The 111,433-nt window shown below is 71.3% G+C and carries 107 protein-coding genes and 4 pseudogenes (1 of these 111 running past the window's edge); 60 read left to right on the top strand and 51 right to left on the bottom strand.

The genetic code is table 11. From position 1 onward, the window contains the following. Positions 1-107 precede the first annotated feature (107 nt). Both HDC93_RS21420 and HDC93_RS21425 read right to left on the bottom strand, forming a co-directional pair. The gene (locus HDC93_RS21420) at positions 108-863 is read right to left on the bottom strand and encodes a decaprenylphospho-beta-D-erythro-pentofuranosid-2-ulose 2-reductase (protein WP_097219499.1); all 756 of its coding nucleotides are present in this window, start codon (positions 861-863) and stop codon (positions 108-110) included. Between the two features lie 22 nt (positions 864-885). After that, complete coding sequence (locus HDC93_RS21425) at positions 886-2,268, bottom strand: FAD-binding oxidoreductase (protein ID WP_185012485.1); 1,383 nt, start codon at positions 2,266-2,268, stop codon at positions 886-888. 133 nt (positions 2,269-2,401) lie between these two features. Between HDC93_RS21425 and HDC93_RS21430 the strand changes: the two genes are divergently transcribed. The 4 genes from HDC93_RS21430 to HDC93_RS21445 all read left to right on the top strand — a co-directional run bounded on the left by HDC93_RS21430 (position 2,402) and on the right by HDC93_RS21445 (position 5,253). Then, positions 2,402-2,923, top strand: a complete 522-nt coding sequence (locus tag HDC93_RS21430) for a phosphatase PAP2 family protein (RefSeq protein WP_185012486.1) — start codon at positions 2,402-2,404, stop codon at positions 2,921-2,923. After that, positions 2,916-3,860: a decaprenyl-phosphate phosphoribosyltransferase gene (locus tag HDC93_RS21435; protein WP_185012487.1), complete on the top strand. Its 945-nt coding sequence runs from the start codon at positions 2,916-2,918 to the stop codon at positions 3,858-3,860. Before HDC93_RS21430 ends, HDC93_RS21435 begins: the two co-directional genes overlap by 8 nt. Positions 3,861-3,943: 83 nt before the next feature. Next, a complete protein-coding gene (locus HDC93_RS21440) occupies positions 3,944-4,348 on the top strand; it encodes a GtrA family protein (RefSeq protein ID WP_185012653.1) in 405 nt (134 codons plus the stop codon). After that, on the top strand, positions 4,336-5,253 hold the full coding sequence (locus HDC93_RS21445; protein ID WP_185012488.1) for a YihY/virulence factor BrkB family protein: 918 nt from the start codon (positions 4,336-4,338) through the stop codon (positions 5,251-5,253). The genes HDC93_RS21440 and HDC93_RS21445 overlap by 13 nt, the downstream gene beginning before the upstream one ends. Here HDC93_RS21445 and HDC93_RS21450 read toward each other — a convergent pair. Beyond that, positions 5,201-6,508 (bottom strand): D-alanyl-D-alanine carboxypeptidase, encoded by a 1,308-nt coding sequence (locus tag HDC93_RS21450; protein ID WP_311774594.1) that lies wholly within the window; start codon positions 6,506-6,508, stop codon positions 5,201-5,203. The two genes, HDC93_RS21445 and HDC93_RS21450, sit on opposite strands and share 53 nt — an antisense overlap. 172 nt (positions 6,509-6,680) lie before the next feature. Here HDC93_RS21450 and HDC93_RS21455 point away from each other — a divergent pair, with 172 nt between their 5' ends. The 3 genes from HDC93_RS21455 to HDC93_RS21465 all read left to right on the top strand — a co-directional run bounded on the left by HDC93_RS21455 (position 6,681) and on the right by HDC93_RS21465 (position 10,192). Continuing rightward, complete coding sequence (locus tag HDC93_RS21455) at positions 6,681-6,920, top strand: SCO4848 family membrane protein (RefSeq protein ID WP_185012490.1); 240 nt, start codon at positions 6,681-6,683, stop codon at positions 6,918-6,920. A gap of 23 nt (positions 6,921-6,943) precedes the next feature. Then, positions 6,944-8,449, top strand: coding sequence for a metallophosphoesterase (locus tag HDC93_RS21460; RefSeq protein ID WP_185012491.1), 1,506 nt, complete (start codon positions 6,944-6,946; stop codon positions 8,447-8,449). 189 nt (positions 8,450-8,638) lie between these two features. Then, complete coding sequence (locus tag HDC93_RS21465) at positions 8,639-10,192, top strand: ABC transporter substrate-binding protein (RefSeq protein WP_185012492.1); 1,554 nt, start codon at positions 8,639-8,641, stop codon at positions 10,190-10,192. Between the two features lie 15 nt (positions 10,193-10,207). Here HDC93_RS21465 and HDC93_RS21470 read toward each other — a convergent pair whose 3' ends face one another. Genes HDC93_RS21470 through HDC93_RS21480 form a run of 3 tightly spaced genes read right to left on the bottom strand, consistent with a single transcriptional unit; the run spans position 10,208 to position 11,949 of the window. Then, positions 10,208-10,954: a TetR family transcriptional regulator gene (locus HDC93_RS21470; protein ID WP_185012493.1), complete on the bottom strand. Its 747-nt coding sequence runs from the start codon at positions 10,952-10,954 to the stop codon at positions 10,208-10,210. Positions 10,955-10,986: 32 nt separating this feature from the next. Beyond that, positions 10,987-11,481 (bottom strand): thiol-disulfide oxidoreductase DCC family protein, encoded by a 495-nt coding sequence (locus HDC93_RS21475; protein ID WP_185012654.1) that lies wholly within the window; start codon positions 11,479-11,481, stop codon positions 10,987-10,989. Positions 11,482-11,541: 60 nt separating this feature from the next. Then, positions 11,542-11,949: a hypothetical protein gene (locus HDC93_RS21480; RefSeq protein ID WP_033311437.1), complete on the bottom strand. Its 408-nt coding sequence runs from the start codon at positions 11,947-11,949 to the stop codon at positions 11,542-11,544. 212 nt (positions 11,950-12,161) lie between these two features. Between HDC93_RS21480 and HDC93_RS21485 the strand changes: the two genes are divergently transcribed. After that, complete coding sequence (locus tag HDC93_RS21485) at positions 12,162-12,332, top strand: hypothetical protein (RefSeq protein ID WP_185012494.1); 171 nt, start codon at positions 12,162-12,164, stop codon at positions 12,330-12,332. Then, positions 12,254-12,655 (top strand): annotated as a pseudogene (locus tag HDC93_RS21490) (hypothetical protein); the annotation flags it as partial. The gene HDC93_RS21485 and the pseudogene HDC93_RS21490, both read left to right, overlap by 79 nt. A 221-nt stretch (positions 12,656-12,876) precedes the next feature. On the opposite strand, the gene HDC93_RS21495 reads toward HDC93_RS21490, so the two are convergent. From HDC93_RS21495 to HDC93_RS21520, 6 genes are all read right to left on the bottom strand, one after another. Then, positions 12,877-13,497 carry a Uma2 family endonuclease gene (locus HDC93_RS21495; protein WP_185012495.1) on the bottom strand — a complete coding sequence of 207 codons (621 nt, stop codon included), beginning with the start codon at positions 13,495-13,497 and terminating at the stop codon, positions 12,877-12,879. A gap of 152 nt (positions 13,498-13,649) precedes the next feature. Next, on the bottom strand, positions 13,650-14,429 hold the full coding sequence (locus tag HDC93_RS21500; protein WP_031107859.1) for a succinate dehydrogenase iron-sulfur subunit: 780 nt from the start codon (positions 14,427-14,429) through the stop codon (positions 13,650-13,652). Then, positions 14,429-16,183 (bottom strand): succinate dehydrogenase flavoprotein subunit, encoded by a 1,755-nt coding sequence (gene sdhA, locus HDC93_RS21505; protein WP_031107858.1) that lies wholly within the window; start codon positions 16,181-16,183, stop codon positions 14,429-14,431. The genes HDC93_RS21500 and sdhA overlap by 1 nt, the downstream gene beginning before the upstream one ends. A 19-nt stretch (positions 16,184-16,202) precedes the next feature. After that, the gene (locus HDC93_RS21510) at positions 16,203-16,685 is read right to left on the bottom strand and encodes a succinate dehydrogenase hydrophobic membrane anchor subunit (RefSeq protein ID WP_185012496.1); all 483 of its coding nucleotides are present in this window, start codon (positions 16,683-16,685) and stop codon (positions 16,203-16,205) included. Between the two features lie 5 nt (positions 16,686-16,690). Continuing rightward, positions 16,691-17,071: a succinate dehydrogenase, cytochrome b556 subunit gene (gene sdhC, locus HDC93_RS21515; RefSeq protein WP_031107855.1), complete on the bottom strand. Its 381-nt coding sequence runs from the start codon at positions 17,069-17,071 to the stop codon at positions 16,691-16,693. Positions 17,072-17,263: 192 nt separating this feature from the next. Next, positions 17,264-17,758 (bottom strand): 2-oxo-4-hydroxy-4-carboxy-5-ureidoimidazoline decarboxylase, encoded by a 495-nt coding sequence (locus HDC93_RS21520; protein WP_185012497.1) that lies wholly within the window; start codon positions 17,756-17,758, stop codon positions 17,264-17,266. Positions 17,759-18,047: 289 nt separating this feature from the next. On the opposite strand from HDC93_RS21520, the gene HDC93_RS21525 reads away from it, so the two are divergent. From HDC93_RS21525 to HDC93_RS21540, 4 genes are all read left to right on the top strand, one after another. After that, complete coding sequence (locus tag HDC93_RS21525; RefSeq protein ID WP_185012655.1) at positions 18,048-19,649, top strand: glycoside hydrolase family 20 protein; 1,602 nt, start codon at positions 18,048-18,050, stop codon at positions 19,647-19,649. A 93-nt stretch (positions 19,650-19,742) separates the two neighbouring features. Continuing rightward, positions 19,743-20,285 carry a hypothetical protein gene (locus HDC93_RS21530; RefSeq protein WP_185012498.1) on the top strand — a complete coding sequence of 181 codons (543 nt, stop codon included), beginning with the start codon at positions 19,743-19,745 and terminating at the stop codon, positions 20,283-20,285. Positions 20,286-20,393: 108 nt separating this feature from the next. Further along, positions 20,394-20,948 (top strand): hypothetical protein, encoded by a 555-nt coding sequence (locus HDC93_RS21535; protein ID WP_185012499.1) that lies wholly within the window; start codon positions 20,394-20,396, stop codon positions 20,946-20,948. A 147-nt stretch (positions 20,949-21,095) separates the two neighbouring features. Beyond that, complete coding sequence (locus HDC93_RS21540; RefSeq protein ID WP_185012500.1) at positions 21,096-21,491, top strand: hypothetical protein; 396 nt, start codon at positions 21,096-21,098, stop codon at positions 21,489-21,491. A gap of 2 nt (positions 21,492-21,493) precedes the next feature. On the opposite strand, the gene HDC93_RS21545 is transcribed toward HDC93_RS21540, so the two are convergent. Continuing rightward, complete coding sequence (locus HDC93_RS21545) at positions 21,494-22,684, bottom strand: N-acetylmuramoyl-L-alanine amidase (RefSeq protein WP_185012501.1); 1,191 nt, start codon at positions 22,682-22,684, stop codon at positions 21,494-21,496. Positions 22,685-22,900: 216 nt separating this feature from the next. Between HDC93_RS21545 and HDC93_RS21550 the strand changes: the two genes are divergently transcribed. From HDC93_RS21550 to HDC93_RS21565, 4 genes are all read left to right on the top strand, one after another. Continuing rightward, the gene (locus HDC93_RS21550) at positions 22,901-23,518 is read left to right on the top strand and encodes an RNA polymerase sigma factor (protein WP_185012502.1); all 618 of its coding nucleotides are present in this window, start codon (positions 22,901-22,903) and stop codon (positions 23,516-23,518) included. 154 nt (positions 23,519-23,672) lie between these two features. Continuing rightward, entirely contained in the window at positions 23,673-24,437 is a 765-nt protein-coding gene (locus tag HDC93_RS21555; protein ID WP_185012503.1) for a hypothetical protein, read from the top strand. 381 nt (positions 24,438-24,818) lie between these two features. After that, complete coding sequence (locus HDC93_RS21560) at positions 24,819-25,493, top strand: RNA polymerase sigma factor (protein ID WP_053674644.1); 675 nt, start codon at positions 24,819-24,821, stop codon at positions 25,491-25,493. Then, positions 25,493-26,587: a hypothetical protein gene (locus HDC93_RS21565; protein WP_185012504.1), complete on the top strand. Its 1,095-nt coding sequence runs from the start codon at positions 25,493-25,495 to the stop codon at positions 26,585-26,587. The genes HDC93_RS21560 and HDC93_RS21565 overlap by 1 nt, the downstream gene beginning before the upstream one ends. A gap of 158 nt (positions 26,588-26,745) precedes the next feature. Here HDC93_RS21565 and HDC93_RS21570 read toward each other — a convergent pair whose 3' ends face one another. Then, a complete protein-coding gene (locus tag HDC93_RS21570; protein ID WP_185012505.1) occupies positions 26,746-27,594 on the bottom strand; it encodes a L,D-transpeptidase family protein in 849 nt (282 codons plus the stop codon). A gap of 140 nt (positions 27,595-27,734) precedes the next feature. Between HDC93_RS21570 and HDC93_RS21575 the strand changes: the two genes are divergently transcribed. From HDC93_RS21575 to HDC93_RS21585, 3 genes and pseudogenes are all read left to right on the top strand, one after another. Continuing rightward, on the top strand, positions 27,735-29,315 hold the full coding sequence (locus HDC93_RS21575; protein ID WP_185012506.1) for a methylmalonyl-CoA mutase: 1,581 nt from the start codon (positions 27,735-27,737) through the stop codon (positions 29,313-29,315). Positions 29,316-29,362: 47 nt separating this feature from the next. Next, on the top strand, positions 29,363-30,010 hold the full coding sequence (gene leuE / locus HDC93_RS21580; protein ID WP_185012507.1) for a leucine efflux protein LeuE: 648 nt from the start codon (positions 29,363-29,365) through the stop codon (positions 30,008-30,010). Between the two features lie 79 nt (positions 30,011-30,089). After that, positions 30,090-30,260, top strand: a pseudogene (locus HDC93_RS21585) (TetR/AcrR family transcriptional regulator C-terminal domain-containing protein); the annotation flags it as partial. Between the two features lie 14 nt (positions 30,261-30,274). Here the strand turns inward: HDC93_RS21585 and HDC93_RS21590 are convergent. From HDC93_RS21590 to HDC93_RS21605, 4 genes are all read right to left on the bottom strand, one after another. Beyond that, positions 30,275-31,195 (bottom strand): class I SAM-dependent methyltransferase, encoded by a 921-nt coding sequence (locus HDC93_RS21590; RefSeq protein ID WP_185012508.1) that lies wholly within the window; start codon positions 31,193-31,195, stop codon positions 30,275-30,277. A 64-nt stretch (positions 31,196-31,259) separates the two neighbouring features. Continuing rightward, a complete protein-coding gene (locus HDC93_RS21595; protein WP_185012509.1) occupies positions 31,260-32,414 on the bottom strand; it encodes an acyltransferase in 1,155 nt (384 codons plus the stop codon). Between the two features lie 174 nt (positions 32,415-32,588). Continuing rightward, positions 32,589-33,920 carry an alpha-2,8-polysialyltransferase family protein gene (locus tag HDC93_RS21600; protein WP_185012510.1) on the bottom strand — a complete coding sequence of 444 codons (1,332 nt, stop codon included), beginning with the start codon at positions 33,918-33,920 and terminating at the stop codon, positions 32,589-32,591. Then, positions 33,920-34,906: a glycosyltransferase family 2 protein gene (locus tag HDC93_RS21605; protein WP_185012511.1), complete on the bottom strand. Its 987-nt coding sequence runs from the start codon at positions 34,904-34,906 to the stop codon at positions 33,920-33,922. The genes HDC93_RS21600 and HDC93_RS21605 overlap by 1 nt, the downstream gene beginning before the upstream one ends. A 198-nt stretch (positions 34,907-35,104) precedes the next feature. On the opposite strand from HDC93_RS21605, the gene HDC93_RS21610 reads away from it, so the two are divergent. From HDC93_RS21610 to HDC93_RS21625, 4 genes are read left to right on the top strand one after another with little or no spacing between them, the layout of a single operon-like run. After that, the gene (locus HDC93_RS21610) at positions 35,105-36,451 is read left to right on the top strand and encodes a DUF6716 putative glycosyltransferase (protein ID WP_185012512.1); all 1,347 of its coding nucleotides are present in this window, start codon (positions 35,105-35,107) and stop codon (positions 36,449-36,451) included. A gap of 35 nt (positions 36,452-36,486) precedes the next feature. Then, on the top strand, positions 36,487-37,761 hold the full coding sequence (locus HDC93_RS21615) for an N-acylneuraminate cytidylyltransferase (RefSeq protein WP_185012513.1): 1,275 nt from the start codon (positions 36,487-36,489) through the stop codon (positions 37,759-37,761). A gap of 13 nt (positions 37,762-37,774) precedes the next feature. Then, on the top strand, positions 37,775-38,713 hold the full coding sequence (locus HDC93_RS21620) for an N-acetylneuraminate synthase family protein (RefSeq protein ID WP_185012514.1): 939 nt from the start codon (positions 37,775-37,777) through the stop codon (positions 38,711-38,713). 46 nt (positions 38,714-38,759) lie between these two features. Then, the gene (locus tag HDC93_RS21625; protein WP_260419696.1) at positions 38,760-39,929 is read left to right on the top strand and encodes a hypothetical protein; all 1,170 of its coding nucleotides are present in this window, start codon (positions 38,760-38,762) and stop codon (positions 39,927-39,929) included. Between the two features lie 10 nt (positions 39,930-39,939). Here HDC93_RS21625 and HDC93_RS21630 read toward each other — a convergent pair whose 3' ends face one another. Beyond that, a complete protein-coding gene (locus tag HDC93_RS21630) occupies positions 39,940-40,602 on the bottom strand; it encodes a class I SAM-dependent methyltransferase (protein ID WP_185012515.1) in 663 nt (220 codons plus the stop codon). A gap of 482 nt (positions 40,603-41,084) precedes the next feature. Here HDC93_RS21630 and HDC93_RS21635 point away from each other — a divergent pair, with 482 nt between their 5' ends. From HDC93_RS21635 to HDC93_RS21675, 9 genes are all read left to right on the top strand, one after another. Next, the gene (locus tag HDC93_RS21635; protein WP_185012656.1) at positions 41,085-42,317 is read left to right on the top strand and encodes a M20 family metallopeptidase; all 1,233 of its coding nucleotides are present in this window, start codon (positions 41,085-41,087) and stop codon (positions 42,315-42,317) included. Between the two features lie 559 nt (positions 42,318-42,876). Continuing rightward, positions 42,877-43,920 (top strand): BMP family protein, encoded by a 1,044-nt coding sequence (locus tag HDC93_RS21640; protein WP_185012516.1) that lies wholly within the window; start codon positions 42,877-42,879, stop codon positions 43,918-43,920. Between the two features lie 282 nt (positions 43,921-44,202). Then, complete coding sequence (locus tag HDC93_RS21645; RefSeq protein ID WP_185012517.1) at positions 44,203-45,249, top strand: BMP family protein; 1,047 nt, start codon at positions 44,203-44,205, stop codon at positions 45,247-45,249. A 210-nt stretch (positions 45,250-45,459) separates the two neighbouring features. Next, complete coding sequence (locus tag HDC93_RS21650; protein ID WP_185012518.1) at positions 45,460-47,031, top strand: ABC transporter ATP-binding protein; 1,572 nt, start codon at positions 45,460-45,462, stop codon at positions 47,029-47,031. Then, the gene (locus tag HDC93_RS21655) at positions 47,031-48,149 is read left to right on the top strand and encodes an ABC transporter permease (protein WP_185012519.1); all 1,119 of its coding nucleotides are present in this window, start codon (positions 47,031-47,033) and stop codon (positions 48,147-48,149) included. The genes HDC93_RS21650 and HDC93_RS21655 overlap by 1 nt, the downstream gene beginning before the upstream one ends. Then, on the top strand, positions 48,146-49,411 hold the full coding sequence (locus HDC93_RS21660; protein WP_185012520.1) for an ABC transporter permease: 1,266 nt from the start codon (positions 48,146-48,148) through the stop codon (positions 49,409-49,411). The genes HDC93_RS21655 and HDC93_RS21660 overlap by 4 nt, the downstream gene beginning before the upstream one ends. Continuing rightward, positions 49,408-49,812 carry a cytidine deaminase gene (locus tag HDC93_RS21665; protein WP_185012521.1) on the top strand — a complete coding sequence of 135 codons (405 nt, stop codon included), beginning with the start codon at positions 49,408-49,410 and terminating at the stop codon, positions 49,810-49,812. Before HDC93_RS21660 ends, HDC93_RS21665 begins: the two co-directional genes overlap by 4 nt. Before the next feature lie 87 nt (positions 49,813-49,899). Beyond that, the gene (locus tag HDC93_RS21670; RefSeq protein ID WP_185012522.1) at positions 49,900-51,183 is read left to right on the top strand and encodes a thymidine phosphorylase; all 1,284 of its coding nucleotides are present in this window, start codon (positions 49,900-49,902) and stop codon (positions 51,181-51,183) included. 96 nt (positions 51,184-51,279) lie between these two features. Then, on the top strand, positions 51,280-51,873 hold the full coding sequence (locus tag HDC93_RS21675) for a Uma2 family endonuclease (protein ID WP_185012523.1): 594 nt from the start codon (positions 51,280-51,282) through the stop codon (positions 51,871-51,873). Position 51,874: 1 nt separating this feature from the next. Here the strand turns inward: HDC93_RS21675 and HDC93_RS21680 are convergent, their stop codons facing one another. Beyond that, complete coding sequence (locus HDC93_RS21680; RefSeq protein WP_185012524.1) at positions 51,875-52,795, bottom strand: AEC family transporter; 921 nt, start codon at positions 52,793-52,795, stop codon at positions 51,875-51,877. Positions 52,796-53,007: 212 nt separating this feature from the next. Between HDC93_RS21680 and HDC93_RS21685 the strand changes: the two genes are divergently transcribed. Next, complete coding sequence (locus HDC93_RS21685; RefSeq protein ID WP_185012525.1) at positions 53,008-53,394, top strand: STAS domain-containing protein; 387 nt, start codon at positions 53,008-53,010, stop codon at positions 53,392-53,394. On the opposite strand, the gene HDC93_RS21690 is transcribed toward HDC93_RS21685, so the two are convergent. Both HDC93_RS21690 and HDC93_RS21695 read right to left on the bottom strand, forming a co-directional pair. Next, positions 53,278-54,294 (bottom strand): sigma-70 family RNA polymerase sigma factor, encoded by a 1,017-nt coding sequence (locus HDC93_RS21690; protein WP_185012526.1) that lies wholly within the window; start codon positions 54,292-54,294, stop codon positions 53,278-53,280. The genes HDC93_RS21685 and HDC93_RS21690 overlap by 117 nt on opposite strands. A 224-nt stretch (positions 54,295-54,518) precedes the next feature. Continuing rightward, positions 54,519-55,793: an MFS transporter gene (locus HDC93_RS21695; RefSeq protein WP_185012527.1), complete on the bottom strand. Its 1,275-nt coding sequence runs from the start codon at positions 55,791-55,793 to the stop codon at positions 54,519-54,521. Between the two features lie 62 nt (positions 55,794-55,855). Between HDC93_RS21695 and HDC93_RS21700 the strand changes: the two genes are divergently transcribed. Beyond that, the gene (locus HDC93_RS21700; RefSeq protein WP_185012528.1) at positions 55,856-56,818 is read left to right on the top strand and encodes a LysR family transcriptional regulator; all 963 of its coding nucleotides are present in this window, start codon (positions 55,856-55,858) and stop codon (positions 56,816-56,818) included. Between the two features lie 70 nt (positions 56,819-56,888). On the opposite strand, the gene HDC93_RS21705 is transcribed toward HDC93_RS21700, so the two are convergent. After that, positions 56,889-57,647, bottom strand: coding sequence for an alpha/beta hydrolase (locus tag HDC93_RS21705; protein WP_185012529.1), 759 nt, complete (start codon positions 57,645-57,647; stop codon positions 56,889-56,891). A 123-nt stretch (positions 57,648-57,770) separates the two neighbouring features. On the opposite strand from HDC93_RS21705, the gene HDC93_RS21710 reads away from it, so the two are divergent. Further along, a complete protein-coding gene (locus HDC93_RS21710; RefSeq protein ID WP_185012530.1) occupies positions 57,771-58,928 on the top strand; it encodes an adenosine deaminase in 1,158 nt (385 codons plus the stop codon). Positions 58,929-59,069: 141 nt separating this feature from the next. Continuing rightward, entirely contained in the window at positions 59,070-59,435 is a 366-nt protein-coding gene (locus HDC93_RS21715; RefSeq protein WP_185012531.1) for an ATP-binding protein, read from the top strand. Positions 59,436-59,513: 78 nt separating this feature from the next. On the opposite strand, the gene HDC93_RS21720 is transcribed toward HDC93_RS21715, so the two are convergent. The 5 genes from HDC93_RS21720 to afsQ1 form a co-directional block, all read right to left on the bottom strand. After that, positions 59,514-59,726, bottom strand: a complete 213-nt coding sequence (locus tag HDC93_RS21720) for a PspC domain-containing protein (protein ID WP_185012532.1) — start codon at positions 59,724-59,726, stop codon at positions 59,514-59,516. Positions 59,727-59,788: 62 nt separating this feature from the next. Continuing rightward, positions 59,789-60,373 carry a VanZ family protein gene (locus HDC93_RS21725; RefSeq protein ID WP_185012533.1) on the bottom strand — a complete coding sequence of 195 codons (585 nt, stop codon included), beginning with the start codon at positions 60,371-60,373 and terminating at the stop codon, positions 59,789-59,791. Positions 60,374-60,458: 85 nt separating this feature from the next. Continuing rightward, complete coding sequence (locus HDC93_RS21730; RefSeq protein WP_185012657.1) at positions 60,459-61,076, bottom strand: hypothetical protein; 618 nt, start codon at positions 61,074-61,076, stop codon at positions 60,459-60,461. After that, positions 61,076-62,683, bottom strand: a complete 1,608-nt coding sequence (locus HDC93_RS21735) for a HAMP domain-containing sensor histidine kinase (RefSeq protein ID WP_185012534.1) — start codon at positions 62,681-62,683, stop codon at positions 61,076-61,078. The genes HDC93_RS21730 and HDC93_RS21735 overlap by 1 nt, the downstream gene beginning before the upstream one ends. Next, positions 62,680-63,357 (bottom strand): two-component system response regulator AfsQ1, encoded by a 678-nt coding sequence (gene afsQ1, locus HDC93_RS21740; protein WP_053675520.1) that lies wholly within the window; start codon positions 63,355-63,357, stop codon positions 62,680-62,682. The genes HDC93_RS21735 and afsQ1 overlap by 4 nt, the downstream gene beginning before the upstream one ends. Positions 63,358-63,595: 238 nt before the next feature. Here afsQ1 and HDC93_RS21745 point away from each other — a divergent pair, with 238 nt between their 5' ends. Further along, complete coding sequence (locus HDC93_RS21745; protein ID WP_185012535.1) at positions 63,596-64,420, top strand: SigE family RNA polymerase sigma factor; 825 nt, start codon at positions 63,596-63,598, stop codon at positions 64,418-64,420. A 235-nt stretch (positions 64,421-64,655) separates the two neighbouring features. Here HDC93_RS21745 and HDC93_RS21750 read toward each other — a convergent pair whose 3' ends face one another. Next, the gene (locus HDC93_RS21750) at positions 64,656-65,360 is read right to left on the bottom strand and encodes a uridine kinase (protein ID WP_185012536.1); all 705 of its coding nucleotides are present in this window, start codon (positions 65,358-65,360) and stop codon (positions 64,656-64,658) included. A gap of 56 nt (positions 65,361-65,416) precedes the next feature. Here HDC93_RS21750 and HDC93_RS21755 point away from each other — a divergent pair, with 56 nt between their 5' ends. Continuing rightward, on the top strand, positions 65,417-65,824 hold the full coding sequence (locus HDC93_RS21755; RefSeq protein ID WP_185012537.1) for a hypothetical protein: 408 nt from the start codon (positions 65,417-65,419) through the stop codon (positions 65,822-65,824). 67 nt (positions 65,825-65,891) lie between these two features. Here the strand turns inward: HDC93_RS21755 and HDC93_RS21760 are convergent, their stop codons facing one another. Genes HDC93_RS21760 through deoC form a run of 3 tightly spaced genes read right to left on the bottom strand, consistent with a single transcriptional unit; the run spans position 65,892 to position 69,188 of the window. After that, positions 65,892-66,791: an aldehyde dehydrogenase family protein gene (locus tag HDC93_RS21760; protein ID WP_185012538.1), complete on the bottom strand. Its 900-nt coding sequence runs from the start codon at positions 66,789-66,791 to the stop codon at positions 65,892-65,894. After that, positions 66,784-68,220 carry an aldehyde dehydrogenase family protein gene (locus tag HDC93_RS21765; protein WP_185012539.1) on the bottom strand — a complete coding sequence of 479 codons (1,437 nt, stop codon included), beginning with the start codon at positions 68,218-68,220 and terminating at the stop codon, positions 66,784-66,786. Before HDC93_RS21765 ends, HDC93_RS21760 begins: the two co-directional genes overlap by 8 nt. 5 nt (positions 68,221-68,225) lie before the next feature. Then, positions 68,226-69,188: a deoxyribose-phosphate aldolase gene (gene deoC / locus HDC93_RS21770; RefSeq protein ID WP_185012540.1), complete on the bottom strand. Its 963-nt coding sequence runs from the start codon at positions 69,186-69,188 to the stop codon at positions 68,226-68,228. A gap of 309 nt (positions 69,189-69,497) precedes the next feature. Between deoC and HDC93_RS21775 the strand changes: the two genes are divergently transcribed. Together HDC93_RS21775 and HDC93_RS21780 are read left to right on the top strand one after the other, a co-directional pair. Then, positions 69,498-70,202 carry a PH domain-containing protein gene (locus tag HDC93_RS21775; protein ID WP_185012541.1) on the top strand — a complete coding sequence of 235 codons (705 nt, stop codon included), beginning with the start codon at positions 69,498-69,500 and terminating at the stop codon, positions 70,200-70,202. A gap of 258 nt (positions 70,203-70,460) precedes the next feature. Continuing rightward, complete coding sequence (locus HDC93_RS21780) at positions 70,461-70,820, top strand: DUF6204 family protein (RefSeq protein WP_185012542.1); 360 nt, start codon at positions 70,461-70,463, stop codon at positions 70,818-70,820. Between the two features lie 82 nt (positions 70,821-70,902). On the opposite strand, the gene HDC93_RS21785 is transcribed toward HDC93_RS21780, so the two are convergent. From HDC93_RS21785 to HDC93_RS21795, 3 genes are all read right to left on the bottom strand, one after another. Beyond that, positions 70,903-72,627 (bottom strand): phospho-sugar mutase, encoded by a 1,725-nt coding sequence (locus HDC93_RS21785; RefSeq protein WP_185012543.1) that lies wholly within the window; start codon positions 72,625-72,627, stop codon positions 70,903-70,905. Positions 72,628-73,013: 386 nt separating this feature from the next. After that, entirely contained in the window at positions 73,014-73,838 is an 825-nt protein-coding gene (locus tag HDC93_RS21790; RefSeq protein WP_185012544.1) for a purine-nucleoside phosphorylase, read from the bottom strand. Positions 73,839-73,945: 107 nt separating this feature from the next. Next, positions 73,946-74,383 (bottom strand): gamma-glutamylcyclotransferase, encoded by a 438-nt coding sequence (locus tag HDC93_RS21795; RefSeq protein ID WP_031132788.1) that lies wholly within the window; start codon positions 74,381-74,383, stop codon positions 73,946-73,948. 97 nt (positions 74,384-74,480) lie between these two features. Here HDC93_RS21795 and HDC93_RS21800 point away from each other — a divergent pair, with 97 nt between their 5' ends. Both HDC93_RS21800 and HDC93_RS21805 read left to right on the top strand, forming a co-directional pair. Then, complete coding sequence (locus HDC93_RS21800) at positions 74,481-75,929, top strand: NAD(P)H-quinone dehydrogenase (RefSeq protein WP_185012545.1); 1,449 nt, start codon at positions 74,481-74,483, stop codon at positions 75,927-75,929. 165 nt (positions 75,930-76,094) lie between these two features. Beyond that, positions 76,095-77,081, top strand: coding sequence for a DeoR/GlpR family DNA-binding transcription regulator (locus tag HDC93_RS21805; protein WP_185012546.1), 987 nt, complete (start codon positions 76,095-76,097; stop codon positions 77,079-77,081). Between the two features lie 203 nt (positions 77,082-77,284). Here HDC93_RS21805 and HDC93_RS21810 read toward each other — a convergent pair whose 3' ends face one another. Continuing rightward, positions 77,285-79,057 carry a biotin carboxylase N-terminal domain-containing protein gene (locus tag HDC93_RS21810; RefSeq protein ID WP_185012547.1) on the bottom strand — a complete coding sequence of 591 codons (1,773 nt, stop codon included), beginning with the start codon at positions 79,055-79,057 and terminating at the stop codon, positions 77,285-77,287. Between the two features lie 337 nt (positions 79,058-79,394). On the opposite strand from HDC93_RS21810, the gene HDC93_RS21815 reads away from it, so the two are divergent. Then, a complete protein-coding gene (locus tag HDC93_RS21815) occupies positions 79,395-79,871 on the top strand; it encodes a hypothetical protein (protein WP_185012548.1) in 477 nt (158 codons plus the stop codon). Here HDC93_RS21815 and HDC93_RS21820 read toward each other — a convergent pair. The 4 genes from HDC93_RS21820 to HDC93_RS21830 all read right to left on the bottom strand — a co-directional run bounded on the left by HDC93_RS21820 (position 79,840) and on the right by HDC93_RS21830 (position 82,537). Continuing rightward, entirely contained in the window at positions 79,840-80,460 is a 621-nt protein-coding gene (locus HDC93_RS21820; protein ID WP_185012549.1) for a nucleoside triphosphate pyrophosphatase, read from the bottom strand. The genes HDC93_RS21815 and HDC93_RS21820 overlap by 32 nt on opposite strands. A 33-nt stretch (positions 80,461-80,493) precedes the next feature. Then, entirely contained in the window at positions 80,494-80,622 is a 129-nt protein-coding gene (gene mmpB / locus HDC93_RS38610; protein WP_086025112.1) for a morphogenic membrane protein MmpB, read from the bottom strand. A gap of 75 nt (positions 80,623-80,697) precedes the next feature. Next, positions 80,698-80,907 (bottom strand): acyl-CoA carboxylase epsilon subunit, encoded by a 210-nt coding sequence (locus HDC93_RS21825; protein ID WP_185012550.1) that lies wholly within the window; start codon positions 80,905-80,907, stop codon positions 80,698-80,700. Positions 80,908-80,932: 25 nt separating this feature from the next. Then, entirely contained in the window at positions 80,933-82,537 is a 1,605-nt protein-coding gene (locus HDC93_RS21830) for an acyl-CoA carboxylase subunit beta (protein ID WP_185012551.1), read from the bottom strand. 302 nt (positions 82,538-82,839) lie between these two features. Here HDC93_RS21830 and HDC93_RS21835 point away from each other — a divergent pair, with 302 nt between their 5' ends. Both HDC93_RS21835 and HDC93_RS21840 read left to right on the top strand, forming a co-directional pair. After that, entirely contained in the window at positions 82,840-83,733 is an 894-nt protein-coding gene (locus HDC93_RS21835) for a biotin--[acetyl-CoA-carboxylase] ligase (RefSeq protein WP_185012552.1), read from the top strand. Positions 83,734-83,923: 190 nt separating this feature from the next. Continuing rightward, positions 83,924-85,030, top strand: coding sequence for an adenylate/guanylate cyclase domain-containing protein (locus tag HDC93_RS21840; RefSeq protein WP_142160202.1), 1,107 nt, complete (start codon positions 83,924-83,926; stop codon positions 85,028-85,030). A 19-nt stretch (positions 85,031-85,049) separates the two neighbouring features. Here HDC93_RS21840 and HDC93_RS21845 read toward each other — a convergent pair whose 3' ends face one another. Then, positions 85,050-85,724: a hypothetical protein gene (locus HDC93_RS21845; protein ID WP_260419705.1), complete on the bottom strand. Its 675-nt coding sequence runs from the start codon at positions 85,722-85,724 to the stop codon at positions 85,050-85,052. A 233-nt stretch (positions 85,725-85,957) separates the two neighbouring features. Between HDC93_RS21845 and HDC93_RS21850 the strand changes: the two genes are divergently transcribed. From HDC93_RS21850 to hutH, 3 genes are all read left to right on the top strand, one after another. Next, a complete protein-coding gene (locus tag HDC93_RS21850; protein WP_185012553.1) occupies positions 85,958-86,758 on the top strand; it encodes an enoyl-CoA hydratase/isomerase family protein in 801 nt (266 codons plus the stop codon). An 88-nt stretch (positions 86,759-86,846) separates the two neighbouring features. Continuing rightward, on the top strand, positions 86,847-87,998 hold the full coding sequence (locus HDC93_RS21855) for a GGDEF domain-containing protein (protein WP_185012554.1): 1,152 nt from the start codon (positions 86,847-86,849) through the stop codon (positions 87,996-87,998). Positions 87,999-88,113: 115 nt separating this feature from the next. Beyond that, a complete protein-coding gene (hutH, locus tag HDC93_RS21860; RefSeq protein ID WP_185012659.1) occupies positions 88,114-89,652 on the top strand; it encodes a histidine ammonia-lyase in 1,539 nt (512 codons plus the stop codon). A gap of 46 nt (positions 89,653-89,698) precedes the next feature. Here hutH and HDC93_RS21865 read toward each other — a convergent pair whose 3' ends face one another. Then, on the bottom strand, positions 89,699-90,013 hold the full coding sequence (locus HDC93_RS21865; protein WP_185012555.1) for a hypothetical protein: 315 nt from the start codon (positions 90,011-90,013) through the stop codon (positions 89,699-89,701). 109 nt (positions 90,014-90,122) lie between these two features. Here HDC93_RS21865 and HDC93_RS21870 point away from each other — a divergent pair, with 109 nt between their 5' ends. The 4 genes and pseudogenes from HDC93_RS21870 (at position 90,123) to HDC93_RS21885 (ending at position 96,054) form a co-directional block, all read left to right on the top strand. Continuing rightward, positions 90,123-90,452, top strand: coding sequence for a hypothetical protein (locus HDC93_RS21870; RefSeq protein WP_185012556.1), 330 nt, complete (start codon positions 90,123-90,125; stop codon positions 90,450-90,452). A 285-nt stretch (positions 90,453-90,737) separates the two neighbouring features. Further along, a complete protein-coding gene (locus tag HDC93_RS21875) occupies positions 90,738-91,988 on the top strand; it encodes an Ig-like domain-containing protein (RefSeq protein WP_185012557.1) in 1,251 nt (416 codons plus the stop codon). A 72-nt stretch (positions 91,989-92,060) separates the two neighbouring features. Continuing rightward, a pseudogene (locus tag HDC93_RS21880) lies at positions 92,061-92,532 on the top strand (ABC transporter ATP-binding protein); the annotation flags it as partial. 267 nt (positions 92,533-92,799) lie between these two features. Further along, entirely contained in the window at positions 92,800-96,054 is a 3,255-nt protein-coding gene (locus HDC93_RS21885; protein ID WP_221516984.1) for a S8 family serine peptidase, read from the top strand. Between the two features lie 668 nt (positions 96,055-96,722). Here the strand turns inward: HDC93_RS21885 and HDC93_RS21890 are convergent. Then, entirely contained in the window at positions 96,723-97,637 is a 915-nt protein-coding gene (locus HDC93_RS21890) for a helix-turn-helix domain-containing protein (protein ID WP_185012558.1), read from the bottom strand. A 179-nt stretch (positions 97,638-97,816) separates the two neighbouring features. On the opposite strand from HDC93_RS21890, the gene HDC93_RS21895 reads away from it, so the two are divergent. Both HDC93_RS21895 and HDC93_RS21900 read left to right on the top strand, forming a co-directional pair. Continuing rightward, positions 97,817-98,857 carry an NAD(P)-dependent alcohol dehydrogenase gene (locus tag HDC93_RS21895; protein WP_185012559.1) on the top strand — a complete coding sequence of 347 codons (1,041 nt, stop codon included), beginning with the start codon at positions 97,817-97,819 and terminating at the stop codon, positions 98,855-98,857. A 149-nt stretch (positions 98,858-99,006) separates the two neighbouring features. After that, on the top strand, positions 99,007-99,390 hold the full coding sequence (locus HDC93_RS21900; protein ID WP_185012560.1) for a VOC family protein: 384 nt from the start codon (positions 99,007-99,009) through the stop codon (positions 99,388-99,390). Between the two features lie 322 nt (positions 99,391-99,712). On the opposite strand, the gene HDC93_RS21905 is transcribed toward HDC93_RS21900, so the two are convergent. The 5 genes from HDC93_RS21905 to HDC93_RS21925 form a co-directional block, all read right to left on the bottom strand. Next, a complete protein-coding gene (locus tag HDC93_RS21905; RefSeq protein WP_185012561.1) occupies positions 99,713-100,399 on the bottom strand; it encodes a DUF4389 domain-containing protein in 687 nt (228 codons plus the stop codon). Between the two features lie 108 nt (positions 100,400-100,507). Continuing rightward, positions 100,508-101,623 (bottom strand): AI-2E family transporter, encoded by a 1,116-nt coding sequence (locus HDC93_RS21910; RefSeq protein WP_185012562.1) that lies wholly within the window; start codon positions 101,621-101,623, stop codon positions 100,508-100,510. Between the two features lie 60 nt (positions 101,624-101,683). After that, positions 101,684-102,010 carry a hypothetical protein gene (locus HDC93_RS21915; RefSeq protein WP_185012563.1) on the bottom strand — a complete coding sequence of 109 codons (327 nt, stop codon included), beginning with the start codon at positions 102,008-102,010 and terminating at the stop codon, positions 101,684-101,686. Next, the gene (msrA, locus tag HDC93_RS21920; protein WP_185012564.1) at positions 102,003-102,671 is read right to left on the bottom strand and encodes a peptide-methionine (S)-S-oxide reductase MsrA; all 669 of its coding nucleotides are present in this window, start codon (positions 102,669-102,671) and stop codon (positions 102,003-102,005) included. Before msrA ends, HDC93_RS21915 begins: the two co-directional genes overlap by 8 nt. Before the next feature lie 103 nt (positions 102,672-102,774). After that, entirely contained in the window at positions 102,775-103,896 is a 1,122-nt protein-coding gene (locus tag HDC93_RS21925; RefSeq protein WP_185012565.1) for a hypothetical protein, read from the bottom strand. Between the two features lie 152 nt (positions 103,897-104,048). Between HDC93_RS21925 and HDC93_RS21930 the strand changes: the two genes are divergently transcribed. After that, a complete protein-coding gene (locus HDC93_RS21930) occupies positions 104,049-105,203 on the top strand; it encodes a cystathionine gamma-synthase (RefSeq protein ID WP_185012566.1) in 1,155 nt (384 codons plus the stop codon). A gap of 136 nt (positions 105,204-105,339) precedes the next feature. Here HDC93_RS21930 and HDC93_RS21935 read toward each other — a convergent pair whose 3' ends face one another. The 3 genes from HDC93_RS21935 to HDC93_RS21945 all read right to left on the bottom strand — a co-directional run bounded on the left by HDC93_RS21935 (position 105,340) and on the right by HDC93_RS21945 (position 106,800). Beyond that, a complete protein-coding gene (locus tag HDC93_RS21935) occupies positions 105,340-105,588 on the bottom strand; it encodes a hypothetical protein (protein ID WP_097219719.1) in 249 nt (82 codons plus the stop codon). A gap of 25 nt (positions 105,589-105,613) precedes the next feature. After that, entirely contained in the window at positions 105,614-106,117 is a 504-nt protein-coding gene (locus HDC93_RS21940; RefSeq protein ID WP_185012567.1) for a sigma factor-like helix-turn-helix DNA-binding protein, read from the bottom strand. 176 nt (positions 106,118-106,293) lie between these two features. Continuing rightward, positions 106,294-106,800, bottom strand: a complete 507-nt coding sequence (locus HDC93_RS21945; RefSeq protein WP_185012568.1) for a MarR family winged helix-turn-helix transcriptional regulator — start codon at positions 106,798-106,800, stop codon at positions 106,294-106,296. Between the two features lie 163 nt (positions 106,801-106,963). On the opposite strand from HDC93_RS21945, the gene ilvA reads away from it, so the two are divergent. The 4 genes and pseudogenes from ilvA to HDC93_RS21965 all read left to right on the top strand — a co-directional run. Then, entirely contained in the window at positions 106,964-108,193 is a 1,230-nt protein-coding gene (ilvA, locus tag HDC93_RS21950) for a threonine ammonia-lyase (protein WP_185012569.1), read from the top strand. Positions 108,194-108,387: 194 nt separating this feature from the next. Then, on the top strand, positions 108,388-109,365 hold the full coding sequence (locus HDC93_RS21955) for an ATP-binding cassette domain-containing protein (RefSeq protein WP_185012570.1): 978 nt from the start codon (positions 108,388-108,390) through the stop codon (positions 109,363-109,365). Positions 109,366-109,483: 118 nt separating this feature from the next. After that, entirely contained in the window at positions 109,484-110,290 is an 807-nt protein-coding gene (locus HDC93_RS21960; RefSeq protein ID WP_185012571.1) for an ABC transporter permease, read from the top strand. Between the two features lie 790 nt (positions 110,291-111,080). Continuing rightward, positions 111,081-111,433, top strand: a pseudogene (locus tag HDC93_RS21965) (ABC transporter permease); its annotated part runs 113 nt beyond the window's last position; the annotation flags it as partial.

Raw genomic sequence — 111,433 nt, forward strand, 5'->3', positions numbered from 1 at the left:
GTCCCCGGCGGCTCGCGGGGTCAGACCGGCAGCCGCCGGAACACCGCGCGCGGCAGGTGCCGCAGCGCCGCCATCACCACGCGCAGCGTCCCCGGCGGCTCGCGGGGTCAGACCGGCAGCCGCCGGAACACCGCGCGCGGCAGGTGCCGCAGCGCCGCCATCACCACGCGCAGCGTCCCCGGCACCCACACCGTCTCCGTGCGGCGCCGCAGCCCCAGCTCCACGGCCGTCGCGACCGCCTCGGGCGTGGTCGCGAGCGGCGCCTCGGGCAGACCGGCGGTCATCCGCGTCCGGACGAAGCCGGGGCGTACGACCATGACGTGCACGCCCGTGCCGTGCAGCGCGTCGCCCAGGCCCTGCGCGAAGGCGTCGAGACCGGCCTTGCTGGAGCCGTAGATGAAGTTCGCGCGGCGGGCCCGCTCGCCCGCGACGGAGGACATCACGACCAGCGAGCCGTGCCCCTGGGACTGGAGCGAACGGGCGCACACCAGCCCTGCCGAGACCGCGCCGGTGTAGTTGGTCTGCGCGACCCGCACCGCCGCCTCCGGCTCCCGCTCGTCGCGGGCCTGGTCGCCGAGCAGCCCGAAGGCGAGCAGCACCATGTCGACGTCGCCCTCGGCGAAGACCTTGCCGAGCACGGCCTCGTGGGAGGCCGGGTCCAGCGCGTCGAAGGCGACGGTGTGCACGTCGGCCCCGAGCCCGCGCAGCTGCCCGGCGGCCTCCTCCAGGGCGGGGGACGGGCGGCCCGCCAGCCAGACCGTGCGGGTGCGGCGGGCGATCAGCCGGCGGGCGGTCGCCAGCGCGATCTCGGACGTACCGCCGAGGACGAGCAGGGACTGGGGGAGGCCGAAGGCGTCCTTCATGACAGCAGCTCCTAGAGGTTGCTCAGAGACTGAGGCGGCGGGCCAGGTCGGACACGAACACCCCGTGCGGGTCCAGTCGGGCGCGCAGTTCGCGGAAGTCGTCGAGGCGCGGGTACATGGCCGCGAGCAGCTCCGGGCGCAGCCGGGCGTCCTTGGCGAGGTAGACGCGCCCGCCCGCGGCGGCGACCTCCTCGTCGAGTTCGTCGAGGAACGCGCCGAGGCCGGGCAGCCCCGCCGGGATGTCCAGCGCCAGCGTCCAGCCCGGCACGGGGAAGGACAGCCAGCCCGGGTCGGACTCCCCGAAGCGCTTGAGGACGGCCAGAAAGGACGGGCAGCGGCGTTCGGAGATGCGGCGCACGATGTGGCGCAGGGCGTCCTCGCGGCCGTAGCCGACGACGAACTGGTACTGCACGAAGCCGCCGCGGCCGTAGACGCGGTTCCAGTGGGGCACGCCGTCCAGGGGGTGGAAGAACGGGGAGATCCGCTGGAGGCGGCCGGTCCGGGCGCGGGGGGCCTTGCGGTACCAGAGCTCGTTGAACAGGCCCACGGTCGTCCGGCTGAGCAGGCCCTCGGGGAGGATCTCGGGGGTGGCCGGGAGGCGTGGGGTGCGGAAGGCGAGCGGGTCCCGGCGCAGGCGGGCGGGGAGCGCGTCCAGCGGGGCGTGGTCACCGCGGGTGAGGACGGCCCGGCCGGTCGCGGCGCCGCGGGCCAGCAGGTCGATCCAGGCGACCGAGTAGCGGTAGCGGTGGTCGGTGGCCGTGAGCCGGGCCATCAGGTCGTCGAGGTCCGTCGCCCGCTCGGTGTCGACCGACATCAGTGAGGTCTCGACCGGCTGGAGCCGGATCGTCGCGGTGAGGATCACACCGGTCAGGCCCAGGCCGCCGGCCGTCGCGTCGAAGAGCGGCGTGCCGGGGATCACCGTGCGGATCTCGCCGTCGGCGGTGAGGAGTTCGAAGGCGAGCACATGCCGTGCGAAGGAGCCCGAGACGTGGTGGTTCTTGCCGTGGATGTCGGCGCCGATCGCCCCGCCGACGGTGACATAGCGGGTGCCGGGGGTGACCGGCACGAACCAGCCGAGCGGCAGCAGCACCTCCATCAGCCGGTGCAGGGAGACGCCCGCGTCGCACAGCACGGTGCCGCCGTCGGCGTCGATCGCGTGCACCCGGTCCAGGGCCGTCATGTCGAGCACGGACCCGCCCGCGTTCTGCGCCGCGTCCCCGTACGCCCGACCCAGGCCCCGGGGGATCCCGCCACGGGCCCCGCAGTCCCGGACGGCTGCCGCGGCCTCCTCGTACGACCGGGGGCGGATCAGCCAGGCGGCGGTGGGGGCGGTGCGGCCCCAGCCCGTGACGGTGGTGTGGTCCAGGCCCATGACGTCCGGGTCGGAATCGGTGTCGGCAGACATGTGTGTGACCGTATCGCCCTACTGTGGGCTATCAGTTCGCGAACATGGCATCCCTCCCCGAAATGGGTGATTAATGGGATGTCGCTCAATATTGCCGGAGTTCAGGCCTGATGGGCGTGAACAGTGAGTCCACATGGACGACCTCGACGACCTGCACGACATGGACCACCGGATCGTTTCGGCGCTCAGGGAGTGCGGCACCGACCCGCGCGTGGCAGGCGCCGTGCGTGCCCTGTCCCGGGCGGGGGAGCACGCGGCGCTGTGGCTGGCGGCGGGGCTCGCCGGAGCCGCCGTGGACGACAGGCGGCGCGGCGCCTGGCTGCGCGGCACCGCACTGACCGCGGGAGCGCATCTGGTCAGCATGGGGGTGAAGCGGGTCGTGCGCCGGCCGCGCCCGGCGCACGTCGTGCCCCTGGTGCGCACCGCCGGCCGGCACTCCTTCCCCAGCTCGCACGCCACCTCAGCGGCGGCGGCCGCCGTCGCCTTCGGCGCCCTGGGAGCCCACGCCATCCCGCCCCTCGCCGGCCTGGTGTGCGTCTCACGCCTGGTCGCCGGCGTCCACTTCCCCACCGACATCGCCGCCGGCGCGGCCCTCGGCGCCCTCACGGCCCGGCTCGGCGCCCGCTGGATGCGGGGAGGCGTCCACCATGACTGAGACGGCCGTCCTGCGGCAGCGCACCCACGAGGAGCGGTCCGCGCCACCCCGCAAGGGGGGTCTCCTGGCCGGTCTCCTCAGGACCGCGCGCCCCAAGCAGTGGGTCAAGAACGTCCTCGTGGTCGCCGCCCCGGCCGCCGCCGGCGAGCTGTTCTCCCGGCACGCCCTGACCCAACTCTCCCTCGTCTTCGTCCTCTTCACCGCCTGCGCCGCCGCCGTCTACCTCGTCAACGACGCCCGCGACGCCGGCGCCGACCGCGCCCACCCCGTCAAACGGCACCGCCCCGTCGCCGCCGGACAGGTCCCCGTACCCGTCGCCTACGCCGTCGGCGGCTGCCTCGGCGTCCTCGCGCCCGCCGCCGCTGCCTGGCTGTGCGGGCCCGCCGTCGCCGCCCTGCTGACCGCCTACCTCGCCATGCAACTGGCCTACTGCATCAGCCTCAAGCACGTCCTCGTCGTCGACCTCGCCGTCGTCACGACCGGCTTCCTGATGCGGGCCATGATCGGCGGACTCGCCCTCGGCATCCCGCTGTCCCGCTGGTTCCTGATCACCACCGGCTTCGGCGCGCTGTTCATGGTGTCGGCCAAGCGCTACTCGGAAGCCGTCCAGATGGCCGGAAAGGCGGGCGCCACACGGGCGTTGCTCACCGAGTACACCACCGGCTACCTGCGCTTCGTCTGGCAGCTCGCGGCCGGTGTCGCCGTCCTCGGCTACTGCCTGTGGGCCATGGAGGAGGGCGGCGTCCCGCACACCAGCGTCCTGCCCTGGCGCCAACTGTCCATGGTGGCCTTCATCCTGGCGATCCTCAGATACGCCGTCTTCGCCGACCGCGGCACGGCCGGCGAACCCGAGGACGTCGTCCTGCGCGACCGCGCCCTCGCGCTCATCGGCGTGGCCTGGATGGCGATGTACGGCCTGGCCGTGGCGAATTGGTGACCCCGCGCGCGTGGCGCGGCCCGAGGCCCCTCGGGCGGGCGGCGCCGGCTCCGGCGAAACCCGGCGTCCCGTGCCGCCGGGAACTGATCGGCTTCGCCACCGTCGGGCTCCTCGCCTACGCCGTCGACCTGGCCCTGTTCACCGGCCTGCGCGGCCCCGCCGGACTCGACCCGCTCACCGCCAAGTCCCTGTCCTTCCTGGCCGCCTGCACGGTCGCCTACGCGGGCAACGCCCTCGGCACCTACCGGACCGCGCGCGCACCGGGCCTGCGCCCCTACTTCGTGTTCTTCGCGGTGAACCTCGCCGGAGCCGCCGTACAACTGCTCTGCCTGGCCGTCAGCCACTACGGCCTCGGCCTCACCTCGCAGCGCGCGGACACCGTCTCCGGGGCGGTCGTCGGTATGGCGCTGGCTACGGTCCTGCGGTTCTGGGGTACCCGTACATGGGTGTTCCGGGCGGAGGGCAGAGTCGGATCATGGACTGGCTGAAAAAGCTCCCGGTGATCGGGCCGTGGTCGGAGCGGCTGATGATCACCCACGTGTGGCGGTCGTACGAGCGGCTCGACCGCGTGAAGTGGCCGCGGCTGGCCGCCGCGATGACCTTCAGGAGTTTCGTCGCGCTGTTCCCGCTGCTGACGGTGTCCGCCACCATCGCCGCCGCCACGCTCAGCAAGGAGCAGGAGGAGAAGCTGCGGGACAAGCTCGCCGAGCAGGTCCCCGGCATCTCCGACCAGCTGGACATCGCCGGTCTGGTGGAAAACGCCGGCACGATCGGTCTCATCGCGGGCGCGCTGCTGCTCTTCACCGGCATCAGCTGGGCCGGCTCGATGCGCGAGTGCCTGCGCGCCGTGTGGGAGCTCCCCGACGAGGAGGAGAACCCGTTCCTGCGCTACGCCAAGGACGCCGGTGTCCTGGTCGGCCTCGGCGGGGCCCTTCTCGTCACCATCGCCGCCTCCGCCGTCGCCTCCGCGATGATCGGCTGGGTCACCCGGCAGCTCGGCATCGACGAGGGCGGCTGGGGCGGAGTCCTGCTGCACATCGCCGCGATCCTGATCGCCGTCCTCGCGAACTTCCTGCTCCTGCTCTACGTCCTCACCCTGCTGCCCGGCGTCGAACCGACGCGCCACCGCCTGTTCGTCGCGGCGCTGACCGGCGCGATCGGCTTCGAACTGCTGAAGCTGCTGCTCAGCGGCTATCTGCAGGGCGTGGCCGCGAAGAGCATGTACGGCGCGTTCGGGGTGCCCGTCGCGCTGCTGCTGTGGATCAACTTCACCTCGAAGCTGGTGCTGTTCTGCGCCGCCTGGACGGCGACGCAGAGCAAGGAGGACGAAGTCCCCGAGGTCAGGGGCGCGTGCGGCGGCGCACCAGATCCGGCAGCGGCCAACGGCGGTTGACCAGGAACGCGGCGCCCGCGAGCAGCACGAGCACCCCGCCCGTGATGCCGAGCGCGGTCCCGATGCCGCTGGAGCCGTCCGCGGCCGGGGCGCCGGCCACCGGCTTCGAACCGGTCCCGGTCGTGCCGCTGCCGCCGTCCCCGGAGCCGCCCGCCTCGCCGGAGGGGTTCACGCCGGGCTTCGCCTGCGCCGCGCCCTTGGGCGGCACCAGCTCGCCCACCGGCTGCACCTTCCCGGCCGCCTTGAAGCCCCAGTCGAACAGCCGGGCCGTCTCCTTGTAGACCTCGTTGTGCTCGGGCTTCTCCGGGTTCATCACCGTCACCAGCAGCACCTTGCCGCCGCGCTCGGCGACGCCGGTGAAGGTGGCGCCCGCGTTGGTGGTGTTGCCGTTCTTGACGCCCGCGATGCCCTGGTAGACGGGCACGTCGGAGTCACCGGCCAGCAGCCGGTTGGTGTTCTGGATCTCGAAGGACTCGCGGGTCTTCTTGCCCTTCTTGCCCTTCTTGGTCTGCCCGGGGAACTTGGCGCGGACCGTCGAGGCGTACTCGCGGAAGTCCTTCTTCTGCATCCCGGAGCGGGCGAACAGCGTCAGGTCGTACGCGGAGGAGACCTGTCCCTCGGCGTCGTAGCCGTCCGGGCTGACGACGTGCGTGTCGAGGGCCTGGAGCTCCTCGGCGTGCTCGTTCATCGCCTTGACGGTGTTCTCGACGCCCCCGTTCATGGCGGACAGCACGTGCACGGCGTCGTTCCCGGAGCGCAGGAAGACGCCCAGCCACAGGTCGTGGACCGTGTACGTCTCCTCCTCCTTTATCCCGACCATGCTGGAGCCCGCGCCGATGCCGGCCAGGTCCGCGGGCACGACCTTGTGCTTGGTGCCGCTCGGGAACTTCGGCAGCAGCGTGTCCGCGAACAGCATCTTCAGCGTGCTCGCGGGGGCGAGACGCCAGTGCGCGTTGTGCGCCGCCAGCACGTCACCGGACTCGGCGTCGGCGACGATCCAGGAGCGGGCGCTCACGTCCTTCGGCAGCACCGGTACGCCGCTCGCCAGGTTCACCTGCGTCCCCGGCCTGCCGAGCCGGGCACCGCCCACGCTCGACATCGACGCCGGGGGAGTGGCCGAAGGGCTCGCACTCGCCGACGGGCTGTCCGAGGGCTTCGGCGCGGCGACGGCGACGGGGGCGGCCAGGGCGAGGGACGACAGGACGGCGGAGGTGACCAGCAGGGATCGCCTGGCGGTCTTCTTCGGAGCGGGCACGGTCGGAAACGTACATGCCGTACGGGGGGAAGTCCCGCCGCAGGCCCCACCCCGGGAACGGAACCGGACACGGGCTGGCGATACTGGTCCCATGCCGTGCTCATCCGGGGGACAACACCCGGACCCCCGGCCGGCCCCGGGAGCCCGGCGTTGTGATGAAAGGTCTGATTTTGTGAAGCTCAGCCGCCCCGTCTCCTGGTTCCTGCTCGCCTTCGGGGTGTGGAGCTGGGTCATCTGGATCACTTTCGTCAAAAACCTCGTCAAGGACAGCAGCGGACTCGCCTTCGACGACGGTGATCCCACGGCCTACTTCTGGGTGCACCTGCTGCTCGCCGTCGTTTCCTTCGTATTGGGGACGGCCGTCGGGGCCATCGGGTTGCGTGGTCTGCGCGCACTGCGCCGGACGTCATAGCGGCGATCGGGAGAAACGACACCGTGGTCATCGTTTTCGTACTCGTCGCCGTACTGGTCCTGGCCCTCGTCGTGACGGCCAACTGGTACGTGTGGCGCCGGCTGTTCCGCGACACGACCCGCGGCCCGGGTCTCGGTCGCCGCGCGGGCGCGGTCCTGATCGCCGGCGGCTGGGTCCTGGCGATCACGGCCCTCGTCGCCGAGCGCTCCGGCGCCCCCTTCTGGCTCCAGCAGGTCCTCGCCTGGCCGGGCTTCCTGTGGCTGGCCCTGTCGATATACCTGCTGCTGGCGGTGCTGGCCGGCGAGATCGTCCGCCCGCTCCTGCGCCGCTTCCTGGAACACCGCGCGAGACGAACGGACCAGGGCCCCCTGGCCGGGGCAGGGGGGAACGACGGCGCCGGTACCTCCACGGCCGCGCCGAAGGGGGACGGTGTCCCGGCCCTCGGCCCCGAGGCAGGCTCGCGGACGGGTGATCCCGGTGCGCCGACCGCTGTTCCGGCAACGGCGGCAGGCACCCGGTCAGGTGGCGGTGCGCCGCACGCGCCCGCTTCCGGGACGGCACCCGCAGCTGCCTCGCAGCCCGACCGCGGCGCCTCCGCCACCACCCCCCACCTGCCGAACGGCCCCGGCCCGGACGCGCCGTCCGAGGGCTCCCCGGAGTCCCCCGCCACCGCGAACCCGACCGGTACGGCCACCCCGGCCGGCCCCACCCGCCGTCTCTTCGTCTCCCGGGTCGTCGCCGGGGCCGCAGCGGCCGCCGCCGTCGGGACCGTGGGGTACGGGACGTACGGCGTGCTGCGCGGGCCGAAGGTCAAGCGGGTCACCGTGCCGCTGGCCAAGCTGCCGCGCGCCGCGCACGGGTACCGGATCGCCGTGGTCAGCGACGTGCACCTCGGCCCGGTCCTGGGACGCGGCTTCGCGCAGAAGGTCGTCGACACGATCAACGCGGCCCAGCCCGACCTGATCGCGGTCGTCGGCGACCTGGTCGACGGCAGTGTGCAGGACCTCGGCCCCGCGGTCGCCCCGCTCGCCCAGCTCAGGGCCCGTCACGGCTCGTACTTCGTCACCGGCAACCACGAGTACTTCTCCGGCGCCGAGCAGTGGGTCGAGGAGGTCCGCCGCCTGGGCGTCAACCCCCTGGAGAACGCCCGCAGGGAGATGCCGTACTTCGACCTGGCCGGAGTCAACGACGTCGCCGGCGAGGACGAGGGCCAGGGCCCGGACTTCGCGAAGGCGCTCGGCGACCGCGACACCGCACGCGCGTGCGTGCTGCTCGCCCACCAGCCCGTCCAGATCCACGACGCCGTCGAGCACGGCGTCGACCTCCAGCTCTCCGGCCACACCCACGGCGGCCAGCTCTGGCCGGGCAACCTCATCGCCTCCGGCGCCAACCCCACCCTCGCGGGCCTGGACCGCTACGGCGACACCCAGCTCTACGTCTCGCGCGGCGCCGGCGCCTGGGGTCCGCCCACCCGCGTGGGCGCACCCTCGGACATCACCGTCATCGAACTCGCGTCGAAGCAGGCCTGACGGCACGCACACCCTGTGAGAACGCTGTGAAACCGGACCGAAACACCCATCGGTCCCCATCGGTAAGTTCTTACCCAACTCAGCAGATCTCCCTTCCCTCTGCTCAAAATCCTGTGATTGTGTGAGCCCGCCGCAAAGGGGTGCGGTACACGCACAACGGCCCTCAGGGGCCTGGGGAGGGCAAAGCCGATGCGATCGGTTCGCATACGGATACTCGCGGTGCTGCTGGTCCTGGCCGCCGCGGGTGTGGGCGCCTGGCAGTTCCTGCCGTCGAAGGGCGACGGGAAGACCATCACGGTCGGCACGACGGACGGCGTCACCTCGCTCGACCCGGCCGGTGCCTACGACGCGGGCTCCTGGGCGCTGTTCAGCAACGTCTTCCAGTCGTTGCTGACGTTCGCGCCGGGCGGCACCGCCCCCGAGCCGGACGCGGCGAAGAGCTGCGCGTTCGCGCACGGCGACCTCACCACGTACCGCTGCGAGCTGCGCGACGGCCTCACCTTCCCGAGCGGCCGGGCGATGGACGCCGAGGACGTGAAGTACTCCTTCGACCGGATCCTGAGGATCAAGGCCCCCGTCGGCCCGGCCTCCCTGCTCGGCACGCTGGGCTCCGTGGACGCCGCCGGCATGACGGTCACCTTCCATCTGACCTCGCCGGACGCGACGTTCCCCTTCAAGGTGGCCACCGGCGCCGGCTCGATCGTCGACCACACCGCGTACCCGGCCGGCAAGCTGCGCACCGACGCCGGCGTCGACGGCACCGGCCCCTACGCCCTCACCTCGTACACGAAGGACCATGAGGCGGTCCTCGCGCCCAACCCGCACTACCGGGGTGCCGTCAGCGGCGCAGGCAGGCCCGTCGACCTGCGTTACTACGCGACCCCCGAAGCCCTGGACACCGCCTGGAAGGACAAGCGGGTCGACGTCGCGACCGACCAGCTGCCGCCCCGAGTCCTCGCCGGACTCAACCCGAGCGACCCGGGCCTGCGCGTCTACGAGGCGGACGGCTCCGAGACCCGGAACCTGTACTTCAACACCCGCGCGGGCAAGCCGCTGCACGACCCCGAGATCCGGCGGGCCATGGCCTGGCTGATCGACCGCGAGCAGCTGGCCGCCACCGTCTACGACGGCACCGTCGACCCGCTGTACTCCCTGATCCCGGCGGGCCTCACGGGACACACCGCCTCGTTCTTCGACGACTACCCGAAGCCCGACCCGAAGAGGGCCCGGCAGTTGCTCACCCGGGCCGGTGTGAGCCTGCCGGTGCACTTCACCTACGGCTACGCCACGGGCCGCGGCGCCGGTGAGCAGGAGGCGGCCGAGATCAAGAAGGAACTGGAGGCGAGCGGCCTGTTCAAGGTGACCCTCCAGGGCTATGAGTGGACCGCCTTCCAGAAGCAGTGGGCCGGCGGCAAGCTCGACGCGTACGCCGTCGGCTGGGTCGCGGACTTCCCCGACCCGGACACCTTCGGCGCCGCGCTCGTCGGCACCGGCAGCACCATGAGCACCGGCTACAGCAGCAAGACCGTCGACCGGCTCATCGAGGACAGCCGCCGCTTCGCCGAGCGGTCCGAGGCCGACCAGGACTTCCGCTCGGTGCAGCAGACCGTCGCCGAGGACGTCCCGGTGCTGCCGCTGTGGCAGGCCAAGGAGTACGTCGTCACCAGCGAGGACGTCGGCGGCGGTCAGTACCTGTCGGACGGCACGGGCGTGTTCCGTCTGTGGAGCCTCACCGGCCTCTGACCGACCTCTGACGACTCAGGAGTCGGAGCGCCGCCGGGGCGCCGGGTCGGGGATGGCGTTCGTCATCCCCGGCAGGAACTCCGTGAACAGCTCGTGCACCTCGCGCACGAGCGGCCGCAGCACCCGGAAGCGGGCCAGGGCGACGCCCCGCGCGGTGAGCCGGGCACCACGCTCGGCCAGCCGGTAGCTGCGCTCGCGCCCCTCGGTACGGTCGAAGATCCAGTACAGGACCAGCCCCATCTGGGACAGCCACATCAACTCGGGGAGGATGTCCCGCAGTTCCTCGGGCACCTTCGTCTTCGTGGCCCCGGCGAGTACTTCCCGGTGGACGCTGATGGCCTCCTCGCGCGCGTGCTCCGACTCGGGCGAGAAGGGGCTGAGCGGGCTGTCCGGGTCGGCGGCGTTCTTGAAGAACTGCACCGCGAACTCGTGGTAGGGCGCGGCGATGTCCAGCCAGGCCCGCAGCACCCCCGCGAGACGGGTCTCCAGGTCGCGCTCCCGGTCCAGGATCTCCCGGACCGCCACCTGGTGCTCGGCGGCGATCCGGTCGTAGAAGCCCTGGATCAGGTGCTCCTTGCCCGCGAAGTAGTAGTACGCGTTGCCGACGGAGACCCCTGCCTCCTTGGCGATGGCCCGCATCGTCGTCTTGTCGTAGCCGCGCTCCTGGAACAGCCGCATGGCCGTCTCCAGGATCAGGGCGCGGGTCTGCTCGGACTTGGTGGGGGTGGCGCCGTCGTCGGGGCCGTCGTTCTTCGCGGGCACGGAAAGAGAGCCTAACGTCAGCACGGGTGCGGCTACCGGGGGGCGCAGGTGCTGTCGGCGCAGCCCGGCGCGGTGGAGCTCCATCCGCTGCCGGGGGCGTACGACCAGCCGTCCGCGCGCCGGTACACCTGGCCGCCCCACTGCGCGCCGCCGTGCTGCCCCCGGTGCCCCTGCGCCCCGCGCCATGTGGCGGCGGCGAGCACCGCGCCCTTGGCCAGCCGGGCACCGGCCGGGGTGCTCAGCCGGTGGGCGAGCGGCCGGTGCTCGCGCAGCGCCCACAGGGTGACCACCCAGGCGGCGGGTCCCCGGTAGACCTGCCCGGCGTCGCCGACGACGGTGATCTCGTCGAGGGTGGCGCCGTGGTCGAGGCCGGGAAAGCGCCGCCGGGCCTCCTCGGAGGCGGCCGGGACCGGCTCCAGCGGCACAAGCTGGGGCTGCCGCAGGAGCCAGTCGCGCAGGAACGCGCACAGGGAGCACTCGGCGTCGTACAGGACGGTGAGCCGGCGGACCGGTGCGGGTGCGTTCATGCCGGTCGCGTTCGTGCCGGTGGCGTTCGTGCCGGTGGCGTTCACGTGGGCCTCCTCCGCTCAGGCCTGCGCCTGCGGGGCCACCCAGCCCTGCGGCGGCACGGGGGGCACCTGCTCCCGCTCCATGGCGCCCCGGCGCCGGATCCGGTTGAGCACGTAGACGTTGGCCAGGTGCATCACGCCCAGCACCAGCAGCACCACGCCGAGCTTGGTCGACAGGGCCTCGAAGATGCCGCGGGCGTCGGTGATGGTCTCGTCGTCGCTCAGGTACAGCGCGACGAACCCGAGGTTGACGAGGTAGAAGCCGACCACCAGGAGGTGGTTGACGGCGTCGGCGAGCTTCTCGTTGCCGTGCAGCACGTCGGCGAGGAAGACCCTCCCGTTGTGGCTGAGCGTGCGGGCCACCCAGACGGTCAGACCGATGCTGACCAGCAGGTAGATGACGTAGGCGATGACCGTGCGGTCCATAGCCCCACCCTTCTTGAACACGTTCAAAACGCTGTCGGGGATGACTGTAGACCTACTTTTGAACATGTTCAACACAGGGTCGCGCGAGGATTGTCAGTGGTGTCTCGTACGGTCCTCGGCATGGGAATCGTGACGTTCGTCGACGAGACGACGGAGGGGGAGCGGCGCACGGCCTGGGGGCCCTGGCCGAACTCGCCCGGCGGGCCACCCATGTGACGTACAAGAACACGGCCAAGCTCCTCGACACGGCCCTGGAGGCCCGGGCCTGCGCGCTCGGCCTCAGCCGCGAGGAGACCGAGGAAGCAACGACCCGACCTGGCAGGACGGCGGCCCCGACGGCCGCTTCCGCGAGTACTGGACGTCGTACGGCTTCGGCGAACTGAACGCGAGCGCCGAGACCCGCCGCACGCTCCTCGACCGCCTGATACCCCGCCTGGCCATCGCCGACCGCTGCACCCTGGAGGGCCGCTTCCTCCACGTCCGCGGCGGCCGCCACACGTACAAGATCCACCTCGGCTCGGGCAACATCCTCATGACCCCGAACGACCAGTACCTCTGCATCGTCCCGAAGTCCGCCCCGACGACCCCCGGGACGGGCTACCTCCCCTACGAGGGCGACCGCATGCTGTCGGTCATCCTCAGCAAGGCGATGATGCTGGCGACGGACACGAAGATCACGGACCCTACGATCCTGAGCCAGTTGTGAAGGGTGGTCTGATCGTCCTCGATTCAGGCCGTGCAGCCCCTCACCCGCCGCGTACTCAGCGCGATGGCGCAGCGTGGCGGCCGTGGCCACGAGCGCGATGGCGGCTCTCCTCAGGGGCGTCATGGGCGTCAGTCCGGCCACATGCGGCCACACCAGTCACAGGAGCCCTTCGTCGGGTGGCCGGAACCGGCCTGAATCCGGCCGGTTCCGGGGCCCGCGACTCAGTCGCTCGTTCTCGCCTGGCCGGCCGTGAGAATCTCCGCCACGTCGAGGGTCACCTTCGCGCCGATGGAGTCGGGCAGGGTGACGAGCTCGCCGGGGGCGTGTGGGCGGTGGTTCTCGTAGCCGCTTCCCACCGGATCGGTCAGGACGTGGAGGCGCTGGTGCTTGCGGTCCACGATGACGTAGACGGGCACCTTGGCCTCGGCGTAGGCGGCGACCTTGGTCTTCAGGTCGTCCTTCCAGTTGCCGGAGGTGACCTCGAGAACGAGACGGAAACAGGCCGGGTCGTACGCGTTGTTCTCAACGAGGTGGTCGTCGATGTCGGCGTCCACCACCACGAGGTCGGGAATGGCGTAGTCCTCGGTGCCGGTGGGGAGCCATAGTCCGACGTTCTGCAGGGTCTCGGTCTCTCCGCCGTGTAGGCCGGCGGCGATGAACGGGATCATGAGGCCGGTGAGGGCCCGGGCGTGAGGTGCATCCGGGGACGGGGTCACGAGGAGATGGCCTCCGATGATCTCGACGCGGTAGCCCGGATGGCGCTCCATGATCTCGTCGGCGATGGTCGTGAGGGTGACCGGCTCTTCGTCGTGGAAGGGCTGCTCGACGGAAGCTGCGGACATCAGGTGCCTCCTGGGAACTGGTGTCGAGAGCATCATCGTAGGCCGGACGACGTCCGCGCAGCCCGTTCCGCTGCGTTCACCCGATGGTGCGGCATATGCCAGAGGGCCCCGTCTCCAGCGGAAACGGGGCCCTCATCAGCAACCGGCGAGGCTCAGAAGCGGCGCGTGATCAGCGCTCGCTTCACCTCCGCGATCGCCTTCGTGACCTCGATGCCGCGCGGGCACGCGTCCGTGCAGTTGAAGGTCGTGCGGCAGCGCCACACGCCGTCGCGGTCGTTGAGGATCTCCAGGCGCTGCTCACCGGCCTCGTCACGCGAGTCGAAGATGAAGCGGTGCGCGTTGACGATCGCGGCCGGCCCGAAGTACTGGCCGTCGTTCCAGAAGACCGGGCACGACGTGGTGCAGGCCGCGCAGAGGATGCACTTCGTCGTGTCGTCGAAGCGCTCGCGGTCCTCGGCCGTCTGGAACCGCTCACGCGTCGGCTCGTTCGTGTCCTTCGTGATGAGGAAGGGCATGACGTCGCGGTACGCCTGGAAGAACGGCTCCATGTCGACCACGAGGTCCTTCAGGACCGTGAGGCCCTTTATGGCCTCGACCGTGATCGGCTTCTCGGGGTTGATGTCCTTGATCAGCGTCTTGCAGGCAAGGCGGTTCTTGCCGTTGATCCGCATGGCGTCCGAGCCGCAGATGCCGTGCGCGCAGGAGCGGCGGAACGTCAGCGTGCCGTCCAGGTCCCACTTGATCTTGTGGAGGGCGTCGAGGACACGCTCCTTGGGGTCGATCTCCACCTGGAAGTCTTCCCACACCGCCTCCGCCGCGACCTCCGGGTTGAACCGGCGGATGCGGAAGGTGACCGTGATGTAGGGGGAGTCGGCGAAACCGGGCTCGGGCTTGCCGGCCGCGTCTTCCTTGTCCAGAACAGGGGTAGCCATCAGTACTTACGCTCCATCGGCTGGTAGCGGGTCTGGACGACCGGCTTGTAGTCGAGACGGACGGTTTCGGAGCCGTCGGCGCCGACCTCGCGGTACGCCATGGTGTGCCGCATGAAGTTGACGTCGTCGCGGTTCGGGTAGTCCTCGCGGTAGTGACCGCCGCGCGACTCCTTGCGGGCGAGCGCCGAGACCGCCATGACCTCGGCGAGGTCGAGCAGGTTGCCCAGCTCGACGGCCTCCAGCAGGTCCGTGTTGAACCGCTTGCCCTTGTCCTGGATCGAGACGTTCTTGTAGCGCTCGCGCAGCTCCGCGATCTTCTCGACCGCCGTCTTGATCGTCTGCTCGGTGCGGAACACCATGACGTTGGCGTCCATGGTCTCCTGCAGCTCGCGCCGCAGCTCCGCCACCCGCTCGGTGCCGGTGGCGTCGCGCAGCCGCTCGACCTGCTCGATCACGAGCTCCGCCGGGTTCTCCGGCAGCTCGACGAACTCCGCCTTCTGCGCGTACTCGGCGGCGGCGATGCCCGCGCGCTTGCCGAAGACGTTGATGTCCAGCAGCGAGTTCGTGCCGAGGCGGTTCGCGCCGTGGACGGAGACGCAGGCGACCTCGCCGGCCGCGTACAGGCCCGGGACGACCGTGGTGTTGTCCGCCAGGACCTCACCCTCGACGTTGGTCGGGATGCCGCCCATGGCGTAGTGCGCGGTGGGCTGGATCGGGATCGGGTCCGTGTAGGGCTCGATACCGAGGTAGGTGCGCGCGAACTCCGTGATGTCCGGGAGCTTCGCGTCCAGCTGCTCCGGCGGGAGGTGCGTGAGGTCGAGGTAGACGTGGTCGCCCTCGGGGCCACAGCCACGGCCTTCGCGGATCTCCGTGTAGATGGAGCGGGAGACGACGTCACGGGACGCGAGGTCCTTCATGACCGGCGCGTACTTCTCCATGAAGCGCTCGCCGTCCTTGTTGCGGAGGATGCCGCCCTCACCGCGGGCGCCCTCCGTCAGCAGGATGCCCATGCGCCAGATGCCGGTCGGGTGGAACTGGAAGAACTCCATGTCCTCCAGCGGCAGCCCGCGGCGGTAGACGGCCGCCTGGCCGTCACCGGTCAGCGTGTGCGCGTTCGACGTCACCTTGAAGAACTTGCCGCAGCCGCCGGACGCGTAGACCACGGACTTCGCCTGGAAGACGTGGATCTCGCCGGTGGCGAGTTCGTACGCCACGACGCCCGCCGACTTCTTGACGCCGTCGACCTCGGTGATCAGCTGGTCCAGGACGTAGAACTCGTTGTAGAACTCCACGCCCTCCTTGACGCAGTTCTGGTACAGCGTCTGGAGGATCATGTGACCGGTGCGGTCGGCCGCGTAGCAGGAGCGGCGGACCGGGGCCTCGCCGTGGTTGCGGCTGTGACCGCCGAAGCGGCGCTGGTCGATGGTGCCGTTCGGGGTGCGGTTGAACGGCAGGCCCATCTTCTCCAGGTCGAGGACGGAGTCGATGGCCTCCTTCGCCAGGATCTCGGCGGCGTCCTGGTCGACCAGGTAGTCACCACCCTTGACCGTGTCGAAGGTGTGCCATTCCCAGTTGTCCTCCTCCACGTTGGCGAGCGCGGCGGCCATGCCGCCCTGCGCGGCGCCCGTGTGGGAGCGGGTCGGGTACAGCTTGGTCAGCACGGCGGTGCGGCTGCGCTTCGTGGACTCGATGGCCGCGCGCATGCCCGCGCCACCGGCGCCGACGATGACGGTGTCGTACTTGTGGATCTTCATGATTCTCGCAACCCCGTGCCTAGCGGATGTTCGGGTCGAAGGTGAAGATCACCAGCGTGCCCAGCAGGATGGTGAACACCGTGGCGGTGTAGAGCAGGCCCTTGAGCCACAGCCGGGTGTTCGCGCGCTCCGCGTAGTCGTTGATGACCGTGCGCAGGCCGTTGGCGCCGTGCAGCATGGCGAGCCACAGCATCAGCAGGTCCCAGACCTGCCAGAACGGGGACGCCCAGCGGCCCGCCACGAAGGCGAAGCCGATCTTGGAGACGCCGCCGTCCAGCACGAGCTGGATCAGCAGGTGGCCGAGGACCAGGACGACCAGCACGACGCCGGACAGGCGCATGAACAGCCAGGCGGCGAGCTCGAAGTTGCCCCGGGTGGTCTTCGGGGTCTTCTTGGTGCGCCGGCGCGGGGCCTCGATGAAGGGCGCCGGGTTGTCGACGGTGTAGACGGCCCCGCCTTCGACGGGGCCGACGCCGGCAGCGGTCTTGTCAGTCGTGGACATGTGCGTCAGCTCCCGAAGAGTTCACGAGCGGCGTGACCGAGGACGGGGTAGATGGCCCCGAGCATCAGCACGACCCACAGGGCGACGACGGTCCAGAGCATCTGCTTCTGGTAGCGGGCGCCCTTGATCCAGAAGTCGACAGCGATGACGCGCAGGCCGTTGAGCGCGTGGAAGAGGATGGCGGCGACGAGGCCGTACTCCAGCAGCGCGACGATCGGCGTCTTGTACGTGGCCACGACGGTGTCGTAGGCCTCCGGGGACACACGGACGAGGGCGGTGTCCAGCACGTGAACGAACAGGAAGAAGAAGATGAGGACGCCGGTGACTCGGTGAGCCACCCAGGACCACATTCCTTCCCGGCCGCGGTACAGCGTTCCAGCCGGCACGGAAGTTTCCTCCGGGAGCGGGGATTGGGGCCGCGCCGGCTTGGTGTGTCGGTCGGGCCCGGCCGGGTACGGTCCACCGGCCCCCAGCATCGTAGCGATGCGTTGCGGCCGGGCTGCGCCGGGGTCTGGCTGTGTGATCAAACTGGCATGCGTACGGGCTAGCCTCGGCGGCTTCTGAGGTGGGATTTCCCGTTATCTGCCGGGTGCGGGTTCGCTGTGACCGGGTGCGCGGTTCCCCGCGCCCCTCAGCGCGCCCACCAGCCGTTCCTTCGCCAGGCGCCGCAGCTCGTCGGCCACCACCGTCCGCTCCTCCTCCGGATCGTTTGTCAATCGTGACCGGATGGCCTCCAGGAGCCGGTCCAGGGTCTCGGAGGGGGACACCCCGTCCAGGCAGATGACGAACACGTGCCCGAAGCGGGCCTCGTAGGCGGCGTGGGCCGCGCTGAGGGCGGTGTGGGCGGCGGCGTAGGTGTCCGGGGGGAGGGCGGGCAGGGGCTCGGCCGCCAGCGCTTCGGTGAGGTCGGGCCAGCCGAGGTCGTAGGCCGCCTCGTCCGCCGCGGCCAGCAGGGAGTCCAGGTCCGGGTAGGGACGGTGGTCCGCGACACGCCCGGCCCAGCGGTGGCTGCGCAGACAGGAGAGGAGGGCCTGCTCCAGGTCCTCCTCGGAGGCTGCGTTGAAGTGCTCCACCGGTATGGCCAGGCGGCCGGGGAGATCTGGGAGACGGTGCGCAGGCAGCGTGGGTCCTCGTGGGCGTCACGTGTGTCGGCAGGGCAAGTTGTGAGAGATGTGACGTCACGCTATCGAGTACGACCACGGCGTGTCCGAAGGATGCCTGAATTCACCCGGGGGGGAGAGTTTCGGAACGCGTGGTGGACGCGCGCCGAGCGGCCCCGGGTTTTAGGTTGGCCGTGTGAGTCAGCACAGGCGCCGGACTTCGGCGAAGCAGGAGAAACAGCGGCAGGTGCTGACCGTGGCCATGGCAGTAGCCCTGGTCGTGGTCGGGGCCGGGGTGAGTCTTGGGCTCTGGGCGGCCTCGGGCGGCGACGGCGGGTCCACCGGCGCGGAGGCCAGATCCTCGCAGGGCGCCACCGCGGCGGCGCCCCCGGACAGGGCGCCGGAAGCGGCCCCCACCCCCAGCCCGACCCGCTCCTACCCCCTGTCCGAGACGCCCCGCACCATCCCCGCCGTGCGGGACCACGAGCCGGCGCGCGGACCGGGCTGGCAGCCCGAGAAGGGCAACCGGGTGGTCGTGGACGACCCGGCGCTGGCCGACGAGGGACGGCTGGTCGCCGGCGAGCTGGGGATGACGTACGCGGGCGAGAAGGGCGACAAGAAGGCCGGGGACCTGCGGCTGGCGCTGAACGGCGACAAGGGCGCGAACCCGGAGTCGTACACGATGACCGTGCGCGACGGGCGGGTGGAGATCGACGGACCCACCGATGCGGGGGTCTTCTACGGCACCCGCACGCTCAAGCAGGAGACCCACGACGGCGGCACGGCGCCCGAGGGCGTTGTGAAGGACGCACCGGCCAAGCCGCAGCGTGGGTTCATGCTGGACATCGCCCGCAAGTACTTCACGGCCGGCTGGATCGAGGACCGGGTCCGGGAACTGGGCGACCTGAAGTACAACGAGCTGGGGCTGCACTTCTCCGACGACCAGGGGTTCCGGATCGAGTCCGACACGCAGCCGGAGATCGTGTCCCAGCCGCATCTGACCAAGGCGCAGGTGCGGAAGATCATCGACCTCGCGGAGAGCCGGCACATCACCGTCGTGCCCGAGATCGACTCGCCCGGGCACCTGGGCGCGGTCCTCCGCGCCCACCCCGACCTGCAGCTGCGCACCGCACAGGGGTCGGCGGTGCAGGGCGCCATCGACATCTCCAAGCCCGAGAGCGCCGAGATCGTCGACGAGCTGCTGAACGAGTACGCGGAGCTCTTCCCCGGCAAGCCCTGGCACCTCGGGGCCGACGAGTACCAGGCGCTGGTCCGCTCCGACCCGGAGGCGTCGTTCCCGCAGCTGGCCGCGGCCGCCCAGGAGAAGTACGGCTCCGGCGCGACGGTAGCCGACCTGACGACCGGCTGGCTGAACGACCGGGCCGACACCGTCCGCAAGCACCAGCGCGTCCCGCGCGCCTGGAACGACGGCTTCTTCCGCGGCACCTCCGTCGAGCCCGCGAAGGACATCCAGGTCGCCTACTGGACCGGCAAGGAGATCGGCGCCCGGGAGCCCCTGGAGTACCTCCAGGCGGGCCGGAAGGTGATCAACTACAACGACGAGTTCCTGTACTACGTGCTCGGCGAGCCGCAGACCTTCGTCTACCCGACGGGGCAGCGGATCTATGAGCAGTGGACGCCCCGGGTGCTGCGCGGCACCGCGGCCGTGCCGGCGCGCTACGACGACCAGATCCTCGGCGGGACCTTCGCCGTCTGGTGCGACCTGGCGAACTCCCAGACGCAGAACCAGGTGGCGGCCGGGGTCCGGATGCCGCTGCGGGCGACCGTCCAGAAGCTGTGGGACCCGGGCGAGCCCGAGCTGACCTGGGCGCAGTTCCGGGCGCTGGCGGACAGGCTCGGCTGACCGGCACGAATTGGCGCATACGGCTGCGAACTCCCGTACGGCTGTGGTGGTCTTCTGGCGAGGAGCATCGAATATGCCGGGGGGAACCGGGACATGGGCTACTGGGGATACTTCGTCGTGGGCCGGGGGGAACGGCCGCTGCCGGAGCTGGAGGCGCTGGCGGCGGCCCGGGACGGCCTGACGCGGCGCGCCTCGGCGCCGGGCGGGTGGCAGGTCTGGGAGTACCCGAGCAGCGACGGCGACATCGGGAACATGAACGCCCTCGCCATGGAGACCGGGGCGCCCGCGCTCTTCGGATACGTCATGAACAGCGAGTGCGTGGTGCTGGAGGCCGCGGCCCCGGAGAGCGGGGCGTGGACGACCTGCCTCGCGCGCTCGGCCATGGCCGGGTACGTGGGGGCGGGCCGGGAGGGCCTCACGCTGGAGGACTACTTCCTGGAACCAGGCGACGCCGCCGAGCGTGCCGTGCGCTGGGCCGCCGAGGCCGGGTGCGAGGTGAACGCCGACGCCCTCGTGGACGTACTGACGTCAGACCCTGATCCTTCCCCACTCTCGGCTTCGCTCGAGCGGGGGGACCCCCTGGCCGAAAACCTCTTGTTCCGCTTTCTCGACCGACTGGGTGTGGTGCCCCTGTGACACTCCGGGGCCGTTGCACGCAGTTAGGGGAAGTGCGGGTTCCGTAAGGGGTGAAGGCCGGCGGCGGCCTGATCGGGCCCCGGAGAAGGCCCGCGGAGGGAGGCGTGGATGAGCCTGGTGGAGTTGATCGCACAGGCCGACGAGCGCGGGCTGGCCGCGAGCGGGCTGGCTTGTTTGGATCGGTGCGTGCCCCTGCTGGGCGGCGACGACGAGATCCTGCGGCCCGTGTGGGCGAGCCTCAGCGACGGCGCGGGCGCCGGGGAGTGGGGCGAGCGGCTGGAGCAGGCGCGCGGCAAGCTGGACGCGGCCGGCGCCGGGGACGAGGCGGCCGCGCTCGCCCACCGGATGCTCGAGGCCGCTCCCGCCGAGCGGTCCGCCGCGCAAGTCCGGGTGTGGGCCGACGCCTGTTCCGTCGCCTCTCTCCAGATCCACCGGCTCCTGGACACCGCCGAGGACGAGGCCTCGTCCGTCGACTCCCGCCGCGAGGGCCGCACGGACGGCATGTCGCCCCTCGTCGCCGCCGAACTGCGCCGCCAGATCACCGTCCTGGAGGTCCTCGCCGGACACGGCCCGGCCGGGCTGCGCCGGGCGCTGGAGGTGTCGGTCGAGGGGCGCCGGGTGCTGCGCGCGGTGGTGTCCCGCCGGAGTCGGCAACAGGGCTGAGGGGGAGCGAGCCCGGAAGGCCCCTAAACCCGCTTCCTGGAAGAGTCCTGTGACTGTCCCTTGGGCGAGGTGGGGCGGTCCTGCGCGGCTTCGGGGAAGCCGCCGATTCCGGGTGACGAAACGCTTCGCCGCAGCGCTTTCCGGGATGTGACGACTCAAGCGGAGACCAGGCCATCGGCGGCTGCGAAGCCGCTGCGGTGGGCGGCGGACACAGTGGCGACGATGCGCGAGGGTGCTCGGCTGCGCCTCGACTACTCGGCGCAGAGCCTGTGGAGCATCGACCGGATGATCGAGGGCATACGGCGGGAGGGCGCACCCGACGCCGCCGTCAGGGAGGTGCTGCGTGGCTTCGGCGCCTATGCCGGCGAGGTGATGGCGCGTCAGTCGGGCGCCGAGTGGTGGGCGACCGGCGGCGACCACTGGATCCGCACCCCCGACGGGCGCCTGTGGGACCCCATCGAGGAGGCCCGCCGCTGCTACGCCGGCCACGGATCGCTGCGGCTGCTGTGCCGGGACGCGGTGAACACCGGGCTCCGGCGCTAGCGTCAGCGCCCGAGCACGCCCTCGGTGACGTCCTCGTTCTCGTCCTCGTCCAGGAGCCCCGGCGGCTCCGCGGCGGGCTCGGCCGACATGCCGGCGTTCGCGGCCAGGGTGCGGATCTCGGGCAGGTCGTCGTAGAGGTGCTGCCCGGGACACTCGGTCGGGTAGCCGTCACGGTGGCCGGAGATGCGGTGGAACGTCACCTTCTGTCCCAGCCTGTACTTGCCGTTGTCGGCACCGGAGGTCAGCACGGTCGTCCCGGTCGGGTCGATGCCGTAGAGGCCGAGCTTCCACGCCGCGACCTTCGCGACCGACGCGCGCACCGCGGCGTTCGTGGTCGTCGTGGAGTAGTCGCCGAGCACCGAGACGCTGCTGGTGGCGGTGTTGAACCCGTAGGTGTGCGCGCCGAGGACGGGCTTGTCGACGCCGCCCGCACGGCCCTCGAAGACCGTGCCGCACTTGTCGACGAGGAAGTGGTAGCCGATGTCGTTCCAGCCGTTGCTCTGCACGTGGTAGAGGAACACGCCGCGCACGATCGACGCCGACCGGGAGCAGGCGTAGTCGTTGGTGCCCGCCGTGTGGTGGACGAACATCGCCTTGGTGCCGCCGGTGTAGGTCGGCGGGTCCTTCACCAGGGACTCGTCCGCGCCCCAGGCGGAGCGCGAGGTCATGGCGGGGCGCTCGGCCGACTGCGGACCGGCGGCCGGCGGGACGACGTCCGGGTCGACGGCCCCGGTGTGCACGGCGTCCGGCCCGGCCTCGGGGTCGACCAGTTCGACGCGCAGCCCTTCCGGCAGGCGCGAGCCCGCGACACGCACCTGGACGCCGTCCGAGGGTCCGGTCCACAGGGGCTGGGTGCTGCCGCGAACTCCGGCCCGGTCGCGGTCGGGGCCGGACTCGGGCCTGCGGCTGTCGGCTTCCAGGGGGCGCCATGTGCTCCACGCGCCGCTCTCCCGGGAGCGGGTGCGCACCTGGACGATGCCGTCCAGGGCCTCGTCCGGGTCGTCCCAGGTGACGCCGATCAGGCTGAACGGCTCGGTGGTGCGCGGGGCGAGGGACCGGTCGTGGGGGTCTCCGTCCGGCACCCGGACGGTGTGCACACCGTCCGAGGAGGTGGCCCGGGCGGGCTGGGTCAGTCCGAGTGCGCCGAGGGCCAGGGCGGTGGCGACGGCGGTGCGCAGGAGGCGGGGTGTCATACGGCGCTCGCCTTTCGTGGGCGGTGGCATCGCGAGCAGAGGTCCCCGGTAGGTCACTTGGCCGAAACCTCCGCGGGGCCGGGCTCCCGAGGACGGCGGGCGGGGTTGACCCGAACGGTCGCGGGCGCCCGTCGCCTGACGCGCTGTGACACTTCCGCGCGGACCGGCGCTGATGACCGTGGGAGGGCGCGCACTCGGCACGGACGAGGACGGTACTTGGGTCAGGGAACGGAACCCCGGCGAGGGCAGGCGTACGACGGGGAACTGGGCGCGGCCGTCGCGCGGGCCCAGCAGGGTGACGAGGCGGCCTTCGCGGTCGCCTACCGCTTCGTGCAGCCCGGGCTGCTCGGCTATCTGCGCGGCCTGGTCGGGGACGACGCGGAGGACGTGGCGTCCGACGCCTGGCTGGAGATCGCCCGGGACCTCGGGCGGTTCCGGGGCGACGGGGCCGGCTTTCGCGGCTGGACGGCGACCATCGCCCGGCACCGGGCGCTGGACCACCTGCGCCGGCAGCGGGTACGGCCCCGGTCGTCCGCGCTGGAGCAGGACGTCCTGGAACTGCCGGGACCGCAGAGCACGCACGACCAGGCGCTGGAGGCCATCTCCACCGAGCACGCCCTGGAGCTGGTCCGGGGCCTGCCGCGCGACCAGGCCGAGGCCGTGCTGCTGCGGGTCGTGGTCGGCCTCGACGGGCCGGCCGCGGCGCGGGTTCTGGGCAAACGGCCGGGCGCGGTGCGCACGGCCGCCTACCGGGGCCTGAAACGCCTCGCCAGGCAGCTGGGCGTGGAGAGTGTGACGGAAGAGGCTCCCCGGACGCTGGGGGAGTCGACGTAGCGGAACCGGCGGTTTCGCGTGCGTCCCGGTCGGGTCGCGCGGAGTCGGCGCCCTGAACAGAGCGGAGCGGCGGGACGTACTGGGGCCCGGCGGGCCGGCCGGCGCCGCCGGGGCAGATACGGATCGATCGGATCGAGCAGGGACGGAAACGGACATGGGTGAACGGCAGAGCGACGGCGGGCTGTCCGGCCGTGGTTCCCGGCACGCCCTCCTCGACGCCGACGTCGAGGCGCTGATCGTCGCCTCCCTCATCCGGGACGGTGTCGACGCCGAGGCCGAACAGCGGGCCGTGGCCGCCTTCCGGGCCGCCCGGGACGCCGGGGCCCTGCGCACCCCCACCCGCCGCCGGGACGACTGGCGTGCCCGGGAACGGCGGCACCTGGGCCGGTCCCTGAAGACGACGCTCTCCGTGCTGCTCGCCAGTCTCACGCTGGGCGGTGTCGCCGTGGCGGCGATCGGCGTGGCCGGATCGCCGGAGGACGGCACGAACAACGCCCCCGAGCGCAAGCCCGCCCCGAACAGCGCCCCGCGCGACCCGTCGGAGCAGCCGTCCCGCGACGGCCACAGCCCCACCCCCGACATCGGCCCCTCCCCGGACCGGCCGTCCCCCGGCCAGGACACCGAGGCCCACTGCCGCGCCTACGAGCGGGTCGGCCGGCGCGGCAAGGCCATGGAGGCGACGTCCTGGCAGCGGCTGGTGGCCGCCGCGGGCGGTGAGAGGAACATCACGGCGTACTGCGCCGAACAGGCGGCCGCGTCCAAGAGCCGGAGCGGGGGTTCCGGGAACGGCGGTTCCGCGAAGGACGGCGGCGCACCGGCCGCGAACAACGCAGGGGGCAACGGCTCCGACACCAGAGGGGACAACGGCTCGGACAAGAGCCGGAGCAAGCGCTCCCAGCCCAACGGCCGTCATCGGTAAGGGATTCCGCGAGCACCGGCCGTCACAGCCCGCCCGTCGCACGAGCCCGCGGAGGCCCGCCTTGGCAACGGCCGAGGCCGCCACCCCCCACAGGAGAGGCCCCGGCCGTCGCGCGGCACGGGCCGCGCGGCGGCCCGTACTTCCTACAGCGCCCCCTGTGCGTTTTCTGTCACACCCCGCTGCGTCACGGCTTGGTTGCATCTCCGGCGGACATGGACGGGGCATGGTTTCAGGTCGTAACGTGCCGTTCGCGCCAACGCGAATGCGGTACGACCACCGCAACCACCTGCGGTCTTGATACCGCGACCATCAATTGAGGAACCACGACGGCGAGAACCCGGTCCGCGAGAGCGGCGCCGGTTCAGGCGCATAAGGGGTGCGGTGCTGGGGGACGACGCGGAGCTGACCGCCGCCGTGCGCGCGGCACAGGACGGAGACGAAAACGCGTTCCGGACTGTGTACCGCACCGTGCATCCGCGGCTGCTCGGGTACGTACGGACGCTGGTCGGCGACCCCGACGCCGAGGACGTGACGTCCGAGGCGTGGCTTCAGATAGCCCGCGATCTGGAGCGGTTCACCGGTGACGCGGACCGGTTCCGCGGCTGGGCCGCCCGGATCGCCCGCAACCGCGCGCTGGACCACATACGCATGCGCGGGCGCCGGCCCGCGATCGGCGGTGACGAGACCGAGCTGACCGGTCGTGCCGCCGAGTCGGACACCGCCGGCGAGGCCATCGAGGCGCTCGCCACCGACGGCGCGTTCTCCCTGATCTCCCGGCTGCCGCAGGACCAGGCCGAAGCGGTCGTGCTGCGCGTGGTGGTGGGGCTCGACGCGAAGACCGCCGCCGAGACGCTCGGCAAGCGCCCGGGCGCGGTCCGTACGGCGGCGCACCGGGGTCTGAAGCGGCTCGCCGAACTGCTCGGCGACGATCCGCAGGCCGATCCGGAATCGGCCGGAGTGCTCGACGCCCTGCCGCCCCAGCGAGAACCGCGTGGCGGTGCCGTGACGTCCGCAGGTGTGACGCATAGCGTTGCGCGGACGCAGAAGGATGTGTGATGGCCGACGAGCAGTACAGGTGGCTGGACCGCGAAACGGCGGAGCGTCTGCTGAGCGGAGAGCCACCCGGAGCTGTCGAAGGCGCCGGCCGGGACCAGGCCGAACACCTCGCCAGGACCCTCGGCGCACTGTCCGCCACACCCCCGCTGACCAGCGATGAACTCCCCGGCGAGGCCGCCGCGATGGCCGCTTTCCGCAAGGCCCGCGCGGAACGCGCCGACGCGGCCGCGGCCTTGGCGGCCACCGGCGGCAGCGACACGGCCGGCGTCCCCGGCGCCGGGCTGGTCCGGATCGGAACCCCCGGCGACAGCGGCACCGGCACCTCCCGGCCGCCCCGCTGGGCTCGTCCCGCGCGCCTCGCCCTGGCCGCCGTGCTGGCGGTCGGCATGGTCGGCGGGGTGGCTCTCGCGGCCGGAACCGGAGCCCTGAGGTCACCGTTCGGCGGTGACGAGCCCAACCCCGGCGCCTCCGTCTCGGCCTCCGCCACCCATCCCGAACGCCCGCTGGTGTCGCCGTCGCCGAGCGACGCCGTGCAGGGCGGCTCCACCCCCGACGACGCCCCGGGCGGCTCGTCGAAGGGCGGGGCAGGCGGTCAGGGCCGGGACGACGACCGGGATGACGCGGCTCCGAAGCCGGAGGGCCGGAAGGACGGCTCCGGCGACCACCGCGGGGAGATCACCGCGGTATGCCGCGACCTCCGCGACGGCAAGCGGCTGGATCCCGACCGCAGGCATGCCCTGCGGGACGCGGCGAACGGCCTCCGGGTGTGGAAGTACTGCGAGGGCGTCCTGTCCTCAACCGCCCCCCGCTCCGGTGGGCGCGGGAGCGACGACCACGCGGACAAGGGCCGGCACCACGGCAAGGGCTCCGGCCGGGACCGCGACCAGGACCGCAAGCAGGACGGCGATCGGGACCGGAAGCAGGACAAGGCCGAGCGGAAGGCCGAGCGGAAGGCCGACCGCAAGGCCGAGAAGCGCGCCGAGAAGAAGGACGACGACGATGACGGCGCCCACCGCGGCGGCCTCCACACCTCTCTCGCACCGCTGCGACCTGCGGTTTCGCACTCCCTGAAAATCTTCTGGCCGACGGTGTGACGTTTTTGGCCGCCCCGGCGCAGTAATGAGTGAGCCGACTGGTCATCGGCCGTCGCACAGAGCCGGGGTTCCCCCCGTACCTACGGCTCGTGCACCTGAGCGCGGGCGGGACACGTTCCCCCGGTCCCGCCCGCGCCCCTGACTCCCTCTCCCCGCCGTCACCAGGACACGACGACCCTGTCGCCGTTGCGGACCTGTGCGTAGAGCTCCGCGATCGCCGGCTCGTCCCGTACGTTGACGCAGCCGTGCGAGCCGCCCGCGTAGCCCCGGGCGGCGAAGTCCGCCGAGAAGTGCACGGCCTGGCCGCCGCTGAAGAACATCGCGTAGGGCATGGGCGAGTCGTAGAGCGTCGAGACGTGGTCGCGGGACTTCCAGTAGACGGAGAAGACGCCCTCCCGGGTCGGCGTGCCCTGCGAGCCGAAGCGGACCGCCATCGTCGACTCCGTCCGCCCGTCGATCATCCAGCGCAGCGTCCTGCTGGTCTTGTCGATGCACAGCACCCGGCCGGTCCGGCAGCGCGCGTCCGGCGGGTCGGCCTGCTGGCCGCCCATCAGGTAGAGGTCCCACCGGCCCGGCTCGCGCGTCATGCGCACCAGCCGCTGCCAGGTGACGGCGTCGGTCTTCCCGGTGCGCGGCAGCCCGCGCTTGCCCTGGAAGCCGCTGACCGCCCGTTCCGTCTGCTCGCCGTACGTCCCGGTCGGCCCCTCGAACAGCCAGGCGACCTGCCGCAGCCGGGCCTGGAGCTCCCGGACGTCCCGGCCGGTGTCGCCGCGGGACCACAGCACGCGGGGCGGGGCGGAAGCGGCGGGCTTGTCGTCGTCCGGCGCGGGCGGGGCGCTGGGCGCGTCGTCGCCGCCCCCGGCGGGCGTGCGGTCCGGGGCCGGGGTCTCGTCGGGCAGCTCGATGTGCACCGGCGAGCGGCGCTTCCCCTCGCCGTCGGGGGTCTGCACCGTGCAGCCGGTCAACGCGGCCATCACGGCGAGCCCCGCTACGAACGCTCTTCCCATGCCCGTGGTACGCACACGGCCCCCCGCTCGTCTCACCGGTGTGCCCGGATGTCACCTGAGATGTTCCCCGGACGTGACCGTTCGCGAACCAGGGGGCATGGTGGTGAGCGAGGTCACTGCTCTGCGGGAGGCACACCACCATGGCGCGTGAGTCGGAGTCCGGACTGCCCATCGAGCCGGTCTACGGGCCGGAGACTCTTGAGGGCTGGGATCCGGCGGAGAAGCTGGGGGAGCCGGGGGCGTACCCGTACACCCGTGGCGTGTACCCGTCGATGTACACGGGCCGCCCCTGGACGATGCGCCAGTACGCGGGTTTCGGCACGGCGACGGAGTCCAACGCCCGCTACCGGCAGCTCATCGAGCACGGCACGACGGGCCTGTCGGTCGCCTTCGACCTGCCCACCCAGATGGGCCACGACTCGGATGCGGCGATCGCGCACGGCGAGGTCGGCAAGGTGGGCGTGGCGATCGACTCGATCGACGACATGCGGGTGCTGTTCGACGGAATCCCGCTGGAGAAGGTCTCGACGTCGATGACGATCAACGCCCCTGCCGCGCTGTTGCTGCTGCTGTACCAGCTGGTCGCCGAGGAGCAGGGCGTCGCCGCGGACCGGCTGACCGGCACGATCCAGAACGACGTGCTGAAGGAGTACATCGCCCGGGGCACCTACATCTTCCCGCCCAGGCCGTCGCTGCGGCTGATCGCGGACATCTTCCAGTACTGCCGGGCGGAGATGCCGAGGTGGAACACCATCTCCATCTCCGGCTACCACATGGCCGAGGCGGGGGCCTCGCCCGCGCAGGAGATCGCCTTCACCCTGGCCGACGGCATCGAGTACGTGCGCACCGCCGTCGCCGCGGGCATGGACGTCGACGACTTCGCGCCCCGCCTGTCGTTCTTCTTCGTGGCCCGCACCACCCTGCTCGAAGAGGTCGCCAAGTTCCGTGCCGCGCGGCGGATCTGGGCGCGGGTGATGCGCGAGGAGTTCGGCGCGCGCGACCCCAAGTCGCTGATGCTGCGCTTCCACACCCAGACCGCCGGGGTGCAGCTGACCGCCCAGCAGCCCGAGGTGAACCTGGTCCGGGTCGCCGTCCAGGGCCTGGCCGCGGTGCTGGGCGGCACGCAGTCCCTGCACACCAACTCCTTCGACGAGGCCATCGCCCTGCCCACCGCCACATCCGCCCGGCTCGCCCTGCGCACCCAGCAGGTGCTCGCCCACGAGACCGACGTGACCGCCACCGTCGACCCGTTCGCCGGGTCCTACGCCATCGAGAAGCTCACCGATGACGTCGAAGCGGCTGCCGTGGAGCTGATGGACAGGGTCGAGGAACTGGGCGGCGCGGTCGAGGCCATCGAACGCGGCTTCCAGAAGAGCGAGATCGAACGCAACGCCTACCGCATCGCCCAGGAGACCGACTCCGGCGAGCGCGTCGTCGTGGGCGTCAACCGCTTCCGGCTCGACGAGGAAGAGCCCTACGAGCCGATGCGCGTCGACCCCGCCATCGAGGCCCGCCAGGCCGAACGCCTGGCCGCACTGCGCGCCGAGCGCGACCAGCCGGCCGTCGACGCGGCCCTGGCGGCACTGAAGAAGGCCGCCCAGGGCGAGGACAACGTCCTCTACCCCATGAAGGAGGCCCTCAAGGCCAGGGCCACCGTCGGCGAGGTCTGCAACGCACTGCGCGAGATCTGGGGTGCGCACATCCCGTCCGACGCCTTCTGAGCACCGGCCGGGGCGGAATGTCGGACCCGCGTGCGACACTCGTCGGCATGTTCGGTGTCATCGATCTGCCCACCTACCTGGCGGGCCTCGTCCTGATCATTCTGCTGCCCGGCCCCAACTCGCTGTACGTGCTGTCCGTGGCCGCCCGCCGTGGTGTGCGCGCCGGGTACACCGCCTCCGCCGGAGTCTGGTGCGGGGACGCGGTGTTGATGACGCTGTCCGCGGCCGGGGTCGCCTCGCTGCTCCAGGCGAACGCCGTGCTGTTCGCCATCGTCAAGTACGCGGGGGCCGGATATCTGACCTGGCTGGCCATCGGCATGCTGCGAGCCGCGTGGGACATGTGGCGGACGCGCGGGGAGCGGACCGCCGAGGGTGAGGCGCCTCCGCCCGCCGAGGAGCGGCCCTTCCGCCGCGCCTTCGTCGTCAGCCTGTTCAACCCCAAGGCGATCCTCTTCTTCGTCGCCTTCTTCGTGCAGTTCGTGGATCCGCAGTACGCCTACCCGGCCCTGTCCTTCGTCGTCCTCGGCGCCCTCGCCCAGTTCGCCAGCGTGCTCTACCTCAGCGCGCTGATCTTCGGCGGCACCAGGCTGGCCGCGGCCTTCCGCCGCCGTCGGCGCCTGTCGGCCGGGGCGACCTCGGCGGCGGGCGCGCTGTTCCTGGGGTTCGCGGTGAAGCTGTCGCTGGCGAGTTCCTAGCGCGGGCGCGCCAGGCCGCGGACACGGCCCGGCCCCGGCCGAAGCGGGCCAGGTACTCCGGGAGACCGGCCGCGGTGTCCCCGGCCCAGCCGGCGAGGGCTACGACAGGGACGAACGCGCCCGCCTGATGGCCGACTTTCCCTTGTCGGCCCAGGCGGGCGCGGAGATCTTCGAGGACTACGACCGGCACTTCGAGGAGGGACTCGCCCTCGTGATCGGGGGGATCGGGGCGCGCTACGGGGTCTCATGACGCGGTCCGGCGCGTCAGGACCGTTTCGCGCGGGCTCGCCGTACGGCCCGCAAGACCACGGGCGGCAGCAGGTCCTTGGCGAGCCGGCGGGCGCGGGACGGGGCGGGGCGGGCCGGGGGTGCCGCCCGTGTCTCGGTGACCGTGGGGGCGGGCGCCGGTGCGGGCGCCGGTTCCACGTAGTGCCGTGAGGGCGGGAAGGCCGGCGGCTTCAGGCCGCGGGAGCGGGTCCGGATCAGCCGGTGCCCGGCCGCCTCCTGCACGCTCCTCCCGACGTCCGAGCGCTGCCGCAGCATCTCCAGCAGTTCCTCCTGGAGCGGCTCCGGGTCGCCCCAGGTGGCGTACATCTTCTGCGTGCTGAGGCAGATCGGGCGCAGACCGCGGTTGAGGACGGCCTCCCAGGCGGCGACCGAGACACCCGGGGTGTGCTCGGAGCGGAAGTCGTCGAGGACCACGACCCCCTCGGGCAGCAGGATGTCGTGGGCCGCGCCGATGTCGCCGTACACGTGCTCGTACAGGTGCGAGGCGTCGATGTGGATGAACCGGCAGGTGTCCGGGGCCACCTTCTCGTCCACCAGGGAACTGGGGCCGGTGATCACCGTCGGCAGGGTGTCGTGGAAGGAGAGGTAGTTCCGCTCGAAGGTCCGCTGGGTGAGCGAGGCGTACGACTTCGAGGACTCCGCCTTGTTTGCCTCGTCCGGAGCGTCGCCCTCGAAGAGGTCGCAGACGGTGAACAGCTCGCCGTCCTGGAGGTGGTGGCCGAGGAGGATCGCGCTCCTGCCCATGTAGACGCCGAGTTCGAGCAGGTCACCCTTTATGCCAACGTTCTTCTGCTGTTCGAGGAACCAGGTGAACAGCATCTGGTCAAGCGGCGGGAACCAGCCCGGGACGTCGGCGAGTTCGCCGGGGTGCGTGTCGGTCGCTTGTGCTTGGGTCATGAGGCGAGCCTTCTCTTCGAGCATTGCCCCGATCGACGGCCGGTTGAACGTCCCGTGAACAGGGTCAGCGGGTCTTCGTCAGGGCCGCCCGCAGCCGGGGCGTCAGCGGCTTCTCCACATATTTGTTCAGCACCCACGCCAGCAGCAGCATCGACGCCACCGTCAGTACGAAAGTCACCCCGGACGCCAGTCCCAGGCCGCGGTGCAGGGCGTGGATCACGACCCAGCCGAGGTGCTCGTGGACCAGATAGAAGGGGTACGTCAGCGCGCCCGCGACCGTCAGCCACCGCCAGTTCACCCGGCCCAGCAGACCCAGCGCGATCGCGGCGACCGCCACGAAGCCGAAGGTGACGACGGCGATGATCCCGAACGAGGAGCGGTAGGAGAAGGCCTCCGGGTTCGGGGCGTGCCACAGCCCCTGCACCGCGTAGTGCTGGCCGACCAGCCAGCTGACCGCCACGATGCCCCACCCGTGGACGTCCCGCCGGTCGCGGTGCACGAGGTAGAGGCCGACACCGCCGATGAAGAAGGGCGCGTACTCGGGCATCAGGACGATGTCGAGCAGCGGCATGTTCGCGTTCTGGGCGATCACAGCCGCCAGCATCCAGCCCGCGCAGAACATGATCACCCGGCGGCGGTTCGCCCCGGGCAGCACGACGCACAGGGCGAACAGGGCGTAGAAGCGGACCTCCGCCCACAGGGTCCAGCACACCCCGAGCACCCGGTCGACGCCCAGGGGCATCTGGAGCATCGTCAGGTTCACCAGGGCGTCGCTCGGCGACACGGCCTCGTAGGCGACCACCGGCAGCGCGAAGACGGCGGTCACCAGCAGGACGGCCGCCCAGTAGGCGGGCAGCAGCCGGGAGGCGCGGGAGGCGAAGAACGACTTCAGGGGCCGGCCCCAGCCGCTCATACAGATCACGAAACCGCTGATCACGAAGAACACCTGGACGCCGAGGCAGCCGTAGGCGAACAGCGAGTGCAGGGTGGGGAACTGGTCCCGCGGCGAGGTGCCCCACGCCTGGGCGACCTCACCGCCGCGTCCCCCGTAGTGGTACAGCGCCACCATCAGCGCGGCCACCAGCCGCAGTCCGTCGAGGGCGCGCAGCCGCCCGCCGGTGTCCTTTCCGCGCCGTGGGACGGTCGTGGCCCCCGGTGGTTCGGCCGGCACGGCGGCGCCGGGCCGGGGCTTTCGGGTGCTGACGACCGTCTCGGTCACGCTGGAAACCTCTGTGTGGCTCGTATGTCCTTTGCCTGAGCCGCCTGTGGGCGGGCGCCTGTCACCCTAGGACGAGAGTTGACGCAATTACGTTCGATGGTGACAGGCTTTGCCTGCCGGTCCCCATGGGTTCATCTGGATGTCGCCGGGGGCGGGCGGCCGGGCGGGACCGGCTCAGCGGCGGACCGCCTTGCGCAGGGCCCGGGCCCGCCTGACCACCCGGCGTGCCGTGGAATTGCGCGGCAGGAACGCCAGCCGCTGCGGAATGCCCCCGGGCAGTCCGAGCGCGGTGAGGCGGCGCTTCTTGAAGTAGCGCCGGGTCCGCGGACCGAGGTGCCGGGCGAGGAACCGCTCGGCCTGCGGGCGCAGCTCCGGGTAGATCTGCGGCTGCATGGTGAACCCGAGGGCCGTGAGCAGGCCGGACAGCCGCTCGGCCGGCAGGACGTCGCCGTCGTTTCCGCTCTCCAGACCGGGCAGCAGCGCGTCCGCCAGCGTGGTCGGCACCCGGTTGCTGTTCTGGTACGGCGTCAGCCGCTCCAGCAGCAGCTCCGTGCCGATGCGGGCGACCGGCAGGTCGTAGAACGCGGACGCGGTGAACAGCGCGGTCGAGAAGCAGCCGACGACCAGGGCGGGCCGGGCGCGGTCGAACAACACCTCGGCGAGCACGGGTGTGTCCAGCACGGTGAGGTCCACGCCGAGCTTCTCGGCCTCGGTCTCCAGGGCGCGGCTGTAGCGGGCCGGCGCGGTGGGGTGGGGCTTGAAGACGACCGTGCGGTGGCCGCGGGCGACGGCACCCCGCATCATCCGCACATGCAGGTCCTCCTCCTCCTCGGGGGAGAGGATGCTCAGCGCGGAGAGGTACTGGCCGAGCAGCAGCGCCGAGTCGCCGGGCACGTCCGGCAGTTCGGGCACGGTCTCGGTGACCTCGCCGAGCACCTTCAGGAACGCGGGCGTCGGCACCAGGCGCGCCGGCACGCCGAACTCGGTGAGCAGCATCGGCGTGAGCCCCGGCACCAGATCGAGGTGCAGCAGCCGCCGCACGCGCGTGCCGACCAGCGGGTCGAGCTTGTTGCGGGTGGGGCCGTAGCTCATCAGCCCGTCGGCGTAGACGTCGACGGGGGCGTCGGTGAACAGCTGGGCCACGGTCAGGGCGGGCGCCACCTGGATGGACTCCAGCGCGAGGCTCACCCGGTCGTCGCCGAGGCCCCACAGCAGCCGCAGATAGCGCTCGAAGAGCGGGACATCGTCGGCGCGCGGCGTCCAGGCCCCGGGGTGGAAGGGGCGGATCGCCTCGTTCCAGGACAGCACCTCGTCGAAGTGCTCGCGCAGCGGCGCGAAGCCCGGCATCTCGTCGAGGGCCGGAGTGGTCTCCGGGGTCGCGGAGTTGTTGAACACCAGCAGCACCCGGCGGTCCGGCTCCTCGAAGAGGTCGGAGTCGATCGCGGCGGCCAGGGTGGCGACGCCGTAGAGCGTCGAGGCGCAGAAGATCTGAGTGGTCCCGGGCATCAGGCGGCCGCTCCCGTCGTGGTGACCCGGCGCCGCAGCCGCCGCAGCTTGGACGAGCGGTCCATGTCCATGGCCTCCAGTGCGTCGGCGAGCGCGTCCTGCGGCATGCGCTTGATGGCCGCCGCGCTCATCGACCGCAGCTGCCTGGCCACGGCCGGTTCGAACCTGTCTTCGTTGGAGAGGTGGTGGGCGATGATCGCGCAGTAGGTCCGCACCGCCTTCTGCAGCAGCCGGTCGGCGTCGCGGTCCGCGGCCGTCTCCTCGATCACCTGGTCGAAGGCGCGGATGAAGTCGAGCTGGCGGACGTCGCCGATCTGCGTCAGGGACGAGGCCACCCCGCGCCGGTAGAACACGCCCAGCAGGCTCACCACGGCGAACGACTCCGCCTCGCGGTGCAGCTTCCAGATCCACGGCCGGTCCTCGGCCGTGCGCAGCCCGTCGGTGAAGTGGAGCAGGCCCTTGTCGACCAGACGGCGGTGGTAGGCGCCGGCCCAGGCGAAGGCGTAGTCCACCGAGGTCGAGCGGTGGGCGGGCAGGATCGCTTCGCGGGGGCTGAACACCTCCCAGCGCCGGCCGATCGGCACCCTGCTCACGGAACGGGCCCGGGCGGTGGCCTGCACATGGTCGGTGCGCACGAAGTCGCACCCCAGGTCGTCCATCGCGGACACCAGTTCGGTGAGGTAGCCGGGGGCCAGCCAGTCGTCGCCGTCCAGGAACGTCAGGTACTCGCCCCGCGCCGCGTCCAGACCGGTGTTGCGGGCGGTGGCGAGCCCACCGTTGCGCTCATGGCGGATGTACCGCACCTGGGCGACATCCGAAAGGTCCTCGGCGGCTCGTTCGAGAATGGCCGGAGTTTCGTCCTTCGAATGGTCGTCGACCAGGATGAACTCGAAATCGCGGTCGGCGTTCAACCGAAGGCTTCTGAGGGTGTCCGGGGCATATTGCTGCACGTTGTAGAACGGCACGATCACGGAAAGCTTAGGCACCCGCAAAACGTTAGGAGCCCGCCCGGCAGCGGAACTTTACGATGAAGGTACACCAGGTGAACTCCATGTGTCAGAACGGTGCACCCCGTGTACTTTCCGCCTTCCAGCAGGCCAGTTCGGCTCTCGGTGGGCTGTTGTTAACTTTTCGTTGAGTCGCGGTTCCGCCATACCTCGGATTCGCTTCCTAGCGTCATCGACGTGCCAGTACGTACACCGAAGCGCCCGCGAATCGCGGTCCTCGCGGACAGCGACACCCGATGGAAATGGGGTGCGCTGACAGCGGACCGCATCGCCACGGGACCGTCCATGGAAGCCGCACCGCGCGAGGGCGCGCAAGTCGGCCCGCACCTCGACGGATTCCTGCTGCGCGGCCGGGCGACGCCCACCCCGCGCCAGCTGGAGGAAGTGGGCGTACGCGCCGACTCGCTGCGCGAGGTCACCGCCGTGGAATTCCTGCGCGCCATGGCCGAGGAGTCCTACGACGTCCTCGTCCTCTCCCTCGTCGGCGGCGCAGTGCAGGCGATGCTCCACGGCCTGGCACGCGTCTGGGAGAACCGCACCGCGCGGCCCGTCGTCGTCACCGGCTACGTCGGTGTCGTCTACGAGAAGCTCGCCGACGGCCTGCTGCTGCGGCACGGCGCGGACCTGGTCCTCGCCAACTCCCGCCAGGACGCGGACCGCTTCCGGACCGTCTACGAAGGGGTCGGCGCCGACGCCTCCGCGGTGACCGAGGTGGCCCTGCCGTTCCTCGGCGGTGCGCCGTACGAAGGTGAACACGACCCGTACACGGTGGTGTTCGCGGCCCAGCCCTCCGTCCCGGACAGCCGCAAGGACCGTACGTACCTGCTGAACCGGTTGGTGCGGCACGCCCGCCGGCACCCTGAGCGCGAGGTGCTGCTGAAGCTGCGCTCCAAGCCCGGCGAACACACCACCCACATCGAGGAGCTGCCGTACCAGAAGCTGGTGCAGCGCCTCGATCCGCCCGCCAACTTCCGCCTGGTGTACGGCAACATGGGCGAGGTCCTGGACCGGACCGACCTCCTCGTGACGGTCAGCTCCACGGCCGCGCTGGAATCGCTGCACCGCCGGATCCCGACCGTCGTGCTGAGCGACCTCGGTATCCGCGAGTCCCTAGGCAACCACCACTTCGTGGGCTCCGGCTGCCTCGCCTCCTGGGACCAGCTCGACGCCGGGCACCGGCCCACACCCGACGAGGAGTGGGTCTCCCGGCAGGGCGTCGCGGCGGACGGTTCCTACGCCTCGGCCTTCGACGCGGCCCGGGAGCGCATCGCCGAGCTGCTCGACCGGCCCGGCGGCCTGCCCCCGCTGACCCCGTACTACACCCCCGTCACCGCGCCCGGCTATCTGCCCGGGATCCTCGCCCGCCACCACCTCGGCCCGGACGGCACCCCGCTGCCCGGCGCGCCCGCGGCCGACAAGGAGCCCGGACCGGTCCGGCAGATCGTGCGCCGGGCGGCGCGCGGCGCCTACCGGCACGGCGTCCAGCGCGTGGCGCCCGTCATCCGGCGGATGGGCGAGCTGTGAGCCGCCCCGAGACCCCTGCCCAAGGAGTAGACCCCATGTCCCGACCGGAAACGGGCCGAGGCGCCTCGATGCGCCGCGTGCTCGCGGTGATCCCCGCCCGCGGCGGCTCCAAGGGCGTCCCCGCGAAGAACCTCCTCCCCGTCGGCGGCGTCCCGCTGGTGGCGCGCGCGGTGCGCGAGTGCCGGGCCGCCCGGCTGGTGACCGACGTCGTGGTCTCCACCGACGACCAGGCCATCGCGGCCGCCGCCCGTGAGGCCGGCGCCGAGGTCGTGCTGCGCCCCGCCGCCATCGCCGGCGACACGGCCACCTCCGAGGCCGCCGTCCTGCACGCCGTGGACGCGCACGAGGCCCTGCACGGCGCGGTCGTGGACGTCGTCCTGCTCGTGCAGTGCACCAGCCCGTTCATCGTCCGCGAGGACATCGACGGGGTCGCGGGCGCGATCGTCGAGAACGGCGCCGACACGGCGGTGACGGTGGCCCCCTTCCACGGGTTCATCTGGCGGGACGCCGAGTCCGCCGAGGACGTCGCCGGGGCCGGCTCCGTCGCGGGGGCCGACGCGGCGGTCGGCGGCGGCTACGGCGTCAACCACCACAAGTCCTTCCGTCCCCGCCGCCAGGACCGCCCCCAGGACCTGCTGGAGACCGGCGCCGCCTACGCCATGGAGGCCTCCGGCTTCCGCAAGCACCAGCACCGCTTCTTCGGCCGCACCGAGCTGGTCCGCACGGACCCCGCGCGTGTGCTGGAGATCGACGACCCGCACGACCTCGCCCGCGCCCGGGCCCTCGCCCCGCTCTTCGACGCGGACCGGCCCGGCGCCCTCCCGACCGCCGACGACATCGACGCGGTCGTCCTCGACTTCGACGGCACCCAGACCGACGACCGGGTGCTCGTCGACTCCGACGGACGGGAGTTCGTCTCCGTGCACCGCGGGGACGGACTCGGCATCGCGGCCCTGCGCAACAGCGGCCTGAAGATGCTGATCCTGTCCACGGAACAGAACCCTGTGGTCGCCGCCCGGGCCCGGAAGCTGAAGCTCCCGGTGCTGCACGGCATCGACCGCAAGGACCTCGCGCTGAAGCAGTGGTGCGAGGAGCAGGGCATCGCGCCGGAGCGCGTGCTCTACGTCGGCAACGACGTCAATGACCTCCCGTGCTTCGCCCTCGTGGGCTGGCCCGTGGCGGTCGCGAGCGCCCACGACGTCGTGCGCGGCGCCGCACGCGCGGTCACCACCGTCCCCGGTGGCGGCGGCGCGATCCGAGAGATCGCCAGCTGGATCCTCGGCCCCTCTCTCGATTCCCTCACCAAGTAAGGACATCTCTGCCATGAGCACCAACTCCCGTATCCGCCGCTTCGGTTCGCGCGAGGTCGGCCCGGGCCGTCCGGTCTACGTCTGCGGTGAGATCGGCATCAACCACAACGGCGAGCTCGAGAACGCCTTCAAGCTGATCGACGCCGCCGCCGAGGCCGGCTGCGACGCCGTCAAGTTCCAGAAGCGCACCCCGGAGATCTGCACCCCGCGCGACCAGTGGGACATCGAGCGCGACACCCCCTGGGGCCGGATGACGTACATCGACTACCGCCACCGCGTGGAGTTCGGCGAGGACGAGTACCGCGCGATCGACGACTACTGCAAGTCGAAGAACATCGACTGGTTCGCCTCCCCGTGGGACACCGAGGCCGTCGCCTTCCTGGAGAAGTTCGACGTCCCCGCCCACAAGGTGGCCTCCGCCTCCCTCACGGACGACGAGCTGCTGCGCGCACTGCGCGAAACCGGCCGCGCCGTGATCCTCTCCACCGGCATGTCGACGCCGAAGCAGATCCGCCACGCGGTCGAGGTCCTCGGCTCCGACAACATCCTGATGTGCCACGCCACGTCGACCTACCCGGCCAAGGCCGAGGAGCTCAACCTGCGCGTGATCAACACGCTGGAGAAGGAGTTCCCGAACGTCCCGATCGGCTACTCCGGCCACGAGACCGGCCTGCAGACCACCCTCGCCGCGGTCGCTCTGGGCGCCACCTTCGTCGAGCGTCACATCACCCTCGACCGGGCCATGTGGGGCTCGGACCAGGCCGCGTCCGTGGAGCCGCAGGGCCTGACGCGCCTCGTCCGCGACATCCGCACCATCGAGGCCTCCCTCGGTGACGGCGTCAAGAAGGTCTACGAGTCCGAGCTCGGCCCGATGAAGAAGCTGCGCCGCGTCAGCGGTGTGGTCGCCGAGGCGGAGATCGCCGACGCGGCGGGCGAGCCGGTCGGCGTCTGATCCCTCACCCCCACAACCCCCCTCACCACGGGACGGTCGTACGTCGATGAGCCCCCGCGCCGGGAACGCCGGCCCCCACACTCTCGCCTTCGTCGAGAGCCCGGTACAGCTGCTGAACGTGCTGGAGTGGGCGCACGCGCATGCGCCCGGCGTGGGGCTCACCCTCGTGGTGCTGTCACCCGTCGACCCGATGACACGCGGCCAGCTGCGGCGGATGTCCGACCTGGCCCGCGACGAGGGGCACCAGGTCCGCTGGGAGGAAGCCCGCGGCGGGCCCCTCGCGCCCTTCCAGACCATCGGCGGCCTGTCCGGCCCGCTCCGCAGGGCACGCCGGGTCGTGCTGGGGGACCCCTTCTCCCGCTACGTCCAGCTGCTGCTGACCATCACCCGCGCCCGTGACCTGGTCGTCGTCGACGACGGCACGGCGACGATGGAGTTCGTCGGGCAGCTGGCCCGGGGCGAACGCCTGGTGCGCTGGCACCGCAAGGGCGGCCGGCCCGGCCCGCGGGACGTCGTCTTCGCGCCGGTGTCGGCGTCCGCCCGCCGCCGGCTGACCCCCGGCGACCGCCGCCGCATCGAGATCTTCTCCTCCATGCCGATGGAGGAGACCCCGGCGGGCGTGACCGTCCGCGCCCACACCTTCGCCTGGACCCGGACGCGCTTCGGCCCGCCCCGCATCACCAAGGGCGCGGACATGGTGGGCACGTCCCTGGTGGAGACCGGGGTGGTGGACGACGGCCGCTACCTGGAGGCCGTCCACGCCCTGGCGTCGGCCCACGGCGCCACCCGCTACTTCGCCCACCGCCGCGAGAGCACGGACAAGCTCCACCGCCTCGCCGCCGCGACGGGCCTGGAGATCGTCCGCCCCGAACTCCCCCTCGAACTGATCGCCCGCCGCGGCCCCATCGGCCGGACGGTCCTCAGCTTCCCGTCCACGGTCGTCCACACCCTTCCCCTCGCCCTGGCCGGCACGGAGGTCCGCGTCGCCGTCTGCGACATCGACCCCGCCTGGCTGACCGAGAACGCCTCCCCGCGGGCCCAGGGCTTCCTGTCCGGGGTCACGGGCACGGCCCGTGACGTCCACCGGCTGTCGCCGACGGCTCCCACGGCCGCCCCGAACCCGACGAACCCGGCGAGCCCGTCCGAGCCGACCGGCCCGGCCCCCTTCACCGCCACGCCGCCTTCCGCGGGCCTGGTCGGCCCGGCGGCGTCGTGACGCGCCCCGCTCACACCTCCCGCGGCACCGGCCCGGGCCTGCGCGCCAGCAGGAACGCGCGCGGCAGCTTCTCCCCGGGGCCGGGCTCGCGCAGGACACGCGCGTGGAGCTCCAGGCCCGCCTGCGCGAGGTGCGCGGCGACCGTGTCCGGCGTGCGCCAGTAGTAGTCGAGCGCGATCTCCTGCCCGTAGCGCTCGGTCAGGCGCTGGTGGCCGTCCTCGTCGCCGGACTGGAAACCGAGCAGAACGGGTGCCCCCGGCAGCAGGACACGGCGGAACTCGGAGAAGGCGGTCGGCAGATGACCGTCCGGCACATGGATGATCGAGTAGAGCGCGACGATGCCGCCGAGCGTCTCGTCCGGCAGGTCCAGCGCGGTCATGGAACCGACGTGGAAGCGCAGCTCCGGGTGCGCCCGGCGGGCCAGGGACACCATGCGGGGCGACGCGTCGACCCCGAACACCGGAAGCCCGGCCTCGTGCAGCCGTGCCGTGACGTACCCCGGACCGCTGCCTACGTCCGCGACCGGCGGCTGCCCGGACCGGCCCGGCACCCGGGCCAGTTCCACGAAGGCCGTCAGCAGCGCCCGCTCCAGCGGTCTCCCGGCCAGGCTGTCGGGGTGCTCGGCGGCGTAGGCCCCGGCGATGGCGTCGTACGAGGCCTGCGTGGACTGCAAGGGGTCCTTTCACTATGCCCGTCCGGGTCGCGCGGCCTGGCACCGCACCTCGCCGCGTTGCCGAAAAGCCCTAGTAGCTCCGCTACGAGGGCTTCCCGGCGCCTTGCGACGCACGGCACCAGACCACGCGCCCTGATCGGACGCTCATAGTGAAAGGACCCCTAAGAACTCGGGAGCGCGCACGGGGCGCAGACTGGCGGGGAGGCACGTCCGGCAGATGAACACGCCCGTGTTCGCCGCGCAGGGCGTGGTATCCGTGGAGAGGATGGATGGATACCGGAGTCGTGACGCGCATGTGGTCGAAGTCACATTCCGGAGGGTGGGTGGCCCGGCCAGGCCCAAAAGGCAGGCCAGTTTACCCATCTCACTTGACAGCTATGCGTCCGGCGGTCATGTTTTCTTCCCCTTTCGGGTTGAAGTTTCGTTGATCCAGGGTCGCCCGACCGCCTTGGCGCCCTACCCTTCAGAGGGTGAAGCCACTGATGTCACTGGAGTCCGAGGTCGATCTTCCCGGAGGAGCCGTACTCCCCGGTGCGCTGCCCGACGCTCTGCGGGCCGAGCTCATCGCGTTCCGGCGCGACATGCACATGCACCCGGAGCTCGGCAACCAGGAGTTCCGCACCACCGCCGCGATCAAGGAGCGGCTGGAGCGGGCCGGCCTCAAGCCGCGTGTCCTCGCCGTGGGGACCGGACTCGTCTGTGACATCGGCGTGGAGGGCGAGCAGTGGGGCGGAGGCCCCAGCATGCTCGCCCTGCGGGCCGACATCGACGGCCTGCCCATCCCGGACACCAAGGCGGACTGCCCGTACCGCTCCACCGTGCCCGACCGAGCGCACGCCTGCGGTCACGACGTGCACACCACCGTCGTCCTGGGCGCCGGTCTCGTCCTCGCCGAACTGCACCGGCGAGGCGCGCTGCCCCGCCCGGTCCGGCTGATCTTCCAGCCCGCCGAGGAGGTGCTGCCCGGCGGCGCCGCCGACGTCATCAAGTGCGGGGCGCTGGAAGGCGTGGGCGCGATCATCGCCGTGCACTGCGACCCCCGGGTGGACGCGGGCAAGATCGGTCTGCGCGAGGGCCCCATCACCTCCGCCTGCGACCGGCTGGAGATCGGCCTCGACGGCCCGGGCGGCCACACCGCCCGCCCCCATCTCACGACCGACCTGGTCACCGCCGCCGCCCGCGTCGTCACCGACGTGCCCGCGCTGGTCGGCCGGCGCTTCGACAGCCGCAGCGGGCTCGCCATCACCTGGGGCCGAGTCGAGTCGGGCCACGCCCCGAACGTGATCCCGCAGCACGCCGAGCTCTCCGGCACGGTGCGCTGCCTCGACCTCGAGGCGTGGCGGCAGGCTCCCGACGTCGTCGTCGCGGCCATCGACGAGATCGCCAACCTCCACCGCGCCAAGTCGGAGATCAACTACGTGCGCGGCGTCCCGCCCGTGGTCAACGAGCCCGGCGTCACCGAACTGCTGCGCGAGGCCATGATCGCCCGGCGCGGCGTCGAGTCCGTCGAGGGCACCGAGCAGAGCCTCGGCGGCGAGGACTTCTCCTGGTACCTGGAGCACGTCCCCGGCGCCATGGCCCGCCTCGGCGTCCGCACCCCGGGTGAACGCCTGATCCGCGACCTCCACCAGGGCGACTTCGACGTCGACGAATCGGCCATCACGGTAGGAGTGGAACTCTTCACAGCAGCGGCCCTGGTCAACGGCCTCCGCTGAGCGCCCCACACCCACGTTCTCGAGGGACGTAAGGCAACCCCCTCAGGGGCGCGGGGAACGGCACGCCAAGCCACGACGGCGCCGCACGGCATTCAGGGGCGCGGGGAACTGCGCAACGAGCCACGACGGCGCGGCACAAGGCCGACACCCCCACACCCCCCAAGGCCCGCCCCGAGCCACGGCACCGCACCAGACCGACAACCCCGCCCCAAGGCCCGCCCCGAGCCACGGCACCGCACAAGGCCGACAACCCCGCCCCAAGGCCCGCCCCGAGCCACGGCACCGCACCAGACCGACAACCCCGCCCACCCGCCGGAGCCTCCGGTTGCGCCCGGCGCAACCCCACGGCAGCCTGGTGCGCGTCACGAGGTAGGCACACGCCGTGTCCCCGAGTACACCTTTCGACCCCGTTCGATCCCGTGGTTCACAAGGGCGTAACCGGCCATCGGCACGAATGGATAACGGCCCCGCGGCGAACCGTTCCCAGGAGTGTCTACGCGCGTTAATGTGCGCCGAACCGAGCACCCATCGCGGGGCTTTGGAGAATGGGGAACTTCAGATGCGTCGGATTTCCAAACTGGCCCGTGTCGCGGTGGGGGTCGCGTCGCTCGGGCTCGTCGCCACGGCCTGCGGCGGCACCAGCAGTGACAGCGGCGACAGCGACAGCAACGACAAGGGCGTCGCCATCGCGTACGACGTCGGCGGCAAGGGCGACCAGTCCTTCAACGACGCCGCCTACGCCGGCCTGACGAAGGCCAAGGACGAGTTCGGCTACACGACGGCCGACATCGAGCCCACCGAGGGCGAGACGGACGCCGACAAGGAGCAGCGCCTGGCGTCGCTGGCCAAGCAGGGCTACAACCCGGTCATCGGTGTCGGCTTCGCCTACGGCCCGGCGATGAAGGCTGTCGCCGCCAAGTACCCGAAGACCACCTTCGGCATCGTGGACTCGGTCGTCGAGGGCAAGAACGTCGCTTCCCTCGTCTTCGCCGAGGAGCAGGCCTCGTACCTCGCCGGTGTCGCCGCCGCCAAGGCCACGAAGACCGACGTCGTCGGCTTCGTCGGCGGTGTCGACGTCCCGCTGATCCACAAGTTCGAGGCCGGCTACAAGCAGGGCGTGCAGGACACCAACTCCAAGGTGAAGGTCCTGTCGCAGTACCTGACGCAGACGGCCGAGGAGGGCGGCTTCTCCAGCCCCGACAAGGGCAAGGCCGCCGCCGAGGGCCAGATCGAGAAGAAGGCCGACGTGCTCTACGCGGCCGCCGGTCTGTCCGGTCAGGGTGTCATCGAGGCCGCGGCCAAGGCGAAGGTCTGGGCCATCGGCGTCGACTCCGACCAGTACAAGCAGGCCGCCCTGGCCCCGTACAAGAACTACATCCTGACCTCCGCGCTGAAGGACGTCGGCGGCGCGGTCTACGCGCTGTCCAAGTCGGTCCACGACGACAAGCCGCTGACCGGCACCCAGACGTTCGACCTGAAGGTCAACGGTGTGGGCCTGTCGGAGTCCAACCCGGAGTACGCGAAGGTCGCGGGTCTCCAGGACGCCGTGAACAAGGCCAAGCAGGAGATCATCGACGGCAACATCAAGGTCAACACCGAGTGAGGCGACCGGTCTGACCAGCCGAAGCGGGCGGGCACCCTCTGGGTGTCCGCCCGCTCCGTTTGTCCGGCTCTCCGGAACCGGATCACCCAGCGCCACCCCCCGTTTGCGGTCGGCAACGCCCCGGCCAAGGCGCGGTGATGGCTTTGGCCACGGGCGCATAACAAGGTGGACAGAAGGGGTTTTCAGGCAGGTCTACGCGCGTTAATCTGCGGCGAAGCCAGCGCTGAAGCTGAACCGTCCCGGCGCTGTGCGACCTCGGTTGTACGACAGGAGCACCCACACATGCGCCGGATTTCCCGGATCACGGTCGCAGGCGCAGCGACCGCCTCCCTGGCCCTCGCCCTCTCCGCCTGCGGCAGCACCTCGACCTCCGGGTCGTCCGACTCGAAGGGCGACAAGGGGCTCGCCATCGCGTACGACGTCGGCGGCAAGGGCGACCAGTCCTTCAACGACGCCGCGTACGCGGGTCTGGAGCAGGCGAAGAAGGAGTTCGGGTACCAGACGGCCGACGTGGAGCCCACCGAGGGCGAGACGGACGCCGACAAGGAGCAGCGCCTGGTCTCCCTGGCCAAGCAGGGCCACAACCCGGTCATCGGTGTCGGCTACGCGTACGCCGCGGCCGTCAAGGGCGCCGCGGAGAAGTTCCCGGACACCACCTTCGGCATCGTCGACGACGCCACGATCAACACCAAGAACGTGGCCGACCTGGTCTTCAACGAGGAGCAGGCCTCCTACCTGGCCGGTGTCGCCGCCGCCAAGACCTCCAAGTCGAAGGTCGTCGGCTTCGTCGGCGGTGTGGACATCCCGCTGATCCACAAGTTCCAGGCGGGCTTCGCGCAGGGCGTCAAGGACACCGACCCGAAGGTCAAGGTGCTCTCGCAGTACCTCACCCAGACGGCCGAGGAGGGCGGTTTCGCCAGCCCCGACAAGGGCAAGACGGCCGCCGAGGGTCAGATCGAGAAGAAGGCCGACGTCGTCTACGCGGCCGCCGGCCTGTCCGGTCAGGGTGTCATCGAGGCCGCGGCCACCCAGAAGGTGTGGGCCATCGGCGTCGACTCCGACCAGTACCAGCAGGAAGCCCTTGCCAAGTACAAGGACTCCATCCTGACCTCGGCGATGAAGGACGTCGCCAAGGCGGTGTACAACCTGGCGAAGTCGGTCGAGGACGGCAAGCCCGAGACCGGTATCGTTCGTGGCGATCTGAAGACCGGCGAGGTGAGCCTGTCGAACTCCAACCCGAAGTTCGCGGACGACGCCGAGCTCCAGGCAGCCATCAAGACGGCCAAGGAGAAGATCATCAGCGGCGAGATCAAGGTCAAGAGCAGCTGACGAGCGACTGCCTCGAAGCAGGCGGTAACCCCCGGGGTTACGTCCGCTCGACGGGGTACGGGGAGCTGCTCCTCGTGCCCCGTTGCCGCGGGGCGTCGGCCCCTTTGTATGCCGTAGGGGCGCTACGCGCGTAGACGGCCCCCGTCCCCAGGAGAGTGCGCCATCAACGCGTCCAGCAGCCCTCCGGCCGGAGCGGCGGTCAACGAATCGGTGACCGCCGTCGAACTCGCCGGGATCACCAAGCGCTTCCCCGGAGTCGTGGCCAACCACGACATCCACCTCAGCGTCCGCAAGGGCACCGTGCACGCCCTCGTCGGCGAGAACGGCGCCGGCAAGTCCACGCTGATGAAGATCCTCTACGGCATGCAGAAGCCGGACGAGGGCACCATCGCCGTGGGCGGCGAGCAGGTCACCTTCTCGTCGCCGGCCGACGCCATCGTCCGCGGCATCGGCATGGTCCACCAGCACTTCATGCTCGCCGACAACCTCACGGTCCTCGAGAACGTGGTCCTCGGCAGCGAGAAGCTCTACGGCATCGGCGCCAAGGCCCGCCGCAAGATCAAGGAGCTCTCCGAGCGCTACGGCCTCGGCGTCAAGCCCGACCTCCTCGTCGAGGAGCTCGGCGTCGCCGCCCGCCAGCGCGTGGAGATCCTCAAGGTCCTCTACCGCGGCGCCACCACCCTCATCCTCGACGAGCCGACCGCCGTGCTCGTGCCGCAGGAGGTGGACGCGCTCTTCGCCAACCTGCGCGAACTGCGCTCCGAGGGCCTGTCGGTCATCTTCATCTCGCACAAGCTCGGCGAGGTGCTCTCCGTCGCCGACGAGATCACCGTCATCCGCCGCGGCACCACCGTCGGCACGGCCGTCCCGGCCGAGACGACGCCCCGTCAGCTCGCCGAGATGATGGTCGGCAGCGAGCTGCCCACGCCCGAGACGGCCGAGTCCACGGTCACCGACCGCCCGGTCATCACCGTCGACCAGGTGCGCCTCGCGGCTCCCGGCGGCAAGGCCCTCCTCGACGACATCAGCTTCACCATCCACGCGGGCGAGGTCCTCGGCATCGCCGGCGTCGAGGGCAACGGCCAGACCGAACTGGTCGACGCCCTCATCGGCCTGCGGTCCGCCGACAGCGGCACCATCACGCTCGCCGACGAGGAGATCACCGCCTGGCCCACCCGCCGGCGCCGTGAGCAGGGCATCGGCTACATCCCCGAGGACCGGCACCGCCACGGCCTCCTCCTGGAGGCACCCCTCTGGGAGAACCGCATCCTCGGCCACGTCACGGAGAAGCCCCTCGCCAAGGGCGTCTGGCTGGACCCGAAGGCGGCCCAGGAGGACACCCGCCGGATCGTGACGGAGTACGACGTCCGCACGCCCGGCATCGACGTCACCGCCGCGTCCCTGTCCGGCGGCAACCAGCAGAAGCTGATCGTCGGCCGCGAGATGAGCCACAAGCCCCGCTTCCTCATCGCCGCGCACCCCACCCGGGGCGTGGACGTCGGCGCCCAGGCGGCCATCTGGGACCACATCCGTGAGGCGCGCCGCGAAGGCCTCGCCGTGCTGCTGATCTCCGCCGACCTGGACGAGCTGATCGGCCTGTCCGACACGCTGCGCGTGATCTACAACGGCAAGCTGGTCGCGGACGCCGACCCGGCCACCATCACCCCCGAGGAGCTCGGCTCGGCCATGACCGGTGCCGCCACCGGGCACCTCGCGCACGACGACACCCCCGAGATCTCGAAGGCCGACGCCCCCGAGTCTCCGGAAGACGAGGCCCGCTGATGAAGAAGTTCGACAAGGAGCGCGTGCTCCTCGCGGTGGCCGGCCCGGTCATCGCGCTGGCCGTGGCCTTCGTCCTGAGCGCGATCGTGCTGCTCGCCTCGGGCAAGAGCCCCTTCGAGCCGTTCGCCCTGATGTTCGAGCAGCTGGGCTTCTCCGACATCCAGGTCCTGATCATCAACCAGGCCTCGATGTACTACATCGCGGCCCTCGGGGTGGCCATCGGCTTCCGGATGAACCTGTTCAACATCGGTGTCGACGGCCAGTACCAGCTCGGCGCCATGATGGCCGCCGTCGTCGGCGCCCATGTGAACCTGCCGGCCGCCCTCCAGGTCCCGCTGCTGCTCCTGACCGCCGTCCTCACCGGCGCCTTCTGGGCCGGCATCGCCGGTGTCCTCAAGGTCACCCGCGGCGTCAGCGAGGTCGTCGCCACGATCATGCTCAACGCGATCGCGACCTCCGTGATCGCCTACCTGTGGCTGCCGGACGTCTTCGGTGTGAAGGTCGGCAACAACAACACCACCGGCGAGATGTACGAGTCCGGCTGGATCCCCGGGTTCAGCCTGGGCGACTCCGGCGAGATCTACGGCCTGGTGCTGCTCGCCGTCCTGCTCGGCATCGGCTACTGGGTCGTCCTCAGCCGCACCCGCTTCGGCTTCGACCTGCGCGCCTCCGGCGCGTCGCAGACCGCCGCCGCGGCCAGCGGCGTGGACCCCAAGCGCATGGTGCTCAGCGCCATGCTGATCTCCGGCGGCATCGCGGGCCTCGCCGGCCTGCCGATCCTGCTCGGCGACACCCACACCTACAGCCTGAACTTCCCCACCGGCATCGGCTTCCTCGGTATCGGCATCGCCCTGCTCGGCCGCAACAGCCCCGTCGGCATCGCCTTCGCCGCCCTGCTGTGGGCCTGGCTCGACAAGGCCTCGCCCGAGCTGGACTTCCACGGCTACGACAAGGAGATCGCGGTCATCATGCAGGGCCTGATCGTCCTCTCGGTCGTCGTCTCCTACGAGGCCGTCCGCGAATGGGGTCTGCGCCGCCAGCAGCGTCGCGTCGGCGCCGAACTCGCCGCCGGACACGTCCTCGGCGCTCAGAACACGAAGGAGGTGGCTGGCCGATGACCACCGCGACCGACGTCAACCAGCCCACGCTGCAGCCCGCGGCGCCGACCGGCCGCCGCCTGTCGTGGCCCGTGCTGCTGCTCATCATCGCCGGAGGCCTGGCGCTCACCTCGATCGTCCGCCTCATCACCGGCGCCGACGGCATCACCAACGTCAGCCAGATGTCCACCGCGCTCCAGCTCGCCGTGCCGATCGGCCTCGCCGGTCTCGGCGGTCTGTGGGCCGAACGCGCGGGCGTGGTCAACATCGGCCTCGAGGGCATGATGATCCTCGGCACCTGGTTCGGCGCCTGGGCCGGCTTCCAGTGGGGCCCCTGGACCGGTGTCCTGGTCGGCATCCTCGGCGGCGCGATGGGCGGTCTGCTGCACGCCTTCGTGACCGTCACCTTCAACGTCAACCACATCGTCTCCGGTGTGGCCATCAACATCCTCGCCCTCGGCGCCACCCGCTACCTCGCGCCCCTCGCCTTCGAGGGCCACACGGGCGGCTCCGCCAAGCAGTCCCCGGCGGTCGACTCCCTCGGCCACTTCACCGTGCCGGGACTGTCCGACGCACTGCGCGACCTGAACAACCAGGGCTGGTTCTTCGTCTCCGACATCGCGGGCCTGCTCGGCGGACTCGTCACCAACGTGTCCTGGCTGACCCTGATCGCCATCGCGCTGATCCCCGCCACCTGGTGGATCCTGTGGCGCACCGCGTTCGGCCTGCGCCTGCGCTCCTGCGGCGAGAACCCCGTCGCCGCCGAGTCCCTCGGCGTCAACGTCTACAAGTACAAGTACATCGCCGTCGTCATCTCCGGCGGACTGGCCGGCCTCGGCGGTGTCTTCCTGTCCACCGTCGCCAACCCCTTCTACCTGGAGGGCCAGGTCAGCGGACGCGGCTTCATCGGCCTCGCAGCGATGATCTTCGGCAACTGGATGCCGGGCGGCCTCGCCCTCGGCGCGGGCCTGTTCGGCTACACCGACAGCCTCAACCTGCGCGGCGGCTCCGCCAACGTCCACGCGTTGCTGCTGCTCGGCGCGCTGCTGCTGATCATCGCGGCGATCTTCCTGGTGGTCCGCAAGAAGTACGCCCCGTCGATGATCACCGCGGTCGTCGCCGCCCTGGTGTTCGCCTGGTACGCCACCACCGACGAGGTCCCGAACCAGGTCGTCTCCGCCACGCCGTACGTCATCACCCTGGTGGTCCTCGCCCTGTCGGCCCAGCGGCTGCGGATGCCCAAGGCGGACGGGCTGCCGTACCGGAAGGGGCAGGGCAAGTGACCGGCTCCGGCCCGGCCGTCGACTGGGAGAAGCTGCGCGCGGTGGCCCGGGACGCCATGTCCCGGGCGTACGCCCCGTACTCCGGCTACCCGGTCGGAGTGGCGGCCCTGGTCGACGACGGCCGGATCATCTCCGGCTGCAACGTCGAGAACGCCTCGTACGGCCTCGGTCTGTGCGCCGAGTGCGGTCTGGTGTCCGAGCTGCACAACACCGGCGGCGGCCGGCTGACGCACTTCACCTGCGTCGACCGCCACGGAACTTCACTCGTCCCGTGCGGCCGCTGCCGTCAGCTGCTCCACGAGTTCGGCGGCCCGGAGATGCTGCTGGAGACCCCCGCGGGGATCCTGCCGCTCTCGGAGATGCTGCCCCAGGCCTTCGGCCCGGAACACCTCAGCAAGTAACTTCCGTGCGGCCCCTCTGAGTTGCTCACGCGACCGGCTCAGGGGGGCGCCGTACGGCTTCTGGAACCCTCGGAAGGAAGCCAAGCCATGGCCATGGACGTCATCTCCGTCATCCGCACCAAGCGGGACCGCGGTGAGCTCAGCGACGCGCAGATCGACTGGGTCATCGACGCGTACACCCGCGGGGAGGTCGCCGACGAGCAGATGTCCGCTCTCGCCATGGCGATCCTGCTGAACGGCATGAACCGCCGCGAGATCGCCCGCTGGACGGCCGCGATGATCGCCTCCGGCGAGCGCATGGACTTCTCGTCCCTGGCCCGCCCGACCGCCGACAAGCACTCCACGGGCGGCGTCGGCGACAAGATCACGCTGCCGCTGGCCCCCCTGGTCGCCGCCTGCGGCGCGGCCGTCCCGCAGCTGTCGGGCCGTGGCCTCGGCCACACCGGCGGCACCCTGGACAAGCTGGAGTCCATCCCCGGCTGGCGTGCGCTGCTGTCCAACGAGGAGATGCTGAACGTCCTCGACACCACCGGCGCGGTGATCTGCGCGGCGGGCGACGGCCTGGCCCCCGCCGACAAGAAGCTCTACGCCCTGCGGGACGTCACCGGCACGGTCGAGGCGATCCCGCTGATCGCCTCCTCGATCATGTCCAAGAAGATCGCGGAGGGCACGGGCTCGCTGGTCCTGGACGTGAAGGTCGGCACCGGCGCCTTCATGAAGACCATCGAGGACGCCCGCGAACTGGCCTCCACGATGGTCGGCCTCGGCACCGACCACGGCGTGAAGACCGTCGCGCTTCTGACGGACATGTCCACCCCGCTGGGCCTGACCGCCGGCAACGCCCTGGAGGTCCGCGAGTCGGTGGAGGTCCTGGCGGGCGGCGGCCCGGCGGACGTGGTCGAGCTGACGGTGGCCCTGGCCCGCGAAATGCTGGACGCGGCGGGCATCAGGGACGCCGACCCGGCGAAGGCCCTGGCCGACGGCTCGGCGATGGACGTCTGGCGGCGCATGATCGCGGCCCAGGGCGGCGACCCGGACGCGACGCTTCCGGTGGCCCGCGAGCAGCACGTGATCAAGGCCCCGGCCTCGGGCGTGCTGACCCGCCTCGACGCCTACGACATCGGCGTCGCCGCCTGGCGCCTCGGCGCGGGCCGTGCCCGCAAGGAGGACCCGGTGCAGGCGGGCGCCGGCGTCGAGATGCACGCCAAGCCGGGTGACACGGTGACCGAGGGCCAGCCCCTGCTGACCCTCCACACGGACACCCCCGAGCGCTTCGAGTACGCCCTCCAGGCGGTCGAGGGCTCCTACGACGTCGCAGCGCCCGGAACGGACTTCACGGTGTCGCCGGTGGTGCTGGAGCGGATCGCCTGACCAGGCGGTTTCCCTGTCGGGTGAACGGGATCGGTGGACCCCTGCCGGTCCCGTTCGGCATGCTGGGATCGGTGACGCACCGATAGGAGAACCGCCATGAGCGCACTCACCGTCGACCACTCGCCGGCCAACGGACACGAGTGGGACGACCTCGTCCGGATCTGGCAGGAGACGGACGCGCCAGAGGGCTGCAAGGTGGAGATCATCGAGGGGATCGTCACCGTGGCACCACCGCCGTCCAACGCCCACAACGACATCGCTGACCTGGTTCGGCGAGCCCTGTACGGGGTTGTCCCCAGGCATTGGGGCATCTACCAGACCCTGGGTACGGCGGTCCCGTCTCGTGACGGGCTCTATATTCCTGATCTCGCGGTAGCCCCCAGGCAGGTGCTGCGTGACGAGGGTGGCAACTTCATCCCAGCGGCTGCCGCCGAGCTCATCGTCGAGATCACGTCCAAGTCGAACGCGGCGCACGACCGGATCACAAAGGCCGCAGGCTACGCCCAGGCGGGTGTCCCGCTGTATCTGCTCATCGACGGCTGGGCCCCCGGCGGTCCCACCATCACGCTCTACGGCGAACCGCGACTGGATGTCTACCGGGTTCTCGACGCGGGCAAGTTCGGAGAACTCATCACGCTGCCCGATCCCTTCGGACTCGGCCTCGACACCGGCGAATTCGCCCAGAACTGAGTCACCCCAGCAGCGCCGCCACCACCACCAGCACCGGCACCGCCAGGACCGTCGACAGCAGGATCGCCTCCCGCGCCAGCACCTCGCCCACCCGGTAGCTGCTCGCGTACGTGAAGAGGTTCTGCGCCGCCGGCAGCGCGGACGTCACCACCACGTCGAGCAGCAGGGCACCGCGCAGGCCGAAGACACCCGCCGCCAAGGCGTAGGCGACCAGCGGCTGGAACACGGACTTCAGGGCCACGGCGAGGAGCACCGGGGCCCGTTCCATGCCGCGCAGCGGGAGCGTGCTGCCGCGCAGGGAGATTCCGAAGGCCAGCAGCACCGCCGGGACCGACATGTTGCCGATCAGGGTCAGGGGGTCCATCAGGGGGCCCGGCACCGTGAGGCCCGACGCCGAGACCGCCACCCCGGCCAGGGAGCCCAGGGCTATCGGATTGCGCAGCGGCGTCAGCAGCCGCTGCCACAGGGGCCGCTTCTGCCCGCCGCTCGCCAGGTCCAGGACCGTCAGCGCCACCGGTGTGACACCGACCAGCTGGAACAGCAGCACCGGCGCGACCAGGGACGCGTCGCCCAGCACGTACACGGCGATCGGAATGCCCAGGTTCCCGGAGTTGACGTAGCTGGAGCACAGCGCGCCGATCGTCGTCCGGCCGACCCCCCACCCCCGCGCCGCACCCACCGCCACGAAGACACCCGCCGCCGCTGCCGTGCTCATCGCCGTGACCAGCAGCCGGTCGGAGAAGATCACCGACAGATCGGCCTGCGCGAGGGTCGTGAAGAGCAGCGCCGGGGACGCCACGTGGAAGGCGAGCTTGGTCAGGACCTCGCGCCCGCCGTCGCCCAGATACCCCCGGCGGCCGATCAGATAGCCGACGCCGATGACGACGGCGATGACCGCGAACCCGCTCAGCACCCCCTGCACGGCGCCCCCTCACCGACGAAGCGAGCATCGGGCAGCGCGGCAGGGGGAGATGGTTGGGGCATGCAGCCAACCCTCTGGGGAAGGCGCTGCCCAGGTCAATGTGATCCTCGCGGCGCCGCCCGGTCCGCACAGCGGGCACCAGGACCGACGACCGCGATGAGTTACGCCCGCCCGCCCGGTCCGCACGGCGCGCACCAGGACCGACGACCGCGATGAGTTACGCCCGCCCGCCCGGTCTACCGCTCGTGGACGCCATGACACCGCCCGTGCTCGTACTGCCCGGCCCCGTCACCCGGGACGAGGTGAAAGGGCTCAGCGACGATGTGCGGGCACTGCTGCACGGCAGCGGTGCCCGGGTCGTGGTGTGCGATGTCGCGGGTCTGGGGCCGCCGGGCCTCGCCGCCGTCGACCTCCTGGCGAGGCTCCGGCTGGCCGCCCGCCGGGCCGGGGGACGGATACGGCTGCGCGACCCCGACCCGGCCCTACGCGCCCTGCTCGACCTGGTCGGTCTCCGCTTCGAGGTGGAGGGGGAGGTCGAAGAGCGGGAACCACCGCTGTGTGTCGAGGAAGCAGTGGAACCCGGTGATGCGGCCGTCTGAGATCTCCAGCACCTGGACCGCCCACGGCATGAAGCCGCCCTTGTCCGGGTCCGGCTTGTACTGGGCGAACCCCGGCAGGCCGTTGACCTGGACGGGCACCAGCCGGGAGCCCGCGCAGGGCGCGCCGAGGGTGGTCATGAAGCCGGTGATGTCCCGCGTGCCGGTCAGCCAGAGGTCGAACGGCGGCATCGTCATGACCGCGTCCTCGTGCAGGAGGGCCGTCAGCGCCGTCATGTCGTAGCCCTCGAAGGCCGCCACATAGCGGTCCAGCAGCTTCTGCTGGTCCTCGTCCAGCGGGTCGGAGACGGCCGCCTCGGCGCCCGGCTCCTGCCGCTCGGCGAGGGTGGCGCGGGCCCGCTGGAGGGCGCTGTTCACCGACGCCACCGAGGTGTCCAGCAGCTCGGCGACCTCGCTGGCCTTCCAGGCCAGGACCTCGCGCAGGATCAGCACCGCCCGCTGCTTGGCCGGGAGCTGCTGGAGGGCGGCCATGAAGGCCAGCCGCACGGACTCCTTGGCGATCGCCGCCTCCGCCGGGTCGTGGGTCGTGGGCAGCACACGGGCGTCCGGCATGGGCTCCAGCCAGGTGTTGTCCGGGCGCGGGGAGAGGGCGGCCCGGGCGAGCGGGGTGGACTCGGCCAGGTCCATGGGCCGGGCGCGCTTGTTGCCCGCGCTCAGCATGTCCAGGCACACATTGGTCGCGATCCGGTAGAGCCAGGAGCGCAGGCTGGAGCGGCCCTCGAACTTGTCGTAGCTGCGCCAGGCACGGACCATCGTGTCCTGCACCGCGTCCTCCGCCTCGAAGGAGGAGCCGAGCATCCGGTAGCAGTACCCCGTCAGCTCTGTTCGGTGTGCCTCCAGCCTGGTGTCCAGGTCCGTCGGTGTCGCCGTGCCGTTCGCCATCTCCACCCACCCCTGTGGACGTTCTGTTCACGCGCCATCGCGCTCCAGCACTTCGGAAGCTACCGCAGCCCACTGACAACGGCCCCCCGAGCGCACGAAAGCGCAGGTGGAAGGGGTTGATCCAGAACGGAGAGTCCCCCTGTCCGGGGCCGGTGGCCGGCCGGCGCGGTGGGTATCCGCACCCGCCGGCCACCGGCCCCGACCAGGGGGAGTGCCGTCGAGGCTCAGGCGGCCGTGGCCAGTTGCCGGCGCTGCAGTCGGGCCGCCCGGGTTCCGAAGACGGTGATCGTCACGACGCCCAGGACCGCGAGGAGTCCGACACCGACCGTCCCGGCCCAGCCGCCCGCGTGGAACGCGATCGCGCCGACCGTGCTGCCCGCGCTGGAGCCGATGTAGTACGCCGACTGGTACAGCGCCGAAGCCTGGGCCCTGCCGTGCGTGGCCGTCTTGCTGACCGCCGAGGAGGCGACAGCGTGGCCCGCGAAGAAGCCCGCCGTGATGAGCACCAGGCCCAGCAGGACCAGCGGGAGGGAGCCCGCCAGGGACAGCAGCAGGCCCGCCGCCGTCGTACCGCCGCCCGCGTACAGCGCGCCCCGGCGGCCCAGCCGGCCGACCAGCCGGCCCGCCGTGGACGCCGACACCGTACCGACCAGGTACACCAGGAAGATCGAGCCGATGATGCCCTGCGGCAGCGAGAACGGGGCCTCGGTCAGGCGGTAGCCGATGACCGTGTACACGCCGCCGAACACCGTCATGAACAGTGCGCCGATCGCGTACAGCCGGCACAGCAGCGGGTTGGACAGGTGGTCGCGGACCGTACGGGCCAGCACCCGTGGCCGCAGTGAACCGGCCCTGAAGTGCTTCGGGGCGGGGAGCAGCAGCCGGAAGGCCACCGCACACGCCACCGCGATCACCCCGATGACGCCGACGGCCACCCGCCAGCCCCACTCCTGCGCGACCCAGCCGGTGATGACCCGGCCGCTCATCCCGCCCACGCTGTTGCCCGCGACGAACAGGCCGATCGCGGTGACCAGCGCCTTGGGGCTGACCTCCTCCGCGAGGTACGCGGTCGCCGACGCGGGCAGCCCGGCCAGGGCGGCGCCCTGCAGCGCCCGCAGCGCGATCAGCGCACCGAGGGAGGGGGCGAGGGGCACCAGCAGCCCGAGCGTGACGGCCACGGCCAGCGACGCGGTCATGACCGCCCGGCGTCCGAAGCGCTCCGACAGGGCGCTCATCGGCAGCACGAACAGCGCCAGCCCGCCCGTCGCGGCGGCCACCGTCCAGCTCGCGTCGCTCGCCGCCACCCCGAACTCGCCGGAGATCAGCGGGAGCAGGGCCTGGGTGGAGTACAGCAGCGCGAAGGTCGCGACACCCGCGAGGAAGAGGGCGAAGCTCATCCGGCGATAGCCGGGTCCGCCCGGGGAGACACGGGAGTCGGCAGCGGGGACAGGGACATCGGCGCCCACGACGGTGGACGCCCCGGTACTGGCGGGAGACATGCCTCGAACGTACGGACGGCGCACTCATCCGTCCAATGCATGGAACGGTCATAATCGTTCCCATGGTGCATCAACCGAGCTCACAGGGTCGCCTGTCACCAAGCAGTGACACAGAAGACATGGCAGAGATGTCGAAGGTGCTGGCGCCGCGCCTCGCGTACTTCGCGGGCGTCGCCCGCACCGAGCACGTCACCCGGGCCGCCCGGGAGATGAACGTCCCCCAGTCGACCCTGTCCCGCTCCATGGCCCGCCTGGAGCAGGACCTGGGCGTCGACCTGTTCGCCCGGCACGGCCGCACGGTCTCCCTCACCCCGGCCGGCCGCACCTTCCTCGCCTCCGTGGAACGCGCCCTGGCCGAGGTCGAGCGCGCCGCCGAGGAGGTGCGCGCCGACGCCGACCCGACCACCGGCAAGGTCGCCTTCGGCTTCCTGCACACCATGGGCGCCGAGACCGTCCCGGGCCTGCTGCACGCCTTCCGCGCCGACCATCCGCGGGTCCGCTTCAGCCTCGTCCAGAACTACGGCGAGGCCATGCTGGAACGCCTGCGCGCGGGCGAACTCGACCTGTGCCTGACGTCGCCGGTACCGGACGCCCCCGACCTCGTGGCCCGCCGCCTGGACGAGCAGAAGCTGCGCCTGGTCGTCCCCGCCGACCACTCCCTGGCAGGCCGCCGCCGCATCCGCCTCGCCGAGGCCGCGGACGAAACCTTCGTCACCCTGGAGCCCGGCTACGGCCTGCGCCGCATCACCGACGACCTGTGCAAGGAGGCCGGCTTCAAGCCCCGCATCGCCTTCGAGGGCGAAGAGGCGGAAACACTGAGGGGCTTGGTGGCGGCGGGTCTCGGAGTCGCCCTCCTGCCTCCGCCGGCGGTCCCGCGCCCGGGAGTGGTGGAACTGACGGTCACGGCGCCGAGAGCCGTCCGCGAGATCGGCGTGGCCTGGCTGGAAGGCCACCCGGACACACCCCCGGTGGCGGCCTTCAAAAGGTTCCTGCTCTCAAGAAGGGGCAGTTTGCTGCCGACTTGAGGGGCGCGGGGAACTGCGCGACAAGCCACATGCAATCCGCACAGGCCGACGAACAGGCACCCCAGCGACGCTACCGCCTCGAAGGACTGAACCCCGCAGCGAGCGGCATCCGCAACCCCAACGGCGGCGGCGCCGCGAACGCGTCCCGCACGGGCCGCGACACCGCCCGCCCGAACAACGCCCCCATCACGAAGTCCTCGGCCAGGGCCAGCACTTCGTCCCGGTACTGGTGCAACCCGTGCCCGTCCGCGTGCACTTCGAACCGGCACACGTTCCGGTTCGCCTTCTTCGCCCGGGCCGCCAGCCGGAACGACAGCTCCGGATCCGTCCGCCCGTCGTTCGTGCCGTGCACGATCAGCACCTGCCGCCCGACCAGCTGCTTCACCGGTTCGGGTGGCGCCGCGACGTCCTCCTGCGGCAGCCAAGGGGCGAGCGCCAGCACGGAGTTGACGGCCTCGTGGCCGCCCGCCCGCAAGCCGGCCCGGCCGCCCATCCCGACCCCGACGAGGCAGACCGGGACATCCCCGTACCGCCGTACGATCTCGTCGGCGGCCCAGGTCGCGTCCTGCGCGAGACTGGCCTCGCTGCCGTTCCACCCGCGGTAGCGGTAGTGCACGACGTGCGCGGCGAGACCCTCGTCCCGGCCCGCGCGGGCCAGCCGGCGCCCGACGCCGCGCATGGAGGCGGTCGCCAGCAGGGGTGACGGTCTGCGGCCGGATACCTCGTCGCCGCCGGGGAGCAGCAGCACCGCGCCGCTCACCGCCGTCGGCTCCGGACCGAGTGCCCTGCCCAGCCGGGCCCTGCGAACCGGCGTTGCTTGGTGTGCCATGGCAGAACAGTGTCAGAAGCGCGGGTGTACACGACCCGTCCTCGGGATCACCGTTACGTATCGACGAAAACGCAGAGCATCCGGGAACGCGCCATCTACGCGCGTAGGAGTTAGAGTGCGGAAATGACGAGCCAGACCATCGCGAACACCCCGACACCGGACCAGATCCGCCGGGCGCCCAAGGTTCTGCTGCACGACCACCTCGACGGCGGTCTGCGCCCCGGCACGATCGTCGAACTCGCCCGCGAGAACGGCTACACCCAGCTCCCCGACACCGACCCCGAGAAGCTCGGCGTCTGGTTCCGCGAGGCCGCCGACTCCGGCTCCCTGGAGCGGTACTTGGAGACGTTCTCCCACACCGTCGGCGTCATGCAGACCCGTGACGCCCTGGTCCGGGTCGCCGCCGAGTGCGCCGAGGACCTGGCCGCGGACGGCGTCGTCTACGCCGAGGTGCGCTACGCCCCCGAGCAGCATCTGGAGGGCGGTCTCGGCCTCGAAGAGGTCGTCGAGGCAGTCGACGAGGGCTTCCGGGAAGGGGAACGGCGCGCACGCGAGAACGGGCAGCGCATCCGCGTGGGCGCGCTGCTCACCGCGATGCGGCACGCGGCCCGCGCCCTGGAGATCGCCGAACTCGCCAACCGCTACCGCGATCTGGGCGTCGTCGGCTTCGACATCGCGGGCGCCGAGGCCGGCTACCCGCCCACCCGGCACCTCGACGCCTTCGAGTACCTCAAGCGCGAGAACAACCACTTCACCATCCACGCCGGCGAGGCCTTCGGTCTGCCCTCCATCTGGCAGGCCCTCCAGTGGTGCGGCGCCGACCGGCTCGGGCACGGTGTGCGGATCATCGACGACATCCAGGTCCACGAGGACGGCCGGGTCGAACTCGGGCGGCTCGCCTCCTACGTCCGGGACAAGCGCATCCCGCTGGAGCTGTGCCCGAGCTCCAACCTCCAGACCGGAGCGGCCTCATCGTACGCTGAGCATCCGATCGGACTGCTGCGCCGGCTGCATTTCCGCGCCACCGTCAATACGGACAATCGTCTCATGTCGCACACCAGCATGAGCCGGGAATTCGAGCACCTCGTCGAGGCATTCGGATACACGCTCGACGACATGCAGTGGTTCTCCGTCAATGCGATGAAATCAGCGTTCATTCCTTTCGATGAACGACTGGCCATGATCAATGACGTCGTCAAGCCCGGATATGCCGAGCTGAAATCCGAATGGCTGTTCCGTCAGGCCGCCTCCACCAGCGGTTCTGCCCATTCGGAGGGCTGAGTCCGGGTTATTGGGCGCACATGGGGTGCGGGCGGTGTTCACAATCCGTCCGCATTCCGATGTTTGCGGCGGGTGGCACGGGGTGTTTACGGTCGCTGGACCGCTCACCCACCCCGTCATCCCGTTACGAGGACGCATTTCATGAAGCAGTCTGCTGCCAAGTCCCTCGGTGTCGCCGTTCTCGGTGCCGCCTTCGCCGCCGCCGGCGTGGGCGTCGCCAATGCCGCCCCGGCCCTCCCGGACACCGCCCAGACGCTGGAGGCCGTCCCCGCGGCGCTCCCGGCGGAGCAGCTCTCCCAGACGCTGCCGGGCTCGGGCGAGGCGCTGGGCCAGGGGCAGACGGCGGCCGGAGCCGGCCTGGCCGCCGCCCAGCCGGTCGCCGATCAGATCCTCGCCAACGGCCCGACGGGCCCCGCCGCCAAGCTGGGCGGCCTCCCGGTGCAGGGCCTCCCGGTGCAGGGCCTGCCCACGCACGGCCTGCCGGTGAACGGCGTGCCGGTCGGCTGAGTCTGCCGCCGAGGTGAACACATGCCGATGGGGCGCATCCGCACGGGGTGCGCCCCATCGGCGTTTGCGCAGAACGCGTCACCAGGCCGTCTGGGTCTTGTCGTGGATCTTGTCCTCCGACGGGAGCACGATCCACAGCGCGATGTACAGCAGGAACTGCGGGCCGGGCAGCAGGCACGAGATCAGGAAGATCACCCGCATCGTCGTCGCGGAGGTGCCGAAGCGCCGTGCCAGCGCGGCGCACACTCCGCCGATCATGCGGCCGTGGGTGGGGCGGGCGAGGCGGGACATGTGCGACTCCTTCGTGAGGGTGTGTGAGGCCTCTCGTCCGAGTACCCCATCTGCACTCCACGCTACGGAGACGAAGGGGGCAAAGCGTCGCTCCACGGGGCGATCCCGACCCTGGGAATCGTCGGGGTCCGACCCTGAGCCGGCTCCTCCGGGTGCAGGGGCGCGCGGAGCGGGCGGGCGGTGGTGCGACGGCGCAGCCAGGAGCGGCCCGCCGGGACCAGCGCGAGATGCGCGAGGGCCACGCCCAGGGTGTTCAGGAACAGCGCGTCGACGTCGACGACCTGACCGGGCACGCCCGTCTGCAACAGCTCGATGCCCCAGGAGAGCAGGGCGGCGGCCGCGACGGTGCGCAGCAGGGACGCCAGCGGCGAGACGACCAGTCTGCCGCCGACCAACGGCAGCAGCACACCCAGCGGGGCGAGCAGGGCCAGCCCCTCGCCGATCCGCCGGGCCGCCTCCGGCCAGCCCAGGGCGAGATCGGCCCGGATACCGGCGAACGGCCGCAGATTGGCGGGCATCACCCAGGGCACGTCCAGCGGCCGCAGCGTGAACCAGGCGACGAACGCGAGGTGGGCGACGAGGAGGACACCCCCTGTCACACGGATGCGGAACGCGGCGCTGTCGCCGATGGAGCCTTGACGCTGCACGACCCCCAAGACGCGGCCTCCGGCAGGATCGGTTCCGGGATGGGCCCCGGTTGCCCTGTGAGGCATACGCCACAGGCGGGGCGGATCACTCCCCGGCCGCGTCCTTCGACGGCGGTTCCGTGCTGCCCGGCCGGGCCCGCACCTCGTCGGTGCACTCGTAGCGGCGCGGGGACTCGGCGCCCGGCCCGCCCAGGACCACCGAGCCGTCCCCCTCGGCCGCCGCCGAGTCGGAGAAGGTGCAGACGACCTGCGCGAGGGCGTACGAGGTGAGGCCGGCCGGTGCCGTGCTCAGCCGCAGCGTGTCGTCCGGGTCGCCGGGGCGCGGCCCGCCGACGGTGATGCCGCCGCGCACGTCCGTGCTGTAGCCGGCCTCCTTCTCGGCGGCCGACGTGGGTGCGGCGAGCTGGTCCAGCAGACCCTGCGCGACCAGGATGCGCCGCTCGGAGTCGGCCGCGCCGTCCGGGACCCGCACGGTCCGGTCGACGGTCACCAGCGACGACCCGCACAGCAGGAACACCTGCACCGGCAGCCCGCGGGCCGCCTGCGTGGAGACGTCCGGCTCGGCGAGCGAGCACTGCACCCGCGACGGCGCCGGCCCGAAGTTCGTCGGCACCTCCGTGGCCCGGATCCCGCAGCCGGCCAGCAGCACGGCGAGCGCCGGAACGGCCAGCAGCCTGGGCACGGCCGCGCGACGTGCGGTCATCATGCGTCCCCCTTCGTGTCCTCGCCCTGGGGCCGGTCGGTGTCGCTCCCGGGCGTCAGCCCGTCCTCGGCGGGCTGCTCCTCCTCCGCGGGGGACGTGCCGCGCGGCAGCCGCAGCGTGAACACCGCACCCGAGTCGGGCGAGTTGGCCGCGGTGATCTCGCCGCCGTGGATATGGGCGTTCTCCAGCGCGATGGACAGTCCCAGGCCGCTGCCCTCGGAACGCGGCCGGGAGGCGCTGGCCTTGTAGAAGCGGTCGAAGACGTGCGGCAGGACGTCCTCCGGGATGCCGGGACCGTGGTCCTGCACCTCGATGACGATCGAGTCGTCCGCCTCCCGCACGGACACCCGCACCGGGGAGCCGCCGTGCTTGAGCGCGTTGCCGATGAGATTGGCCAGGATGACGTCCAGTCGGCGCGGATCCAGCCGGGCGTGCAGGCCGCGCTCGGCGTCCAGCTCGACCGCGTCCAGCCAGGCACGGGCGTCGATGCAGGCGGTGATCTGGTCGGCGAGGTCGACGTCGTCCAGGACGAGCCGGGCGGTGCCCGCGTCGAAACGCGTGACCTCCATCAGGTTCTCGACCAGGTCGTTCAGCCGCCGCGTCTCGCTGACCACCAGCCGGACGGCGGGCTCGATCATCGGGTCCATGCTGCCGGTCTCCGCCTCCAGCTCCTCCTCGAGCACCTCCGTCACGGCGGTGATCGCGGTGAGCGGCGTCCGCAGCTCATGGCTCATGTCCGCCACGAACCGCCGGGACGCCTCGTCGCGGGCGGCCATGTCGGCGACCCGTTTCTCCAGCGCCTCGGCCGCGTTGTTGAACGTCCGCGACAGATCGGCGAGTTCATCCGTCCCGGACACCCGCAGCCGGGTGTCCAGCTTGCCCTCGCCGAGCCGTCGCGCGGCGGCCCCGAGCCGCTGCACCGGCTTCAGCACGGTCGTCGCCGCGGCCTGCGCGAGCAGCGCCGAGCCGATCAGCGCGAGCCCCGTGGCGATGCCCAGCGACCAGGCCAGCGAGTTGAGGTCCTTGGCCTCCGGCTCCAGCGACTTGAGCATGTAACCGGTCGGGCCGCCCCCGATCACCCGCGTACCGGCCACCAGGTACGGGGTGTCGTGGTCGACTATGCGCTGCCAGTACAGGTGGTACGGGTGCTTGTTGGCCCCGTCGACCTTCTGCGTACGGTTCACCGCCGCGCGCAGCGACTTCGGCACGTCCTGGAGCGAGAAGCCGTTCAGCCCGCCGGAGCTGCCGTAGACGGTCCGGCCCTCGGTGTCGCGGCCGACCAGCAGCACGCTGAAGCGCTGGTCGCTGCCCGCCATCTGGCCCGCGGTGTGCTGCAGTTCGTCCTGCGTCGGACGCTCGGGCAGCGCGCCCGCCCGGTTCTGCATCTCCTGCTCGAAGTCGCGCAGCACGGCGTCCTGGGTGCGGGTGAGCACCGCCTCGCGGTTGAGCCAGTACGCGATCCCCGACGCGGACACGGCGGCCGTCAGTGCCACCAGGCCGAAGACGACGACCAGTCGCAGCCGCAGGCTGGTGAAGCGCAGCCGCGACAGAGCTCCCTTGCGCGCCCCGGTCCAGCCGTGGGCCCCCCCTTGGTGCGCCTGGGTCACTGAGGCGCGTCCAGCCGGTAGCCGACACCCCGCACGGTACGGATCAGCGTCGGGGACGACGGCACGTCCTCGACCTTGGCGCGCAGCCGCTGGACACACGCGTCCACGAGCCGCGAGTCGCCCAGGTAGTCGTGCTCCCACACCAGCCGCAGCAACTGCTGCCGGGACAGCGCCTGGCCCGGCCGCCGGCTCAGCTCCAGCAGCAGCCGCAGCTCGGTCGGCGTGAGCTGGAGGTCCTCGCCGTTCTTCGTCACGGTCATCGCCGAGCGGTCGATGACGAGGCTGCCGAAGCTCGCCGCGTCGTTCGACTCCCGCTCGCCGCGCCGCAGCACGGCCCGGATCCGGGCGTCGAGCACCCGCCCCTGGACCGGTTTGACGACGTAGTCGTCGGCGCCGGACTCCAGCCCGACCACCACGTCGATGTCGTCGCTGCGCGCGGTCAGCAGGATGATCGGCAACTGGTCCGTGCGCCGGATGCGCCGGCACACCTCGAACCCGTCGATGCCGGGCAGCATCACGTCCAGCACGATCAGATCCGGCCGCTGCTCGCGAAGGAGCTTCAGACCGTCCTCACCGCTGGCAGCGGTCGCCACACGGTGGCCCTGGCGCGTCAGTGAGAGCTCCAGGGCCGTCCGGATGGCGTCGTCGTCCTCGATCAGCAACAGGGAAGGCACGCGCTCATTCTGGCCCATGGAGGGCTCGGGGTTCGACCGGTGGGGCCCACTCGGTGCGACCGGTACCGCCGACGCGTGTGCAGGAGCTGTGGCGGATCTGTGGCCGACCCCTGTGACAGGTCTGTGACAGTCGGCGGACACGGCCATGAAAGTGCCGCGGCAAGCTTTTCGGCACAGGCAGGAAAGCCCGCCCCAACCGGCGGGCCGCACAACGGAAGTCCACGACGGGGGGCGCGAGATGAACACGCTGCACGGCATCAGCACCAGCGCAGTTGTCACGCGTCTGCACGACGTGCACAGGGGTTCCGAGAAGTCCGGTGCCGATGGGGGCCCCTCCCTCGCGAGCGTAGCCGAGCGTGGGGGAGGGCGGGGGTGCGCTCGCGGCACCGGGCGTCAGCACACCGCGTTCATGACGGTGGTCGACGCACCCACGGGGGAGATCAACAAGGGGTCCGCGGCGGCAGCCGCCACGGGCTCCGTCGGGGGAGCAGCGTACGGGGAGGGCTCGGGGGAGCGCCGTTCGCTGACGGAGGCCGTAGATGCCGAAGCGGCGTTTACCGCCTACGTCCAGGAGCGCCGCGCCTCCCTGTACGCGACCGCCTACCACCTCACCGGTGACCGCTTCGAGGCCGAGGACCTGCTGCAGAGTGCGCTGTTCTCGACCTACCGGGCCTGGGACCGGATCAGTGACAAGGCGGCGGTCGGCGGATACCTCCGCCGCACCATGACCAACCTGCACATCAGCGCCTGGCGGCGCCGCAAGCTCAACGAGTACCCGACCGAGGAGCTGCCGGAGACGGCCGGTGACACGGACGCGATGCGCTGCACCGAGCTGCGCGCGGTCCTGTGGCAGGCGCTGGCCCGGCTGCCCGAACTCCAGCGGACCATGCTGGTCCTGCGCTACTACGAGGGCCGCACGGACCCGGAGATCGCGGAGATCCTCGACATCAGTGTCGGCACGGTGAAGTCCAGCATCTGGCGGTCGCTCCGCCGGCTGCGCGAGGACGAGGTCCTCAGCTTCGGCCGTGACGAGGAGGACGCCTTCGGCGAGCTTGTCGCCTGAAGGTTCGGGGGGGAGCACCACAAAGGGGGCCCACGGGGGAACTGCGGGGACGCTGGGGGCGTCTTGGCAGGAGAGTGGGGGACCTGCAGAGACGCTGGGGGGTGTCTTTGCAGGACAGCGGGGGACTCGGGGGAGGACCACGGGGGAGTACAGGAGCGGGGCTGGAGGGCCGGGGGGTCCGTCCAGTCCCGCTTTCCCTTGTGCCCTGACCGCGGCCTGACCGTTCCCTGACCGGTCAGGCCGCCGTACGGAGGCCCGCGCACCGGCCGGCCGCCGCTGCCGCCAGGCGGCCCATCGCCTCGTCGCGGTCGCAGGCGTACGCGCCCAGCGCCGTCTGGCGGGCGACGATCGTGCGCTCCTGCCGCATCAGGCGCCAGCCGCGGCGCAGCAGGAACGGCACCGGCTTGCGGCCCTCCTTCAGATCCCGCAGGAACCGGCGGCGGAAGGTCTTCACCGGGCCGCGGCTCAGGCACAGCGCGTCGGCGAGGACGCCGAGTTCGCGGCAGCGCGTGACGATCTCCGCGGCGAAGATGCCCTCCGCGATGAACAGCGGGGTCCGCCCGATGTCGACCGTCTCCACGCCGGTGCGGGCGCTGAGCGAGAGGTCGTAGAGGGGAACGTCCGTACGGCCCGTGCGGCACAGCCGGGTGATCGCGGCGACGGCGGTGTCCGCGTCCCACGAGTCGGGGTGGTCCCAGTCGATGTCGGAGCTCTCCGCCACGAGCGGCAGTGTCGGGTCGGCGGCCTCCTTGTAGAAGTCGTCGAGCCGGAGCACCGGGAGACCGGAACGGGCCGCGAGGAGGGACTTGCCGGAGCCGGAAGGGCCGCAGAGCAGCACGACTCGCGTCGGTATGGGCAGAGGAGAACTCACGGGACACCAGTGTGAGGCATCCACCGGGGGCCGTACGACCCCGCGGGTCGCCTTTGATGCGCGCGTCACACCTCAACTACCCTCAGTGCGGGCACGGTGACCCAGTGCATCAGAAGGTGGCAGTCATGGCCCGACACGACTCTCCCAAGAAGCCGGCCGCCCGGCGTGCCCTGGCCGTCCTCGCGACCGCGGGCGTGGCACTGGGGGCGGGCACCGCGTCGGCCGCGGCGGACACCGAATCGCTCCTGGGCGTGGTGAACTCCCGCCCCACGTCCCTCGGCAAGATCGACCCGCGGTCCGGTCTCCAGGCCGCGACCGGCACCCTCGGCTACGCCACCGGCCCGGTCGCCGGTCTCAAGCCCGACCCGCTCGCCGGCACAGGGGTCGACCCGCTCGGCAACGGCGTCGGCACCGGCCTCGCCGACTTCAAGCCGATGACGTCCCAGGCGCTGACGGGTCCGGTGGCGCAGGCGCGGTCGATGGGGAGCATCCCGGTGGTGGGGCAGGCGGTCGGGCTGCTGTCGCAGCAGTAGGCGGGAGCGCGGAGAAGCCCCGGTCCTCCCGGACGGAGGAGGGCCGGGGCTTCGGCTGTGGGGGTCCTTAGTACGAGGAACCCGACGCGCCCAGTGACCCCGTGGGGTGCCAGACCGTTTTGGTCTCCAGGAACGCCGTGAGGCGGTCGGTTCCGGGAGTCTCCGCGTAATCCACAGGCTGTGGACGGAGAACGCGCTTGAGGTTGTCCGCCGCCGCGATCTCCAGCTCCTTCGCGAGGGCCTCGTCGGCCCCCGCGAGGTCGATCGCGTTGACGTCCTGGTGGGAGGCCAGGGGGGTGGCGATCTCGGCCGTACGGCCCGAGAGGACGTTGACGACGCCGCCGGGGACGTCCGAGGTCGCCAGGACCTCGGCCAGGGACAGGGCGGGGAGCGGGGCATTCTCGCTCGCCACCACGATCGCCGTGTTGCCGGTCGCGATCACCGGGGCGAGCACCGACACCAGGCCCAGGAACGACGACTCCTGCGGCGCCAGGACGGCGACCACACCGGTCGGTTCGGGAGAGGACAGGTTGAAGAACGGGCCCGCGACCGGGTTGCCGCCGCCGACCACCTGGGCGATCTTGTCGGTCCAGCCCGCGTACCAGACCCAGCGGTCGATCGTCGCGTCCACGACGGCGGCCGCCTTGGACTTCGACAGGCCCTCCGCGTCCGCCACCTCACGGGTGAACTGATCCCGGCGGCCCTCCAGCATCTCGGCGACGCGGTAGAGGACCTGGCCGCGGTTGTACGCCGTCGCCCCGGACCAGCCGCCGAACGCCTTGCGCGCCGCGACGACCGCGTCACGGGCGTCCTTGCGGGACGACAGGGGCGCGTTCGCCAGCCACTTGCCCTTCGAGTCGCTCACCTCGTACACCCGGCCGCTCTCGGAACGCGGGAACTTCCCGCCGACGTACAGCTTGTAGGTCTTGAAGACAGACAGACGCTGCTGCTCGGACTTCTCAGACATCGAGGTACGCCTCCAGGCCGTGGCGGCCGCCCTCGCGGCCGAAGCCCGACTCCTTGTAACCGCCGAACGGCGACGTCGGGTCGAACTTGTTGAACGTGTTGGACCAGACGACACCCGCGCGGAGCTTGTTCGCGACCGCCAGGATGCGCGAGCCCTTCTCCGTCCAGATGCCGGCGGACAGGCCGTACGGCGTGTTGTTGGCCTTGGCGACCGCCTCGTCCGGAGTGCGGAAGGTCAGCACCGACAGCACCGGGCCGAAGATCTCGTCGCGGGCGATCCGGTGCGCCTGGGTGACGTTCGTGAACAGCGTCGGGGCGAACCAGTAGCCGCTCTCCGGCAGCTCGCACGCCGGCGACCAGCGCTCGGCGCCCTCCGCCTCGCCCTGCTCGACGAGCGAGGTGATGCGGGTGAGCTGCTCCTCGGAGTTGATCGCGCCGATGTCCGTGTTCTTGTCCAGCGGGTCGCCGAGGCGCAGCGTGGACAGGCGGCGCTTCAGGGACTCCAGGAGCTCCTCCTGGATCGACTCCTGCACCAGCAGGCGGCTGCCGGCGCAGCAGACCTGGCCCTGGTTGAAGAAGATGCCGTTGACGATGCCCTCGACGGCCTGGTCGATCGGAGCGTCGTCGAAGACGATGTTCGCGCCCTTGCCGCCCAGTTCCAGCGTGACCTTCTTTCGGGTCCCGGCGACCGTGCGGGCGATCTCCTTGCCGACGGCCGTGGAGCCGGTGAAGGCGACCTTGTTCACGCCGGGGTGGGCGATCAGCGCGGCGCCGGCGTCGCCGTAGCCCGGGAGGATGTTGACGACGCCCTTGGGCAGGCCCGCCTGGCGGCAGATGTCCGCGAAGAACAGCGCCGACAGGGGGGTGGTCTCGGCCGGCTTCAGGACGACCGTGTTGCCGGTCGCGAGGGCCGGGGCGATCTTCCACGCCAGCATCAGCAGGGGGAAGTTCCAGGGGATGACCTGGCCCGCCACGCCCAGCGGCCGCGGGTTCGCCCCGTAGCCGGCGTGGTCGAGCTTGTCGGCCCAGCCCGCGTAGTAGAAGAAGTGCGCGGCGACCAGGGGCAGGTCGGCGTCGCGCGTCTCCTTGATCGGCTTGCCGTTGTCGAGGGTCTCGAGGACGGCGAGCTCGCGGGAGCGCTCCTGGATGATGCGGGCGATGCGGAAGAGGTACTTCGCGCGCTCCGCGCCCGGGAGCGCCGACCACTTCTCGAAGGCCCGGCGCGCGGCCTTCACCGCGCGGTCGACGTCCTCGGAACCGGCCTGGGCGATCTCGGAGAGGACCTCCTCGGTGGACGGGGAGACGGTCTTGAAGACCTTGCCGTCCGCCGCCTCGACGAACTCGCCGTCGATGAACAGGCCGTACGAGGGCGCGATGTCGGCGATCGCGCGCGACTCGGGGGCCGGGGCGTATTCGAATACCGATGCCATGGTGATCAGTCCACCGTCACGTAGTCGGGGCCGGAGTAGCGGCCGGTGGCCAGCTTCTGGCGCTGCATCAGCAGGTCGTTCAGCAGCGACGAGGCGCCGAAGCGGAACCAGTGGTTGTCCAGCCAGTCCTCGCCCGCGGTCTCGTTGACCAGCACGAGGAACCTGATGGCGTCCTTGGAGGTGCGGATGCCGCCGGCGGGCTTCACGCCGACCTGGATGCCGGTCTGGGCACGGAAGTCGCGGACGGCCTCCAGCATCAGGAGGGTGTTCGCGGGGGTGGCGTTCACCGCGACCTTGCCGGTGGAGGTCTTGATGAAGTCCGCGCCCGCCAGCATCCCGAGCCAGCTCGCGCGGCGGATGTTGTCGTACGTCGAGAGCTCGCCCGTCTCGAAGATGACCTTCAGGCGCGCGGAGGTCCCGCAGGCTTCCTTCACGGCCGTGATCTCGTCGTACACCTTCACGTATCGACCCGAGAGGAACGCCCCGCGGTCGATGACCATGTCGATCTCGTCCGCGCCGGCGGCGACGGCGTCGCGCACGTCGGCCAGCTTGACGTCGAGCGCGGCGCGGCCGGCCGGGAACGCCGTGGCCACCGAGGCGACCTTCACGCCGGAGCCGGCGACGGCCTCCTTGGCCACGGCCACCATGTCGGGGTAGACGCAGACCGCCGCCGTGGACGGCGTCGTACGGTCCGTCGGGTCGGGCTTGACCGCCTTCGCGCCGAGCGCCCGGACCTTGCCCGGGGTGTCCGCGCCTTCCAGCGTCGTCAGGTCGACCATCGAGATCGCGAGGTCGATGGCGTACGCCTTCGCGGTCGTCTTGATCGAACGGGTGCCGAGGGAGGCCGCACGGCCCTCGAGTCCGACCGCGTCGACGCCGGGGAGCCCGTGGAGGAAGCGGCGCAGCGCGCTGTCGGACGAGGCGACGTCCTTGAGGGGGTGAGCTGCGGTGAGTGCAGAACTGGGCATGGTCACCAGACGAGCATATCTACGCGCGTAGCGGCTGTACAGCCCCCTGTTCTCTTCGACGGGGTCCCTTGTGGTCCAAGGGGTCCCTGGTGGCCGGGGTGGTCTTCGGGGGAGGGCGAAGGGCTGCGGTGGCCTATGCGGGAGGGGCGAAGGGCTGGGGTGGCTTTTGGGGGAGGAGGCGAAAGGCCGGGGTGGCCTTTGGGGAGGGGGGAAGGCCGGGGTGGCCTTTGGGGAGGGGGCGGAAGGCCGGGGTGGCCATTGGGGAGGGGGTGGAAGCCCGGGGCGGGGCGGGTCCGGCAGAATCAAGACATGACGAGCCCCGAACCGCAGTCCCCGGCGCCGCAGCCTCCGGAGCCCGAGTCCAAGGACCGGGTCTACCGGTCGGTCCCGGCCATCGCCGGTGGCGTGCTGCTGCTCGCCATCACCGGGTGGCTCGGCATCGACGCGATCGTCTCGGGGGAAGGGCGCACGCCGTGGCTCGCCCTCGCCGTGCTGCTCCTCGTCGTGCCGCTCGTCATCGCCTTCACGCTTCGGCCCGCCGTGTACGCCGGCGACGACCGGCTGCGGATCCGCAACCCCTTCCGCCTCGTCGTCGTGCCCTGGGGGCAGGTCGCCTCGCTGCGCTCCTCCTACTCGAACGAGGTCCTCACCGAGTCCGGCGCGAAGTACCAGCTGTGGGCCGTGCCCGTCTCGCTGCGCGCCCGCAAGAAGGCCGCGCGGCGCGAGATGCGGGCGACCGCGCAGGCCCGGCGGGAGATGGGACGGGACGAGGGCCGTGGCAGCGCGCTCGGGATGCGGGCGGGTCTGGACGCGGGCCTCGGCGGGGACTCCGTCTCCGACGGGCCCGCGCGGGCCGAGACCGACCGGATCATGGACGAGCTGCGCGGGCTGCACGAGGCGCGGCACCAGGCGGAGTCGGCGCGGGGCGAGGTCACCGTGCGGTGGGCCTACGAGGTGCTGGCGCCGGCGCTGGCGGGGGCGGTGCTGGTGCTGGTGCTTGTGGTGATGGGCTGACGGTTCGGCGGTCGGCGGTGCTCGTCCTGGTGGTGATGGGCTGACGGTTCGGCGGTGGGCCGTGCTCGTCCTGGTGGTGATGGGCTGACGGTTCGGGGCAGGCCTCGGCCATGCTGATTCTGGTGGTGACGGGCTGACGGTCCGGCGACCGGCCGTGCCGGTGTGCGGTGGGGGTGGGGGCCGGCGCCTTTCCGGCGCCGTGCCGCCCTCCGGGAAAGCGGTGGAGTACGTGCGCTCCTCACCCCTAGGGTTCGGCGCATGAGTACCCGTACCTTCCGTGTCACCGTCCGGGGCGTGTTCGACGGCCTGAGCGCCGAGCAGCGCGCCGGGCTGCTGGAGCGGGCCCGCGAGCACGACGTGCTGCGCGCCGCGTTCACGCCCGAGGGGAGCCTGACGTACGACGTGGCCGTGCGGCCCGCCTTCACGTTCCGCTTCCTCGACTCCGGGGAGGCCGAGGAGGACATCCTGGAGGCGGCCGAGCGGGCCGAGGAGTCGGCGCGGGCGTGGCTGGAGCAGCGCGGGTACGGCTACAAGAACCTCCGGTCCACCGCCGAGGACCTCTCCCAGGCGCCTCTCGGCAAGCGGCAGCGGCGGGAGGCCGCCCGGAAGGGTTTCTGAGTCCTCGGCGAGGGATCGGCCGGGGGGATCGCGGGGAGGGGAACGGCGGTGGTGCGGGCCTCGGCCCTCAGATGCCCGCCGCTCAGATGCCCGCCGCCGTCGACAGGTCGCGCTTGATCGACTCCAGCAGTGCCGTCGCCTTCGCGCGGGCCGCCGGGAGGTCCTTGTGGGACCCGACCGGGATCACGACCTCCAGGTAGCACTTCAGCTTCGGCTCCGTGCCGCTCGGGCGGACGATCACTCGGGCGCCGTCGAGGGTGTAGCGCAGACCGTCCGTGGGCGGGAGTCCGGCCGTGCCCTTGGTGAGATCGTCCGTGCGGGTGATCGGCAGGCCGGCCAGCTTTGTCGGGGGCTGTTCGCGCAGGCGCCGCATCGCGGCGGCGATGAGGGAGAGGTCCTCGACGCGCACCGAGAGCTGGTCCGTGGCGTGCAGGCCGTGCTCCACCGCCAGGTCGTCCAGCAGGTCGAGGAGGGTGCGGCCCTCCTCCTTGAGCTGGGACGCCAGTTCCGTGATCAGCAGCGCGGCCGTGATGCCGTCCTTGTCGCGTACGCCGTCGGGGTCCACACAGTAGCCGAGGGCCTCCTCGTAGCCGTAGCGCAGGCCCTCGGCGCGGGCGATCCACTTGAAGCCGGTGAGGGTCTCGACGTGCGGGAGGCCCGCCTTCTCGGCGATGCGGCCGAGGAGGGACGACGAGACGATCGACTCCGCGAAGGTGCCTCTCACTCCGCGGCGGACCAGGTGGGCGGCGAGCAGGGCGCCCACCTCGTCGCCGCGCAGCATGCGCCAGTCGGTGCCGTGGGTGCGGTGGGTGCCGTTGTCGGTGCCGTCGGTGCCGTGGGTGCCGTGGGTGCCGTCGGTTCCGTCCTGTACGGCGACGGCGCAGCGGTCCGCGTCCGGGTCGTTGGCGATGATCAGGTCCGGGGCGGCTTCGCCGGAGAGCGCGCGTGCCGTCGCGAAGGCCAGGTCCATCGCGCCGGGCTCCTCCGGGTTGGGGAACGCGACGGTCGGGAACTCCGGGTCGGGGTCGGCCTGCTCCGCGACGAGGACCGGTGCCGGGAAGCCGGCGCGGGCGAAGGCGGCCAGGAGGACGTCCTTGCCGACGCCGTGCATCGCCGTGTACACCGTGCGGGCCGTGCGGGGGGAGCCCTCGGACAGGACGGCGTCCGTGCGGGCGAGGTAGGCGTCCAGGACGCTGTCGTCGAGGATGTCCCAGCCTTCGGTGGGGCGCGCGACGGTGGTGAGGGACGGGACGGCGGCGATCTCCGCCGCGATGTCGATGTCCGCCGGGGGGACGATCTGGGAGCCGTCGCCGAGGTAGACCTTGTAGCCGTTGTCGCGGGGCGGGTTGTGGCTGGCCGTGACCTCCACGCCGGCGACCGCGCCGAGGTGCCTTATCGCGAAGGCGAGCACGGGGGTCGGGAGAGGGCGGGGGAGGACGGCCGCGCGCAGGCCGGCGCCGGTCATGACGGCGGCGGTGTCCTGGGCGAAGTCGTGGGACTTGTGCCGGGCGTCGTAGCCGATGACGACGAGGCCGGCTTCCCCTTCCCTCGCGGGGGGACCCTGCTTCTTGAGGTACGCCGCGAGGCCGGCGGCGGCGCGGATGACGACCGAGCGGTTCATGCGCATGGGGCCGGCGCCGAGTTCGCCGCGGAGGCCGGCGGTGCCGAACTGGAGGGTGCCGCTGAAACGGGCGGCGAGTTCGGTCTCGTCCTTGGCGTCGATGAGGCGGGCGAGCTCGGTGCGGGTGTCCGGGTCGGGGTCCTCGGCGAGCCACGCCTGGGCCTGTGCGATGAGTTCTTCGTGCACGGTGTGGGGTCAGCCTCTCCGGTGTGGTGGCGTGCGGTGCGGTGTGATGTGCCTGCGGCGTGGTGGGGTGCGCGTCTTCGCCTGCCGCCGGGGGTGGGTCGGGGACGCGCCGGGGGGGTGTCCGTCCTCGGAACGGCGCGATGGGGTTGCGCACCGACTGACCCTGCGTTGACGCGCCAACCGCTGCGGGCGGACACCCCCCGACACGTCCCCTTCCCGCCGTACGCGGGTGCGGGTAGCGTCCTCGCTCGCCGCCCGTGGGTGGCCGGCGGTCCTGTCCCTGTGCCGCTGTGGGTGGCCGGGAATGCAACCCCCTGGGGGCGCGGGGAACTGCGCGACCAGCCACTACGCGCCCGCAGACCGCCGGACCGCCTTCCGAAGCCTTCTCAGAGGCGGCCGAGGACCTGCTCGAGCAGGGAACCCATGCGGGTCGCGGAGTCGCGGCCGGCCTGGAGGACCTCCTCGTGGTTCAGGGGCTCGCCCGTCATGCCCGCGGCGAGGTTGGTGACGAGGGAGATGCCCAGGACCTCGGCGCCCGCCTCGCGTGCGGCGATCGCCTCGAGGACCGTCGACATGCCCACCAGGTCCGCACCGATGACCCGGGCCATACGGATCTCCGCCGGAGTCTCGTAGTGCGGGCCGGGGAACTGGGCGTAGACGCCTTCCTCCAGCGTCGCGTCGACCTCCTTGCACAGGGCCCGCAGGCGCGGGGAGTACAGGTCGGTGAGGTCGACGAAGTTCGCCCCGATGATGGGGGAGGTGGCGGTGAGGTTGATGTGGTCGCTGATGAGGACCGGCTGGCCGGGGCGCATGCCCTCGCGCAGGCCGCCGCAGCCGTTGGTGAGGACGACCGTCTTGCAGCCGGCCGAGACCGCGGTGCGGACGCCGTGGGCGACCGCTGCCACCCCGCGGCCCTCGTAGTAGTGCGTACGGCCCAGGAAGGCCAGGGCGCGCTTGTCGCCGATCCGGTACGAGCGGATCTTGCCGCCGTGGCCCTCCACCGCCGGGGGCGGGAAACCGGGGAGCTCGGTGACCTGGAACTCGGCCTCGGGGGCGCCCAGCGCGTCCACGGCCGGGGCCCAGCCGGAGCCCATCACGAGGGCGACGTCGTGGGTCTCGGCGCCCGTCAGTTCGCGCAGACGGGCCGCGGCGGCGTCGGCGGCCGCGTGGGGGTCGCCCTGGATGTCGTCCGGAAGAAGAGATGCGTTCACGCCGATGAGGGTAGCCGCTGTTTGCCTACGCGCGTAGATGGCAGAGCTCACGGGGTGGCGATCGTTGTCTTGTCGTTTCCGACGACGAGGTCTCGCGGCGGCTGCTGTCAGCAGGGGCGCTTGCGCAGCTCCATCACGTAGTCGTGAGGGGCGCCGGCCGACTCGGCCGCGTCGGCGATCTCGCCCAGGTAGCGGGCGGAGGGCAGGCCGCCCTCGTAGGCGTTCAGGGTGAAGGCCCAGGCGGATTCCTCGCCGTCCAGGGTGTGGACCCGTACGCGCGTACGGCGGTAGATGTCGAGGCCCACGCCCTCCCAGCGGTCGAGGGACTCCTCGTCCATCGGGGCGATGTCGTAGAGGGAGACGAAGACCTGGGAGAGGGGGTCCTCCACGATGGTCGGCAGTGCGCCCTCCCAGCCCATGTGCTCGCCGCCGAACGTCAGTCGCCATCCGTTCAGCCAGCCGGTGGCGCGCAGCGGCGAGTGCGGGGCGCGGCGGGACATCAGCCGCGCGTCGAGGTTGCCGGCGTACGCGGCGTAGAGCGACATGGGGGAAGGGTACGGCAGGCGGCCCCGGCGTCACTGTCGTAACAACAGGCGCATCGGCGGGCCCCCGGGGCGGTGGCACGCGGAGCGGTGCGGGAGAATGGAGTACGTGACTCGGATCGTGATCATCGGTGGCGGACCCGGCGGATACGAAGCGGCCCTGGTGGCCGCTCAACTCGGCGCGGAGGTGACCGTCGTCGACTGCGACGGTCTGGGCGGGGCGTCGGTGCTCACCGACTGCGTGCCGTCGAAGACCCTGATCGCCACGGCCGAGGTGATGACCACCTTCGACTCCTCGTACGAGGAACTGGGGATCATCGTCGCCGACGACACCCCGCACATCGAGCAGGCCGCCCGGGTGGTGGGGGTGGACCTGGGCAAGGTCAACCGGCGTGTGAAGCGGCTCGCGCTCGCCCAGTCGCACGACATCACCGCCGCCGTGACGCGGGCCGGGGCGCGTGTCATGCGCGGGCGCGGGCGGCTGGAGGGCATGCAGGCGCTCGACGGGTCGCGCAAGGTCGTGGTGCGCACCGCCGACGGGAGTGAAGAGACCCTGACGGCCGACGCCGTGCTCATCGCCACCGGCGGGCACCCCCGCGAGCTGCCCGACGCCCTGCCCGACGGCGAGCGGATCCTGAACTGGACGCAGGTGTACGACCTCGACGAGCTGCCCGAGGAACTCATCGTGGTCGGATCCGGTGTGACCGGTGCCGAGTTCGCCGGTGCCTACCAGGCGCTCGGGTCGCGGGTGACGCTCGTGTCGTCGCGCGACCGGGTGCTGCCGGGTGAGGACCCGGACGCGGCCGCCGTGCTGGAGGGCGTCTTCCGGCGGCGCGGCATGAACGTCATGGGGCGTTCCCGGGCGCAGTCCGCCAAGCGGGTCGGGGACCGGGTCGAGGTCACCCTCGCCGACGGGCGGGTCATCACCGGCTCGCACTGCCTCATGGCCGTCGGCGCCGTGCCCAACAGCGCGGGCATGGGTCTCGAGGACGCCGGTGTCCGGCTGCGCGAGTCCGGTCACATCTGGACCGACAAGGTCTCGCGCACGACCGCTCCGGGCGTGTACGCCGCCGGTGACGTGACCGGCGTGTTCGCCCTGGCCTCCGTGGCCGCCATGCAGGGCCGCATCGCCATGTACCACTTCCTGGGCGACGCCGTGGCCCCGCTGAACCTCAAGACGGTCTCGTCGAACGTCTTCACCGACCCGGAGATCGCCACCGTCGGCTACACCCAGGCCGACGTCGACGGCGGGAAGATCGACGCCCGGGCCGTGAAGCTGCCGCTGCTGCGCAACCCGCGCGCGAAGATGCAGGGCATCCGCGACGGCTTCGTCAAGATCTTCTGCCGGCCGGGCACGGGCATCGTGGTGGGCGGTGTCGTCGTGGCGCCGCGTGCCTCGGAACTGATCCACCCCATCTCGATCGCGGTCGACAACAATCTGACCGTCGAACAGATCGCGAACGCCTTCACCGTCTATCCCTCGTTGTCGGGCTCGATCGCCGAGGTGGCACGGCAGTTGCACACGCGCAAGGAGAGCGGCGACGGCTGAGGCCGAAATCGACTCCTCCCTGGTCACGGGGAGTGTTCGACCATTCGTACGGCATAGGCGGCGGGACTAGGCCCTATACCACTTCCCGCTGCTCGGTGCGAACATCTTCTGCTATTCAGCGCAAACTGCTGAAAGCAGACGGTCGCTGGCGTTACTGTCAGTTTCGTGTTCGCTGCAGAACGTCGCCAATTGATCCTCGAAATGGTGCGAGCGAACGGGGCCGTGTCGCTCCGTGAGCTCGCCCGCGTCGTCCAGACCTCCGAAGTGACCGTACGGCGGGACGTGCGCGCGCTGGAGGCAGAAGGACTCCTCGACCGCCGGCACGGCGGTGCGGTACTGCCGGGCGGTTTCACGCGGGAGTCCGGCTTTCCGCAGAAGTCTCATCTCGCGACCGCCGAGAAGACCGCCATCGCCGACCTCGCCGCGAACCTCGTGGAAGAGGGGGAGGCGATCGTGGTCGGGGCGGGTACGACGACCCAGGAGCTGGCCCGCCGGCTGGCCCGGGTGCCCGGTCTGACCGTCGTCACCAACTCGCTGCTGGTGGCGCAGGCCCTGGCCCACGCCAACCGGGTCGAGGTCGTGATGACCGGCGGTACGCTGCGCGGTTCGAACTACGCCCTGGTCGGGAGTGGTGCGGAGCAGTCCCTGCACGGGCTGCGGGTGTCGCGGGCGTTCCTGTCCGGGAGCGGGTTGACCGCCGAGCGCGGTCTGTCCACGTCCAACATGCTGTCGGCGTCTGTCGACCGGGCGTTGGTGCAGGCGGCCTCGGAGGTCGTGGTCCTCGCCGACCACACCAAACTCGGCACCGACACCATGTTCCAGACCGTGCCGACGGATCTCATCACGCGCCTCGTCACGGACGAGCCGCCGGCACATGACGACCGTGCCGCCACGGAACTCCAGGCGCTTGCCGACCAGGGTGTGCAGATCGCTGTCGCCGGGGGGCAGGGGGGTTCTGCCGGAGCGGGGGCGGGGGGCCCCGGGGGTGATGGGGTCCCGGCGCGCCAGCAGCGCCGGGATGTGCCGTTGCCCGGGCCTCGGCGGCAGGTGCCGGGGGCTGGTGGGCAGTTGAGGTCCGCCTCTGCCTCGATGCTGGGTGAGCAGGGGCCCGGGGCGGAGCGGGCGCGGGTGGCTGATCTGCGGCGGCGATGACGTCGGCGGTCCCTCCGGCGGGGAGTTTCGTCGCTGTCGGCGTGTCGCCCACCCCGCGTTGTCGATGGGGCCGGGTGGGTCCGCAACCCTGGCGCGGTCGCCCGGCCCCGGACCCACCACCGCGCCGTAGGCGTTCGGTCACGCAGTCGGCGCGGCCCCGTAGCCCGGGGCCGCGCCGAAAGGGTCCGTCCACCCAGGGGCGGTCAGTCCTTGATCTCGCAGATCGCCGCGCCCGACGTCACCGACGCGCCGATCTCCGCGATCAGGCCCTTGATCGTGCCCGACCGGTGCGCGTTGAGCGGCTGCTCCATCTTCATGGCCTCCAGGACGACGATCAGATCGCCCTCCTCGACCTCCTGGCCCTCTTCGACGGCCACCTTGACGATGGTGCCCTGCATCGGGGACGCGAGGGTGTCACCGGAGGCGACGGGGCCCGACTTCTTCGCCGCGCGGCGCTTCGGCTTGGCGCCCGCCGCGAGGCCCGTGCGCGCCAGGGACATGCCCAGCGACGACGGCAGGGAGACCTCGAGGCGCTTGCCGCCGACCTCGACGACGACCGTCTCGCGGCCCGGCTCCTCGTCCGCGTCCGCATCGGCCGGCGCGGCGAACGGCTTGATCTCGTTGACGAACTCCGTCTCGATCCACCGCGTGTGCACCGTGAACGGGTCCGACGAGTCCGTGAGCTCCGGCGCGAACGCCGGGTCCTTCACCACCGCACGGTGGAACGGGATCGCCGTGGCCATGCCCTCGACCTGGAACTCCTCCAGCGCACGGGCGGCCCGCTGCAGCGCCTCCTTGCGCGTGCGGCCGGTGACGATCAGCTTGGCCAGCAGGGAGTCCCACGCCGGGCCGATGACCGAGCCGGACTCCACGCCCGCGTCCAGACGGACACCCGGGCCGGACGGCGGGGCGAACGTCGTGACCGTGCCGGGAGCCGGGAGGAAGTTGCGGCCCGGGTCCTCGCCGTTGATGCGGAACTCGAAGGAGTGGCCGCGCAGCTCCGGGTCGCCGTAGCCGAGCTCCTCGCCGTCGGCGATGCGGAACATCTCGCGCACGAGGTCGATGCCGGCGACCTCCTCGGTGACCGGGTGCTCCACCTGCAGACGGGTGTTGACCTCCAGGAAGGAGATCGTGCCGTCGAGGCCCACGAGGAACTCGACCGTGCCGGCGCCGACGTAGCCGGCTTCCTTCAGGATCGCCTTGGAGGCGGAGTACAGCTCCTCCATCTGCGCGTCGGACAGGAAGGGGGCCGGGGCCTCCTCCACCAGCTTCTGGTGGCGGCGCTGCAGGGAGCAGTCACGGGTGGAGACGACGACCACGTTGCCGTGCTGGTCGGCGAGGCACTGGGTCTCCACGTGCCGCGGCTTGTCCAGGTAGCGCTCGACGAAGCACTCGCCCCGGCCGAACGCGGCGACGGCCTCACGGACCGCCGAGTCGTACAGCTCCGGCACCTCTTCGAGGGTGCGGGCGACCTTCAGACCACGACCGCCACCACCGAAGGCGGCCTTGATCGCGATCGGCAGGCCGTGTTCCTCGGCGAACGCGACGACCTCGTCGGCACCGGACACCGGGTCGGGCGTGCCGGCCACCAGGGGGGCACCCGCGCGCTGCGCGATGTGCCGGGCGGCGACCTTGTCACCGAGGTCGCGGATCGCCTGCGGCGGCGGGCCGATCCAGATCAGGCCCGCGTCCAGGACCGCCTGAGCGAACTCGGCGTTCTCGGAGAGGAAGCCGTAGCCGGGGTGGATGGCGTCCGCGCCCGACTCGCGGGCGGCGCCCAGCACCTTCTCGATGTCGAGATAGCTGGTGCCCGGCGTGTCACCGCCCAGGGCGAACGCCTCATCCGCGGCGCGGACATGCAGAGCGTCCCGGTCCGGGTCGGCGTAGACGGCCACGCTCGCGATACCGGCATCCCGGCAGGCCCGGGCCACGCGGACAGCGATTTCGCCACGGTTGGCGATGAGCACCTTGCGCACGATTGAGGCTCCCTCCTTGAAACAAGCCGAGTTTAGGGACAGCCGACACGACACTTCGACCCGTCCCCAGTGGTGAGCTTGCCCACACGGAGCGTGATGCGAGGCTCGCTCGAGCGGCGAAATCCCTTGTCGCACCGCGGTACGCAGTACTCCTGCGGGAAACCCTAGCCTTCTCCTGTGGTCAAGGTCTCTGTCATCACGTGCTGCGGGCCACTCGGTTTCTTTGTCGAGTCCCTACGAATGGCCCAATGATTCTTTGCCCGCTGCCGGACCCTTGTCCCCCGGTTTACCGGTTAGTAGCGTTCGCGGTGTCTTCAGAGGGAAGGGGGTGGGCCCGGTGATACGCAGGCCGGTGGCGTGGGTCGTGGCTGTGGTGCTGTTCGTTGAGGCGTTCGGTCTCGCGGCGCTCAACTGGTTCCTGGGGGTCGTCGTCGACCGGCAGGACATGTCCCTGGCCGGGCTGGACCCGCACATGATGTCGGTGTCGTCGAAGATCGGCGGGATCGTCTTCGGTCTCTACTTCGCCCTGTGCGGCCTGGTCGCCCTGCTGGTGGCGCTGCGGGACCGGCCCCCGGCGGGCCTCGGACGGGTGCTGCTGATCAGCGCGGCCGTCGTGCACGGGCTGCTGGGCGCGTTCACCGTGGGGCTCGTCGGCTGGACCGCGTTCCTGTTCATGGTGCTGGTCCTCGCGCTGATCGTGCTGCTGCTGATGACGTACGACCGTCCGGCCGAGCCCGCCGACGCCGCGCCCGAGGGCGGCAAGGGCGGCGACGGGCCCCCGGTCACTTCTCCGGCGGCGCCCACAACTCCGTGATGCCCACGCCCAGTTCGGCCAGGAGCCGGCGCAGGAGCGGCAGGCTGATGCCGATCACGTTGCCGTGGTCGCCGTCGATGCCGTCGATGAACGGGGCCGAGCGGCCGTCCAGGGTGAACGCCCCGGCGACGTAGAGGGGTTCGCCGGAGGCGACGTAGGCGGCGATCTCCTCGTCGGTGGGCTCGCCGAAGTGGACGACCGTCGAAGCGGTGGCGGAGACGTAGCGGCCGGTGAGCGTGTCGTAGACGCAGTGGCCGGTCTGCAGGGTGCCGGCCCGGCCGCGCATCGACTTCCAGCGGGCGGTCGCCTCCTCGGCGTCCGCGGGCTTGCCGAGGGCCCGGCCGTCCAGGTCCAGCACCGAGTCGCAGCCGATCACGAGCGCGCCCTTGACCTCCGGCCGGGCCGCCACGACGGAGGCCTTCGCCTCGGCCAGGGCGAGCGCCAGCTCGGCGGGGGTGGGGGCGGTGACGGCGTCCTCGTCGACGCCGCTCACGATCACCTCGGGGGTGAGGCCGGCCTGGCGGAGCAGTCCGAGCCGTGCGGGGGACTGGGAGGCGAGGACGAGTCGCCTGCGGCGCTGAGCAGTCATGCGGTCAGGTTAGTCACCCGGACGGGGGCCGGTTCACCTGACGCCGATCACGATCATCACGAGCACCATGGCCAGGGCCAGGAGAACGCTCAGCCGCCGCAGCATGTCCTGCATGTCACGCAGTTCTTCGGGCGGCTCGTTCTCGGGGTCGGACCACAGCATGCCTTCCATGGTCGGACGGGGGGTGGGCCGGCGCCTGAGTACGCGTACTCAACTTGCCGGGCCCACCCCCACGCATCACCCCGGCCAGTAGGTACGGCCCCACGCCGCCGGCCCCGGCTGGGGCAGGCGGTGGGCCGCGATGCGGGACGGGTCGGACCAGGAATCGCGGGACGTCGGCGCGCCGGGCGGGGCGGCTGCCGTCGCCGCGGCGCGCGCCCTGACCACCGCCAGGGCGGCGGCCAGCTCCTCCGGGGTCGGGTTGCCCCGTACGACCTTGATCGTCATGTGGGCCTCCTGGGATCGCTGCGGGCTAGAGGGGGATGTTGCCGTGCTTCTTCGGAGGCAGGGATTCCCGCTTCGTACGCAGTTGACGCAGACCCCGTACGACGTGCCGGCGGGTCTCGGAGGGCCGGATGACGGCGTCGACGTAACCGCGCTCGGCCGCGACGTAGGGGTTGAGGAGGGCGTCCTCGTACTCCCGGATCAGTTGCGCCCGGACCGCCTCCAGATCCTCGCCGCCCGCCTCGGCCTCCGTGATGGTGCGGCGGTGCAGGATGTTGACCGCGCCCTGGGCGCCCATGACGGCGATCTGGGCCGTGGGCCAGGCGAGGTTGAGGTCGGCGCCCAGGTGCTTGGAGCCCATGACGTCGTAGGCGCCGCCGAAGGCCTTGCGGGTGATGATCGTGATGAGCGGGACGGTCGCCTCGGCGTAGGCGTAGATCAGCTTGGCGCCGCGGCGGATGATGCCGTCGTGCTCCTGGCCGACGCCGGGCAGGAAGCCGGGGACGTCGACGAAGGTGATGACCGGGACGTTGAAGGCGTCGCAGGTCCGCACGAAGCGGGCGGCCTTCTCGCTGGCCTTGATGTCCAGGCACCCGGCGAGCTGCGTCGGCTGGTTGGCGACGATGCCGACCGGGTGGCCCTCGACCCGGCCGAAGCCGGTGACGATGTTCGGCGCGTACAGCGGCTGCGTCTCGAAGAACTCGGCGTCGTCCAGAACGTGTTCGATCACCGCGTGCATGTCGTACGGCTGGTTCGCGCTGTCCGGGACGATCACGTCCAGCTCGCGGTCCTCGTCGTTGACCTCGAGGTCGGCCTCCTCCGGGAAGGCCGGGGCCTCGGAGAGGTTGTTGGACGGCAGGTACGACAGAAGCTGCTTGATGTACTCGATGGCGTCCTTCTCGTCGCCCGCCATGTGGTGGGCGACTCCGGAGGTCGCGTTGTGGGTCCGGGCGCCGCCCAGCTCCTCGAAGCCCACGTCCTCGCCGGTGACGGTCTTGATGACGTCGGGGCCGGTGATGAACATGTGCGAGGTCTGGTCGACCATGACCGTGAAGTCGGTGATGGCCGGGGAGTAGACCGCGCCTCCCGCGCACGGCCCGACGACCAGGCTGATCTGCGGGATGACACCGGAGGCGTGGGTGTTGCGGCGGAAGATCTCGCCGTACGCGCCGAGCGACGCCACACCCTCCTGGATGCGGGCGCCACCGGAGTCGTTGATCCCGATGACCGGGCAGCCGGTCTTCAGGGCGAAGTCCATGACCTTGACGATCTTCTGGCCGTAGACCTCGCCGAGGGCCCCGCCGAAGACGGTGAAGTCCTGCGAGAACACGGCGACCGGCCGGCCGTCGACGGTGCCGTACCCGGTGACGACCCCGTCGCCGTACGGGCGGTTCTTGTCGAGGCCGAAGTTGGTGGAGCGGTGCCGGGCGAACTCGTCGAGCTCGACGAAGGAGCCCTCGTCGAGCAGGAGCTCGATTCGCTCACGGGCCGTCAGTTTGCCCTTGGCGTGCTGCTTCTCGACGGCACGAGCGGAGCCGGCGTGTGTCGCTTCCTCGATGCGTCGCTCCAGATCCGCGAGCTTGCCCGCGGTCGTGTGAATGTCGGGCTGCTGCTGCTCTTCCGGCTCGGACATCGGGATGTGGCTCCCTGCCTGCTCAAAAGGGGGGACGGTTACTCATCCGTAGAGTAGTGGGGTGCCTCCACATCGGCAGTGCGGTGTTTACCACACCGCCCCTGCCTTCCCAGGATCGCCGATGAGATCTAGGGAATCGGCCGCGCGGCGGCCAACGTGGCGCACACGCCCAAGATGGCGCGGCGGGACACGCCGGAGGGGCGACGTCACGAGGTGGCCGAGCGCCCGTGAACCTCAGCCCCCTGCGGGCTGGATTCCACTCTCTCTGCGGGATGGAGGATGTCAAACCTAGGGTGGCTTGCATGAAGACGCCACCAGGTGCAGATGGAACCCCGTCCAACGGGCCCCGTGAGCCGAGGCCGAGCCGATGGTCCGACCTCGGCCGCCCGCCCCTCAACGTCACCGCCCTGCGCCGGGGTCTGGTACGGCCGGGAGGGCTGTGGTCGGAGGTGGACGTGGTGCAGCGCACCGGCTCCACGAACTCCGATCTGGTGGCCCGGGCGGCGAAGGGCGAGGTTTCCGAGGGCGCGGTGCTGGTCGCCGAGGAACAGACGGCGGGCCGCGGCCGGCTCGACCGCCAGTGGACGGCGCCGCCGCGCTCCGGCCTCTTCTTCTCCGTCCTGCTCACGCCGAGCGAGGTGCCGGTGGCGCGGTGGGGCTGGCTGCCGCTGCTCACGGGTGTCGCGGTGGCGACGGGCCTGTCGCGGGCGGCGGGCGTCGACACGGCCCTGAAGTGGCCGAACGATCTGCTGGTCACGGTCGGGGGAGCGGAACGCAAGGCCGGCGGGATCCTGGCCGAGCGGGCCGGCGAGGACGGGGTCGTCATCGGGGTCGGCATCAACGTCTCCCTGAAGGACGACGAGCTGCCCGTGCCGACGGCGGGGTCGCTGGGGCTGGCCGGGGCGGTGAGCACGGACCGGGACCCGCTGCTGCGGGGGGTGCTGCGCTCACTGGAGGAGTGGTACGGCAAGTGGCGCGAGGCCGGGGGTGACCCGGGGCCGAGCGGGTTGCAGGAGGCCTATGCGGCCGGGTGCGCGACGCTCGGGCGGGTGGTGCGGGCGGAGCTGCCGGGAGATCGGGCGGTCGTCGGGGAAGCGGTGGCTGTGGACGGAGACGGGCGGCTGGTACTGGCGACGGAGGAGGGGATGCAGGAGCCGGTCGGGGCCGGGGACATCGTGCACCTGAGGCCGGCGTGATCCGAGGCCGGGCCGGACCGCGACCCGGCGGAGCGGGGTGCCGCTCTCCTTGGGACGGGTGCCGCCCTCAGCGGCACGCATGCCCGCAGCGACGGCCTCGGCTCAACCTGACGGAGTGAGCTGGCGCACACCTGCCGTAGAGTTGAGGCCGGTCGATACATGACCGTGACAGATCGGAAGGGCAACACGCGTGACCGTCGACGACTCGGGTTCCGGCGAGGACGCGCAGGGCGCCGACTCCGGCGAGGATCCGCTCGCCCTGCGCCTCGAAGGGCTCATCCTGGGCGCCGAGCGCCGCTACACCCCGTTTCAGGCGGCCCGCAGCGCCGGTGTCTCCATGGAACTGGCCTCCCGCTTCTGGCGGGCCATGGGCTTCGCCGACATCGGCCAGGCCAAGGCCCTCACGGAGGCCGACGTCCTCGCGCTGCGGCGGCTCGCCGGTCTCGTCGAGGCGGGGCTGCTGAGCGAGGCGATGGCCGTCCAGGTGGCCCGGTCCACGGGCCAGACGACCGCGCGGCTCGCCGAGTGGCAGATCGACTCCTTCCTGGAGGGGCTGACCGAGCCGCCCGAGCCGGGCATGACCCGCACCGAGGTCACGTACCCGATCGTCGAGCTGCTCCTGCCCGAGCTGGAGGAGTTCCTGGTCTACGTCTGGCGCCGCCAGCTCGCCGCTTCGGCCGGGCGGGTCGTGCAGGCGGCCGACGACGAGGAGATGGTCGACCGGCGTCTCGCCGTCGGTTTCGCCGACCTGGTCGGCTTCACGCGCCTGACCCGCCGCATGGAGGAGGAGGAGCTCGGCGAGCTCGTCGAGGCCTTCGAGACCACGGCCGCCGACCTGGTGGCGGCGAACGGCGGACGGCTGATCAAGACCCTGGGCGACGAGGTGCTCTACGCCGCCGACGACGCGGGCACGGCCGCCGAGATCGCCCTGCGGCTGATCGAGACCATGGCACACGACGAGACGATGCCGGAGCTGCGCGTCGGCATGGCGTTCGGCACGGTGACCACCCGTATGGGTGATGTGTTCGGTACGACCGTGAACCTGGCCTCCCGGCTCACCTCGATAGCTCCGAAGGACGCCGTCCTCGTCGACACCGCCTTCGCCGAGGAGCTGATCCGTACGCAGGACGCTCCGGCCTCGGAGGCGGAGGCGGCCGAGGAGGCAGCGGCAGCGGAGAAGGAGGGCGAGGAGCCCCCGGTGTACCGCTTCGGGCTGCAGCCGATGTGGCAGCGGCCGGTGCGTGGCCTGGGCGTCGTGGAGCCGTGGCTGCTCACGCGCCGGGACGGGGCGCCGTAGCCGCTCGTCGGTCGGCCAGTCAGCGGCTGCCCACCGGCGTGTCCACGCACAGGCCGATCACCGGCACGCACATGCCCGGGTCGTGCGGCTTCTTCGGCTCCTCGGGCTTGGGCGCCGGGGCCGGTGTCGTGCGGCTCGGCGGTGTGGGCGGGGCCGGGGCGGGGCGCGGGGCGTCGCCGCTCCCCGAGGCCGTCGGCGCCGGGGCCGGGGCGTTCGGCGTGTCGGGGATGGTCGTGGATGCCGGACCGGCGGCCGTGGCGATCGCCGGGGTTCCGGTGGTGGACGGGGACGGCCGCGCGCCCTTGGTGACCGGCGAGAGGGGCAGGGCGCCCAGGGCCGTGGGCGAGGAGGGGCTCGCGTCGGGGACTGCCGGGAAGGTCGCGGCGGTCGGGGTGGCGTCGTCCGTTGTGGTGGTGGCCGGGGCCGGGCGGGGTCCGGCCTCGACGGTGCCGGCGTCGGCGCCCGGGCCGGAGGCCAGACGCAGCAGGCTCAGGGCGCCCGCGGCGAGGGCGAGGCCGCCGGCGGCGAGCAGGACCTTGCGGGGGCGGGGCTTGCGGTGGCGGCCCCGGACGCGGGGAGACAAGGGCGCGGCCACGGCGGGGCCCGGCCCGTGGGGCGCGGGCGGCTCACGCCGGAAGGGTGCCGTGGCGGCCCTGGTGTCCTCTCGCGGCTTCGCCGTCGTGTTCGTCGTCATCACGGTCCTTCCCAGGAACGGTCCCTCCCCGATGCACTCGCGCCCCCTGTGCGCCGTGGGGGACGCACGCTATGCGCTCCCCTGAGCGGTTGGGCCGGAGTTGGGGTGATGTCACTCGAACGGGTGGGCGGGGGCGGTGGAGGGAACCGGACCCGTCGGCTCTTTCGCGGGTGGGGTGCGGCTGCGATGATCTGAGCGTCGACCTTGTTAACCCGCGTTAACCGGAGGGTGTCATGAGTGAGGAACGGTTCGGGGAGTTCGTGCTGGTGCGGCGGCATGAGCAGGGGCATGTCGCGGAGCTCGTCCTCGACCGGCCCAAGGCCATGAACGCCGTGTCGACGGAGATGGCGCGGTCCCTCACCGGGGCGTGTACGGCGCTGGGGGAGGACCGGGACGTCCGGGCGGTCGTCCTGACCTCGACGCATGAGCGGGCATTCTGCGTCGGAGCCGATCTGAAGGAGCGGAACTCCTTCAGCGACACTGATCTGCTGCGGCAGCGGCCGGTCACCCGGGCGGCCTACACCGGGGTGCTGGAGCTGCCGGTGCCGACGGTGGCGGCGGTGCACGGGTTCGCGCTCGGGGGCGGATTCGAGCTGGCGCTGGCCTGCGACGTGATCGTGGCGGACCGCACGGCGGTCGTGGGTCTGCCGGAGGTGTCGGTCGGGGTGATCCCCGGGGGTGGGGGCACGCAGCTGCTGCCGCGGCGGGTCGGGGCGGCCCGGGCGGCGGAGCTGATCTTCTCCGCGCGGCGGGTGGAGGCCGTGGAGGCGGGCGAGTTGGGGCTGGTCGATCAGCTGGTGGACGAGGGGCGGGACCGGGAGGAGGCGCTGGCCCTGGCGGGGCGGATCGCCGGGAACTCCCCGGTGGGACTGCGTGCGGCGAAGCGGGCGCTGCGGCTCGGGCAGGGGCTGGATCTGCGGGCCGGGCTGGAGGTCGAGGACGCGGCGTGGCGGACCACGGCGTTCTCCGGGGACCGGGCGGAGGGCGTCGCGGCCTTCAACGAGCGGCGCAAGCCGCAGTGGCCGGGGGAGTAGGGGGGCGGAGCGGATCCCGGTGACAACAGTCGTCCCCGTTCGCGTCGTAAACAGGTCAGTCTGGCTGGAAACTCCCTAGCCTGGAGTGATGGGTGAGGACAGACGGCTGGCGGCCGTCGTCGCGTTGGCTCAGGGGATGGCGGCCGCGCACGGGTCGCGTGAGGCGTGGCGGGCCGCGGCCGCCGGGGCGTGCCGGGCGCTGGGTGGGAGTTTCGCCGCGCTGTCGGTCTGGGAGCGGGAGCTCGGGCGGCTGAGGGTCCTCGTGAACGTCGGTGAGCTGGCCGAGGGTGAGGAGGAGTTCCCCGAGGACGAGGCCTACCCGGTGCACCAGTTCGCGGAGATCACCGAGTTCCTGCACGAACAGTGGGCCGGAGGCGGGGAGCCCGACGCGTGGGTGGAGACCGCCGAGGGGCCCGCCGCCGGCCGGGAGCCCGGGTACTGCCATCAGCGGGTCGCCGCCCTGCGCCGCCGGGGCCGCGGCTGCTGCGTCGTCGCGCCCATCGTGCTGCACGGGCGGGCCTGGGGCGAGCTGTATGTCGCCCGCCCGGCCGGAGAGGCCGTCTTCGGGCGGGGCGACGCCGACTTCGCCACGGTCCTGGCCTCCGTCGTGGCCGCCGGCATCGCCCAGACCGAGCGGCTGGAGGAGGCCAGGCGGCTCGCCTTCACCGACTCCCTCACCGGGCTGGCCAACCGCCGCGCCGTGGATGTGCGCCTGGAGCGGGCGGTCGAGCGGCACCGCCGGGACGGCACCGTGGTGAGTCTCGTCGTCTGCGATCTGAACGGGCTCAAGCGGGTCAACGACACCCATGGGCACGCCGCCGGGGACCGGCTCCTGGAGCGGTTCGGGTCGGTGCTGTCGCTGTGCGGGGCCATGCTGCCGGGGGCGCTGGCCGCGCGGCTGGGCGGGGACGAGTTCTGTCTGCTCGCGGTCGGGCCGCCCGCCGACCAGGTCGTGAAGGCGGCGGGCGAACTGTGCCGCAGGGCCGCCGAGTTGGAGCTCGGGGACGGGGTGGCCTGCGGGGTCGCGTCCACCGAGGACCCGATCGGGCCGGTGCCCTCCGCCCGGCGGCTGTTCCGGCTCGCCGACGCCGCACAGTACCGGGCCAAGGCCGAGCGGGCGGACCGGCCGGTGGTGGCGGGCCGGGCCGGGCCCGACGATCCCGTCCTACGGCTCGCGGACGAGCCGTCCCGGGAGGAGGGCGGAGAGCGCCGGCGGTTCCGGGGCCGGCCTGCGCCCTGACCCCGGGCCCTGTGGTGTGACCGGCATCCGGCGGTGTGACGCATTCGGTAAGGGGTGAACGCCGCCCCCAGTGGTGACATCATCGAATTCACTGCGTACGCTCCTGAATATGGATATGCACACTGTGGTGGTGGGAACGTCGGGGGTGACCGCGTCCGACGTGCTCGCCGTGGCGCGCGGCGGCGCCCGCGTCGAGCTCTCCGCGGAGGCCGTGGCCGCCCTCGCCGCGGCCCGCGAGATCGTGGACGCGCTGGCGGCCAAGCCGGACCCCGTGTACGGCGTGAGCACCGGCTTCGGCGCCCTGGCGACCCGGCACATCAGCCCGGAGCTGCGCGCCCAGCTCCAGCGCAACATCGTCCGCTCGCACGCCGCCGGGATGGGCCCCGCCGTGGAGCGCGAAGTCGTCCGCGCCCTGATGTTCCTGCGACTGAAGACCGTCTGCTCCGGGCGCACCGGCGTCCGGCCCGAGGTCGCCCGGACCATGGCCGACCTCCTCAACGCCGGGATCACCCCCGTCGTGCACGAGTACGGCTCCCTCGGCTGCTCCGGCGACCTCGCGCCGCTGTCCCACTGCGCGCTGGCGCTCATGGGCGAGGGCGACGCCGAGGGCCCCGACGGTGTCGTACGCCCGGCCGCCGAACTCCTCGCCGCGCACGGCATCCAGCCGGTCGAACTGCGCGAGAAGGAGGGCCTCGCCCTCCTCAACGGCACCGACGGCATGCTCGGCATGCTGGTGATGGCCCTGGCCGACCTGGAGACGCTCTACCGGTCCGCCGACGTCACCGCCGCCCTGTCCCTGGAGGGTCTGCTCGGCACCGACAAGGTCCTCGCCCCCGAACTGCACGCCATCCGGCCCCACCCGGGGCAGGCCGCCAGCGCCGCCAACATGCTGGCCGTGCTGAAGGGGTCGGGCCTGACCGGGCACCACCAGGACGACGCCCCGCGTGTCCAGGACGCCTACTCCGTGCGCTGCGCCCCGCAGGTCGCCGGCGCCGGGCGGGACACCATGACCCACGCCCGGCTGGTCGCCGACCGCGAGCTGGCGGCCGCCGTGGACAACCCCGTCGTGCTGCCCGACGGGCGCGTGGAGTCCAACGGCAACTTCCACGGGGCGCCCGTCGCCTACGTCCTGGACTTCCTCGCCATCGCCGCCGCCGACCTCGGCTCCATCGCGGAGCGGCGCACCGACCGGCTGCTCGACAAGAACCGCAGCCACGGCCTGCCGCCGTTCCTCGCCGACGACGCCGGTGTGGACTCGGGCCTGATGATCGCTCAGTACACGCAGGCCGCGCTGGTGAGCGAGCTGAAGCGGCTCGCCGTACCGGCGTCCGCAGACTCGATCCCGTCCTCCGCGATGCAGGAGGACCACGTCTCGATGGGCTGGTCGGCGGCGCGCAAGCTGCGCACGGCCGTCGACAACCTCACCCGGGTGATCGCCATCGAGCTCTACGCCGCCACGCGCGCGGTGGAGTTGCGCGAGGGCCTGACCCCGGCGCCCGCGTCGCAGGCGGTCATCGACGCCGCACGGGAGGCGGGAGTCCAGGGCCCCGGGCCGGACCGGTTCCTCGCGCCCGACCTCGCCGCGGCGGACGCGTTCGTGCGCGACGGGCGGCTGCTGGCCGCGGTCGAGAAGGTCACCGGGCCGCTTCAGTAGGGCCGCAGGGGTCCCGTCGTCCGGCGGGGCCCCGAGTCAACGGGCGTCAGAAACCGAGCCGTTCCCGGCGCACCGAGTACACGACGAACCCGGCGCCGAGCGTGAGACAGAAGGTCCCGCCGATCACGTACGGCGTGCTGTCGAAACTGCCGGTGTCGGCGAGTCGGGTGCCGGTGACGGAGGTGTCCGCGGTCGTCGCCGCGATCCGGGCCTGCTCCGTGACCTGCGGCGACGGGCTCGTCGAGACCGCGTCTGTCACCGGGGAGTCCGACGACGCGTTGGCGGACGGGACGAACCACAGGGCGCCCAGCAGGGACGCCGCGGCGGTGGCGGTCAGCAACGGGCGGCGAGCGGATGACACGGAATATCGATCCCCTTGTGACGTCGGCGAATTGGCCGTGTGGGGCGATGTTAGTGAAAGTCGCGGGTCACGGGAAAGTCACGGGAGGGCCTGGACGTACGCTCCCGCCATGAGCACTCCAGAGACATCACGTTTTGTACGGCTTCGGGTGGAACTCGTTCTCGAGGTCGACGACGCGGACGCGGTCACCAAGTCCGCGCTGCGCCGGATCGCCGACGAGGCGGACATGCCGGCGGCGGAACGAGCCCACGCCGAGGGCGCTGTGACGGAAGACACCGCGGAGGCCCTCGCGTACCTCGTGGACCCGTTCGACCTGGTCAGCCAGGTGCCGGGGATCGAGCTCCAGCAGGCCTCCTGGAGCAGTGAACGGATTGACTACGAGCCCGATTCGCCGGACTGGGACCTCGACGAGGATGATGGCGACGGCAGCGACGGCTGAGCTGTCCGGAATTCGTGACCCCGGGCGGCAACCGCCGCCCGGGGTCTTCGCGTCTCAAGCGGCGCACCGACCGCACCCGTAACAGCCGGCCCCGTCCGTCACGGACGTGGTGATCCCCACACCTGCGCGACCTGGGGAACCGGATGAGCCGGTCGTAGCGTTGAACGTTCCGGGTGAGGACTCACGAGTCCTGGTGAGGACTCACGGGTCCCGACGGGGGCACTCAGGTTTTTGACGGGGACACTCGGGGTTTTGGGGAAATCGGCAACGATGGAGAAGCGTGTGATGACGGTCGGTAAGCGGCGCAAGGGCCTGACGGTCGCGTCCGCACTGCTCGGCGGAGTGCTGATGCTCTCGGCGTGTTCCGGAGGCGACGACAGTGCCTCCGGGGGCGACGGAGGCGACAGCTCCCAGTCGAAGGTCGACGAGGCCGCGGCGAAGAAGACCTCCGAGGCCCAGATCAAGATCACGCCCGAGGACGGCTCGGACAACGCCTCCATCAACAACTCCGCCGCCGTCACCGTGAGCAAGGGCACGCTCACCGTCGTGAAGATGACGACGTCGCAGGGCGCGGAGGTCAGCGGCCAGATATCCGCCGACAAGACCAGTTGGAAGCCGACCGCCCAGCTGGAGCGGTCCACCACCTACAAGCTGGCGGCCGAGGCGAAGGACTCCGACGGTCGCGTCGCCCACGAGAACGCCTCGTTCACCACGGTCTCCCCGGCCAACAGCTTCATCGGCAACTTCACGCCGGACGACGGCACCACCGTCGGCGTCGGCATGCCGGTCTCGATCAACTTCGACAAGGCGATCACCAACAAGGCCGCGGTCCAGAAGGGCATCGAGGTCAGCACGACCAGCGGCCAGGAAGTCGCCTGCCACTGGTTCAACGCCAACCGCATGGACTGCCGGCCCGAGGACTACTGGAAGGAAGGCTCCACCGTCACGCTGAAGCTCGCGCTCGACGGTGTCGAGGGAGCCAAGGGCGTCTTCGGCGTCCAGCAGAAGACGGTCACCTTCAAGATCGGCCGCAACCAGGTCTCGTACGTCGACGCGAAGACCAAGCAGATGAAGATCACGCAGGACGGCAAGACCGTCCGCACGATCCCGATCTCCGCCGGCTCGCCCGAGAACAAGACCTACGAGGGCATCATGGTGATGTCCGAGAAGTTCAAGGAGACGCGCATGAACGGCGCGACCGTGGGCTTCACGGACGACGACGGCAAGGGCGAGTACGACATCAAGGACGTGCCGCACGCCATCCGCCTCTCCAGCTCGGGCACGTTCATCCACGGCAACTACTGGGGCGCGAAGTCCATCTTCGGCAGCGTGAACACCAGCCACGGTTGCGTCGGCCTGCAGGACGCCAAGGGCGCGAACAACCCGAACACCCCGGGCGCGTGGTTCTACAACAACTCGATGATCGGCGACGTGGTGGTCGTCGAGAACACCGGCGACAAGACGGTCGCGCCGGACAACGGCCTCAACGGCTGGAACATGGGCTGGGCCGACTGGAAGGCCGGTTCCGCGGTCTGACGACTCGCCGGCTCTCCTGACCAAAGGCCGTCGCCCACCCCGGACACCCGGGGTGGGCGACGGCCTTTCGGCGTTGGGGAGGCGAGACTGACCCGGGTGAGAAGCGAAAGCATCGGCTTCGTCTTCCAGCCCCTTCAACCTCATCCCGACGCTCACCGCGCAGGAAAACGTGGAGACCGCCCTCGTCCCCCTCGGCGTGAAGCCGAAACAGCGACGCGAACAGGCCGCCGAGGCACTGACATCGGTCGGTCTCGGCGAGCGCCTCGCACATCTGCCCGGCGAGATGTCCGGCGGTCAGCAGCAACGCGTGTCCATCGCCCGGGCCTTGGTGAAACAGCCGAAGGTGCTCCTCGCCGACGAACCCACCGGCAATCTCGACGAATCCATGCGCGACGAGATCATGGACGTACTCGAGCGCATGTGGGAGGAGTTGGGCCTCACCTTCGTGATGGTCACCCACGACTCGGCGATAGCGAAGAAGGCTCCGCGTGTGGCGACGATCCGCAAGGGCCGGATCTCTGTCAAGGAGAACGCGCGTGCGTAACCACGCGACCCTGTAACGGAGTTCCCACGGACGTGTAACAGTCGGCCGACGGAATTCTTACCGGCCTCTCATCTCTTGAGCACCTGATCACCCCTCGGCATACTGCGTATTCCGGGGGGTGTACGGACATGCGTACGAGGCCACCCCCGGCCGGGTGAACGGGGAATTCGCCCGGTTCTTCTGCAAGGGGGAAACTTGCGCAGACAAGTGAAAAGGGCGTACGCGGCCACAGTCGCCACAGCGGCGGCCGTAGCGCTGGCGGCGGGTATGACCAGCCCGGCGTCGGCCGACGGCGAGCAGGCGGCAGCGTCCGCCAAGCCGGCGTCCCTCACCGCCAAGCACCGCATCACACTCATCACCGGCGACCGCGTCGTGCTGGACTCCAAGGGCCGTGTCATCGGCCTGGAACACGCCAAGGGCCGCGAGAAGGTACCCGTCCAGATCCGCAAGGTCGACGGCCACACCCTCGTCATCCCGGCCGACGCGGCCCGCCTGGTCGCCACCGGCAAGCTCGACCAGAGGCTCTTCGACGTCACCGAGCTCAACAAGTCGACGACCCGCAAGGCCCAGAAGAAGGGCCTGAAGGTCATCGTCGGCTACCGGGGCAGCGCCGCCGCCGCCAAGGCCGACGTCCGCGAGGCCGGCAGCCTGAGCCACGTGCTGAAGTCAGTGAACGCGGACGCCGTGCAGACGCCGCAGCAGGACACCCCCGAACTCTGGGACGCGGTCACCAACGGCGAGAAGACCGCCTCCGGCATCGCGCACGTCTGGCTCGACGGCGTCCGCAAGGCCAGCCTCGACAAGTCCGTCCCGCAGATCGGCGCGCCCAAGGCCTGGTCGGCCGGCTACGACGGCAAGGGCACCAAGATCGCCGTCCTGGACACCGGTGTCGACGCCACCCACGACGACCTCAAGGGCCAGGTGGTCGGCGCCAAGAACTTCACCACCTCGCCCGACGCCTCCGACAAGGTCGGCCACGGCACGCACGTCGCCTCCATCGTGGCCGGCACGGGCAAGAAGTCCGGCGGCAAGTACAAGGGCGTCGCGCCCGGCGCGAAGATCCTCAACGGCAAGGTCCTCGACGACGGCGGCTTCGGCAGCGACTCCGAGATCCTCGCCGGCATGGAGTGGGCCGCCGCCGAGGGCGCCGACGTCATCAACATGAGTCTGGGCGGCGGCGACACGCCCGCGATCGACCCGCTGGAAGCGGCGGTGAACAAGCTGTCCGACGAGAAGGGCGTCCTGTTCGCCATCGCGGCCGGCAACGAGGGCGACTTCGGTGAGCAGACCATCGGCTCCCCGGGCAGCGCCGCAGCGGCCCTGACCGTCGGCGCCGTCGACGACAAGGACCGGCTCGCCGACTTCTCCAGCCGTGGCCCCGCCATGGACGGCGCCCTCAAGCCCGACGTGACCGCGCCCGGCGTGGACATCACCGCGGCCTCCGCCCCGGGCAACCAGATAGCCCAGGAGGTCGGCGAGAAGCCGGCCGGCTACATGACGATCTCCGGTACCTCGATGGCGACCCCGCACGTCGCGGGCGCGGCGGCGATCCTCAAGCAACAGCACCCGGACTGGAAGTACGCCGAGCTGAAGGGCGCCCTCACCGGCTCCACCAAGGGCGGCAAGTACACCCCGTTCGAGCAGGGTTCGGGCCGGATCCAGGTCGACAAGGCCATCAAGCAGTCCGTGATCGCCGAGCCGGTCTCGGTGAGCTTCGGGGTGCAGCAGTGGCCGCACACCGACGACAAGCCGGTCACCGAGGAGCTGACGTACCGCAACCTCGGTACGAAGGACGTCACGCTGAAGCTGACGTCGACGGCCACCAACCCCAAGGGCCAGGCCGTCCCGTCCGGCTTCTTCAAGCTCGGCGCCACCTCGGTGACGGTCCCGGCCGGCGGCAAGGCCTCCGTGCCGTTCACCGTCAACACCAAGCTCGGCGGCACGGTCGACGGCGCGTACTCGGCGTACGTCACGGCGACGGGCGGCGGCCAGACCGTCCGCACGGCGGCGGCGGTGCAGCGCGAGGTCGAGTCGTACGACGTGACGCTGAAGTTCCTGGGCCGCGACGGCAAGGCCGCGAAGAACTACAGCGCCGACCTCACCGGCATAGCCGGCCTGGGCAAGGGCAAGGGGGCCATGCCGTACGACGAGGACGGCACCGTCACCACCCGTGTCCCCAAGGGCACCTACGTCCTCAACGCGAACATCTACGTGGGCGACGACCCGGAGAAGTTCGAGGGCGTCGACTGGCTCGCCCAGCCCAAGCTGAACCTCACCAAGAACACGACGATCACGCTGGACGCCCGTAAGGCCAAGCCGGTGGACATCACCGTCCCGGCCACCGGCGCCAAGTCGGAGTTCGCCTCGGCCGACTACACGGTGGAGAGCGGGGACAGCAGCTACGGCTTCGGCTGGTGGCTGGACTCCTACGACGGCTTCCGCAGCGCTCACGTCGGCCCGCAGATCACCGACGGTTCGGTGACCCAGCAGTGGGACGGCCACTGGTCCAAGGGCGGCAAGGAGGAGTACAACACCGTCGCCGGCGGCAAGGTCAAGCAGCTCGCCAGCGGCTTCACCAAGCACTACAAGGCGAGCGAGCTCGCCACGGTGAAGGCGGGTCTCGGCGCCGCGGCGAGCGGCAAGAAGGGCTCGGTCAACGCGGTGGGCTGGATGCCGTGGAGCTCCAGCGCCTCCTCGATCGGCATGCAGCAGGCCCTGCCCGGCACCCGGACGATCCACCTGTCCGCCCAGGGCGGCGTGAAGTGGCAGCTCGAGTTCGCCCAGTCCGGAGGTGTGGACGAGGACGGCTTCCCGGTCGACGAGGCCGCCTACGATATGGGCACGCACACGTTCGCCGCCGGCAAGAGCTACTCCAAGACCGTCAACACGGCTGTCTTCGGGCCGCGCCTGACCGGCGACTTCGGTGTCATCCGTGAAGGCAACGAGATCTACGGTTCCCTGCCGCTGTTCGCCGACGGCAAGGGCAACGTGGGCTACTCGAAGTTCTCCGCGGTCGACACGACCCTCTACCGCAACGGCACCAAGGTCGGCAGCAACGACGACCCGCTGTTCGGCGACAAGCAGTTCAAGGTCCCGGCCGCCGACGCCGAGTACAAGCTGACGACGTCGGTCAAGCGCAGCGTCAAGGTCGCGGCGGCCTCCACCCGCGTCGACGCGAGCTGGACGTTCCGCTCGAAGAAGACCAACGACATCACCAAGCTGCCCGTCTCCACGGCCCGTTTCCTCGCGGCCACGGGTCTGGACAGCAAGGCCCCGGCCGACAAGACCGTCAAGGTCCCGGTCAGCGTCGAGGGCGCGGCCAAGGGCAGCAACCTGAAGTCGCTGTCGGTGTACGTCTCGTACGACTACGGCAAGACCTGGAAGAAGCTCACCGTCAAGGACGGCAAGGTGAGCGTCAAGAACCCGGCGAAGGGGAAGGCCATCTCCTTCCACGCCAAGATCGCCGACAAGAAGGGCAACAAGTCGACGATCTCGATCTACAACGCGTACTACGGCGAGTAGGCGGTAGGACCAGCGCGTTGGCGGCCCGCCGGAAGCCTCGGCTTCCGGCGGGCCCGCCGCGTCAGTAGGGTCCTCGCACGACCGTCGCCGTGACCGCCATGATCACCGCCGTCGTGGGCGTCCTCGGCACACTCTTCGCGCCGGTGCTCGGCCAGCGGCTCTCCGCACGGCAGCGGGACGAGGCGACCCGGGCCGAAGGGCGACGACGGCGGTTCGAGGAGCGCGGGGACGCGTACACGGCCATGAACAGGGCCTCCCGCCAGTTCCACACCCTCCTGAAGGACGCCCTGCACCGCCTGCGCGACGGGGTTTACGGCGACGCCGAGCGCGACCAGCTCGAAGAGACGCGGCGACTACCGGGACCGGTACGCGCAGGCCCAGATGATCGTGCCGGAGCGCATCCTCGACGCCTCACGGTCCGTGAACGAGGTCCTCGCCGGCATCGACGCGGCGGTCAAACGGCTCGGCCGCGGCGTGGCCCGGGAGGGCGAAAGCGCGGAGGACGCCCTGCTCGACCTGAAGGAGGCCGAACCGCGACTGTCCGCGATGCGGAGGCTGATGCGGGAGGACCTGGGCGTCGTCGACCGAGGGGCGGGTGTGTCGTGCTGTGAGGGTGGCCGAGGGGCGGGTGCGTCGTGCTCTGAGGGTGGCCGAGGCACTAATGCCTCTCACTCCGACGGTGTCGAAGCCCTGGTGCCCGAGCGCGTCGCGTCCGCTCCCCAGCTGGCCAGCAGGCGCAGGGCCTCCGCCGACGGGGTGTCCGGGTCCGCGTGGTAGGTGATCAGGGACTGCTCGGCGTCGTCGACCAGGCGGAACGTCTCGAAGGACAGGGTCAGGTCGCCGACCAGGGGGTGGCGCAGGCGTTTGACGCCGTAGCTCTTCTCCTTGACGTCGTGGGCGGCCCAGAGGCGGCGGAACTCCTCGCTCTTCACCGACAGCTCGCCCACCAGGGCCGACAGCCGCGGGTCGTCCGGGTGGCAGCCCGCGTCCATGCGCAGATAGCCGACGATGTCGGACGCCTTCTGCTCCCACTCCACGAACAGCTCGCGGTACTCGGGCCTGAGGAACACCATGCGCGCCCAGTTCCGCTCCTGCGCCGGCACCTCCGCCCAGTCGCCGAAGAGGGCCGACGCCATCCGGTTCCAGGCCAGGATGTCCGAGCGGCGCCCGACGATGTACGCCGGGACGGACTCGACCGAGTCCAGCAGATGCCGCAGCGCAGGCCGCACCTGCTGGCTGCGCGCCACCGGCTTCTTCTTGTGCTGCTTCGGCTTCGCCAGATGCATCAGGTGCGCGTGCTCGGCGTCGCTCAGCCGCAGGGCGCGCGCGATCGCGTCCAGCACCTCCGCGGAGACGTTGCGGCCGTTGCCCTGCTCCAGCCGCGTGTAGTACGCCACGGACACCCCGGCCAGCTGCGCCAGCTCCTCGCGGCGCAGCCCGGGCACCCGCCGCCGCCCGAAGTCGGGCAGCCCCACGTCCTCGGGCTTCAGCCGGGCCCGCCGGGTGCGCAGGAACTCACTGAGCTCGGCGCGCCGGTCCAGGCCGCCACCGGCCGTCTGTGCGGGTTCGGGCTGTTCGTCCATGCCGTCCAGTATTCCTGGTCGTACGCCCACGAGCCTGACCCCGCCAGTGGTACGCACCGTGTGCGTACGCAAAACCGTGGTCTGGGTGAGCACGAACGAATCCGGCACGCTGGTGATCGTGCCCGGTCAGAAGATCCAGAAGGCAGCCGGGCACTGAACCCCGCTAGGAGAACCCCGGCATGACCACTGTTGCTGCGTACGCCGCTCCCGCTCCCAAGGCTCCGCTGGAGCGCACCACCATCGAGCGCCGCGAGGTCCGCGAGTTCGACGTCCTGATCGACATCAAGTTCGCCGGCATCTGCCACTCCGACATCCACCAGGCCCAGGAGGGCTGGGGCGAGGCGATCTTCCCGATGGTCCCCGGCCACGAGATAGCCGGTGTCGTCTCCGCGGTCGGCCCGGGCGTCACGAAGTTCGCCGTCGGCGACCGCGTGGGCGTCGGCTGCATGGTCGACTCCTGCCGCGAGTGCGAGAACTGCAAGGCCGGCCGTGAGCAGTACTGCGTGCAGGGCAACGTCCCCACGTACAACGGCATCGGCAAGGACGGCGAGCCCACCTACGGCGGCTACTCGGAGAACGTCGTCGTCGACGAGAACTTCGTCGTCCGCATCCCCGACGGCCTCTCCCTCGACGTCGCCGCGCCGCTGCTGTGCGCCGGCATCACCCTCTACTCCCCGCTCCGCCGCTTCGGCGCCGGCCCCGGCAAGAAGGTCGCGATCGTCGGCCTGGGCGGCCTCGGCCACATGGGCGTCAAGATCGCCCACGCCCTCGGCGCCGAGGTGACCGTGCTGTCGCAGTCCCTGCGCAAGCAGGAGGACGGCCTGCGGCTGGGCGCGGACCACTACTACGCCACCAGCGACCCGAAGACCTTCGAGGAGCTGGCCGGCACGTTCGACCTGATCGTGTCGACGGTGTCCGCCCCGCTGGACTTCAACGCCTACCTGTCCCTGCTGAAGACCGAGGGCACCCTGGCCAACGTCGGAGCCCCCGAGGAGCCGGTCTCCCTCAACCTCTTCTCGGTGATCGGTGGCGGCAAGACCCTCGCCGGTTCCATGATCGGCGGCATCGCGGAGACCCAGGAGATGCTGGACTTCTGCGCCGAGCACGGCCTGGGCGCCGAGATCGAGCTGATCCGCGGTGACCAGATCAACGAGGCGTACGAGCGGGTCCAGGCCAGCGACGTCCGCTACCGGTTCGTGATCGACACGGCGACGATCTGACCTCACCCCCCGAGTGAGGCAGCCCTGAGGGCCCCGGCCGCGTGCCGGGGCCCTCAGGGCTGTTCGTGATGCACGACGGGGTGTGCGCGGGGTACACGTGGGGGAGTGCACCGGAGGGTCCGCCGCCACGTACGTCAGGGGAGGCCACCATGACCGTGCAGCTCAACCACACCATCGTCGTCGCCCGCGACAAACGTGCCTCGGCCCGGTTCCTCGCCGACCTCCTGGGGCTCGACGTGAGCCCGCCCTACGGCCCGTTCCTCCCGGTCGAGATCTCCAACGGCGTGACCCTCGACTACATGGACAGCCCCGGCGCCATCACGCCGCAGCACTACGCCTTCCTCGTCTCGGAGGAGGAGTTCGACGAGATCTTCGGCCGTATCCAGCGGGCCGGTCTCACCTACTGGGCGGACCCGTTCCACAGTCGCCCCGGCGAGATCAACCACAACGACGGCGGCCGCGGGGCCTACTTCGACGACCCCGACGGCCACCGCCTGGAGATCATCACCAGGCCCTACGGCAGCGGCGGCTGAACCGTCCGCACCCCGGCTCGTCACATCGTCGCGCCGCGCGTCATACTCCGAGGAGTGCTCGATGGCGTCCGCGGTGGCCCGGTCGCGCACACCGTAGGCGTGGTTGTAGAACAGCAGTTGCCGCCCGGTCGACGTCCCGTTCTCCTCGGCCCGTGCCGTGCTCACTGCGCCCTGGACCGCCCCCGCGAGGGCCAGAGCGATGACCATGATCGGCTGTAACGCTCGTCCGAGAACCATGCGAGGGAGCGCAGGGCGGGAGGAAACGCTTCCGCTGCGGATTGTGCGCTGTGCGGGGTCAGGTCAGGGCCACGCCGCCGTCCGGTCAGATCTTGGTCAGTGGGTCCGCCGGTGGCGGTGGCGCCGGTGAGGGCTCCTGCCCGCCCTGGTCGAGCCGGAACGGCGGGTACTGGTCCGTCAGCAGCGCGGCGTACGCCGTCACCCGGGCCGCCCAGCGGGCCAGGCCGATCAGGAAGTCGAAGAGGTGCCGCGGGTAGCGGGCCGTGAAGAGCAGGATGACGACGGCCACCAGGGAGAGGAACGGCAGCAGCCCGCCGCCGCGCCAGTCGTCCCCGCTGCCCCAGCCGCCCCCGGCGAACATCGCGACGACGATGTACTGCGGGATCGCCAGCAGCCACCACTTCACCAGGACCAGCCCGCGGGACAGCCGCTCGGGGTAGACGACGTCGAAGTGCGCCGGGTAGTCGGGCACGTCGGCGAGGGTGAACGGCGGGTACCGGTCGGTGCCGAGGGCGGTGTGCGCGTAGTAGCTGACGCGCCAGTTCCAGCGCAGCACACCGACGTTGTAGTCGAAGAGGGACCGCGGGTACCGGGCGGTGAACAGGATCGCGAAGAAGGCGATCACGGTCACGACGACGAACCCGATCCACAGGAACACCAGCACGATGTAGTGCGGGACGGCGAGCAGCCATTTCACCAGCCACATCCATCGGGACAGGCGGGGATCGACGGATGCCTCCAGACGCACGGGCGACGTGGCGACAGGAATCATGAGGCGGCTCTCCCTTCGCCTGCAGACTCGCAAGCGAGGAGCGGCCCCGCGACCTGGGCGGGGCCGTTCGCGCGTCGGACGCCGCCTGCGCGCCCCGCGGTTGTGCCGCTACGACGGGACGGCGGCTCCCGCCTCGGATTCGTCCGCCCCCGCTTCGCCCACCGGATCGACGAGCTGCTCGCGCACGTAGTTCCAGACCACCGCGATCAGCGCCGCCACGGGCACGGCGAGCAGGCTGCCCACGATGCCGGCCAGGCTGCCGCCCAGGGTCACCGCGAGCAGCACCACCGCCGCGTGCAGGCCGAGCCCGCGGCTCTGGATCATGGGCTGGAAGACGTTGCCCTCGAGCTGCTGCACCACGACGATGATGGCCAGCACGATCAGCGCGTCCGTCAGACCGTTGGACACGAGTGCGATGAGCACCGCGACGAAGCCGGCGAACAGGGCGCCGATGATCGGCACGAACGCCGAGACGAAGGTCAGCACCGCCAGCGGCAGCACCAGCGGCACACCCAGGATCCACAGGCCCAGGCCGATCAGGACGGCGTCGAGCAGACCGACGGCCGCCTGGGACCGGACGAAGGCACCCAGGGTGGCCCAGCCGCGGTCGAACACGGTCGGGACGTCGGTGGCGAGCCGGCCGGGCAGCTGACGGGACAGCCACGGCAGGAACCGCGGGCCGTCCTTGAGGAAGAAGAACATCAGGAAGAGCGCGAGGACGGCGGTGACGACGCCGTTCACCACGGTGCTCACACCCGTGACGACAGCCCCCACCATGCTGCCGACGCCTTCCTGGGCGCGGGAGACCGCGCTGTCGAAGGCCTTGTTGATCTGCGCGTCCCCGATGTTCAGCGGCGGCCCGGCGGCCCACTCGCGCAGCCGCTGGATGCCCTCCACGACACCGTCCGTCAGCTCCCCGGACTGGGATGCCACCGGTACGGCGATCAGCGCCACCACACCGACGGCGACCAGCAGGAACAGCACGGTCACGACCGACGCGGCCGGCGCGGGCGGCCACCCGCGCCGGCGCAGGAACCGGGCCGCGGGCCAGGTCAGCGTGGTCAGCAGCAGTCCGACCACCAGCGGCCACACCACGGACCACATCCGGCCCAGCAACCACAGCGCCACGGCGGACATGGCGAACACCAGCAGCAGCTCGGCGGAAACCCGCGCGGATATCCGCAGCGCGGCACGGGATCTGTCGGAATTCAGGGGCGCAGTCACGCAGGCACCCTACGGGCTGACCGGGCGCCCGCAGCAGCCCCGTACCTCGGGAACGGACCGTCAGCGCACGGTGTACATGCTGAAGATGTGCAGGGCCGCTTCGATCTGTGCTCGCGTGCGGTCGTCCGGGTTCCCCGTGATCCGTACGAAGACCAGGGACGAGCCGGGGTCGTCCGCGACCAGCAGTGTCAGCGGCACCCGGCCCGAGAGCGGGTAGTCGTACCAGCCGTCGGGCGTCTCGACGTCGGTGTCGGGCAGGGCGTTGCCTACGGCTTGCCAGTCCGCGTCGTCGAACGCGTAGCCCGAGAACTCCGCGACGGTCTCGCAGAACGGCCGCAGACTCTCCTCGAAGATCCAGCCCCCGCCGAAGCTCGCAGGGTCAGCCACCGGCCCTCGCCACACCGACCGGGCAGGACACTCCCGTGCCGCCGATGCCGCAGTAGCCCGCGGGGTTCTTGTCCAGGTACTGCTGGTGGTAGCCCTCCGCCGGGTAGAAGGGGCGGCCCTGAGTCGTGACGATCTCCGTGGTGACGGTGCCGTAGCCGGAGGACGTCAGGACCTTCTGGTAGGCCTCACGGGAGGCCTTGGCGGTGGCCTCCTGGGCGGGGGCGTGGGTGTAGATGGCCGAGCGGTACTGCGTGCCCACGTCGTTGCCCTGGCGGAAGCCCTGCGTCGGGTCGTGCGACTCCCAGAACGTCTTCAGGAGGCGCTCGTACGAGATCCGGTCCGGGTCGAAGACCACCCGTACGACCTCGGTGTGGCCGGTCAGACCCGAGCAGACCTCCTCGTACGTGGGATTCTCGGTGTGGCCGCCCTGGTAGCCGACGACGGTCGTCCAGACACCGGCCGGGAGCTGCCAGAACGTGCGCTCGGCGCCCCAGAAGCAGCCCAGGCCGAAGTCGGCGGTCTCCAGGCCCTCGGGGTACGGGCCGAGCAGCGGGTTGCCGAGGACGGTGTGGCGGCCGGGGACCGTGAACGCCGGCTCCGGGCGCCCGGGCAGCGCCTGCTCGGCGGTCGGCAGCTGGGGCGTGCGGTTGTGCAGGAACATGCGGTCTCCAATCGGGGCGACGCCCTCCTGAACGCGCCGCGACCGCCCGGAATTCCGGCGGGGGCCGGGCGGGCACGGGCAGGGTTCGGGCCCCGGTCGGGGCTCAGTGCGGCAGGCTCGCCGGGCTGCCGCCGTTCGCCTCGTAGCCCGCCACCGCCAGCGCCCGGTACACCGCGAACTCCGCCGCCGGATCGGCCGACAGGGTCCAGGGCAGGGCGCCCACGTGGCCGTCGATGTGTATCAGCTGGTTCATGGCCTCCGACCAGCGCTCGCCGCGGACCAGGAAGAAGACCAGCATGTGCCGCACATGCGCCAGCATCGGGTCGTCGGCGCGGGCCGAGTGCACCGCGTGCAGGGCGCCGTGCACCGCCTTCGTGACGACCTCGCTCTGCCAGAAGTTCGCCACGAGGGTCACCTCGGGGAGGTGCTCGAACACCGCGAAGAGGGGCATCGCCGAGAGGAGGGAGCCCCGGGGCGCCCGGGCCGCGGCGGCCTCGGCGAACGCGTACGCCTCGGCACGGGAGCCGTGCCACTTCTCGCACCAGTAGTGCAGCGCGGACAGGTGCGCCCCCATGTGGGCCGGGGCGCGGTCCAGGATCTTCAGCCAGACCTGCTCGAAGTCCTTCTGGGAGTAGCCGAGCCCGCGGGCCACCGACAGCTCGACGATGTACGGGATCGGGTCACCGGGGGCGAGCAGCGCCGCCTCGCTGCACGCCGTCCTCGCCTCCTCCATGATGATCCGGAACTCGTCCGTCCCCGGCGTCGCCGTCCGCCACGCCTGCTGCACCAGGAACTCGGCGTGCACCGCCGCACCGCCCGCGTCCTTGGGCGCCTCGGCCCGCCACACGCGCAGCCATTGGCCGCCCGGCGCCTCGCTCACCCCGCCGGGCCGTCGCGACAGCTCCAGCGAGGCCGCGCCCGCGAAGGCCTGCACGCGCTGCCAGCGCCGCTCGCCCTCGGTCTCCGTGCCCGCCAGGAGCTGCTGCGCGGCGCGGTGGTCCTGCGTGCGCTGCACCACGTCCAGGACGTCCAGGAGGTCCTGGTCGGGGCCGGGCATGCGGATGTCGAGCTCCTCCTCGCGGACGAAGCCGTAGTTCGCCGGGTCCGCAGCGTCCGGGTGGTCGGGGGAGACCAGCCCTATCGCACCACCGCGCCTGCGCCGCAGGAAGGGGAGCAGCACGAAGCCCAGCATGACCAGCGCGATCAGGACCCACAGAATCTCCATGCAACAAGCGAACCAGACCGCGCCGACAATTGGCGAACCTGCTCCCGGAACCTGTGGAAAACTTAGGCCCGAGCCCTCCCGCGACCTGTGGAAAACCCCGGCTCGCCCCGTGCCCCGGCACGTGTCGCGTCGGCGCACTACCCTCGGTGCTCATGAGCGACAGGCACATCAGTCAGCACTTCGAGACGCTCGCGATCCACGCGGGCAACACCGCCGACCCCCTGACGGGCGCGGTCGTCCCGCCGATCTACCAGGTCTCGACCTACAAGCAGGACGGGGTCGGCGGACTGCGCGGCGGCTACGAGTACAGCCGCAGCGCCAATCCCACCAGGACCGCGCTGGAGGAGAACCTCGCAGCCCTGGAGGGCGGCAGCCGCGGGCTCGCGTTCGCGTCCGGGCTGGCGGCCGAGGACTGCCTGCTGCGTACGCTGCTCACCCCGGGGGACCACGTGGTCATCCCGAACGACGCGTACGGCGGCACGTTCCGTCTGTTCGCCAAGGTCGTCGCCCGCTGGGGCGTGGAGTGGTCGGTCGCCGACACGAGCGACCCGGCCGCCGTGCGGGCCGCCCTCACCCCGAAGACCAAGGTCGTCTGGGTGGAGACCCCCTCCAACCCGCTGCTCGGCATCACCGACATCGCCGCGGTCGCCCAGGTCGCCCGGGACGCGGGCGCCCGCCTCGTCGTGGACAACACCTTCGCCACGCCGTACCTCCAGCAGCCGCTGTCGCTGGGCGCGGACGTCGTCGTGAACTCGCTGACCAAGTACATGGGCGGTCACTCCGACGTCGTCGGCGGTGCCCTGGTCACCGCTGACGCCGGCCTCGGCGAGGAACTGGCCTTCCACCAGAACGCCATGGGCGCGGTCGCCGGGCCCTTCGACTCCTGGCTGGTGCTGCGCGGCACCAAGACCCTCTCCGTGCGCATGGACCGGCACAGCGAGAACGCCGTCAAGGTCGCCGACATGCTCACGCGGCACGCGCGGGTGAGCGGCGTGCTGTACCCGGGCCTGCCGGAGCACCCCGGTCACGAGGTCGCCGCCAAGCAGATGAAGTCGTTCGGCGGCATGGTCTCCTTCCGCGTCGCGGGCGGCGAGGAGGCGGCCGTCGAGGTGTGCAACCGGGCGAAGATCTTCACGCTGGGCGAGTCCCTGGGCGGTGTCGAGTCGCTGATCGAGCACCCCGGCCGCATGACGCACGCCTCCGTGGCCGGTTCGGCCCTGGAGGTCCCGGCCGACCTGGTGCGGCTGTCCGTCGGCATCGAGAACGCCGAGGACCTGCTGGAGGACCTGCAGCAGGCGCTCGGCTAGGGAGTGTCCTGAAGATCTTGGAATTGCGCCCTGCTTGCACCGGTTCGTGGCGATTGACATTATCGGCAATCCGGGGCGATCCCGGCGGCCGGAGCAAGATCTTCATCGGTCTTCTGGACCGGTTCCCCTCGCGGGATCACCAGCCGGTGAGGGGTGGAGTCGTGTCGGACGGCGGCTCCACCCACGGGCGGGCGGTCAGCGCCCACACGGTGAACGCCACGGCCGCCGCGAGCAGCAGCAGCCACATCAGGCGGCGGGCGAGCGTCCTGCGCCGCAGCATGCGCCCGCCGCGGCGCACCGCCTCGGTGTGGATCTCGGGCGGTACGGGCCGCGGCGCCTGCTCCAGGAGCCGCCGTACGGCCGCCTCGCGGTCGTTCCCGCTCATGCCGCTCTCCGGTCGCCGGACGGGCTCATGACCGCACCGCCTTCGCGGCCGTCACCGCGGGCGCCGGGCCCCGCGGCCGGTGCAGCAGGATCGACGTCGCCCGGTGGCGGATCGCCCGTACGCGTTCGGGGGACAGGCCCAGCAGGGCCGCCGTCTGTTCCTCGGCGACGCCCTCGTAGAGCCTGAGGACCAGGATCAGCCGTTCCTGGGGGGTGAGCGGGGCCAGGGGGCTCGCGGGATGCGGCCGGGAGCGGCCGAGCGCGCCGTAGTGGTGCCACGTGCCGCGCGCGAAGCGGGTGACCAGGTACTGGCGGGTGCGGTCGTAGGGGTCCTCGCCGTGCAGCCGGTCCCAGCTCGCGTAGGTGTGGGCCAGCGACAGCGTCAGCAGACGCCGCGCGCGGGGGTTGTCGTCGGGGGCCTCGGCGGTGAGCAGTGTGGCGGCGTGCAGCAGCCGCCCGGCCGCGCCCGCGACGAACGCCTCGAACTCCCGGGCGCGACGGGTTGCCCGGGACGCATGCCGCTCCAGCACCGCGCCTCCCGCCTGACGGCGACCCTGAGGATGCGGGCACCCGGCCGCGCGTGACGGGGGCCCGGTCTCATATCAGGCCAGGTACGGCCCCGGGGTCAAGAGCCGCGCACGGCTCGGGCGGCTCCACGCACGCGTGGAGCCCGGGCCGTGGCACCGGAGTCCCCGCGGTACGGCGTTCAGGACTCCGGCTGTGCCTCCGGCCCGGGCACCCCCTGCGCCGCCATCCGGGTGGACAGCGCGGTGTTGAAGCGCGTGAGGAGGTCGCAGAACGCCTCGCGCTCGTCGGGCTCCCAGTCGTGGGTCAGCTCGGCCATCAACTGGCGCCGGGAGGAGCGGACTTCCTCCAGCCGGGCCTGCCCGCGCGGGGACAGCTGGAGCACCACCGCGCGCCCGTCCTCGGGGTGGGAGGTGCGCTTGACCAGACCGGTGTCGACGAGGGGAGCCACCTGCCGGGTGACCGTCGACGAGTCGATCCCCATGCTCGCGGCGAGCGCCTTGACGCCCATCGGGCCTTCTTTGTCGAGGCGGTTGAGCAGCAGGTACGCGGCGCGGTCCATGGAGTTGCGCACCTGCCCGACTCCGCCGAGCCGGGTCTGTTCGGCACGGCGGGCGAACAGCGCCACCTCGTGCTGCAGCGTGTCGAGAAGACCGGTGTCACCGACGGTTGTCATGTCCATCGACATTTCAGGTGTTGTGGGCATGGCCGGGGGCTCACTTCGTGGAGGGCTGGCAGATTGGGGGACAGGGTACGCGGCCGGAAGGCGGGCCGTACCGGCGCTGCGCAAAGCGGGTCTCGGAGGTTGGTCACAACGGTCGTTCCCGCCTGTGAACTGCGATGCTGGAGTCATGAGCTACAGCACGGCTGACTCCTTTCGGCCCGTCACCCTCGACGACGTGCGCGGCGCGCAGAAGATGCTCTCGGGTGTGGCGCGGGTGACCGCGATGGAGGGCAGCAGGCACCTGTCCCAGACGGTCGGTGCGCCGGTGCACCTCAAGTGCGAGAACCTCCAGCGGACGGGCTCGTTCAAGTTGCGCGGCGCATACGTCCGGATCGCCGGTCTGCTGCCGGAGGAGCGCGCCGCGGGGGTGGTCGCCGCCAGCGCCGGCAACCACGCGCAGGGCGTCGCCCTCGCGTCCGCCCTGCTCGGCGTGCGTTCCACGGTGTTCATGCCGAAGGGCGCCCCGCTGCCCAAGGTCAGTGCCACCCGGGACTACGGGGCCGAGGTGCGGCTGCACGGTCAGGTGGTCGACGAGACGCTGGCCGCCGCGCAGGAGTACGCGGCCGGGACGGGCGCGGTGTTCATCCACCCCTTCGACCACCCCGACATCATCGCGGGGCAGGGGACGGTGGGCCTGGAGATCCTGGAGCAGTGCCCGGAGGTGCGCACGATCCTCGTCGGCATCGGCGGGGGCGGGCTGGCCGCCGGGATCGCGGTGGCGGTGAAGGCGCTGCGGCCGGAGGTGCGGGTGGTGGGCGTGCAGGCGGCCGGAGCGGCGGCCTACCCGCCCTCGCTGGCGGCGGGCCGGCCGGTGTCGGTCGAGAACCCGGCGACGATGGCCGACGGCATCAAGGTCGGGCGGCCCGGTGACGTGCCGTTCGGGATCGTCGGCGAGCTGGTCGACGAGGTGCGCACGGTCAGCGAGGACGAGTTGTCCGCCGCGCTGCTGCTGTGCCTGGAGCGGGCCAAGCTGGTCGTCGAGCCGGCCGGGGCGAGCCCCGTCGCGGCGCTGCTGAGTGCGCCCGGCGCGTTCGAGGGGCCGGTCGTGGCGGTGCTGTCCGGCGGCAACGTCGACCCGGTGCTGATGGAGCGGGTGCTGCGGCACGGCATGGCCGCGCAGGGCCGCTACCTGGCGGTCCGGCTGCGGCTGACGGACCGGCCCGGTGCTCTCGCCACTCTTCTGGGCGTGTTGTCAGTGGTCGACGCTAACGTCCTCGATGTGAGCCACGTCCGAACCGACCCGCGGCTCGGGCTCACGGAGGCGGAGGTCGAGCTGCACCTGGAGACGAAGGGCCCGGCGCACTGCGCCGAGGTGGGTCAGGCGCTGCGCGAGGCGGGCTACACGGTCATCGGCTGAGCGGGCTCCCGCCCCCTCAGGAGCCTGCCCCCGACCCGGTCAGGAGCCTGTCCCGACCCGGTCGAGATCCTTTCGTCTCACGGAGCGCAACGCGGGAAAACTCATTGTAAGACGCGATACATCGCGTTATGGTGTGTCGGTGAGAAGCGTCACCGGACGTCTGTCCGGTGATCCCCGAAGACGTGGAGGCTCATATGCCAGGCGCCATCTACGCTGAAGGTCTGGTCAAGACCTTCGGTGACGTAAAGGCCTTGGACGGCGTTGACCTGGACGTGCCCGAGGGCACGGTCCTCGGCCTGCTCGGGCCGAACGGCGCGGGCAAGACCACCACCGTCCGCTGCCTGACCACCCTGCTGCGACCCGACAGCGGGCGGGCGGTCGTCGCGGGCATCGACGTCCTCAAGCAGCCCGACGCGGTCCGCCGCTCCATCGGGCTGTCCGGCCAGTTCGCGGCCGTCGACGAATACCTGACCGGCCGGGAGAACCTCCAGATGGTCGGCCAGCTGTACCAGATGCGGGCCAAGGCGGCGAAGGAGCGCGCGGCCGAACTGCTGGAGCAGTTCCACCTCGCGGACGCCGCCGACCGCCCCACCAAGACCTACTCGGGCGGCATGCGCCGCCGCCTCGACCTCGCGGCGGCCCTGGTCGTCTCACCGCCCGTGATGTTCATGGACGAGCCGACGACCGGCCTCGACCCCCGCAACCGCCAGCAGCTGTGGGAGGTCATCAAGCAACTGGTCTCCGGCGGCACCACGCTGCTGCTCACCACGCAGTACCTGGAGGAGGCCGACCACCTGGCGCACGACATCGCGGTGGTCGACCACGGCAAGGTCATCGCAAAGGGCACCTCCGACCAGCTCAAGGCCCGCACCGGCGGCGAGCGCGTCGAGGTCGTGGTGCACCAGCGCGAGCACATCCAGGCCGCCGCCGAGGTCCTCGCCGGCTTCGGCAAGGGCGAGACCACGGTCGAGGAGCACATGCGCAAGCTCACCGCCCCCGTCACCGGCGGCGCCAAGCTCCTCGCCGAGGTCATCCGAGAACTGGACACCCGGGGCATCGAGATCGACGACATAGGCCTGCGCAGGCCCACCCTCGACGACGTCTTCCTGTCCCTGACGGGACACGTGGCCGAGATCAAGGACCAGGAGAAGGGCAAGGAGGCCGCCCAGTGAGCGCCGTCACCGACACCGTGCGGGTCGCGCCCACCGCGAACCCGGTCAGCCGGTCTTCACGCTTCACCGCGTCGAGCATTCGAGGTCAGCACCCGAGTGCAGCGAAGGGGTGTCCCGCATGAGCATGGTTGCCGACTCGCTGGTCATCGCCCGCAGGAACCTGATTCGTATGACCAGGATTCCTGAGATGGTCCTTTTTGGGGTCATTCAGCCAGTAATGTTTGTGGTCCTGTTCACGTACGTCTTCGGCGGCTCGATGAGCATCGGGGGGTCCACCGATCCGGACGTCTACAAGAACTTCCTGATGGCCGGCATCTTCGCCCAGACGGTGACCTTCGCGACCGCGGGATCGGCCGCTGGCATCGCGGACGACATGCAGAAAGGGCTCGTCGACCGCTTCCGCTCCCTGCCGATGGCCCGCGGCGCGGTGCTGACGGGTCGGACCGTTGCGGATCTCGTGCAGACCTGCATCACGCTGACTGTCCTGGCGATCGTCGCGCTGATCGTCGGATGGCGCACTGGCTCAGCCGAGCCGACCAATGTAGGCCGAGTCCTGGGAGCCTTCGGACTGCTCCTCCTCCTCGGCTACGCCTTCACGTGGATCGGGGCCCTGATCGGGCTCGCGGTCCGGACCCCGGAGGCGGCAACTTCGGGTGGGATCATCTGGCTGTTCCCGGTGACGTTCATCTCGAACGCCTTCGTCGACTCCAGCCAGATGACGCCCTGGCTGCGACACATCGCGGAGTGGAACCCGTTCAGTGCGACGGTGCAGGCGTGCCGCGAACTGTTCGGCAACCCGGGGGTGGTCCAGTCCGACGCCTGGCCCATGCAGCATCCGGTCTGGGCGTCCCTGATCTGGTCCGCTTTGATTGTTGCGATCTTCCGGACTCTTGCCGTGCGGAAGTACCGGGCGGCGGAAGGCTGACCGGTTCCGCCCTCGCGAACGAAGAAGCCCTCACCGAACAAGTGGGGGCAACGGGGACGTGCCTCGGCACAAGGGGCTGGTGGGCCCCATCACGGAGTGGCACCGCGAGAAGGACGACATCCCATTCCCCGCTGAGCTGACAGACCAGATGTGGGACAAGGCCGAGGGCATCCTGCCGGGCACGCGCCAGTGGAAGGGTGTGCGTGGAGCGTTCGATGTGATGTCGGAGAAGCTGTGCTCCGCGAAACCGTGGAACGAGTACAGCGGCTGTGAGCGGATCGGTGGACGGACTTATGCGTCGCTGTACCGGCGTGTCCATCACTGGTTCGACTCTGGGGAGTACGAAGCCGCTCTGGAGGCTCTGAGGCCCTTTCCGGCGGCGCATGTGCCGCCCCTGTATGTGCTGCCTCGGATGCTGGTCACGGGTGCGGTCGAGTCGACGTGCACCGCTGATCGGGTAGCGAGGGAGTGCGGCCAAGGCCGGGAGGGCACACGGAGTCGGTGAGGGGGGCGCCCGGTGAGCGGCGCTCCCGCGTGGGGCGACGATGCCAGCCACCGGGGGTCCTGGTCGTCGTCGGCGCTGATGCTGCTGCCGTTCTGCAGGCAGCCCTCACCCTGGTCGTCCTCGGCGTGGTCGCCCTGCTGGTCGGCCGGCGCGTCGGGTCGGACGGCAGCACCAACGCCGCCAAGGTCCTCAGGCAGCCCTCATCCTGGTCGTCCTCGGCGTGGTCGCCCTGCTGGTCGGCCGGCGCGTCGGGTCGGACGGCAGCACCAACGCCGCCAAGGTCCTCAGGCAGCCCTCATCCTGGTCGTCCTCGGCGTGGTCGCCCTGCTGGTCGGCCGGCGCGTCGGGTCGGACGGCAGCACCAACGCCGCCAAGGTCCTCGCCGCCTTCAGCCTGCTGCTCCTGCTCGGCTACGCGTTCACCTGCTTCGGCGCCCTGATCGGCATGTCCGTGCGGACCCCCCGGGGCGGCCACGACCAGCGGCCTGATCTGGCTCTTCCCGGTCACGTTCATCTCCCACGCGTTCGTGGACACCAGCCACATGACCCCGTGGCTGCGCCACATCGCCGAGTGGAACCCCGTCAGCGCCACGGTCCAGGCCTGCCGGGTACTGTTCGCCAACCCGGGCCAGTCCCCGT

This window comes from Streptomyces sp. AK010, from assembly GCF_014207295.1.
Lineage (GTDB): Bacteria > Actinomycetota > Actinomycetes > Streptomycetales > Streptomycetaceae > Streptomyces > Streptomyces massasporeus.

Excerpts from the sequence above, each read along its gene's own strand:
- HDC93_RS21420 (WP_097219499.1), bottom strand. The coding sequence starts at position 863 with ATGAAGGACGCCTTCGGCCTCCCCCAGTCCCTGCTCGTCCTCGGCGGT.
- HDC93_RS21425 (WP_185012485.1), bottom strand. The coding sequence starts at position 2,268 with ATGTCTGCCGACACCGATTCCGACCCGGACGTCATGGGCCTGGACCAC.
- HDC93_RS21430 (WP_185012486.1), top strand. The coding sequence starts at position 2,402 with ATGGACGACCTCGACGACCTGCACGACATGGACCACCGGATCGTTTCG.
- HDC93_RS21435 (WP_185012487.1), top strand. The coding sequence starts at position 2,916 with ATGACTGAGACGGCCGTCCTGCGGCAGCGCACCCACGAGGAGCGGTCC.
- HDC93_RS21445 (WP_185012488.1), top strand. The coding sequence starts at position 4,336 with ATGGACTGGCTGAAAAAGCTCCCGGTGATCGGGCCGTGGTCGGAGCGG.
- HDC93_RS21465 (WP_185012492.1), top strand. The coding sequence starts at position 8,639 with ATGCGATCGGTTCGCATACGGATACTCGCGGTGCTGCTGGTCCTGGCC.
- HDC93_RS21475 (WP_185012654.1), bottom strand. The coding sequence starts at position 11,481 with ATGAACGCACCCGCACCGGTCCGCCGGCTCACCGTCCTGTACGACGCC.
- HDC93_RS21480 (WP_033311437.1), bottom strand. The coding sequence starts at position 11,949 with ATGGACCGCACGGTCATCGCCTACGTCATCTACCTGCTGGTCAGCATC.
- HDC93_RS21495 (WP_185012495.1), bottom strand. The coding sequence starts at position 13,497 with ATGTCCGCAGCTTCCGTCGAGCAGCCCTTCCACGACGAAGAGCCGGTC.
- HDC93_RS21500 (WP_031107859.1), bottom strand. The coding sequence starts at position 14,429 with ATGGCTACCCCTGTTCTGGACAAGGAAGACGCGGCCGGCAAGCCCGAG.
- sdhA (WP_031107858.1), bottom strand. The coding sequence starts at position 16,183 with ATGAAGATCCACAAGTACGACACCGTCATCGTCGGCGCCGGTGGCGCG.
- HDC93_RS21510 (WP_185012496.1), bottom strand. The coding sequence starts at position 16,685 with ATGTCCACGACTGACAAGACCGCTGCCGGCGTCGGCCCCGTCGAAGGC.
- HDC93_RS21525 (WP_185012655.1), top strand. The coding sequence starts at position 18,048 with ATGGCAGTAGCCCTGGTCGTGGTCGGGGCCGGGGTGAGTCTTGGGCTC.
- HDC93_RS21530 (WP_185012498.1), top strand. The coding sequence starts at position 19,743 with ATGGGCTACTGGGGATACTTCGTCGTGGGCCGGGGGGAACGGCCGCTG.
- HDC93_RS21535 (WP_185012499.1), top strand. The coding sequence starts at position 20,394 with ATGAGCCTGGTGGAGTTGATCGCACAGGCCGACGAGCGCGGGCTGGCC.
- HDC93_RS21545 (WP_185012501.1), bottom strand. The coding sequence starts at position 22,684 with ATGACACCCCGCCTCCTGCGCACCGCCGTCGCCACCGCCCTGGCCCTC.
- HDC93_RS21555 (WP_185012503.1), top strand. The coding sequence starts at position 23,673 with ATGGGTGAACGGCAGAGCGACGGCGGGCTGTCCGGCCGTGGTTCCCGG.
- HDC93_RS21565 (WP_185012504.1), top strand. The coding sequence starts at position 25,493 with ATGGCCGACGAGCAGTACAGGTGGCTGGACCGCGAAACGGCGGAGCGT.
- HDC93_RS21570 (WP_185012505.1), bottom strand. The coding sequence starts at position 27,594 with ATGGGAAGAGCGTTCGTAGCGGGGCTCGCCGTGATGGCCGCGTTGACC.
- HDC93_RS21575 (WP_185012506.1), top strand. The coding sequence starts at position 27,735 with ATGGCGCGTGAGTCGGAGTCCGGACTGCCCATCGAGCCGGTCTACGGG.
- leuE (WP_185012507.1), top strand. The coding sequence starts at position 29,363 with ATGTTCGGTGTCATCGATCTGCCCACCTACCTGGCGGGCCTCGTCCTG.
- HDC93_RS21590 (WP_185012508.1), bottom strand. The coding sequence starts at position 31,195 with ATGACCCAAGCACAAGCGACCGACACGCACCCCGGCGAACTCGCCGAC.
- HDC93_RS21600 (WP_185012510.1), bottom strand. The coding sequence starts at position 33,920 with ATGCCCGGGACCACTCAGATCTTCTGCGCCTCGACGCTCTACGGCGTC.
- HDC93_RS21615 (WP_185012513.1), top strand. The coding sequence starts at position 36,487 with ATGTCCCGACCGGAAACGGGCCGAGGCGCCTCGATGCGCCGCGTGCTC.
- HDC93_RS21620 (WP_185012514.1), top strand. The coding sequence starts at position 37,775 with ATGAGCACCAACTCCCGTATCCGCCGCTTCGGTTCGCGCGAGGTCGGC.
- HDC93_RS21625 (WP_260419696.1), top strand. The coding sequence starts at position 38,760 with ATGAGCCCCCGCGCCGGGAACGCCGGCCCCCACACTCTCGCCTTCGTC.
- HDC93_RS21635 (WP_185012656.1), top strand. The coding sequence starts at position 41,085 with ATGTCACTGGAGTCCGAGGTCGATCTTCCCGGAGGAGCCGTACTCCCC.
- HDC93_RS21640 (WP_185012516.1), top strand. The coding sequence starts at position 42,877 with ATGCGTCGGATTTCCAAACTGGCCCGTGTCGCGGTGGGGGTCGCGTCG.
- HDC93_RS21645 (WP_185012517.1), top strand. The coding sequence starts at position 44,203 with ATGCGCCGGATTTCCCGGATCACGGTCGCAGGCGCAGCGACCGCCTCC.
- HDC93_RS21655 (WP_185012519.1), top strand. The coding sequence starts at position 47,031 with ATGAAGAAGTTCGACAAGGAGCGCGTGCTCCTCGCGGTGGCCGGCCCG.
- HDC93_RS21660 (WP_185012520.1), top strand. The coding sequence starts at position 48,146 with ATGACCACCGCGACCGACGTCAACCAGCCCACGCTGCAGCCCGCGGCG.
- HDC93_RS21670 (WP_185012522.1), top strand. The coding sequence starts at position 49,900 with ATGGCCATGGACGTCATCTCCGTCATCCGCACCAAGCGGGACCGCGGT.
- HDC93_RS21675 (WP_185012523.1), top strand. The coding sequence starts at position 51,280 with ATGAGCGCACTCACCGTCGACCACTCGCCGGCCAACGGACACGAGTGG.
- HDC93_RS21685 (WP_185012525.1), top strand. The coding sequence starts at position 53,008 with ATGAGTTACGCCCGCCCGCCCGGTCTACCGCTCGTGGACGCCATGACA.
- HDC93_RS21690 (WP_185012526.1), bottom strand. The coding sequence starts at position 54,294 with ATGGCGAACGGCACGGCGACACCGACGGACCTGGACACCAGGCTGGAG.
- HDC93_RS21695 (WP_185012527.1), bottom strand. The coding sequence starts at position 55,793 with ATGTCTCCCGCCAGTACCGGGGCGTCCACCGTCGTGGGCGCCGATGTC.
- HDC93_RS21700 (WP_185012528.1), top strand. The coding sequence starts at position 55,856 with ATGGTGCATCAACCGAGCTCACAGGGTCGCCTGTCACCAAGCAGTGAC.
- HDC93_RS21705 (WP_185012529.1), bottom strand. The coding sequence starts at position 57,647 with ATGGCACACCAAGCAACGCCGGTTCGCAGGGCCCGGCTGGGCAGGGCA.
- HDC93_RS21710 (WP_185012530.1), top strand. The coding sequence starts at position 57,771 with ATGACGAGCCAGACCATCGCGAACACCCCGACACCGGACCAGATCCGC.
- HDC93_RS21715 (WP_185012531.1), top strand. The coding sequence starts at position 59,070 with ATGAAGCAGTCTGCTGCCAAGTCCCTCGGTGTCGCCGTTCTCGGTGCC.
- HDC93_RS21720 (WP_185012532.1), bottom strand. The coding sequence starts at position 59,726 with ATGTCCCGCCTCGCCCGCCCCACCCACGGCCGCATGATCGGCGGAGTG.
- HDC93_RS21730 (WP_185012657.1), bottom strand. The coding sequence starts at position 61,076 with ATGACCGCACGTCGCGCGGCCGTGCCCAGGCTGCTGGCCGTTCCGGCG.
- HDC93_RS21745 (WP_185012535.1), top strand. The coding sequence starts at position 63,596 with ATGAACACGCTGCACGGCATCAGCACCAGCGCAGTTGTCACGCGTCTG.
- HDC93_RS21755 (WP_185012537.1), top strand. The coding sequence starts at position 65,417 with ATGGCCCGACACGACTCTCCCAAGAAGCCGGCCGCCCGGCGTGCCCTG.
- HDC93_RS21760 (WP_185012538.1), bottom strand. The coding sequence starts at position 66,791 with ATGTCTGAGAAGTCCGAGCAGCAGCGTCTGTCTGTCTTCAAGACCTAC.
- HDC93_RS21765 (WP_185012539.1), bottom strand. The coding sequence starts at position 68,220 with ATGGCATCGGTATTCGAATACGCCCCGGCCCCCGAGTCGCGCGCGATC.
- deoC (WP_185012540.1), bottom strand. The coding sequence starts at position 69,188 with ATGCCCAGTTCTGCACTCACCGCAGCTCACCCCCTCAAGGACGTCGCC.
- HDC93_RS21775 (WP_185012541.1), top strand. The coding sequence starts at position 69,498 with ATGACGAGCCCCGAACCGCAGTCCCCGGCGCCGCAGCCTCCGGAGCCC.
- HDC93_RS21780 (WP_185012542.1), top strand. The coding sequence starts at position 70,461 with ATGAGTACCCGTACCTTCCGTGTCACCGTCCGGGGCGTGTTCGACGGC.
- HDC93_RS21795 (WP_031132788.1), bottom strand. The coding sequence starts at position 74,383 with ATGTCGCTCTACGCCGCGTACGCCGGCAACCTCGACGCGCGGCTGATG.
- HDC93_RS21800 (WP_185012545.1), top strand. The coding sequence starts at position 74,481 with ATGGAGTACGTGACTCGGATCGTGATCATCGGTGGCGGACCCGGCGGA.
- HDC93_RS21820 (WP_185012549.1), bottom strand. The coding sequence starts at position 80,460 with ATGACTGCTCAGCGCCGCAGGCGACTCGTCCTCGCCTCCCAGTCCCCC.
- mmpB (WP_086025112.1), bottom strand. The coding sequence starts at position 80,622 with ATGCTGTGGTCCGACCCCGAGAACGAGCCGCCCGAAGAACTGCGTGAC.
- HDC93_RS21825 (WP_185012550.1), bottom strand. The coding sequence starts at position 80,907 with ATGACGATCAAGGTCGTACGGGGCAACCCGACCCCGGAGGAGCTGGCC.
- HDC93_RS21830 (WP_185012551.1), bottom strand. The coding sequence starts at position 82,537 with ATGTCCGAGCCGGAAGAGCAGCAGCAGCCCGACATTCACACGACCGCG.
- HDC93_RS21835 (WP_185012552.1), top strand. The coding sequence starts at position 82,840 with ATGAAGACGCCACCAGGTGCAGATGGAACCCCGTCCAACGGGCCCCGT.
- HDC93_RS21845 (WP_260419705.1), bottom strand. The coding sequence starts at position 85,724 with ATGACGACGAACACGACGGCGAAGCCGCGAGAGGACACCAGGGCCGCC.
- HDC93_RS21850 (WP_185012553.1), top strand. The coding sequence starts at position 85,958 with ATGAGTGAGGAACGGTTCGGGGAGTTCGTGCTGGTGCGGCGGCATGAG.
- HDC93_RS21855 (WP_185012554.1), top strand. The coding sequence starts at position 86,847 with ATGGGTGAGGACAGACGGCTGGCGGCCGTCGTCGCGTTGGCTCAGGGG.
- hutH (WP_185012659.1), top strand. The coding sequence starts at position 88,114 with ATGCACACTGTGGTGGTGGGAACGTCGGGGGTGACCGCGTCCGACGTG.
- HDC93_RS21870 (WP_185012556.1), top strand. The coding sequence starts at position 90,123 with ATGAGCACTCCAGAGACATCACGTTTTGTACGGCTTCGGGTGGAACTC.
- HDC93_RS21875 (WP_185012557.1), top strand. The coding sequence starts at position 90,738 with ATGACGGTCGGTAAGCGGCGCAAGGGCCTGACGGTCGCGTCCGCACTG.
- HDC93_RS21885 (WP_221516984.1), top strand. The coding sequence starts at position 92,800 with ATGACCAGCCCGGCGTCGGCCGACGGCGAGCAGGCGGCAGCGTCCGCC.
- HDC93_RS21890 (WP_185012558.1), bottom strand. The coding sequence starts at position 97,637 with ATGGACGAACAGCCCGAACCCGCACAGACGGCCGGTGGCGGCCTGGAC.
- HDC93_RS21895 (WP_185012559.1), top strand. The coding sequence starts at position 97,817 with ATGACCACTGTTGCTGCGTACGCCGCTCCCGCTCCCAAGGCTCCGCTG.
- HDC93_RS21900 (WP_185012560.1), top strand. The coding sequence starts at position 99,007 with ATGACCGTGCAGCTCAACCACACCATCGTCGTCGCCCGCGACAAACGT.
- HDC93_RS21905 (WP_185012561.1), bottom strand. The coding sequence starts at position 100,399 with ATGATTCCTGTCGCCACGTCGCCCGTGCGTCTGGAGGCATCCGTCGAT.
- msrA (WP_185012564.1), bottom strand. The coding sequence starts at position 102,671 with ATGTTCCTGCACAACCGCACGCCCCAGCTGCCGACCGCCGAGCAGGCG.
- HDC93_RS21925 (WP_185012565.1), bottom strand. The coding sequence starts at position 103,896 with ATGGAGATTCTGTGGGTCCTGATCGCGCTGGTCATGCTGGGCTTCGTG.
- HDC93_RS21930 (WP_185012566.1), top strand. The coding sequence starts at position 104,049 with ATGAGCGACAGGCACATCAGTCAGCACTTCGAGACGCTCGCGATCCAC.
- HDC93_RS21935 (WP_097219719.1), bottom strand. The coding sequence starts at position 105,588 with ATGAGCGGGAACGACCGCGAGGCGGCCGTACGGCGGCTCCTGGAGCAG.
- HDC93_RS21945 (WP_185012568.1), bottom strand. The coding sequence starts at position 106,800 with ATGTCGATGGACATGACAACCGTCGGTGACACCGGTCTTCTCGACACG.
- ilvA (WP_185012569.1), top strand. The coding sequence starts at position 106,964 with ATGAGCTACAGCACGGCTGACTCCTTTCGGCCCGTCACCCTCGACGAC.
- HDC93_RS21955 (WP_185012570.1), top strand. The coding sequence starts at position 108,388 with ATGCCAGGCGCCATCTACGCTGAAGGTCTGGTCAAGACCTTCGGTGAC.
- HDC93_RS21960 (WP_185012571.1), top strand. The coding sequence starts at position 109,484 with ATGAGCATGGTTGCCGACTCGCTGGTCATCGCCCGCAGGAACCTGATT.